At 62.6% G+C, this 86,686-nt stretch carries 76 protein-coding genes, 2 tRNA genes and 1 riboswitch; of the genes, 41 read left to right on the plus strand and 37 right to left on the minus strand.

The genetic code is table 11. The features are described 5' to 3' along the window. Positions 1–448 (plus strand): SRPBCC family protein (locus tag Q0R02_RS06600; RefSeq protein ID WP_293881838.1); only part of this gene is annotated, 448 nt, incomplete at its 5' end. A 797-nt stretch (positions 449–1,245) separates the two neighbouring features. On the opposite strand, the gene Q0R02_RS13795 is transcribed toward Q0R02_RS06600, so the two are convergent. The 4 genes from Q0R02_RS13795 to Q0R02_RS06615 all read right to left on the minus strand — a co-directional run bounded on the left by Q0R02_RS13795 (position 1,246) and on the right by Q0R02_RS06615 (position 5,029). Further along, positions 1,246–1,515 (minus strand): CRISPR-associated endonuclease Cas1, encoded by a 270-nt coding sequence (locus tag Q0R02_RS13795; RefSeq protein ID WP_367271436.1) that lies wholly within the window; start codon positions 1,513–1,515, stop codon positions 1,246–1,248. Between the two features lie 125 nt (positions 1,516–1,640). Beyond that, the gene (locus Q0R02_RS06605; protein WP_293881839.1) at positions 1,641–2,762 is read right to left on the minus strand and encodes an alpha/beta fold hydrolase; all 1,122 of its coding nucleotides are present in this window, start codon (positions 2,760–2,762) and stop codon (positions 1,641–1,643) included. Positions 2,763–2,834: 72 nt separating this feature from the next. Continuing rightward, positions 2,835–3,851 carry a LacI family DNA-binding transcriptional regulator gene (locus Q0R02_RS06610; RefSeq protein WP_293881841.1) on the minus strand — a complete coding sequence of 339 codons (1,017 nt, stop codon included), beginning with the start codon at positions 3,849–3,851 and terminating at the stop codon, positions 2,835–2,837. Beyond that, entirely contained in the window at positions 3,848–5,029 is a 1,182-nt protein-coding gene (locus Q0R02_RS06615; protein ID WP_293881843.1) for an MFS transporter, read from the minus strand. Before Q0R02_RS06615 ends, Q0R02_RS06610 begins: the two co-directional genes overlap by 4 nt. A 195-nt stretch (positions 5,030–5,224) precedes the next feature. On the opposite strand from Q0R02_RS06615, the gene Q0R02_RS06620 reads away from it, so the two are divergent. From Q0R02_RS06620 to Q0R02_RS06630, 3 genes are all read left to right on the plus strand, one after another. Further along, complete coding sequence (locus Q0R02_RS06620; protein ID WP_293881845.1) at positions 5,225–7,684, plus strand: TonB-dependent receptor; 2,460 nt, start codon at positions 5,225–5,227, stop codon at positions 7,682–7,684. A gap of 118 nt (positions 7,685–7,802) precedes the next feature. Continuing rightward, complete coding sequence (locus Q0R02_RS06625) at positions 7,803–10,067, plus strand: glycoside hydrolase family 3 protein (RefSeq protein ID WP_293881847.1); 2,265 nt, start codon at positions 7,803–7,805, stop codon at positions 10,065–10,067. Positions 10,068–10,124: 57 nt separating this feature from the next. After that, positions 10,125–12,629, plus strand: coding sequence for an exo 1,3/1,4-beta-D-glucan glucohydrolase (locus Q0R02_RS06630; protein ID WP_293881915.1), 2,505 nt, complete (start codon positions 10,125–10,127; stop codon positions 12,627–12,629). A 4-nt stretch (positions 12,630–12,633) separates the two neighbouring features. Here the strand turns inward: Q0R02_RS06630 and Q0R02_RS06635 are convergent, their stop codons facing one another. After that, positions 12,634–13,635 (minus strand): adenosine kinase, encoded by a 1,002-nt coding sequence (locus tag Q0R02_RS06635; RefSeq protein WP_293881848.1) that lies wholly within the window; start codon positions 13,633–13,635, stop codon positions 12,634–12,636. Positions 13,636–13,764: 129 nt separating this feature from the next. On the opposite strand from Q0R02_RS06635, the gene Q0R02_RS06640 reads away from it, so the two are divergent. After that, positions 13,765–14,136, plus strand: coding sequence for a hypothetical protein (locus Q0R02_RS06640; RefSeq protein ID WP_293881849.1), 372 nt, complete (start codon positions 13,765–13,767; stop codon positions 14,134–14,136). Here the strand turns inward: Q0R02_RS06640 and queG are convergent. Next, positions 14,093–15,169, minus strand: a complete 1,077-nt coding sequence (gene queG, locus Q0R02_RS06645; protein ID WP_293881850.1) for a tRNA epoxyqueuosine(34) reductase QueG — start codon at positions 15,167–15,169, stop codon at positions 14,093–14,095. The genes Q0R02_RS06640 and queG overlap by 44 nt on opposite strands. 49 nt (positions 15,170–15,218) lie before the next feature. Here queG and Q0R02_RS06650 point away from each other — a divergent pair, with 49 nt between their 5' ends. Genes Q0R02_RS06650 through msrB form a run of 3 tightly spaced genes read left to right on the plus strand, consistent with a single transcriptional unit; the run spans position 15,219 to position 17,941 of the window. Next, positions 15,219–16,163, plus strand: coding sequence for an ABC transporter ATP-binding protein (locus tag Q0R02_RS06650; protein WP_293881851.1), 945 nt, complete (start codon positions 15,219–15,221; stop codon positions 16,161–16,163). Further along, a complete protein-coding gene (locus tag Q0R02_RS06655) occupies positions 16,160–17,389 on the plus strand; it encodes an ABC transporter permease (RefSeq protein ID WP_293881852.1) in 1,230 nt (409 codons plus the stop codon). Before Q0R02_RS06650 ends, Q0R02_RS06655 begins: the two co-directional genes overlap by 4 nt. Positions 17,390–17,446: 57 nt before the next feature. Continuing rightward, positions 17,447–17,941, plus strand: coding sequence for a peptide-methionine (R)-S-oxide reductase MsrB (msrB, locus tag Q0R02_RS06660; protein ID WP_293881854.1), 495 nt, complete (start codon positions 17,447–17,449; stop codon positions 17,939–17,941). Between the two features lie 49 nt (positions 17,942–17,990). Here msrB and Q0R02_RS06665 read toward each other — a convergent pair whose 3' ends face one another. The 4 genes from Q0R02_RS06665 to Q0R02_RS06680 are packed head-to-tail and all read right to left on the minus strand — an operon-like array spanning position 17,991 to position 22,253. Then, positions 17,991–18,779: an SDR family oxidoreductase gene (locus tag Q0R02_RS06665; RefSeq protein ID WP_293881856.1), complete on the minus strand. Its 789-nt coding sequence runs from the start codon at positions 18,777–18,779 to the stop codon at positions 17,991–17,993. Positions 18,780–18,793: 14 nt separating this feature from the next. Further along, a complete protein-coding gene (locus tag Q0R02_RS06670) occupies positions 18,794–19,936 on the minus strand; it encodes an acyl-CoA dehydrogenase family protein (RefSeq protein WP_293881858.1) in 1,143 nt (380 codons plus the stop codon). 18 nt (positions 19,937–19,954) lie between these two features. Continuing rightward, positions 19,955–21,088: an acyl-CoA dehydrogenase family protein gene (locus Q0R02_RS06675; RefSeq protein ID WP_293881860.1), complete on the minus strand. Its 1,134-nt coding sequence runs from the start codon at positions 21,086–21,088 to the stop codon at positions 19,955–19,957. 4 nt (positions 21,089–21,092) lie between these two features. Further along, complete coding sequence (locus tag Q0R02_RS06680; RefSeq protein WP_293881916.1) at positions 21,093–22,253, minus strand: acyl-CoA dehydrogenase family protein; 1,161 nt, start codon at positions 22,251–22,253, stop codon at positions 21,093–21,095. Between the two features lie 175 nt (positions 22,254–22,428). Here Q0R02_RS06680 and Q0R02_RS06685 point away from each other — a divergent pair, with 175 nt between their 5' ends. The 7 genes from Q0R02_RS06685 (at position 22,429) to Q0R02_RS06715 (ending at position 30,680) form a co-directional block, all read left to right on the plus strand. Beyond that, on the plus strand, positions 22,429–23,712 hold the full coding sequence (locus Q0R02_RS06685) for an acyl-CoA dehydrogenase family protein (protein ID WP_293881861.1): 1,284 nt from the start codon (positions 22,429–22,431) through the stop codon (positions 23,710–23,712). After that, positions 23,709–24,797, plus strand: a complete 1,089-nt coding sequence (locus Q0R02_RS06690; protein WP_293881862.1) for a Zn-dependent alcohol dehydrogenase — start codon at positions 23,709–23,711, stop codon at positions 24,795–24,797. Before Q0R02_RS06685 ends, Q0R02_RS06690 begins: the two co-directional genes overlap by 4 nt. After that, positions 24,794–25,864, plus strand: coding sequence for a phosphotransferase family protein (locus Q0R02_RS06695; RefSeq protein WP_293881863.1), 1,071 nt, complete (start codon positions 24,794–24,796; stop codon positions 25,862–25,864). The genes Q0R02_RS06690 and Q0R02_RS06695 overlap by 4 nt, the downstream gene beginning before the upstream one ends. Beyond that, positions 25,861–26,667 (plus strand): SDR family NAD(P)-dependent oxidoreductase, encoded by an 807-nt coding sequence (locus Q0R02_RS06700; RefSeq protein WP_293881864.1) that lies wholly within the window; start codon positions 25,861–25,863, stop codon positions 26,665–26,667. Before Q0R02_RS06695 ends, Q0R02_RS06700 begins: the two co-directional genes overlap by 4 nt. Continuing rightward, a complete protein-coding gene (locus Q0R02_RS06705; RefSeq protein WP_293881865.1) occupies positions 26,664–27,887 on the plus strand; it encodes a serine hydrolase in 1,224 nt (407 codons plus the stop codon). Before Q0R02_RS06700 ends, Q0R02_RS06705 begins: the two co-directional genes overlap by 4 nt. A gap of 16 nt (positions 27,888–27,903) precedes the next feature. Continuing rightward, positions 27,904–29,931, plus strand: a complete 2,028-nt coding sequence (locus tag Q0R02_RS06710; protein WP_293881866.1) for a 3-hydroxyacyl-CoA dehydrogenase NAD-binding domain-containing protein — start codon at positions 27,904–27,906, stop codon at positions 29,929–29,931. A gap of 242 nt (positions 29,932–30,173) precedes the next feature. Next, entirely contained in the window at positions 30,174–30,680 is a 507-nt protein-coding gene (locus Q0R02_RS06715; protein ID WP_293881917.1) for a CHAP domain-containing protein, read from the plus strand. 60 nt (positions 30,681–30,740) lie between these two features. Here the strand turns inward: Q0R02_RS06715 and Q0R02_RS06720 are convergent, their stop codons facing one another. The 4 genes from Q0R02_RS06720 to Q0R02_RS06735 form a co-directional block, all read right to left on the minus strand. Continuing rightward, a complete protein-coding gene (locus tag Q0R02_RS06720) occupies positions 30,741–31,055 on the minus strand; it encodes a DUF3297 family protein (protein WP_293881867.1) in 315 nt (104 codons plus the stop codon). 67 nt (positions 31,056–31,122) lie between these two features. After that, entirely contained in the window at positions 31,123–32,250 is a 1,128-nt protein-coding gene (locus Q0R02_RS06725) for a PHB depolymerase family esterase (protein WP_293881868.1), read from the minus strand. Between the two features lie 96 nt (positions 32,251–32,346). Further along, positions 32,347–33,144: a LytTR family DNA-binding domain-containing protein gene (locus tag Q0R02_RS06730; RefSeq protein ID WP_293881869.1), complete on the minus strand. Its 798-nt coding sequence runs from the start codon at positions 33,142–33,144 to the stop codon at positions 32,347–32,349. Then, positions 33,141–34,235 (minus strand): sensor histidine kinase, encoded by a 1,095-nt coding sequence (locus Q0R02_RS06735; protein ID WP_293881870.1) that lies wholly within the window; start codon positions 34,233–34,235, stop codon positions 33,141–33,143. Before Q0R02_RS06735 ends, Q0R02_RS06730 begins: the two co-directional genes overlap by 4 nt. Before the next feature lie 140 nt (positions 34,236–34,375). On the opposite strand from Q0R02_RS06735, the gene Q0R02_RS06740 reads away from it, so the two are divergent. After that, positions 34,376–34,975, plus strand: coding sequence for an HD domain-containing protein (locus Q0R02_RS06740; protein ID WP_293881918.1), 600 nt, complete (start codon positions 34,376–34,378; stop codon positions 34,973–34,975). A 55-nt stretch (positions 34,976–35,030) separates the two neighbouring features. Here Q0R02_RS06740 and Q0R02_RS06745 read toward each other — a convergent pair whose 3' ends face one another. The 5 genes from Q0R02_RS06745 to Q0R02_RS06765 form a co-directional block, all read right to left on the minus strand. Next, positions 35,031–35,459 carry a hypothetical protein gene (locus Q0R02_RS06745; protein ID WP_293881872.1) on the minus strand — a complete coding sequence of 143 codons (429 nt, stop codon included), beginning with the start codon at positions 35,457–35,459 and terminating at the stop codon, positions 35,031–35,033. A 96-nt stretch (positions 35,460–35,555) separates the two neighbouring features. Further along, the gene (locus Q0R02_RS06750; RefSeq protein ID WP_367271438.1) at positions 35,556–35,981 is read right to left on the minus strand and encodes a TonB-dependent receptor plug domain-containing protein; all 426 of its coding nucleotides are present in this window, start codon (positions 35,979–35,981) and stop codon (positions 35,556–35,558) included. 89 nt (positions 35,982–36,070) lie between these two features. Next, entirely contained in the window at positions 36,071–37,615 is a 1,545-nt protein-coding gene (locus tag Q0R02_RS06755) for a DHA2 family efflux MFS transporter permease subunit (RefSeq protein WP_293881873.1), read from the minus strand. A gap of 2 nt (positions 37,616–37,617) precedes the next feature. After that, complete coding sequence (locus Q0R02_RS06760) at positions 37,618–38,790, minus strand: HlyD family efflux transporter periplasmic adaptor subunit (RefSeq protein ID WP_293881874.1); 1,173 nt, start codon at positions 38,788–38,790, stop codon at positions 37,618–37,620. Continuing rightward, complete coding sequence (locus Q0R02_RS06765; protein WP_293881876.1) at positions 38,790–40,160, minus strand: efflux transporter outer membrane subunit; 1,371 nt, start codon at positions 40,158–40,160, stop codon at positions 38,790–38,792. The genes Q0R02_RS06760 and Q0R02_RS06765 overlap by 1 nt, the downstream gene beginning before the upstream one ends. A gap of 1 nt (position 40,161) precedes the next feature. On the opposite strand from Q0R02_RS06765, the gene Q0R02_RS06770 reads away from it, so the two are divergent. Further along, on the plus strand, positions 40,162–40,950 hold the full coding sequence (locus tag Q0R02_RS06770) for a TetR/AcrR family transcriptional regulator (RefSeq protein WP_293881877.1): 789 nt from the start codon (positions 40,162–40,164) through the stop codon (positions 40,948–40,950). A gap of 1 nt (position 40,951) precedes the next feature. Here Q0R02_RS06770 and lepA read toward each other — a convergent pair whose 3' ends face one another. Next, the gene (gene lepA, locus Q0R02_RS06775) at positions 40,952–42,745 is read right to left on the minus strand and encodes a translation elongation factor 4 (RefSeq protein WP_293881878.1); all 1,794 of its coding nucleotides are present in this window, start codon (positions 42,743–42,745) and stop codon (positions 40,952–40,954) included. 251 nt (positions 42,746–42,996) lie between these two features. Here lepA and Q0R02_RS06780 point away from each other — a divergent pair, with 251 nt between their 5' ends. The 3 genes from Q0R02_RS06780 to Q0R02_RS06790 all read left to right on the plus strand — a co-directional run bounded on the left by Q0R02_RS06780 (position 42,997) and on the right by Q0R02_RS06790 (position 45,408). Then, positions 42,997–43,848, plus strand: a complete 852-nt coding sequence (locus Q0R02_RS06780; protein WP_293881879.1) for a CsgG/HfaB family protein — start codon at positions 42,997–42,999, stop codon at positions 43,846–43,848. A gap of 110 nt (positions 43,849–43,958) precedes the next feature. Then, positions 43,959–45,269 (plus strand): FAD-dependent oxidoreductase, encoded by a 1,311-nt coding sequence (locus tag Q0R02_RS06785; protein WP_293881880.1) that lies wholly within the window; start codon positions 43,959–43,961, stop codon positions 45,267–45,269. A 62-nt stretch (positions 45,270–45,331) separates the two neighbouring features. Continuing rightward, positions 45,332–45,408: transfer RNA gene (locus Q0R02_RS06790), tRNA-Pro, on the plus strand. A 22-nt stretch (positions 45,409–45,430) separates the two neighbouring features. Here Q0R02_RS06790 and Q0R02_RS06795 read toward each other — a convergent pair. Beyond that, positions 45,431–47,404 carry a S9 family peptidase gene (locus tag Q0R02_RS06795; RefSeq protein WP_293881881.1) on the minus strand — a complete coding sequence of 658 codons (1,974 nt, stop codon included), beginning with the start codon at positions 47,402–47,404 and terminating at the stop codon, positions 45,431–45,433. Between the two features lie 188 nt (positions 47,405–47,592). Between Q0R02_RS06795 and acs the strand changes: the two genes are divergently transcribed. Both acs and gyrB read left to right on the plus strand, forming a co-directional pair. Next, on the plus strand, positions 47,593–49,530 hold the full coding sequence (gene acs / locus Q0R02_RS06800) for an acetate--CoA ligase (RefSeq protein WP_293881882.1): 1,938 nt from the start codon (positions 47,593–47,595) through the stop codon (positions 49,528–49,530). Positions 49,531–49,724: 194 nt separating this feature from the next. Beyond that, complete coding sequence (gyrB, locus tag Q0R02_RS06805) at positions 49,725–52,268, plus strand: DNA topoisomerase (ATP-hydrolyzing) subunit B (RefSeq protein ID WP_293881883.1); 2,544 nt, start codon at positions 49,725–49,727, stop codon at positions 52,266–52,268. Positions 52,269–52,290: 22 nt separating this feature from the next. On the opposite strand, the gene Q0R02_RS06810 is transcribed toward gyrB, so the two are convergent. Next, entirely contained in the window at positions 52,291–52,965 is a 675-nt protein-coding gene (locus Q0R02_RS06810; protein WP_293881884.1) for a folate-binding protein, read from the minus strand. A 47-nt stretch (positions 52,966–53,012) separates the two neighbouring features. On the opposite strand from Q0R02_RS06810, the gene pyrC reads away from it, so the two are divergent. Next, positions 53,013–54,050: a dihydroorotase gene (gene pyrC / locus Q0R02_RS06815; RefSeq protein ID WP_293881885.1), complete on the plus strand. Its 1,038-nt coding sequence runs from the start codon at positions 53,013–53,015 to the stop codon at positions 54,048–54,050. Here pyrC and Q0R02_RS06820 read toward each other — a convergent pair. Then, positions 54,047–54,802 carry a DUF1134 domain-containing protein gene (locus tag Q0R02_RS06820; RefSeq protein ID WP_293881886.1) on the minus strand — a complete coding sequence of 252 codons (756 nt, stop codon included), beginning with the start codon at positions 54,800–54,802 and terminating at the stop codon, positions 54,047–54,049. The genes pyrC and Q0R02_RS06820 overlap by 4 nt on opposite strands. 165 nt (positions 54,803–54,967) lie before the next feature. On the opposite strand from Q0R02_RS06820, the gene Q0R02_RS06825 reads away from it, so the two are divergent. The 4 genes from Q0R02_RS06825 to Q0R02_RS06840 all read left to right on the plus strand — a co-directional run bounded on the left by Q0R02_RS06825 (position 54,968) and on the right by Q0R02_RS06840 (position 60,789). Then, positions 54,968–55,059 (plus strand) — tRNA-Ser (locus tag Q0R02_RS06825). 60 nt (positions 55,060–55,119) lie between these two features. Next, a complete protein-coding gene (thrS, locus tag Q0R02_RS06830) occupies positions 55,120–57,111 on the plus strand; it encodes a threonine--tRNA ligase (RefSeq protein WP_293881887.1) in 1,992 nt (663 codons plus the stop codon). Between the two features lie 159 nt (positions 57,112–57,270). Next, a complete protein-coding gene (gene infC, locus Q0R02_RS06835; protein ID WP_293881888.1) occupies positions 57,271–57,780 on the plus strand; it encodes a translation initiation factor IF-3 in 510 nt (169 codons plus the stop codon). A gap of 201 nt (positions 57,781–57,981) precedes the next feature. Further along, on the plus strand, positions 57,982–60,789 hold the full coding sequence (locus Q0R02_RS06840) for a TonB-dependent receptor (protein ID WP_293881922.1): 2,808 nt from the start codon (positions 57,982–57,984) through the stop codon (positions 60,787–60,789). Here Q0R02_RS06840 and Q0R02_RS06845 read toward each other — a convergent pair whose 3' ends face one another. The 4 genes from Q0R02_RS06845 to crtY are packed head-to-tail and all read right to left on the minus strand — an operon-like array spanning position 60,790 to position 64,947. Further along, positions 60,790–61,722 (minus strand): phytoene/squalene synthase family protein, encoded by a 933-nt coding sequence (locus Q0R02_RS06845; RefSeq protein WP_293881889.1) that lies wholly within the window; start codon positions 61,720–61,722, stop codon positions 60,790–60,792. After that, positions 61,719–62,300 carry a TIGR00730 family Rossman fold protein gene (locus tag Q0R02_RS06850; RefSeq protein WP_293881890.1) on the minus strand — a complete coding sequence of 194 codons (582 nt, stop codon included), beginning with the start codon at positions 62,298–62,300 and terminating at the stop codon, positions 61,719–61,721. Before Q0R02_RS06850 ends, Q0R02_RS06845 begins: the two co-directional genes overlap by 4 nt. Further along, positions 62,297–63,778 (minus strand): phytoene desaturase, encoded by a 1,482-nt coding sequence (locus Q0R02_RS06855; protein WP_293881891.1) that lies wholly within the window; start codon positions 63,776–63,778, stop codon positions 62,297–62,299. Before Q0R02_RS06855 ends, Q0R02_RS06850 begins: the two co-directional genes overlap by 4 nt. After that, a complete protein-coding gene (crtY, locus tag Q0R02_RS06860; protein WP_293881892.1) occupies positions 63,775–64,947 on the minus strand; it encodes a lycopene beta-cyclase CrtY in 1,173 nt (390 codons plus the stop codon). Before crtY ends, Q0R02_RS06855 begins: the two co-directional genes overlap by 4 nt. A gap of 307 nt (positions 64,948–65,254) precedes the next feature. Between crtY and Q0R02_RS06865 the strand changes: the two genes are divergently transcribed. The 6 genes from Q0R02_RS06865 to thiC all read left to right on the plus strand — a co-directional run bounded on the left by Q0R02_RS06865 (position 65,255) and on the right by thiC (position 72,099). Next, the gene (locus tag Q0R02_RS06865) at positions 65,255–66,973 is read left to right on the plus strand and encodes a hypothetical protein (protein WP_293881893.1); all 1,719 of its coding nucleotides are present in this window, start codon (positions 65,255–65,257) and stop codon (positions 66,971–66,973) included. A 170-nt stretch (positions 66,974–67,143) separates the two neighbouring features. Further along, positions 67,144–68,022, plus strand: coding sequence for a VacJ family lipoprotein (locus Q0R02_RS06870; RefSeq protein WP_293881894.1), 879 nt, complete (start codon positions 67,144–67,146; stop codon positions 68,020–68,022). 10 nt (positions 68,023–68,032) lie between these two features. Further along, the gene (locus Q0R02_RS06875) at positions 68,033–68,800 is read left to right on the plus strand and encodes a sterol desaturase family protein (RefSeq protein WP_293881895.1); all 768 of its coding nucleotides are present in this window, start codon (positions 68,033–68,035) and stop codon (positions 68,798–68,800) included. Further along, a complete protein-coding gene (locus Q0R02_RS06880; RefSeq protein ID WP_293881924.1) occupies positions 68,745–69,158 on the plus strand; it encodes a DUF2141 domain-containing protein in 414 nt (137 codons plus the stop codon). The genes Q0R02_RS06875 and Q0R02_RS06880 overlap by 56 nt, the downstream gene beginning before the upstream one ends. A 76-nt stretch (positions 69,159–69,234) precedes the next feature. Continuing rightward, positions 69,235–70,068, plus strand: a complete 834-nt coding sequence (locus tag Q0R02_RS06885; protein WP_293881896.1) for a MipA/OmpV family protein — start codon at positions 69,235–69,237, stop codon at positions 70,066–70,068. A gap of 19 nt (positions 70,069–70,087) precedes the next feature. Further along, a riboswitch (TPP riboswitch) is annotated at positions 70,088–70,195 on the plus strand. A 32-nt stretch (positions 70,196–70,227) separates the two neighbouring features. Continuing rightward, positions 70,228–72,099, plus strand: coding sequence for a phosphomethylpyrimidine synthase ThiC (gene thiC, locus Q0R02_RS06890; protein WP_293881897.1), 1,872 nt, complete (start codon positions 70,228–70,230; stop codon positions 72,097–72,099). A 34-nt stretch (positions 72,100–72,133) separates the two neighbouring features. Here the strand turns inward: thiC and Q0R02_RS06895 are convergent, their stop codons facing one another. From Q0R02_RS06895 to Q0R02_RS06915, 5 genes are all read right to left on the minus strand, one after another. Then, positions 72,134–72,400 carry a Txe/YoeB family addiction module toxin gene (locus Q0R02_RS06895; protein ID WP_293881898.1) on the minus strand — a complete coding sequence of 89 codons (267 nt, stop codon included), beginning with the start codon at positions 72,398–72,400 and terminating at the stop codon, positions 72,134–72,136. 10 nt (positions 72,401–72,410) lie between these two features. Continuing rightward, complete coding sequence (locus Q0R02_RS13800) at positions 72,411–72,641, minus strand: type II toxin-antitoxin system Phd/YefM family antitoxin (protein ID WP_367271439.1); 231 nt, start codon at positions 72,639–72,641, stop codon at positions 72,411–72,413. A gap of 3 nt (positions 72,642–72,644) precedes the next feature. Next, positions 72,645–73,091 carry a pyridoxamine 5'-phosphate oxidase family protein gene (locus Q0R02_RS06905; protein ID WP_293881899.1) on the minus strand — a complete coding sequence of 149 codons (447 nt, stop codon included), beginning with the start codon at positions 73,089–73,091 and terminating at the stop codon, positions 72,645–72,647. Positions 73,092–73,223: 132 nt separating this feature from the next. Further along, a complete protein-coding gene (locus Q0R02_RS06910) occupies positions 73,224–73,349 on the minus strand; it encodes a hypothetical protein (protein WP_293881900.1) in 126 nt (41 codons plus the stop codon). 37 nt (positions 73,350–73,386) lie between these two features. Beyond that, complete coding sequence (locus Q0R02_RS06915; RefSeq protein WP_293881901.1) at positions 73,387–73,710, minus strand: PilZ domain-containing protein; 324 nt, start codon at positions 73,708–73,710, stop codon at positions 73,387–73,389. Positions 73,711–73,851: 141 nt separating this feature from the next. Between Q0R02_RS06915 and Q0R02_RS06920 the strand changes: the two genes are divergently transcribed. Next, positions 73,852–74,721, plus strand: a complete 870-nt coding sequence (locus Q0R02_RS06920) for a 3-hydroxyacyl-CoA dehydrogenase NAD-binding domain-containing protein (RefSeq protein WP_293881902.1) — start codon at positions 73,852–73,854, stop codon at positions 74,719–74,721. Here Q0R02_RS06920 and Q0R02_RS06925 read toward each other — a convergent pair. Then, on the minus strand, positions 74,718–75,959 hold the full coding sequence (locus Q0R02_RS06925; RefSeq protein WP_293881903.1) for a NupC/NupG family nucleoside CNT transporter: 1,242 nt from the start codon (positions 75,957–75,959) through the stop codon (positions 74,718–74,720). The two genes, Q0R02_RS06920 and Q0R02_RS06925, sit on opposite strands and share 4 nt — an antisense overlap. A gap of 130 nt (positions 75,960–76,089) precedes the next feature. Here Q0R02_RS06925 and Q0R02_RS06930 point away from each other — a divergent pair, with 130 nt between their 5' ends. The 5 genes from Q0R02_RS06930 to Q0R02_RS06950 are packed head-to-tail and all read left to right on the plus strand — an operon-like array spanning position 76,090 to position 79,487. Beyond that, a complete protein-coding gene (locus tag Q0R02_RS06930; RefSeq protein WP_293881926.1) occupies positions 76,090–76,734 on the plus strand; it encodes a queuosine precursor transporter in 645 nt (214 codons plus the stop codon). Then, positions 76,731–77,633, plus strand: coding sequence for an acetylglutamate kinase (gene argB / locus Q0R02_RS06935; protein WP_293881904.1), 903 nt, complete (start codon positions 76,731–76,733; stop codon positions 77,631–77,633). Before Q0R02_RS06930 ends, argB begins: the two co-directional genes overlap by 4 nt. Positions 77,634–77,692: 59 nt before the next feature. After that, the gene (locus tag Q0R02_RS06940; RefSeq protein ID WP_293881905.1) at positions 77,693–77,986 is read left to right on the plus strand and encodes a YggT family protein; all 294 of its coding nucleotides are present in this window, start codon (positions 77,693–77,695) and stop codon (positions 77,984–77,986) included. A 17-nt stretch (positions 77,987–78,003) separates the two neighbouring features. Continuing rightward, positions 78,004–78,864 (plus strand): bifunctional methylenetetrahydrofolate dehydrogenase/methenyltetrahydrofolate cyclohydrolase FolD, encoded by an 861-nt coding sequence (gene folD, locus Q0R02_RS06945; RefSeq protein ID WP_293881906.1) that lies wholly within the window; start codon positions 78,004–78,006, stop codon positions 78,862–78,864. Then, complete coding sequence (locus Q0R02_RS06950) at positions 78,861–79,487, plus strand: MarC family protein (RefSeq protein ID WP_293881907.1); 627 nt, start codon at positions 78,861–78,863, stop codon at positions 79,485–79,487. The genes folD and Q0R02_RS06950 overlap by 4 nt, the downstream gene beginning before the upstream one ends. Here the strand turns inward: Q0R02_RS06950 and Q0R02_RS06955 are convergent. Continuing rightward, a complete protein-coding gene (locus Q0R02_RS06955) occupies positions 79,484–81,295 on the minus strand; it encodes an AcrB/AcrD/AcrF family protein (RefSeq protein ID WP_293881908.1) in 1,812 nt (603 codons plus the stop codon). The genes Q0R02_RS06950 and Q0R02_RS06955 overlap by 4 nt on opposite strands. 78 nt (positions 81,296–81,373) lie before the next feature. On the opposite strand from Q0R02_RS06955, the gene Q0R02_RS06960 reads away from it, so the two are divergent. Both Q0R02_RS06960 and Q0R02_RS06965 read left to right on the plus strand, forming a co-directional pair. Further along, positions 81,374–81,790 (plus strand): GtrA family protein, encoded by a 417-nt coding sequence (locus Q0R02_RS06960; RefSeq protein WP_293881909.1) that lies wholly within the window; start codon positions 81,374–81,376, stop codon positions 81,788–81,790. Then, positions 81,790–82,518 carry a class I SAM-dependent methyltransferase gene (locus Q0R02_RS06965; RefSeq protein ID WP_293881910.1) on the plus strand — a complete coding sequence of 243 codons (729 nt, stop codon included), beginning with the start codon at positions 81,790–81,792 and terminating at the stop codon, positions 82,516–82,518. The genes Q0R02_RS06960 and Q0R02_RS06965 overlap by 1 nt, the downstream gene beginning before the upstream one ends. On the opposite strand, the gene Q0R02_RS06970 is transcribed toward Q0R02_RS06965, so the two are convergent. Genes Q0R02_RS06970 through Q0R02_RS06980 form a run of 3 tightly spaced genes read right to left on the minus strand, consistent with a single transcriptional unit; the run spans position 82,452 to position 86,538 of the window. After that, positions 82,452–83,468 carry a glycosyltransferase family 2 protein gene (locus tag Q0R02_RS06970; protein WP_293881911.1) on the minus strand — a complete coding sequence of 339 codons (1,017 nt, stop codon included), beginning with the start codon at positions 83,466–83,468 and terminating at the stop codon, positions 82,452–82,454. The two genes, Q0R02_RS06965 and Q0R02_RS06970, sit on opposite strands and share 67 nt — an antisense overlap. Further along, entirely contained in the window at positions 83,465–85,030 is a 1,566-nt protein-coding gene (locus tag Q0R02_RS06975) for a hypothetical protein (RefSeq protein ID WP_293881913.1), read from the minus strand. Before Q0R02_RS06975 ends, Q0R02_RS06970 begins: the two co-directional genes overlap by 4 nt. After that, positions 85,027–86,538 carry a hypothetical protein gene (locus Q0R02_RS06980; RefSeq protein WP_293881914.1) on the minus strand — a complete coding sequence of 504 codons (1,512 nt, stop codon included), beginning with the start codon at positions 86,536–86,538 and terminating at the stop codon, positions 85,027–85,029. Before Q0R02_RS06980 ends, Q0R02_RS06975 begins: the two co-directional genes overlap by 4 nt. Positions 86,539–86,686 lie beyond the last annotated feature (148 nt).

Genomic DNA, 86,686 nt, shown 5'->3' on the forward strand with positions numbered 1-86,686 from the left:
GGTTATGGCTGCAATTGCCGTCGCGTCAAATTCAGGCGGCGAACCCGCCAATGTAAGGATCGTGACCACAAAGATCGTTATCGCTGCGTCACCGGCCAAGGTCTGGGATGCAGTTCGCGATGTTTATGCCGTTGATACGCGGCTCGTACCTGGCATGGTCACAAAGGTTGGACGCATCGGTGATGTCCGCACCGTGACCTTCGCCAACGGCTTTGTAGTCCACGAACGTATCGTCTCCGTTGATGATCGAGCGCGTCGCATCACCTACTCAGCATTTGGCGGCAACGCGACTTATCACCTCGCCACGATGAAAGTCGTCGCCGAACGACACCAGCGGAGTAAGGTGATCTGGCAGACGCGGTTCTTACCAGCTGAGCTCGAACCCTTTATCAAGCACAACATGCAAGCGGGGGCTCAAGTCATGAAGGCTCACCTCGAAATGCGATAATGGTGTCGGCGAAGTTGAACTGCGAGAGGGCTAGATGGCTGCTTTTCGTGTCGTTTGACGAATGTTGAGCGTCCAAATTTGGGGCGGGAGCGGAATTGCCGTTTTTTGGCCGGAATGGCCGCTCGCACAAACTTCTTCGTCAATAGCGGCCTGTCCGCATCTCACCCATTCAAGACATTGGCACTGCTCGATCTGATTTACAAAAGCAGTCGTAGGCTGCCAGAAAATGTGAGGTGAACGAAAGGCAGGTTTTGCAAAACGCGAAACGCTTCGCGAATGTCTGAAAAGTTGGCGGTTGCAGTCGCTCGAATGAACCTGCGTCGGAATGTCAGATTCCGCCCACTTGCGGACATTGGCCGAACCGTTAGTCTACGCTAATGGCGAACATGTTTGGGACGTATTCTGGGCGAGCATTCACGGGTCTTGTCGCCGCGTTTGCAATCGGGGTTGCTGTGGTCGCGACGTGTAACACCGTTTGGGCGGTTGTCGCCGGATTTCCCCTTTCTTCGCTGTGGGACGATGCGACGATCTTCCAAATCCTGATCGCCAGCGCACCCTTCATATTGTTGGCGTTACTCGGGGTTGGCGCACGGCGGCCGTGGATCGTTGCCTTATGTCTCACCGTAGTGTTTTGGGCCTTCTATGCCTACGTGATTACTCGCCCCTACGAGGGCGGGGGAGCTAATATCGGTTTGGGCATCTTGATGATGTTCTCGCCACTTCCGATAGCAGGAGCCAGCCTGCTTGCTCGTGACTCTGGCTAATCGCCCGAGCGCTGACGAGATGGAGAACGGCAGCTAACCACCAAATCCGGTCAGTAAGATGGTTGCGCCAAAACAGTAGAAACGTGCTTCGCAAGTTGGGGGGACAGTCGGCATACGCCATTCGCGGATAACAAAGTCTGCGCCGCTGAAAACGTGTTTGGCGACAAATGCCAGGACTGTGGCGTCCACCTTAGGCCGTTCCCGCTCTACGAGGTCTAGAATGAAGGCAGGTTTCTCGCGCCGACCGTTGTGCATGACCCCGAGCGTCGGATCATACCCGTCCGCAATGGCCTGCACCTGCACCTGCGCGAGCTTTGCCGCAGCCGCTGATCTATAGCCTGTTTACGCCCGGCGGACGCCAGCAGGTCGTATTCGGCGGGAGTTCTGTGCGCGCGCGGTAGCGGGAAAGCCGGGAAAGCCGGGCACGTTCAGCACCCTGCCCTTGCTGGTTTGCTCGCGAAACGGTCGCCCAGCCAGTCGAGCGTCTGCGTGGCCGAGCGTTTGGCGACAGAGACGTGGTCACCGCCCGCTATCGATACAAACTGCACGGTGGCGCGGCGGGCGCACAGTTGGTCGACCAGCGCGCGGGTGACGGCGGGGGCGACGATGACATCGGCGGATCCCTGGACGATCAGCAGCGGCATCGTCAGCCCCGCCGGAGTGACCGAGTTCTGCTGCATCAGCGCCGCCCAGCGCGGCGATTGGGAAAGGTCCACATTGCGGAGTTGATGCGCCAGCCGCAGCATCCCGACCTTGGTACGGAGCGCGAACCCGTCGAGGCTGACGCAATTCCTGGCGATGGCCGTGATCAGCCGCGCCGTCGGCGGCCTGACGACGCTGGTGAGCGGGACGCTGTAAACCTGCGACCAGCTTTGCGCGGCATAGGACGTCAGGAAGGCGCGGACGGCGGCGTTGCTTCCGCCGGTCAGATTGGCTTTCAGGTCGGTCGGCGGGGCCGCGGCGACAACGCCGACCAGGGTGAGTTCGGGCGCGTAGCGGGCGGCGAGTTTGCCCGACCACAACACCGAAAACCCGCCAAGCGATTCGCCCCACAAGGCAAAGCGCGCAGAGGCCTTCGCGCCGGGAAATGCGCGCGCTGCCCGGACCGAATCAAGCACGCTATGGGCGCTGGCGATACCGACCAGGAACGGGTGCGGACCGGGGTTGCCAAGGCCCTGGTAATCGGGCGCGGCGACGACATAACCCGCCGCCAGCAGCCCGCCCAGACCCGGGATCTGGGTAAACAGCGCGGGTTTGTCCGACAGGCCGCAGCCCTCCGCGATACCCGACGCGCCGTGCGCCCAGGCAACGACGGGACGACCACCGGCTGGGGCAGGTCCGGCGGGCACGATGATGGCACCGCTGACGACGATCGGGCGACCGTCCTTGTCGCGCGATCGGTAGCGGATACGATACGCGGCCGCGCCCGCCGGAGCGCCCGCGATTGAGGTGGAGGACACGATCTCACCCGCCGCCCAGGCCGGGACGCTCGTGAACATCAGTGTTAGCGCGGCAATGGCAGCGCGCATCATCCGGGTTGGCAATCGCATCCTGACGTCCTCCACAAGAATTGCAGCGAGCATAGCCGACTGGGGCCGACCCGCAAGGACACGCTGCTGCTTTCAAATCTTCGCGGTGCTGTCCCGGCTGATCAATTCATAGGGCAGCAGGCGGCGATAGCGTTGGTCGGTCGCGGCACCACGGTAACCGGGGTCGACCAGTATATCGATCGCCGCCGCCGCCATCTCCGATTTCGGCTGGCGAATCGTCGTCAGGGGTGGCCAGGCGGCGCGGGCGGTGGGCGCATCGTCAAACCCGGCGATCGACAGCATCTCCGGCACTGCCACATCCAGCTTCATGGCCGTGACAAGCACGCCGAGCGCCATGTCGTCGTTACTGGCGAACACCGCTGTCGGTCGAACATCGGCCGTGAGCAACGCGGTCGCGGGGCCAAGTGCCGAACGAAAGGAGAAGTCACCCTCCAGCACATAGGCCTGGTCGACCGCCAGCCCCCCCTCTGCCATGGTCGCGCAAAAGCCGTCATAGCGCTTGCGAGAGGCGCTGTGGTTCGGGTCGCCCTTGATGAAGGCGATCGTCCGGTGCCCAAGGGCAATCAGATGGCGCGTCATGTCGCTGGCCGCCGCGAAATCGTCCATTTCGACCAGTCCCGAGCGGTGGAAATCTGCACTGGGCGCAATCCGCACATAGGCGATGCCCGCCGCATCGAGCATGTCGAGCAAAGCGGCGTTGTCGCAGATCGGAGGGGTCAGGATGACGCCTTCGAGCCGGAGCGCGCGGATACTTTGCTCGACCTCCGCAATCCAGTGTGGCGAGGCGAGGTTAACCGGCTCGACGACGAGGTGATAACTCTGCGCACGACTGCGCATCAGGGCACCGAATTGCACGTCGTTGGCGTATCCCGAAGCCGGGTCATCGAGGAACAGGCCGAGCAGGTAGGATCGTGAACTCGACAGGCTGCGGGCAAAGGGGTTGGGGCGATAGTCGAGTTCCGCGACGACCCGCAGCACAATGTCCCGGATTTCGGGGCGGACGTGCTGTTCGCCGTTGATGACGCGGGACACGGTCTTCGGGGAAACGCCGGCGCGGATCGCGACGTCCTTGATGGTGATCGTCTTCATCGTGTGGCCCTGACGGCAAAGCGGGCGAACAGCGCAATGCCGAAATAACAGGCGGCGGGGAGCAGGAGCGACAGGCCGAGGCCGATCCGATCGGCAAGCAGTCCGGTGAGGTAGGGAATAATCGCGCCGCCCACTACCGCCATGCACAGGAACATCGAGGCAATGGGAGCGGCCTGGGCCTTTTCCGGAAGCGCAATTGCATAGACGGTCGGGTAGATGACGGCATTGCAAAGGCCAACCGCGAGCAGCGCGGCGGCGGCCAGGGGACCGTCGAACAGTGCGCCGACGCAGGTCAGTGCCGTCGCCCCGACCGACACCGACAGGAGCATGGTTGCGGAGGAGACCCGGCGGAGAAGAAAGGCTCCGGCAAAGCGACCGACCATTGCGCCGCCCCAGTAGAGGGCGACCATTCGCCCCGCGGCCACCGGTTCGGCGCCGATGGATTGCTTCAGCATCAGATAGTTGGTCAAGAGCGCGCCGATCGTAACTTCAGCACCGACATAAGCGAACATCGCCACAATACCGAATTGTAGCTTTCGATCGCCACTAAGGACATTGCGATAGGATGGCGCGGTCGTCCGGGTCCGGGACAGCATATTGCGGTTAAACGCGAACGCACCCGCGAGGATGAGCAACCCGACCGCCGAAAACATGAAGGGCAGGACAACCGATCCAGCCCCGCCAACCGCAAAACTGCCGTCCGAGCGCGGCAGCAGAAATTGCGCACACAACAGGGGACCGGCCACCGTTCCCAGCGAGTTGAACCCCTGTAGCAGCGTCAGTCGCGATGCCGCACTGGAGGCGGGGCCGACCACGGTGACGACCGCATTGGCCGCAATTTGGAGGAACGTGATGCCGACCGACAGCAACAGTAGCGCCAGCAGCACGAGGACGAACGACAGCAGCGCGTGCGCCTGCACGAACCCCAGGCAACCGAGCACCATGACGACCAGCCCGGTAGCAATCGAGCGCATGTATCCGGCCCGCACGATGAACGCCGCGATCGGGATGGCGAACAGCAAATAGCTGGAGTGGAAGGCGAGTTGGACCAGCAGCGACTGGGCATAGTCCAGGTTGAACAGCAGTTTCAGCCGGGGCACCAGCAGGCTGACCAGCGAGGTGAGGAAGCCGCCAAAGAAACATATGCCGATCGACAGCCGGAAGAGGCGCGTGGCCACGTTATCGTCCGATGCGATGCCGGCATTTTTCATCCGCGAGCCCTGTTCATTGACCGAACCATACAGTTGTAATCGGGAAACGAAAACACAATCGCATAAAAACCCGACATCGATGTCAGACTTTCGTTGACATCGATGTCGGTTTCTGGTGATGGGACGAGGTAGCTCAAAACGAGCGCAATACAGGAGGATGAAATGAAGGGGCAGTTTCTAGCCGCGAGCACTGCGCTCGCCACATCGTTTTTCGTAATTTCGGCCGCCGCCGCGCAGACGACGCCAACTCCGACTGCAAACAGCGGACAGGCAGCAACCGATAACGGCGCAATCGAAGACATCGTCGTGACCGCAACGCGGCGCGAAACAAGTCTGCAGAGCACGCCTATCGCGGTTTCCGCGTTCAGCCAGGCGACACTCGATCGCCAGCAGGTCAACAACGTCACCGACCTCGCGCGTTTCGTCCCATCGCTCCAGTTCACCCAGCAGGGCGACCAGTCGGCGGTTCTGCTGACATTGCGCGGTATCGGTAACGACACGGCCTATACCGAAGTCGCCGATCCCGAAGTCGCGATCTATATCGACGGTATCTATTCGCCCCGTTCGCAGGGTGCTTCGGTGCTTTTCTATGACCTGGAACGCGCAGAAGTGCTGCGCGGGCCTCAGGGAACGCTGTTCGGTCGCAATGCGACAGTCGGCGCGCTGAGCCTGATCACCGCCAAGCCCACGCTTGATAAATTCTATGGCAATGTCGAAGCAATCGCGGGCGATTACAACCGCTTTGGATCACGTGGTGCCGTCAATGTTCCTGTCAGCGACAGCCTGGCGCTGCGTTTCGCATTCGTGACCGAACAGCATGACGGTTACGCTGATTATCAGCAGGCCCCGAACGTCCCCAATGTCGATCGCGCGGCGTTCATCACGACCGGCAAGAAATATTACGCCGTCGACCAGAAATCGGCGCGTATCAGCGCGCTGTTCCAGCCTCCTGGAAGCAAGTTCAGCTGGTTGCTGAGCGGCGAAGGCTTCCTCGATCGCGGCGCGCCCGTCATCGCGCTGTTGCAGACACCACGCCCCGGCACGAAGCTATATTCGACGCTGAGCGACACGGCGCCCGACACGCACCGCTATTCATGGGCGATCCGCAGTAACATCGGATATGATCTGACCGACCACATGCAACTGGCCTATATCGCGGGCTATTCGCGCATTGGCGGCAGCACGCAGGCCGATGCGGATGCCGGTGCCTTGCCCCCCACGGGCGGTTTCGACCCGGTGTCGGGGCTGCAACTGTATCTTGGCGGATTCGGCGAGAACCGAACGGTCAATTCCAGATATAACTTCATGAGCCATGAGGTCCAGTTGAAGTCGAGCGGCGAAAACACCATCGACTACATTCTCGGTGGCTATTATTCGCACGAAAAAAACCAGATCCGTTTCGATGTCGATCAGCGTGACGGCTATCGGAATGGCGGAACCCGTGCCTTTGTCGGCAGCTTCATCCAGGCCGATCGCGAGATCGATTCACTGGCAGGCTTTGGCCAGGTCACCTGGAACGTTACCAAGGCGCTTCGCGTCACCGGTGGCCTCCGCTACACGCGCGACAAGAAAAAGGACGTCGGCGGCCGCAACGTAACCGCGTTCGGTTGCCCGGCTCCGGGCGCGCCATCGTGCACGGTAAACATCTTTGGTGCCTATCCGAATGCCAGTGCTGCCGAACTGGTGGCATTGCTGAACGCACAGGGCGGCAATTTCTCCATCTCGAACAACGACGTGAAGGGGAGCTGGGGCAAATTGACCTATCTCGCCCGCGTCGATGCCGATTTGGCACCGGGCGTGCTGGGCTATGCAAGCATCAGCAGCGGTTTCAAGTCCGGTAACATCCAGGATGGTGGCGAAACGACCAATCCCGAAACGATCACCAACTATGAAGCCGGTTTCAAGGCCAAGTTGTTCGACCGTCGCGTAACCTTCAACGCCGCAGCCTATTATTCCGATTTCAAGGGGTATCAGGTCAACCAGGTTCGCACGACCCGCGATGCGAACGGCAATACGATCGCCAGTCAGGTTGTGACAGAGAACGCCAAGGGGGCAACGGCCTATGGCCTGGAAGCCGAACTGGTCGCCAACGTCACCAATCATGACCGTATCCAGTTTTCAGGATCTCTGCAGAAGACCAAGCTGAAAGCGCTGGCAACGATCGATGGCCGTTTCGACAACAGCGGCGATGTGACCGCAATCCGTCAGTTGGCGGGCAACGAGCTGGCTCACGCTCCGCGCTTTTCGGCAACTGCGACTTACGAACATGACTTTGTAATGGCCAACGGTGGCAGCATTACGCCACGGGCGACGATCCACTATGAATCCAAGAGCTACCTGACCTTCTTCAACGGCGATCGCACCAACCGGGTCGTGAACGGCGTCCCGGTCTATTACGGAACCGACTTCGATACGCAGAAGGGCTACACCAAGACCGATCTGGCGATCCGGTACAACGCACCGGATAACCGGTTTGTGTTCGAGGTTTTCGGGCAGAACCTGGAGGACAAGGCGATCCGCACCAGTGCGGCAACGTTCGGGCCGACCCGTTATGCGCCGGTCTTCCTGTCCAACCTGCAGGCGCCACGAACATTCGGCGCGCGGATCAAGGCCAACTTCTGACCTGACAAGACGTGAAACCATCGACCAACCCCTTCCCCGGTCGATGCGTCCACTCTAGCGGTGGCGCGGCCCAACGGCCCGCCACCGTTTTTTTTATTCAAATTCGAACAGGATGATGATGAAAGCTGCAACGCGCCTCGCATTGAATGCCAGTTTGGTAGCCATTGTCGTCCTTCCTGGATTGCCCGTGGTGGTGGTCGCCAAAGAGGCAACGAAAGTTGCCGCCAGCGGCACAGCGAACCCACAAGCGCGCGCCGATGCTCTGGTGAAGGCAATGACGCGCGAGGAAAAACTGCGCCTCGTCCACAGTTATTTCCCGCCTTTGTCGAAGGTGTCCGGGGCGATGGGGATGATCCCCTCAGCGGCGCATATGGAAGGCGTGCCACGGCTCGGCATCCCCACCTTGCGCGAAAGCGATGCGAGCCTGGGGGTCGCCAACCAGATCGAACAGCGCAAGGGTGATGTCGCGACCGCGCTGCCTGCCGGCCTCGCCACCGCGGCGACGTTTAACCCAGAGCTTGCGTTTCGCGGCGGCGCGATGATCGGTTCGGAGGCACGGGCAAAGACCTTCAACGTGCTGTTGGCGGGCGGCCTGAACCTGACCCGCGATCCGTTCAACGGACGCAATTTCGAATATCTGGGTGAAGATCCCCTGCTGGCGGGCGTGATGGCGGGCGAATCCATTCGCGGGGTCGAGAGCAATCATATCGTTTCGACGATCAAGCATTTCGCGATCAACTCACAGGAAACAGGGCGTCATGTTTCCGATGCCCTGATCGGCGAAGCGGCGCTGCGTGAAAGCGATCTGCTGGCGTTTGAACTGGCGATCGAGCGCGGCAAGCCGGGTTCGGTCATGTGCGCCTATAACAAGGTCAACGGCGACTATGCGTGCGAGAACGACTTCCTGTTGAACCGGGTGCTGAAAGGCGACTGGGGCTACAAGGGCTGGGTCATGTCGGACTGGGGCGCGGTTCATTCGACCGTCAAGGCGGCGTTGTCCGGGCTGGATCAGCAGTCGGGGCAGGAATTGGACACGGCACCCTTTTTCCAGGAGCCCCTGGCAAAAGCGCTGGCGGCTGGCACCGTTCCCGAGGCGCGGCTGAACGATATGGCGCGACGTATATTGTATGGCGTGATCGCAAGTGGGCTGATCGATCATCCGGTTCCGGACACCGCCCAGCCGATCGATTATGCCGCACATGCCGAGGTCGCGCAGCGCACTGCCGAAGAGGGAATTGTCCTGTTGAAGAACAGCGGCGCCCTGTTGCCCGTGGCAAGGACCGCGCGCCGGATCGTCCTGATCGGCGCCCACGCCGATGTCGGGGTGTTGTCCGGCGGCGGGTCCTCACAGGTTCGTTCGGTCGGCGGCGCGCCGGTCGAGATACCGCTGACCAAGGGCGAGGCAGCCTCGTTCGCGCGGATAACATGGCACGCTTCCTCGCCACTCAAGGCGATCCGCGCGGCGCTGCCACAGGCCGATGTCACTTATGTCGATGGCGGGGACGTGGCGGCGGCGGCGGCGGCGGCAAAGGGTGCCGACCTGGCCATCGTCTTTGCCTGGCAGTGGCAGACCGAGGCCCAGGATGCGGAAACGCTGATGCTGCCTGACAACCAAGATGCGTTGATCGACGCGGTGGCGGGCGCGAATGCAAAGACGCTGGTCGTTCTGGAAACCGGCGGGCCGGTGACGATGCCATGGATCGACCGCGTGCCAGCGGTGTTGCAGGCATGGTATCCGGGGCAGCGCGGCGGCGAGGCGATCGCGCGGATACTGGTCGGTGACGTCAACCCGTCGGGACGACTGCCGATGACGTTCCCGGTCCGCGCTGAACAGGCCCCCCGCAGTGCGCCGGTCGGACTGGCTGCGCTAAAGGCTTCGGATGCGGGGCGTGAGGCTGGCGATGCGACATCGAAGCTCGCACCGTTCGCGATCGATTACCGGGAGGGCGCCGACGTCGGCTATCGCTGGTATGAGAAGACCGCGCAAAAACCGCTGTTTCCGTTCGGATACGGACAGTCCTACACCAGCTTCCGCTATGCGAACCTGACGGTGGCGGGCGGCGCGACGATCACGGTCAGCTTCGATGTGACGAATACGGGCACGCGGTCGGGCCAGGATGTGCCACAATTTTATGTGCAGCCGGTGGACAAGGGCAATGCGTTCCGCCTGGCGGGCTGGACGAAGCTGAAGCTGGCGCCGGGGCAGACGCAGCGGGTGACGATCGTGGCTGAGCCACGGACGTTCTCGCGTTACGATGTCAAGGCGCGACGCTGGCAGCGGGATGCGGGGAAATATGCGATCGCCGTCGGGCATTCGGCCGAAGACCGCGCGCTGGCAGGGACGATCGTGCTGGGCGCAGGTTCGGGATTTACCAAACCATAACGGTGCCGGGGATCAAAGTTCTGGGAGACTGACATGAAGCGCGTTTCACTGATCGTCATGGCCACGGCATTGCTGGCGGGGAACGCGGACGCAAAAGATGCGGCCGCGAGCATGACCCCGGAGGCGGCAGTGGCGCATCCCCAGTTGTGGCCGTCGCTGAAAAGACTGCCGCGCGATGCGGCGGTCGAAAAGCGAGTGGATGCCCTGATCGCGGCGATGTCGCTGGACGACAAGGTGGGGCAGATGATCCAGGTCGATATCGGCAGCATCAAGCCGGTCGACGTGGAAACCTACAAGATCGGGTCGATCCTGAACGGGGGCAATTCAGGCCCGTACGACGACGAGCTGGCGCCGCCGCCCAAATGGCTGAAACTGGCCGACGAATATTATGACGCGTCGATGAAACGGAGCGACAAGGGGCCGCGCATTCCGATTATCTGGGGCACCGACGCAGTGCACGGGAACAACAATATCGTCGGGGCTACGCTGTTCCCGCACAATATCGGACTGGGTGCAGCGCATGATCCGGCGCTGATCAGGCGGATCGGTGAGATCACATCGATCGAGACCGCGGCGGCCGGACAGGACTGGACCTTCGCGCCGACGCTGGCGGTGGTGCAGGACGACCGCTGGGGCCGGATTTATGAAAGCTATTCGGAAGAGCCGCAGATCCCGGCCGAATATGCCAGTGCCATGATCGAGGGGGTGCAGGGCAAGTTCGGCACCAAAGCCTTTCTGTCGCCGCAGCACCTGATCGCGACGACCAAGCATTTCCTGGGCGATGGCGGCACCGGCGGGCGCGACCAGGGCGACACGCAGGTCTCCGAACAGGTGCTCCGCGATGTCCATCTTGGCGGGTATCCGGCAGCGATCACGGCTGGCACGCAGTCGGTCATGATCAGCTTTTCAAGCTGGAACGGCGTCAAGATGAGTGGCAACAAAAGCTTGCTGACCGATGTCCTGAAGGACCGGATGAAGTTCGACGGCTTTGTAATCGGCGACTGGAACAGCCACGGCCAGGTGCCGGGATGCACCAACGAAAGCTGTGCTGCAGCAATCAACGCGGGCATGGACATGTTCATGTATTCGGGGCCGGGCTGGAAACAGCTTTACACCAACACGCTGGCCCAGGCGAAGTCGGGTGAGATACCGATGGCACGGGTCGACGATGCGGTGCGGCGTATCCTGCGCGTCAAGATCCGCGCCGGGACGTTCGATCGCGGACGGCCATCGTCGCGTGCCTATGCGGGCAAATTCGATGCATTCGGTGCGCCTGCGCATCGCGCCGTTGCGCGGTCCGCGGTCCGTGAATCGCTGGTGCTGCTCAAAAACGAAAATGTCCTGCCGCTGAAGCCCAGCGCCAGAATATTGGTGGCGGGCGCGGGAGCGGATGACGTCAGCCAGCAAGCGGGTGGATGGACAATCACCTGGCAAGGCACGGGCGTCACCAACAAGGATTTCCCGAATGCCCAGACAATCTGGTCGGGCATCGCAGAGACGGTGAAGCAGGGCGGCGGGACCGCAACGCTGTCCGTCGATGGTTCGTTCACCACCAAGCCCGACGCAGCGATCGTCGTGTTCGGAGAACAGCCCTATGCCGAATTTAAGGGCGACCGGCCAACGCTGGAATATAGCGCCGACGACAGGTCCGACCTGGTCCTGCTGAAAAAGCTGAAAGCCGCCGGTATCCCGGTGGTTGCGGTGTTCCTGTCGGGGCGACCGTTGTGGGTCAATGCCGAGCTGAATGCGTCCGACGCGTTCGTCGCTGCATTCCTGCCGGGGAGCGAGGGCGGTGGCGTCGCCGATGTCCTGTTTGCCAAGGTGGACGGCAAACCGCGCTATGACTTTCGTGGCAAGCTGAGTTTTTCGTGGCCGAAGCGTCCCGATCAATATGTGTTGAACCGGCGCGACCTGAACTACGATCCGCTATTCGCCTATGGATACGGGCTGACCTATGCGACGCCGCGCCACCTCGGCATGCTCGACGAAAAGCGACCCGCTGGCATGGCGGCGGGAATGATCGGCCAGTTGTTCAACAAGGGGCGGGTCCCCGAAGGCTGGTCGATGGCAATGGAGAGCGCCGGACAGGCCAGTACGCCGATTGCCGGGGCAGCCACAGCATTGCCGACCGGCAGCATGACTGCGCGCACGGTCGATCGTCGCGCGCAGGAAGACGCGTTGCGGCTGGCCTGGTCCGGCCCGGCCATCGGCACATTGAAGATTGCCGCGCCGCGACCCATCGATATCGACCGCGAAACCAACGGGGAACTGAGCCTGGTCATGGAGTATCGCGTCGATCAGGCGGCGGCAGCCATGGTCACGATCGGCGTGGCCAACGGGACCAAGATCGCAGCGGTGCCCATCGGGAAGACCTTGAGTGCGGCCAAGGCGGGCGAATGGAATGAGATCGCGGTGCCGCTGAAGTGCTTTGCAGCGCGCGGTGCCGACATGAAGACGCTTTCGTCGCCATTCGTCCTGTCGTCGGGCGCGGGCACGACACTGTCGGTGTCGAACGTCCGTCTCGACTATGTTTCGATCCCGATGAACAAGTGCGGTGACTAGCCGGTCAGCCTCGTTGGCCTAGACGGGCCGCCACCAGCGCCATCAGGTCGCCTTCGGGACGCGGGCCATAGTGTGAGATGACTTCGGCGGCACAGACCGCACCCATGACCAGACTGTCCTCGAGCGAGCGGCCCTGCGCCTGTCCGCTGAGGAAGCCCGCCGCAAACAGGTCACCCGCGCCGGTGGTATCGACAAGCTGCGCGATCGGTTCGGCGGCGACACGGGCATGTCCGCCCCCGCTATGCGCTTCGGCTCCCGCCGCGCCATGGGTGACAACGAGGGTCGCGACTTTTGCCGACAGGGCGGTGACTGCGCTGGCGACATCGGCGGTGCCCATCAGGGCGTGAACCTCTCCGTCATTGGCAAACAGGATGTCGATGTCGCCCGCATCGATCAGCGTGCGGAAATCCGCGCCGTGGCGGTCGATCACGAACGCGTCGGACAGGGTGAACGCGACCTTGCGGCCATTGGCCTTTGCCGTGTCGATGGCGGCGCGCATCGCGGCGCGCGGTTCCTCCGGGTCCCACAGATAGCCTTCGAGATACAGGATGGCAGAATTGGCGATCAGGTCGTGGTCGATCGCGGCGGCGGGCAGGAATTGCGACGCGCCCAGAAAGGTATTCATCGTCCGCTGCCCGTCGGCGGTGACGAGGATCAGGCAGCGCGCCGTTGGTGGTTCCACGCCCCGTTTTGCTGTGTCGAAGCGGACGCCGAGCGCGCGGATGTCGTGGGCAAAGACCTCGCCCAGCTGGTCGTCGGCAACCTGTCCGATAAAGGCGCATTGCTGGCCAAGCGCGGCCAGCCCCGCGATGGTGTTGCCCGCCGAACCGCCAGAGACTTCGCGGCCCGGACCCATGCGACCATAGAGTTCGGTAGCGCGCGCGGCGTCGATCAGTTGCATCGAACCGCGCGTCAGGTTTTCGGATGCAATGAATGCTTCGTCGGCACTTGCGATCACATCGACGATCGCATTGCCGATCGCCACAACATCGTATTTCGCCGTCATAAATACCCTATGGTTTGCGGGCGCGCGTTTCGCACGGTTCGCCCTGAGCCTGTTCTGGCCCCGCCTTTACTTGGATGGCGCAAAAGGGGAAGGGCGATGCTTCGACAGGCCAGCAGGACGGACCCCGCAATGCGACATTATGCTGTATTTCTCGTGCTGCCGGTAATGCTGTCAGGCTGCGTCTCGACCCCGACCGCGCGACCAAGCGTCACGCCGACACGCAGCGCACCGATGCGGGCGACGGGGCTGGAACGGGTGCTGGGTGCCAACGGCCGCGCCCTGGTCGCGTTGTTCGGCCCGTCGGACCAGGATGTGCGTGAGGAAACGTCGCAGCGCATCCAGTTTCGCAGCCCGATCTGCGTGCTGGACGCCTATCTGTATCCAGAGGCCAAGGGCCGCGATCCGGTGGTGACTTATATCGACGCGCGCCAGCCCGATGGCCGCGACATCGACCGCGCTAGCTGCGTGGCGGCGATGATCCGGCGCAAAGAGGCACGCTGAGCGCAGCCAGCGCCCAATCGGCGGCTTCGGCGACGGTCGCGGATTCGTCCGACAGCAGGCGGCGGAGCGGTTCGATCAGCGCCATCGACCCGCTGTTGCCTGCCGCGATGGCGGCGTTGCGGACCATGCGTTCGCGCCCGATGCGCTTGATCGGGCTGCCCGAAAAGACCGCGCGAAACCCGGCGTCGTCGAGCGCCAGCAGGTCCGACAATTCCGGCGCGGCGAGTTCGGGGCGACCGACAAACGCGCGGTTGGCTTGGGCGGCGTCGGCAAACTTGTTCCACGGACAGACCGCCAGGCAATCGTCGCAGCCATAGATGCGGTTGCCGATGGCGGCACGAAACTCGTGCGGGATCGGTCCCTTGTGCTCGATCGTCAGGTAGGAGATGCAGCGTCGGGCATCCAGCCGATAGGGTGCCGGAAACGCATCGGTCGGGCAGGCACGCTGGCAGGCGTCGCAACTGCCGCAGCTGTCGGCGTGGCTGTCGTCGGGATCGAGGTCGAGCGTCGTCATGATGCACCCAAGGAACAGCCAGCTGCCGTGTTCGCGGCTGACGAGGTTGGTGTGCTTGCCCTGCCAGCCGATTCCCGCCGACTGGCCCAACGGCTTTTCCATGACGGGTGCGGTATCGACGAAGACCTTCAGTTCGCCCCCCGCGGTCGCGACCAGCCACCGGGCCAAAGCCTTCAGGTTGCGCTTGACGACATCGTGATAGTCGGCCCCTTGTGCATACACCGAAATGCGACCGATCCCACCCTCCCCCGCCAGCCGCAGCGGGTCCTGCGCGGGGGCGTAGCTCATGCCCAGCGCGATCACGCTGAGCGCGTCGGGCCACAGCGATTGCGGGGCGGCGCGCTGGTCCGCGCGGTCCACCATCCATGCCATGCTGCCGTGCTGCCCGGCGTCGATCCATGATTGCAAGGCCGCGCGCCCATCGACCGCATCGGCGCGCGTCACCCCGCACGCGGCAAAACCCAGCCGCGCGGCTTCGGTCTTTAAGGCTTTGGTCAGTCCTGTCTTGCTAGGCGGCATGGCGTGTCGCTAACACGGTCGGCACACCCTTTCGCCAAGGAATTTCGGGTTGAGTATCGATTTGGCGGTTTCCGCCCACGGGCTGGTCAAGAACTTCGGTAATACCCGGGCCGTCGACGGCATCGATCTGGCAGTGCCGCCGGGAGCGATCTATGGCGTGCTCGGCCCCAATGGTGCGGGCAAGACGACAACGCTGCGGATGGTGCTGGGCATTATCGACCCCGACGAAGGCACGCGGTCGCTTCTGGGCTACGACCGCCCGATGCAGGCGGCGCCGCTGGTCGGCTATCTTCCCGAAGAGCGTGGCCTGTACCCCGCCATGCAGGCGCGTGAGGCGATTGCCTTCATGGGCGCGCTGCGCGGACTGCCATTGGCCGAGGGACGGCGGCGGGCCGATGCGCTGCTGGAAGAATATGACCTGGGCCACGCCGGCAAAAAGATGATCCGCACCCTGTCGAAGGGGATGGCGCAGACCGTGCAATTGCTGGGCACGCTGATCCACAAGCCGCGCCTGATCGTATTGGACGAACCGTTTTCGGGACTGGATGCGCTGAACCAGGGGCGTCTGGAGGGGATGATCCGGACGCAGGCCGCAGAGGGCGCGACGGTGTTGTTCTCGACCCATGTCATCGCTCATGCCGAGCGCCTGTGCGAGCGGATCGCGATCATCGCCGCCGGCAAGGTCCGGTTCGAGGGTCGCGTGGACGAGGCGCGCGAACGGCTGCGCCCACAGGTGCGGCTGCGGACGCGCACGACCGAGGGAAATTGGCGGAGCGCCATCCCGGCGGATGCCGTCCGCAACGGCGCCGACTGGAAATTCGAATTGCCCGGCGACGGGATCGAACCGCTGTTGAATGCGCTGATCCAGGGCCAGGCGGGCATTGAAAGCTTGTCGATCGAGCGTCCCGGCCTGCACGATGCGTTCGTGGCGATCGCGGGCGCGCAGGCGGCAGCCGATATGGCGGCCCCCACGACAGCGGAGAAGGTGGCATGAACCGGACGCTATCCTCGATCTGGGTGATCGCCCGCCGCGATTTCACCGCGACGGTATTTTCACGGACGTTCCTGCTGTTCCTGTTGGGGCCGTTGATGGCGCTGGGCTTCGGCGGACTGTTCGGCGTCGTCGGGGGCCGTGCCGACGATGCGGCTTTGCGCTCCTCGGTGGCGGTCATCGGCAGCGCCAGCGATACTGCGCCGATCCGCAAAGCCTATGCGGGCATGAACACGCGATTGGGTGGCGCCCTGCCCGACCTGCGTTTCGTCGAACCGAAGGGCGATGTGGCGATCCAAGCGCGTGGTCTGTTGTCGGCGCAAAAGAACGGCGCGACCATCGTGCTGACCGGCTGGCCAGCCGCGCCGCGCCTGGTCGGCCCGGCGCGGCAGATCGACGATTTGCAAAATAACGTGCGCCTGATCCTCGACGAGATCCGCACCGCAGATGCCCTGAAACAGGCGCGCATCGTCCGGCCGGAGGTCAAGCTGCAACGCACCGTCATCGATCCGGCGGGCGGTGGCACGTCGGCAGCACGGCACATCGTCGCGCGCGGTGCACAGTCGCTGCTGTTCATGCTGACGCTGCTACTGGCGGGCATGCTGCTGTCGAACATGGTTGAGGAAAAATCGAGCAAGGTGATCGAGGTGTTGGCCGCCGCCGTGCCGATCGACGCGATCTTCTATGGCAAGCTGATCGCGATGCTGGGCGTCTCGCTGACCGGGATCATCGTGTGGGGATCGGTCATCGGTATCGCCGTCGTCAGCTTCATTCCGGCGGGGATGCCGCTGCCGCTGCCCGCAATGGGCTGGCCGTTGTTCATTACGCTGGGCGCGGTCTATTACATCATGAACTACATGCTGCTGGGCGGGGCCTTCATCGGCATCGGCGCACAGGCCAACAGCGCGCGTGAGGTCCAGACGCTGTCGATGCCGATCACCATGTCGCAACTTGCGGTGTTCGCGCTGGCTTCGGCAACGGTCAACGATACCGGTGGGCCACTGGCGACCTTTGCCGCGATTTTCCCGCTGTCGTCGCCGCTGGCGATGCTGGGCCGGGCGGCGCAGGACGCGACCCTCTGGCCGCACCTGCTGGCGCTGATATGGCAGGCGGCATGGGTCGCGATCATCGTGCGCTTTGCCGCCAGGCGGTTCCGGACCGGAGTGCTGAAGTCGGGGGCCCCGAGACGCAAATGGTTCGGGCGGACGCGCGCGGCAAAGGCTGGCTGATCGCGCTGCAACCATTTAGGGGGCAAGCGCGTATCTCGATGCGAATGGAGAGTTCCGATGACATTTAGCCGCCGTGCGTTTTTGAGCAGTTCGGGGGTCGCGCTTGCGGGCGTGACACTGGCAACGGGAGCGTGTGCGAAGGCCGCGCCAAAGGCCAGATATGAAATCACCCTGACCGATGCCGAGTGGAAAAAGCGCCTGACTCCTGCGCAATATGCGACGTTGCGGCAGGACGCGACCGACGTGCCGTTCAAGAGCCCGTTCCTGAACGAACATCGCGCAGGCATCTTCTCGTGCGCAGGATGCAACCTGCCGGGATTTTCGTCGCGGACCAAGTTCGACAGCGGCACCGGCTGGCCCAGTTTCTATGATTTCCTGCCCAATGCCGTGCGGACCGAGACCGACACCACGCTGGGGTTTTCACGCGTCGAAGTGCATTGCCGGCGGTGTGGCGGGCATCTTGGCCACGTCTTCGAAGACGGCCCCGCGCCGACCGGCAAGCGTTATTGCCTGAACGGAACCGCGCTGAAGTTTACGGCGGGGAAGACGTAACCCGTCACCCCGGCGCAGGCCGGGGTGACGGGTGGGGGTCTTGTTGAAATCAGGCGTCGATACCCGGCCCCAGTGACGCGTTGACCACTCCGCCGTCGACAGTGATCGTATGGCCCACCACGTAATTCCCCGCCGCGCTGGCCAGATAGATTGCGGCGGCGGCCATGTCCTCAGGAACGCCGATGCGACGCGACGGAATGCGTTTTGCGACGCCCTCGCCATGGTCGCGCGCCGCCTTGTTCATGTCCGACGGAAACGCACCCGGCGCGATCGAGGTGACGTTGATATGGTCGGTGATCAGCCGCGCGGCCATGCGTCTGGTCAGATAAATCAACGCCGATTTCGAAGCGTGATAGCTATAGGTGTCCCAGGGATTGAGCCGCTGGCCGTCGATCGAGGTGATGTTGATGACCTTGGCCGGCTGTTCGGCGCGGGCCGAAGCCTTCAGTAACGCATGCAGCGCCTGGGTCAGGAAGAACGGCGATTTCAGGTTCAGGTCCATGACCTTGTCCCACCCGCTTTCGGGGAAATCCTCGAACGGTGCGGCCCATGCGGCTCCGGCATTGTTGACCAATATGTCGAGGGCGGGTTCGTGGGTCGCAAAGTCGGCGGCGAGTGCCCGGCACCCCGCGACGGTCGAAACGTCATGCGGCAGGGCGATGCAGTTCGGGCCCAGTTCGGCGGCGGTCGCGGCACAGGCATCGGCCTTGCGCGACGAGATATAGACTTTTGCTCCCTGCGCGATGAAGCCCGCTGCGATCCATTTGCCGATATTGCGCGACCCGCCGGTGACGAGCGCGACGCGCCCATCGAGGCGAAATAACTTGCTGGTGTCCATATGTCGGTCCCTGGTTAGCCGCCGCGCTTGATGGTTTCGCGGGCGATGACGAGTTGCTGAATCTGGCTGGTGCCCTCGTAGATGCGGAACAGCCGGACGTCGCGGTAGAAGCGTTCGATGCCGTAATCGGCGATATACCCGGCGCCGCCGAATATCTGGACGGCCTTGTCGGCCACGCGCCCGACCATTTCGGATGCGAAGTATTTGACGGCGGCGGCCTCCATCGTGACGCTGTCACCCGCGTCCTTTTTGTTGGCGGTGTCGATGACGAAGGCGCGCGCGGCGAGGCTTTCGGTCTTCATGTCGGCAATCATCGCCTGGACCAACTGGTGGTCCGAGATCGGCTTGCCGAATTGTTTGCGGGTGGTGGCGTAGGCGACCGAATCGGCAATCAACCGCTCGGACGCGCCCACGCAGACGGCTGCGATGTGGAGCCGCCCGCGATCGAGCACACGCATGGCAACCTTGAACCCCTCGCCCTCTGCGCCGAGCATGTTCCCGGCCGGGACCGGCACCTCGTCGAAATTAACGTCGCAGACGTGCGCGCCGTGCTGGCCCATCTTTTTCTCTGGGACACCGATCGACAGGCCGGGGGAGTTGGCCTCGACCAGAAACGCCGAGACGCCGTGTGCGCCCTCTCCCCCCGTCCGGGCCATGACGGTAAACAGCGATGCCTTGTCGGCGTTGGTGATATAACGCTTGGTGCCCGTCAGCCGCCACTGGTTGCCGTCGCGGACCGCGCGCGTCTTCACGCTGGCGCTGTCGGAGCCGACATCGGGTTCGGTCAGCGCGAAGCTGGTTATGATACTCCCGTCGGCAATCTGTGGCAGCCAGCGCGCCTTTTGCTCGGGCGTCCCGGCCATCACCAGGCCTTGCGAGCCGATGCCGACATTGGTGCCGAATGCCGAACGCATCGCCGGTGAGGTGTGGCCGAGTTCGATGGCGACGCGACATTCCTCGGCCATCGACAGCCCCAGCCCGCCATATTCAGGCGCGATCGACAAGCCGAACAGGCCAAGTTCTTTCATCTCGGCAACCAGCCGATCGGGAATGGCGTCACTGTCGGCGACCTCTGCTTCAGCGGGACGCAGGCGTTCGTTCACAAAACGCCGGACGCCGTCCATCAGCGCTTCGAAAAGTTCGGGGTCAAGGCTCACTTTAACAATCCATTCCGGTCAATAGCCGTTCAGCCGCGCCACGCGGTCGGCATGGTAACGCGCGTCACCGAAGAATTCCTCAAGCGCGCGGTCGCGTTTCATATACAGGCCGATGTCATATTCGTCGGTCATGCCGATGCCGCCGTGCATCTGGACGCCCTCCTGCACCGCCAGCGCACAGGCGCGCCCGGTCTTGGCCTTGGCGACCGCGACGGCGAGTTCGGCGCGCGGGTCGTCAGCGTCGAGCAGTTGCGCCGCCTTCAGGACAGTGGCGCGGGCGACTTCCATTTCGCCATACAAATGCGCGGCGCGGTGCTGGAGCGCCTGAAACTCACCGATCAGGCGACCGAACTGCTTGCGGGTCTTCAGATAGTCGACCGTGGCATCCAGAGCGGCACCCCCCACGCCCAGCATTTCGGCAGCAGCGCCGACGCGCCCGGCATCGAGCAAACTGGCGAGCGGCCCCCAGCCGCCATCGACCTCCCCGATCACGGCGTCGGCATCGACCTCCACCCCGTCGAGCGTGACGTGCGAGGCCAGCGAGGAGTCGACGAGCAGGACCGGGTCGGCGGACAGGTTGGCGGCGTTCTTCGGGACCGCGAACAATGTGATACCGTCGGTTTCACCGACCGCCCCTGCCGTGCGCGCAGCAACGATCAGCATGTCGGCGACATGGCCGTGCAGGACGAACTGCTTGGTGCCCGACAGTTTGAAGCCATTGCCCGACCGTTCCGCCTTCAGCGCGATCCGGTCGGGCCGGTGCTTCGCGCTCTCTTCGATGGCGAGCGCGACGATGGCATCGCCGCGGGCGATCCGCGGCAACCATTCGGCACCGAGCGTCGCCGACGTCTTCAGCGCCGTAACCGCTGCAACCGCTGTCGTCAGAAATGGCGAGGGCGTCAGGTTGCGACCGATCTCCTCCAGAACGATGCCCGCCTCGACATGGCCCAGACCGAGGCCACCTTGCGCTTCGGGCACCAGGATGCCGGTGAAGCCCATTTCAGCAAATTGTTTCCAGACGTCGCGGCTGAACCCGGTCGGGTCGCGGCTGTCCCGCAATTGGCGCAGGTGCCTGACAGGGGCAGTATCGGCAATAAAGGGGCGCGCGGTATCGCGCAGCATGGCCTGGTCGTCGGTGTGGTAAAGCGGCATTGGTTCAGGCTCCGGGCAATTCGAGGATGCGCTTGGCAATGACGCCGAGCATGACTTCGCTGGTGCCACCCTCGATGCTGTTGGCCTTGGTGCGGAGCCAGGTGCGCGCGGTGCCGCCGCCGCCCGAAGCTTCGCTTTCCCATTCGAGCGCGTCCGAACCGCGCGCTGCCATGATCAGTTCGGAACGCCTTTTGTTCAGCTCGGTCCCGACATATTTCATCATGTTGGGTTGGGCGGGGTGGCTTTTCCCCGCCTTGATCTCGTCGACGAACTTTTCGCTCATCGCGCGGAAGGCCATGACCTCGACATCGAAATTCGCCATGTCGGCACGCAACACGGGTTCGTCAGCGGCAATATCCTTGAACTGCGCGCCGATGGACATCATGTCGGTGCCGAGGCCGCCGCCCGAGATCATCTCGCGCTCATGGCCCAGCAGATATTTGGCAACGTCCCAGCCACGGTTCAGCGCACCGACGATCTGGTCCTTGGGCACCGTGACATTGTCGAAGAAAGTCTCGCAGAACGGCGAATTCCCACTGATCAGCAGGATCGGTTTGGTGGTCACGCCGGGGGTCGCCATGTCGAACAGCAGGAAACTGATGCCCTTGTACTTGTCGTTCTTGTCTGTGCGAACGAGGCAGAAAATCCAGTCGGCCTTGTCGGCATAACTCGTCCAGATCTTCTGGCCGTTGACGACCCAGTGATCGCCCTTGTCTTCGCCATAGGTCGCGAGCGAGACCAGATCGGAGCCCGAGCCGGGTTCGGAATAGCCCTGGCACCAGCGTATTTCACCTTTGGCGATCTGGTTGAGATAATGGACCTTCTGGTCTTCAGTGCCAAACTTCAGCAGGGCTGGCCCGAGCATCCAGATGCCAAAGCTGGACAGCGGCAAACGACAGCGGAGCGCCGCCATTTCCTGCCGCAGGATCTTGGTCTGCTCGGGGCTGAGCCCGCCGCCCCCATATTCGGTGGGCCAGTCGGGGACCGTCCAGCCCTTTGCGGCCATCGCCTCCATCCACTGCTTCTGCGCGGGTGACTTGAAAATCGGGTTGCGCCCGCCCCAGCAGGCGTCGGTTTCGTCGCGCACCGGCTCACGCATCTCTGCCGGGCAATTGGCTTCCAGCCACGAGCGGGTCTCGGCACGGAACATCTCAAGGGCTTCCAGGGTCTGGGCCACGGTCTCTCTCCAAAGTCGATTCTGGCGCTGAAGCTATGCGCGCTTGACGTGTCCGGCAAGCGTCGGATGAGGACGGGCGCTTTCCGTAGCGGCAAAGTTTTGCCGGTTGACCGCGCCCGAATCGCTGACCTAGCAAGCGGCAAAATATTCCAGGAGAGCGCTGATGGATTTCGACCTGACCGAACGCCAGAGTTACTGGCGCGACCGCGTTCGCAGCCACATGGCCGCCCATGTCTTTCCGCGGGCGGGCGATTACGACACGCAGCGTGCCACTGGCGAACGCTGGAAAGTCCTGCCCGTCGTCGAGGAGGAAAAGGCGCGTGCTAAGGCTGCGGGCCTGTGGAACCTGTTCATGCCCCCGACTTCAGGCCGGGCGCACGTCGATGACAGTTTCGAATTCGAGGGCCCGGGACTGACCAACCTCGAATATGCGCTGTGTGCCGAGGAGATGGGCCGGATCGGCTGGGGGGCGGAGGTGTTCAACTGTTCGGCACCCGATACCGGCAACATGGAAGTGCTCCACCGCTATGGCACGCGCGCGCAAAAAGACCGCTGGCTAAAGCCCCTGATGAACGGCGAAATCCGTTCGGCATTTCTGATGACCGAACCCGATGTCGCTTCGTCGGATGCCACGAACATCGAAACGTCGATCCGGCGCGACGGCGACGAATACGTGCTGAACGGCGTCAAATGGTGGTCGTCGGGCGCGGGCGATCCGCGCTGCAAGATCGCCATTGTCATGGGCAAGACCGATTTCGAGGCACAACGCCATGCGCAACAGTCGATGGTGCTGATGGAACTGGATGCGCCGGGCGTAAACATCATCCGGCACCTGCCCGTCTTCGGCTATGACGATGCCCCGCACGGCCATATGGAAATCGAGTTGCATGATGTCCGGATCCCGGTCTCCAACATGCTGCTGGGCGAAGGGCGCGGGTTCGAGATTGCGCAGGGTCGCCTGGGGCCGGGCCGCATCCATCACTGCATGCGGACGATCGGCACCGCTGAGGTCGCGCTGGAAAAAATGGTGAAACGCCTGCTTAACCGTGTCGCTTTCGGCAAGCGGATCGCCGATCATAGCGTCTGGGAACAGCGCGTTGCCGCCGCGCGCATCGACATCGAAATGAACCGCCTGTTGTGCCTGAAGGCGGCCGACATGATGGATAAGGTCGGCAACAAGTTCGCGCAGGCGGAGATCGCGATGATCAAGGTGTCGGCCCCGAACATGGCGCTGCGCATATTGGACGATGCCATCCAGGCGTTCGGCGGCGCGGGCGTATCGAACGACGCGGGCCTTGCCGAAGCCTATGCACACCAGCGGACCTTGCGGCTCGCCGACGGCCCCGACGAGGTTCACGCACGCTCGATTGCCCGGATCGAGTTCGGGAAACATGGTGAAAAGGCCACGCGCATCGTGTCGAGTGGGGACATGGGGGCCACTCGGTGAAGGCAGCCGTCCTCTGGAAGGCGCAGACGCCGCTGACGATCGAGGACGTGCGTGTCGACAATCCGCAGGCGCATGAGGTTTTGATCCGGACCGCCGCCTGCGGGGTTTGCCGTTCGGACCTGCATTTCGTCGACGGCACCTATCCGCATCCGATGCCCTGCATCCCCGGCCATGAAGCCGCCGGGATTGTCGAGGCGGTCGGCAGCGAGGTGCGGACGGTGGCAATCGGCGATGCCGTCGTCACTTGCCTGTCGGCCTATTGCGGCCAGTGCGAATTTTGCGTGACCGGGCGGATGTCGCTCTGCCTGGGTGGCGATACGCGACGGAAAAAGGGCATGCGGTCCCGCATCGTGCGCGAAACCGACGATTTGCCTATCAACCAGATGCTCAACCTGTCGGCCTATGCTGAAATGATGCTGGTCCACGAACATGCCTGTGTCCGGATCGACCCTGAAATGCCGCTCGACCGGGCCGCGATCCTGGGCTGCGCGGTCGTGACCGGCGCGGGTGCGGTGTTCCATGCCGCCGACATCACACCGGGCGACGTGGTTGCGATCATCGGCTGTGGCGGCGTCGGGCTGGCCGCGGTCAATGCGGCAAGGATTGCCGGGGCAGGAAGGATCATCGCCTGCGACCCGGTCGCTGAAAAGCGCGAACTGGCACTGAAGCTGGGCGCCACCGATGCCGTGGACGCCGGGGCGGAGGACGCCGCAAACCTGATCGTCGAGATGACCAAAGGCGGGGTCGATCATGCCATCGAGGCGGTCGGGAGACCGGCTTCGGGAAGGCTCGCGGTCGATATCTTGAAGCGCGGCGGCACGGCGACTATCCTCGGCATGATGCCACTGACCGAACGCATTGGCCTTGGAGCGATGGACCTTATGTCCGGCAAAAAATTACAAGGTGCGTTAATGGGAGCGAACCGCTTTCCCGTGGATATTCCGCGACTGGTCGAATTCTACCTGCGCGGTCGGCTCGACCTCGACACGATCATTGCCGAACGAATCCCGCTCGACCGGATCAACCATGCATTCGCCACGTTGCGTCGTGGTGACAGTGCGCGCAGCGTGATCGTGTTCGCATGACCGTGGACGCCTCCATCGAGATGATCGGGACGGTTGGCGTCCCCGAGCGCGACCGGCTGGACGAGGATCGACTGACCGCGTGGATGAGCGCCAATGTCGCGGGGTTTTCGGGACCGCTGACCTTGTCGAAGTTCGCCGGCGGCCAGTCCAATCCGACCTACCGGATCGACAGTTCCTCGGGTCCCTATGTCCTGCGTCGCAAGCCGTTTGGAACTTTGCTGCCGAGCGCCCACGCCGTCGATCGCGAATATGCGGTCATCGCCGGGCTGTTCCCAACCGGCTTTCCGGTGCCGCGTCCTTACGGGCTGTGCACCGACGATGCCGTGATCGGTTCGATGTTCTACGTCATGGGCATGGTCGCCGGGCGGACGATCTGGGACGGGTCGTTGCCCGATGTCGCGCGCGACCAGCGGCGACCGACCTATGAGGCGATGATTGACACGCTCGCCGCGCTCCATTCGGTCGACTATGAGGCGGCGGGCCTGGGAAGCTACGGCAAGCCCGGCAATTATTTCGAGCGGCAGGTCGGGCGCTGGACCAAGCAATATCGGGCGTCCGAGACCGAAGTCATGCCGGACATGGAAAACCTGATCGCGTATCTGCCGCAGACGATCCCGCCGCAGACCCGGACCAGTATCGTCCACGGCGATTTTCGGATCGACAACATGATTTTCGATGCCACCGAGCCGAAGGTCCTGGCATTGCTCGACTGGGAATTGTCGACGCTGGGGGACCCGCTTGCCGACGTTGCCTATCTGCTGATGAACTGGGTGACCAAGCCCGAAGGGCGTTCGGGGTTAGGCGGTTACGACCTGCCCGGGTTGAACATCCCGACGATCGACGAAGCAACCGCGCGTTATTGTGCCGCAACCGGGCGTGACGGTATCCCCGACCTGAACTGGTATTTCGCCTACAATCTGTTCCGGCTGGCAGGTATTGTTCAGGGCATCAAGAAGCGCGTGATTGACGGGACGGCATCGTCGGCACACGCGGCGGAAACGGCGGAACGTGTGGCTCCGCTGGCGGCGGCGGCATGGGGTTTCGCACAGAAGGCAGGTGCACGATGAATGGTCGGCTAAACGGCAAGACAGCGATTGTCACCGGCGCGGGATCGGGCATCGGACGCGCCACCGCCATCCTGTTTGCAAGCGAAGGGGCTCGCGTCTTGATCGGCGACGTGTCCGATGCCATTCATGCAACCGCGCGCGTGATTGCGGCGGCGGGCGGCACGGTCACGGCCGTGCAAATGGATGCAGGGTCGGAGGACGATGTTGCGTCGCTGGTCGCAACCGCGATTGCCGAATATGACGCCGTCGATGTCGCCTATGCCAATGCCGGGATTTCGGGCGGGATGCCGGGCATTTTCGACCTGACCGTCAATGATTGGACTGAGATTCTGCGCGTCAACCTAATCGGCCCATGGCTGATGGTGAAGCATGCGGGACGCGCCATGATGGAGGCAGGGCGCGGCGGCTCGATCATCTGCACCGCCAGCGTTGCCGGGTTGCGCTCGGGCGCGGGCGGCCCCGCCTATTCGGCATCGAAGGCCGGGGTGATCAACCTGGTGCAGACCAGCGCGCAGCAGCTTTCGGGAACCAATGTGCGCGTCAACGCCATTTGTCCGGGCCTGGTCGAAAGCGGGATGACCGAACGGACGTTCACCTATGCGCGGGAAAAAGGCGTGATGGACAGAGTCGGTCGCCTGAACCCGCTACGCCGTGCGGGGCAACCGATAGAAATCGCGCAAACCGCGCTGTTCCTGGCGTCTGACGCATCGAGCTATATCAACGGGCAGGCCATCGTCGTCGATGGCGGGCTGTCGACCTCACACCCTGTCACGCGGCAGGAAACCGGAAAGACCGCAGTATGATGCCAACCGTATCCGACCCGCACGAACTTGGTTTTGACGGCGAACGGCTGGCGCGGATCGACGAATTGCTCGCCACCAAATATATCGGCGGAGGGCGCATTCCCCACGCCGCGCTGCTAATCGGGCGCGGCGACGAGGTTGCGCATCTGTCGGTGATGGGTGACGCGCGTGCCGGTGAAGCGCTGCAGGCAGACGCAATCTTTCGCATCGCATCGATGACCAAGCCGATCACCAGCATCGCCTTCATGCAGTTGGTCGAACGCGGCAAGGTCGCGCTGTCCGATCCGGTTGCGAAGTTCCTGCCGGAATTTGCAGACATTGGCGTGTTCGTCAGTGGCGGCGGCAACACGCCGTTCAAGACACGTCCTCCCGCCTCGCCGATGCGAATGATCGACCTGTTGCGCCACACGTCGGGGCTAACCTATAGTTTCCAGGAGCGCTCGAATATCGACGCCGCGTATCGCAAGGCCGGATTCGAACGGTTCGACGGCGGGACGCTTGACGAGATGGTGGCAGCGCTAGGGCAATTGCCAATCGAATTCGATCCCGGTTCGGCATGGAATTATTCGGTCGCGACCGACGTCCTGGGGGCAGTGGTGCAGCGCGTCTCAGGCCAGTCGCTTGATGCCTATTTTGCCGAACATATCCTGGGGCCGCTGGCCATGGTCGACACCGGTTTCCAGGTGCCCGCCGATAAGCTGGCGCGCGTGCCCGACTGTTACGTCTGGGATCCGGTCACGCGCATGAAACTGTACGACCCGGGCGAAGGCACGGCCTGGGGCAAGGCTCCGAAACTACTTTCGGGCGGCGGCGGCCTGACCTCCACGATCGGCGACTATCACCGGTTTGCGCGGATGCTGTTAAACGGTGGCGAGCTGGACGGGGCCCGCATTGTGGCGCCACACACGCTGAAACTGATGACGGCAAACCACCTGCCCGGCGGTCGCGACCTGACGCAAATGTCGAAATCACTTTTCAGCGAGGCCGAGAACGCGGGTGCCGGTTTCGGGCTTGGTTTTGCCACCGTGATCGACCCTGCCGCAACGATGCTGCCGGGCAATGCGGGTGAGTTTTATTGGGGCGGGATGTTTTCGACCGGGTTTTTCGTCGATCCGGTGGACGACGTTATCATGGTGTTCATGACGCAATTGATGCCGTCGAACGCCTATCCGGTCCGTCGCGAACTGAAGACAATGCTTTACTCGGCCCTGATCGGCTGAAACACGGAGAATGACCATGACATCACCCATTTCGACCGAGCGCCATGAAGATGTCCTCGTCATCGTTTCGAACAATCCTCCGGTCAACGCGCTGGGTGCCGATGTCCGCATCGGCCTGGACGCCGGGATCAGGGAAGCGCTGGCCGACGACAATATCAAGGCAATTGTAATCCGTTGCGACGGACGTACCTTTTTTGCGGGCGCGGACATCACCGAGTTCACCAAGGCACCGGTCGAACCCGGCCTGCCCGAAGTGGTCAACACGATAGAGGCTTCGACCAAACCGGTTATCGCGGCTATTCACGGCACCGCGCTCGGCGGCGGATGCGAGATTACGCTGGGCTGTCATTACCGCATCGCCGTCCCCTCGGCCAAGATGGGCACGCCCGAGGTCAAGCTTGGACTGTTGCCGGGTGCCGGTGGCACCCAGCGCCTGCCACGCGTGGCGGGTATCGAGGCGGCGGTGGAAATGTGCGCGACGGGGACCCCGATCGGCATGAAAAAGGCGCTCGAGATCGGGCTGATCGACCGGATGGCGGGCGAGGACATGCTCGTGGCCGACGCGATCGCCTTTGCACGCGAGATGATTGCACAGGGGCCGAGACCCTCTCGTGCGCTGCCGGTGAAGGGCAACGTCGCGGCCATTGCGGACTTTGCCAAGGCCAATGCGCGCAAGTTCCGCGGGTTCGACGCACCAGCCGCCAACATCGCTTGCGTCGAGGCAGCCACCCGGCTGTCCTTCGACGAGGGACTGGCGTTCGAACGCGCGGAGTTCTTAAAGCTGATCATGGGCGTCCAGTCGGCTGCCCAGCGCCACATCTTTTTCGCCGAACGCCAAGCTCAGAAGATCGACGGCCTCGCGCCCGACGTCCAGCCCCGGACCATCAACCGCGTCGGCGTGATCGGCGCGGGCACGATGGGCGGCGGGATTTCGATGAATTTCCTGAGCGCAGGCGTCGCCGTGACGATCGTCGAGATGAAGCAGGATGCGCTCGACAAGGGCACCGGCATCATGCGCAAAAACTATGAGGCGAGCGCCGCCAAGGGACGCATCACGCCAGCGCAGGTCGAGAGTGCCATGGGGCTATTAAAGGCCACCCTGGCGCTGGAGGATCTCAGCGACTGCGACCTCATTATCGAGGCCGTATATGAAGACATGGGCGTTAAAAAGGAAATTTTTGGCAAGCTCGACAAGATTTGCAAGCCGGGCGCAATCCTTGCGTCAAACACCAGCTACCTCGACATCGACGAGATTGCCGCCAGCACCAGTCGACCGCAGGATGTGCTGGGAATGCACTTCTTTTCTCCGGCCAATGTCATGAAACTGCTTGAGGTCGTTCGCGGGGCAAAGACGGCTCCCGACGCCCTGATGACGGCGATGGGACTGGCCAAGAAGATTGGCAAGGTCGCGGTGGTCGCAGGCGTGTGCGATGGGTTTATCGGCAACCGGATGCTAAAACCGCGCCAGCTTGAAGCGATGAAGTTGCTGATGGAAGGTGCGACGCCCGACCAGGTCGACCGGGTGCATGTCGCGTTTGGAATGCCGATGGGGCCATTCCAGATGGCCGACCTCGCGGGTGTCGATATTGGCTGGCACCGCGACCCAACGCGGATCGAGAACATCCGCGATGCACTCGCGGCCGTTGGTCGCTGGGGGCAAAAGACCGGCAAGGGATTTTACGACTATGACGAAAAGCGCAACCCGACACCGTCATCCGAGACACAGGCCATTATCGACGATTTTTCGGCCAAGGCAGGCCTGACCAAGCGCGAGATCGGTGATCAGGAAATTATCGAACGGACCCTCTACACGATGGTCAATGAAGGTGCGCTGATTCTTGAAGAAGGCATGGCGCAGCGGGCGTCGGACATCGATGTCGTCTGGATCTATGGCTATGGATGGCCCGTCTATCGTGGCGGGCCGATGTTTTGGGCCGACACCGAAGGCAATGACAAGATCGTTGCGGGGCTTGAGAAGAATGGCTTCGAGGTCGCAGCGTCATTGAAAAAACTTGCCGAGACCAAAGGGCGGTTCAACCGGTAATACCCGCGCCGGGATATGGCGCATTTCGACCGGCAAGTCTGGCGGGCCCTACGGGGCTCGCCGACTAAGTCGCCAAGAATGTCCAAACTTTCACGGCATTATTCGCTTCGTCCTGTCGGTCGCGCGACTCATCGCGGGCCAGAGGCCCGGTCTATTTCCTATTAACACTTTGCCCGTCACTAAGGTTCCAGCGACACGCAAGGGGGTTACCAATAGTGCGGTTTTTGGCACCGATTATCGGAATGGGCGTGTTTGTGCTCTCGATCCTGACACCCGCACCCGCTCATGCCCAATTCTATCAATGCGTCGCCTATGCGCGTGAAGTTACCGGCATGGAAATCCGTGGCAATGCCAACACATGGTGGGGTCAGGCCGAGGGTCGTTTCCAGCGTGGCAAAGCCCCGAAGGCCGGTGCGATACTCGCATTCAAGTCGGCGCGGGGGATGCCTGCAGGTCATGTCGCTGTCGTAGCGCAAGTCGTCAGCGACCGGGAAGTCCTGCTCGACCACGCAAACTGGTCGCGCCCCGGCGCGGTCGAACGTGGCGTTCGCGCAGTCGACGTTTCGCCAGAGGGCGACTGGAGCCAAGTCCGCGTCTGGTACGCCGGCATAGGCGACCTCGGCACGCGGACCAATCCGACGTTTGGCTTCATCTATCCCGGCACGCGCCCGACTCCTGTCTATGCAGAAGCGGACCGAGGGCCGCTGGTCAGCCAAGATGTTGTCCAGATGGCGATGCTCGGACGCTGAACTTGGCGTTGGGCAGGGTTTCAACCCTTCCCCGCCACCCCGAAACGCCTTCTGATTACACTATTCGAGCTTGCTCACAGTGACGGCGGTATCATCTCCAGCCGGGCTCTCGGCCTCGGAGGTATCAGCCGCCTTGTCCGCGTCGAGATACCAGACCTCGATCGGGCCGGTCAGCTTGATTGTCAGTGGATTGCCCTTGCGATCGACCTTCTTGCCGAGCGAGACACGGATCCAGCCTTCACTGATGCAATATTCATCGACATCGGTCCGTTCGCTGTCCTTGAACCGAACACCGATACCACGCGCGAGCAGGTCGGCGTCATGGAACGGGCTTGAAGGATTGATGGCAAGGCGATCGGGTGGTGTGTCTGTCATGACCCGCCATGCCCGCGAACCAAGATTATTTCAACACAGCAAAGGGGCCGCCGATCTGTGACCGGTTTTAGCGCAGCAGCCCCGCTGAGCGCAGGGCATCATCGATGACCTTTGCAACGGCACTGACCGCGGGTGGCTTGGGCAGGACACTGGCGCGCACGGGCTTGGCGAGCGGCACCAGCTTTGCCTTGACAGTTTTGCTGACCGGCAATGCTGATTTCACGGTGCGCGCGGGTGCATCCCCCAGTCCCCAGAACGCAGCGATATGGCGGGTCGAAAATATCCCAACGTCCAGCATATAGGGTCCGCTGACCCCTCCGCCCGTTGCACCTTCGGGATCCAGCGGCGTGCCATGGCCCATGCGATCGATACGGAAATCCTCGATAACGACACGGCCTTCTGCGTCGCGCCACGTCCGGCGCGGATGCCCATCGATCGTCTCGACTAAGGTCGGCTCGAGAGGCAGGTCATGCAGTGTGCGCCACTGGTCGATCAACAACCCGGCATTGGCCTGATCCACGGTATGGTCCGCGCTTCCGTGCCAGACCGACAAGGTTGGCCAAGGTCCCTCATGTGTCGACGCGTCGCGCACCAGCGATCCAAGTTGTGTGGCACCAGGAGCGCCGCTGCCGCGCATCCGGTCGAAGGCACCCGCCATCGACGTCGCCGAACCATAGGGAATGCCGGCGATAACGGCACCGCTGGCGAAAACATCGGGATACGTCGCCAGCATAACGGCCGCCATCGCACCGCCCGCCGACAGTCCGGTTACAAAGACGCGCGCGGGATCAAGGTCGTGCGCGGCGATCATGCCCGCAACCATCTGGCGGATCGACAGGGCCTCCCCGCCGTCGCGCTGGATATCTTCTGAAACGAACCAGTTGAAACAGAGATTGCCGTTGTTCGCGCGCTGTTGCTCGGGGTAAAGCACGGCAAAACCCTGCTCGTCCGCAAGCGCAGACCAGCCCGACCCATGGTCATAGGCCGCGCTGCTTTGCGTACAGCCGTGCAGGACAACGACCAGCGGAGCAGACGCCGGCAGGTCATCCGGCACATAGACCCGTGCCCGCAGTGCGCCAGGGTTCGACCCGAAGCCGACCATGTCGGACAACCGGTCGGGATGGTTTCCCATCGGATTGGTGTCCAGCCCCCGAAAAAAGGACAGTCGGGCGATCGTGTCCGACAGATTACGCATCAAAAAGTCTCCGGCGAGCAGCCCTCAAACGGACCAGCTCACTCTTCAACTCCCGACATAGCGCATCTGTTGCTGCGCTGCACAAGATTTTATCGGTTAGTGAACGAATCTGGCGACGACATCGCGATAGGATCGACTGACTTTCACCTGCGCGCCCGAATCAAGGACGAGGAAACATTCGCCATTGGTATGTGGCTTAACCTGCTTGACGAGGTCGAGGTTGACGATGGTGGAGCGGTGAATGCGCTGGAACCGGCGCGGGTCGAGACGGCGTTCGAGATCCTTCATCGTCTCACGCAGGATCAGCGTGTTGTCGCCGGTGTAGATGCACATATAGTCACCCGCCGCATCGATCCGTTCGATGGAATCCACATCGACGCGGAAAATCTGGCCGCGATCCTTGATGTTGATAAGCTTTTCAAAGCGATTGGCCGCGGGCCCCTCGTTATCGGCCATTTCTTCGGCGGCATCGGGCGCATGTTCGGTCAGCGCCTCCATCAGGCGACCAGCCTCCTCGACGCCCTTTTTCTCGGCGAGGCGTTGGCGCACACGGTCGAGCGTGTCGGCAAGGCGCGCCTCTTCCACCGGTTTCATCAGATAGTCGGTCGCTTGCGCTTCGAACGCCCGGATCGCGTGATCGGAATAGGCAGTAACGAATACAAAGAGCGGTGGTTCGACTTCCATCAGCCCCGATACAACCGAAAACCCGTCGAAACCCGGCATCTGGATGTCGAGAAACACCAGGTCTGGCTTATTTGTCTTGATCGACCGGATAGCCTCGCGCCCGTTCATGCAGGTATCGACAATCTCCACGTCGGGATGATTGGCAAGCCTTAGTTCCAGGCCTTGGATGGCCAGTTTTTCGTCATCGACCAGTATTGCGCGAATTGTCATGCGACCTCTTGGCTAACGTCATCGACTAGGAACGGGATCTCTACCGTCACGATAAACCCGCCTTCAGGATTGTTGCGAGCATCGAAACGGTGATCGGGTCCATACGCCTGCGTCAGCCGGTCCCGAATATTGGCAAGGCCGACGCCGGTTGAATAGCTGGGCCTGACGCTGCCGTCATTCAAGCCCGGACCGGTGTCGGACACGGTGATCTGCACCCGTTCGCCGACCAGCCGCGCAGTAACCGCGATTTCGGCTCCCTCCTCCATCGGCGTAACAGCGTATTTGATGCCGTTTTCGACCAAAGGTTGTAGCAGGAGCGACGGGATGCGCGCGCGCGCGGCCAGCGGATCAAGATCGAAGGTCGCTCGCAACCGTTCCTCGAAGCGCATTTTTTCGATGTCGAGATACAGTTTCAGCGTCTCGAACTCCTGGTCGAGCGTCGTCTGAAACTGCGGTTCGTTGACCAATGTGTAACGCAGGAACGATGACAGACGGCTCAGCATCGCGTTCGCGCGGTCGGTTTGTTTCAGCAGCACCAGCGTCGAGATCGAATTGAGCGTGTTGAACAGAAAGTGCGGGTTGAGCTGGTAACGCAACATCGCCAGTTGTGCCGATGACGCCGCCCCCTCCAGCTTGAACAGCTGGACGCGCTGGTCCTCGGCAATCAAGAAGAAATTGATGCCGTAATAGAGCGCGGACCACGCGCCCAATAGCAAACCGTCGATCAGCACCGAAGCCAGCAGCAACGCGCCCTCGAACGCGCCACCACGATTGACCATCGAGAAAACAAATGCGTCGATTACCGAATAGGCGGCCAGCGCGAGCACGACCGCCGCCAGCGATCCCGTCCAGATGACAATGGGGGGCTTGCGGATCAGCAGGCGAAAGGCCGCGGCAATGACAAGGGTCAGCGAATAGCCGGTGGCAGCGGACACCAGCACCGGGATAAAGAACGAAATGCTCATCCCGTTTGCAACGCCCTGCGCCGCGCGCAACAGTAGGTATCCGCTCCACCCCGCCCCCTGGAGCATCCAGAATGCACGGTTCTTGTCGTCGAAAAATGTTTGCGGGCGAGGTTGAACGGTAGCCATCGGGCGGACGCTAGCGTTTTCAGACGCGCGGGGGAACCGTTGACCCCGCGATCAAGAACTAGTGACAAATCGCTGCGTCAGGGGTTATTCTGAAGCAGGATAGGAGAGCCGAGATGGCCGATAGCGACTGTCGAACGAACATGGGGCCGACCCATGCTGGAAAACCCCATGCCGGGTTTCGTAATTTTGAGGAAAGTACGCAGGAGGACTGGTCACTGATCGGACAGCATTTCCGGAGCTTTGCGGGCGGACTTGCCGATCGCGTCTTGCGACATCTGATGCTGCTTGATGGGGATTATGGCGGGTTTCCAATCGATCGGCTCCAGCACAGCCTGCAGACTGCGACCCGCGCGCATCGCGACGGTCGGGGAGAGAGCTATGTCGTCATGGCGCTGTTGCACGACATCGGCGATACGCTGGGCAGCTATAATCATCCCGATATCGGCGCCGCCATCGTCAAGCCATTCGTCACCGAGGAGGAGCATTGGATTTGCGCCCAGCATGGTGTTTTCCAGGGCTATTATTATTTCCATTTCCTGGGCGGAGACCGCGACGCGCGCGAGGCGTTCCGCGACCACCCGCATTTCGCCGCCTGTGAACTTTTTTGCCGGGAGTATGACCAGGCCGCGTTCGACCCCGACTATGACACCGAACCGCTGGACTTTTTCGAGCCGATGCTGCGCCGGGTGCTGGCACGGCCGGTCAATGGAATGATGGCGAGGGTTGTGACGGAAAGCTGAAACAAAGACCGCCGCCCCCGGATTGAGAGCGGCGGTCCCATACACGGGTCGATCTTCAGAAGCTGATGCGAGCACCCACGCGGAGTGCATAAAGCGACGATCCGTTGGCTGTCATCAACTGGTCAGCGATCAAGTTGGCAGGAGTCGGCGACAAATATTGATATTGCGCGCAGGTGTTTACGCCTGCCGCCACACAGGTCACGCGCGCCACCGACTTGTTGAAGTAGAAGGTCGAGCGCAACTGCTGTCCCCATTTGTGGTTGACCAAATTGGTCAGGTTTTCGATGTCGCCGAACACCGTGAACTTGGTGCCCAATGGCAGGGCAAGCTCCTGCTCGACGTGAAGATCGATCTTTGTAAAGGCCCTTGACCGGAAGGCGTTGCGTGGAGCGATCTTGCCAAGATAGTTTGCAAGGCCGCTGCCCGTGATGATGGCCTCTACCGCCGCATGCCTGCCTGGTAACCGGCAATCGGCAATCGGCAATCGAGTCGAAGTAATAGGTGCCGTTACCGGGGTTTACGAACAGGTTATAGGTATCGACACTCTAGAAATCGGCCAGCAACCGCAGGTTATGGTCGATCAGACCATCGACACCGTAAGTGTAGAATGCGGTGCCGTGGAACTGGTTGGTCCCGATTTCCGGATCGCGTTGGCCGTGCCCCCCTGGAAAAAGCCGTCACGGACGTCATACGGGGCAATCTTTGTCTGGAATTGTTCAATCGCGTCAATTGGCACCGGCCCGCGACGCGATGGCAGTCCGTCGGGATTGAGGCCGAAACCATCGGTGATGGGAACGCCGTCGATGGTGAACCGGTTGTAACGGGCGTTCTGCCCGGCAAAGCTGACGTTCCGGCCGCTGGTGCTGCTGGTTTCGAGAGTGGCGAACGGGTCGCGCCGTATCAGGTCGCGAATGTCGCGGTTGATGCTGGCGATCTGCGAAATCTGCTCGGCGCCAAGGACGGTGGCCGGTCCCTTGAAACAGAGCTCGCCTTCGTAAGTTTCGATGCCGTTACGACAATGTGGCTACCGCCGCCGGCAAGCATCGCAGAACGAAACTTATCGAATTCGTGGTGTAAAATGACACGTCTACGGACTCAGTGGCCGGTGGGCACGTTGGTTGTGTTGGTCGCGCGCGGGGCCAGCCAGACCAGGATGGCGGACAGCACGAATGCCCCCCCGGCAATCAGAAAAACCTGGATCATGCCAAGGGTCGATGCCTGAACCTCGACCAATCGGTCGAGCGTCGCACGCGCCTGTTCCAGCGACATTCCGGCTTGCTGAAGTGTCGAAATCGTGGCTCCCGGATTGTTCAGCATCGGCACCAGGTCGGCACGCGACGCGCGCGACGCATTGTCCCAGGCGGTGGTCGCCAGCGCGGTGCCGACGGCACCCGAAAGCGTGCGAGTAAAGCTCATCAGCCCGGCAGCCGAAACGGTTTCATTCGGGCGCACGCTGCTTAAGGCAATCGACGTCAAGCCAATGAAAAAGAACGGCATGCCGATCCCTTGGACCAGCTGGGGTAACGATAGCGTCCAGTAATCGGCGCTCGATGTCCACCCGGCGCGCATCAGCGACACCCCGGCCATCCACAATATCGCCGCACAGACCGTATAACGCAAGTCGACCTTGCCGATCAGTCGGGCGGCGAAGGGAGAAAGTATGACGGCAAAGACACCGACCCACGCAACGGTGTAGCCGGAATCGGTAGCAGTATAGCCGACGATCTGCTGCAGCCACAGCGGCATCAATACAACGCTCGCGAAAAAGGCACCATAAGCGAGCGAGATCGACAGCGTCCCGGCGGTAAAGCCACGATGCCGGAATATCCGAATATCGACGATCGGATCGTCGGTCGTCAGTTCCCAGATGACGAACGCGGCCAGGCCGACGACGGCAACGATCGCAAGCACGACAATATAGGGTGAGCCGAACCAGTCGTTCTCCCGGCCCGTGTCGAGCATAATCTGGAAGGCAGCAACGAACAGCACCAGCAATGCCAGCCCACCGAGATCGATGCGACGCTTTACGACGGTGGTTTCGTAGGGAACGATCAGCCGCGACACCGCAAATATGCAGAGAGCCACGACGGGCAAGTTGATGAAAAATATCCACGGCCACGACCAGTTATCGCTGATCAGGCCACCGAGGATGGGGCCAACGATTGGCGCCGAGGTCGTCGTCATCGCCCAGATGCCGAGGCCAAGTGCCGCCTTATTCTTTGGGAATATCCGCAGCAGCAACGTCTGGGACAGCGGCATCAGCGGTCCACCCGACAGCCCCTGGAGAATACGGAACGTCACCAGCATCCCCAGCGTCCCCGAAACCCCGCACAGGAACGAAAACACCGCAAAGCCGCACAGCGATATGATAAACCACCGCACGCTGCCAAACCGCGACGACAGCCACCCGGTCAGGGGAACGCTGATCGCGTCGGCGACGGCGTAACTGGTGATGACCCAGGTCCCTTGCGTCGGCGAAACCGCGAGGCCACCGGCAATGTGGGGCACCGAGACGTTGGCGATCGTTGTGTCGAGAACCACGACGAAATTGGCAAGCGCCAGCGAAAACGCCGCTAGCAGGAGCTTTGCACCGGTCAGCGGCGCTGGCTCGGACGCTGGTTGGTCAGGCACGCTCGCCATTACTAGTTGCGTCCGTTGTCGCCACGAGTATCGATCGTCGCCGTCATCGAGAGGCCCACCCGCAGCGGATGGACGCGCAGTTCACCGGCGTCCAGCGTAACCCGAACGGGCAGGCGCTGAACAACCTTGATCCAGTTGCCGGTCGCATTTTGTGCCGGGATAAGCGAGAACGCCGCACCGGTGCCACCGGCATAGCCCGTCACGCGACCATGATAAACGACGTCACTGCCGTAGAAATCGGAGGTGAGTTCGACTGGCTGGCCGACCCGGACCCGCCCGAACTGACTTTCCTTGAAATTGGCGTCGACATAGACCGTTGCGAGGGGGACGAGCGTCATGATCGGCGCACCGGCAGCAATCCGCTGGCCAACCTGCACCTGGCGATTGGCAACGATACCATCGATCGGGGCACGAATGACCGTGCGCGACAGGTCCAGCCTAGCCTTGTCGAGACGCGCCCGCGCCGATGCCACATCGGGTGTCGTCGAGATGGTTGTGCCCCGGGTCAGGGCCTCCGTCGCCGCTGCCTCGCTCAATGCCGAGGATCGCACCGCCTGCGCCGTCGCGATGCCCGCCGCAGCCAGATCACGGGCCGCCCTGGCTGCCGAGAAGGAGGCGCGAGCGGACGACAATTCCTCGCCCGAGACAGCGCCACTCCCCACCAGCGCCTCGCGCCGGGCCAGATCGACACGCGCGCGTTCGAACTGGGCGGCCGCGTCGGCGGCCTTGGCGCGTGCCTGCGCAATATCGGCGTCGCGGGCCTGGACCTGGGCGCGCGCAGCGCCGACGTTGGCGGCGGCCTGTCCGTATTTTTGCTGGGCCAGGAACAACGCGGCTTCGGCAGTCGCGACGTCGACCTTGGCATCGGCGTCGTCGATGACGACCAGCACGTCACCCTTGTGGACGACCTGCGTGCCACCGACGCGCACTTCGCGGACCGCTCCGGCCACCAGCGGCGTGACTTGCGCCGTGTCTGCGCCGACATAAGCATTGTCGGTGTGAACCCGGCCAGCCTGGGTCAGGAAATACCAGACGCCCCACAGGATCGCGACTACCACCACGACCGCGGCAAGGATAAGGAACAGCGTCTTGCGCCGCGCGGCCTTGTCCACCGGCGACTTTTCGTCAGCTAGGGCCGTGTCGGACGGAAATTCGGAAGGATGGGCGTCGGCCATTATCTGGCTCCTGATGAAATGCGAGTGTCGTGATAGCCGCCGCCAAGTGCGCGGATCAGGGCAATGTCAAGGACGATACGACGTGCCTCCAGGTCGGCGACGGCGCGCCGACTGATGAGAACCGTGTCGTCGCCATTGAGGACGGGCAGTTGGTTCGACAGGCCACCTCGATACCGGATCGCAGCGATCTTGCGCGCTTCCTCGGCTGCAGCCAGAGCCTGGCGCTGTTCGGCCAGCCGGACATCGGCCGCTTGGCGGCTTGTCAGGGCATCGGCGGTCTGCTGAAGTGCGATGATCAACGTCGCATCGTAGCGCGAGACAGCTTCGTCATAATCAGCCCTGGCACCGCGATACCTTCCTGCCAGACGCCCGCCATCGAAGATTGGCAAACTGAAGGCCGCGCCGCCGTTACCATAACTCGATCCGCTTTCGAATAGCTTACCCAGCCCCAGGGATTGCAGGCCCACGATCGCCGACAGGCTGATGTTGGGATAAAAGTCAGCCTTTGCGACCTTGATCCGCTTTGCCGCGGCCTCGGCACGCAGTCGAGCGGCGACGATATCCGGGCGTCGTCCGACCAGATCGATCCCCGCGTTCGAAGGAATCCCGACACCTGTTTCGCGCAAAGTCGGGCGCACGATCCGCCGGCCACGGTCGGGACCCGCACCCACCAGTGCGGCCAGTCTATGGCGCGTCAGGGCAATCGATTCGTCGAGTGCGGCAATATCGGCGCGCGCTGCCGGGACGCGCGATTCGGCCTGGCGGAGACTGCCGCGGGTGTCGACGCCGACGGCCACGCGCTGGCTGGTGAGGTCAACGGTCGCCTGCCGTATCTTAAGCGCGTCCTCTGCCACATCGCGTTGCATGTAATATTGCGCAAGCTGTGCGTAATTGGTCGCAATATCCGTGCTGAGCATCAGCCGGGCCTGCTCCAGATCAACGCGCACCGCCGCCGCCTCCGAGGTTGCCGCTGCCAGCGCGGCCCGGTCCTTGCCCCATATATCAAGGTTAAAGGAAAAGCTGCCGCTCAGCCTGCCTGTGTCCTGGATTCCTTTGGGCACGAACTGGGCGGGTATCCCCAGGTTGTAGCTTTGCTTGTTGCCACCCGCGATGCCATCGAGCGTTGCGCTGGGCAGCAAGGCCGCCCCCGCCTGCTGCGACATCGCATCGGCCGCGCGGACCCGAGCGGTCGCGGTTGCCACGTCAGGCGATCCGACAAGCGCTTCGTCGATCAACTGTGACAAGGCAGCGTCGCCAAATGTCGTCCACCATCGGTCTACTGGCCACCCAACCGCCGTTCCAGGAAGCGAAAGGGTAGCAGCCAGCGACGCCGCATCGCGCGGAGCGGGTGCCTGTCCCAGTCTGGGCATAGTGGCGCACCCGCCAACACAGGCAGCCAGAACGAGGGGGACAACGAGCAAACGCATTTTTTCTAAACCGTACTATCTGGTACACCGGATGGAAGGTGCCCAATTCACTGAATCGAGCCGGTTGTCAATCGCAATGATACTTGATAGTACATTTCTCATGGCCACTGCACTTTTGCCCAACGCCCCACTTCAGGATTCGCGCCGCTGCGCTTTCGTTGACGCAGCAAGACTCGCTTTTTTCGAGAATGGTTATGCGAGCACGACGATGTCGGCAATTTCCGCAGCGGTCGGCGGATCAAAGACGACGCTGTGGTCGTATTTCCCGTCGAAAGAAGCATTGTTTGCGGCTGTGATCGACGAAATCGTCGAACAATATGGTTGCGCCCTGTCCGTGGAATTCTCCCCGGACCAACCGGTGGACAATGTCCTTGAGCATTTTGCGGCCGCCATGCTTTCGACAATGCTATCCCCGCCGATCATCAGTCTCCACCGTTTGGTCACCGGCGAAGCAAGGCGTTTCCCCGAAATCGGCCAAATGTTTTATGAACGAGGTCCGAAACGAGGCAAGGCCCGCTTGGCGGTCTATATCCAGTTACTGATGGACGACGGGCGCCTGCGTGCCGGGGACGCCGCAATTGCCGCCCGCCAGTTCGCCGCAATGTGCCAGGGCAATGCATTCCAGAAGGCGCTCTATAGCGTCGAGTCTCCGAGCCCCGACGTGGTGGCTCGTGACATTACTGCGGCCATCGACTCTTTTCTGCGGGCCTGGGGACCCGACATTTCCCGTTAAGCTAGACGTCGTCGCCCATTCGCAGCGCCGCGATGAACGCCTCTTGCGGGATGCTGACGCTGCCATATTCGCGCATCCGTTTCTTACCCTCTTTCTGCTTGTCGAGCAGCTTCTTCTTTCGGCTGATGTCGCCGCCATAGCATTTCGCAGTGACATCTTTGCGCATTGCGGCGATGGTCTCACGCGCGATGACCTTGCCACCGATGGCCGCCTGGATCGGGATTTTGAACAGATGGCGGGGGATCAAATCCTTCAGCCGCTCGCACATCCCCCTGCCCCGCGCTTCGGCGGTGCCACGATGAACGATCATGCTGAGGGCATCGACGGGCTCGGCATTGACCATGATGTTCATCTTCACCAGATCGCCCTCACGGTGGCCGATCTGGTGATAGTCGAAACTGGCGTACCCGCGTGAGATCGACTTCAACCGGTCATAGAAATCGAAGACCACCTCGTTCAACGGCAACTCATAGGTCACCTGCGCGCGGCCACCGACATAGGTCAGGTTCTTCTGGATACCGCGACGATCCTGGCAAAGTTTCAGGATCGACCCGAGATATTCGTCCGGCACATAAATCACCGCCTCGATCCACGGCTCTTCTATGAAGTCGATCCGGCTTGCATCGGGCATATCGGCGGGGTTGTGGAGTTCGATGACTCCGCCACCGTGGTTCATGTGAATTTCATAGATCACGCTTGGTGCGGTGGTAATCAGGTCCAGGTCATATTCGCGGGTCAGGCGCTCCTGAATGATCTCCAGGTGGAGCAACCCAAGGAATCCGCACCGAAAGCCGAACCCCAGGGCCGCGCTGCTTTCGGTTTCAAAGCTGAAGCTGGCATCGTTCAGCCGCAGCTTGCTGATGCTCTCGCGCAGTTTTTCGAAGTCGTTGGCATCGACCGGGAACAACCCGCAGAACACCACCGGCTGCACTTCCTTGAAGCCCGGCAATGCCTCCAAGGCAGGCCGCTTGGCATCGGTCACCGTGTCACCGACGCGGGTCTGCGCCACTTCCTTGATTTGTGCGGTGATGAAGCCGATCTCGCCCGCCGCCAGTTCGGGAAGGATTTCCATCTTGGGCCGCATGCAGCCGACGCGGTCGACCAGATGCTTGGTGCCCGCTGCCATGAACTGGATTTCCTGACCTTTACGCAGGACACCGTCGATCACGCGGATCAGGATGACGACGCCAAGGTAGGGATCGTACCAGCTATCCACCAGCATCGCCTTCAACGGGGCGTCGCGGTCACCCTTGGGCGGAGGGATCCGTTCCACGATCGCGTCCAGCACTTCCTCGATACCGATCCCCGACTTGGCCGACGTCATCACCGCGCGCGACGCGTCGAGGCCGATGATGTCCTCGATTTCCTTGCGCACCATTTCCGGCTCGGCGGCGGGCAGGTCGATTTTGTTGATAACGGGCACGATCTCATGGTCATGCTCGATCGACTGGTAAACATTGGCGAGCGTCTGCGCCTCGACACCCTGCGCCGCATCGACCACCAGCAGCGCTCCTTCGCACGCGGCGAGGCTGCGGCTGACTTCATAGGCGAAATCGACATGGCCCGGCGTGTCCATCAGGTTGAGCTCATAGCCCTTCCAGTTCAGGCGTACCGTCTGCGCCTTGATCGTGATGCCGCGCTCTTTTTCGATGTCCATGTTATCCAGGACCTGCGACGACATTTCGCGTGCGGTCAGGCCGCCGGTCGTCTGGATCAACCGGTCTGCCAGTGTGGACTTGCCGTGATCGATATGGGCGATGATCGAGAAATTGCGGATCTTGTCGAGAGGTGTCATCGCCCGCGCCTAGCAGGGGATCGCGCACGAGTCAGCCGGACAAGTCACATCGATGCACAAAGGGTCGCTTTCCGTTATATTTTTCGGCATACGACCTCTTAAGGGCGCAAAAAACTATCCATTTCGAAACGGGGAATATGATGTTTAGAAAAGCTTTGCTTGCCGGAGCCGCGTGTTCGCTCGTGGCGACCGGTCCCGCATTTGCCGGACCTGCCAGACCATCAGGTACGCAACGCACCCAGGAAGCGGCAATGACCGACGTTCCGCGCTGCACGCGCAAACTGGGCACCGTGTCGGTCATGGACGGTGACGACCCATCGGGCTGGACGCAATTCCAGCTGACCGGTCCGCAAAAACTGATCAAGGTGCTGGTGCAGCGATCGGGTTGCTTCAACTTGGTCGATCGCGGCTCGGGTCTCAGCGCGGCGCAGCGCGAACGCGACATCGGTGGCGACCTTGGCCTTCAGCGGCGCTCAAACGTCGGGCAGGGCCAGATCAAGGCAGCCGATTACGTTCTGGTTGCCGAAGTCCAGGCGTCGAACCGCAACTCGGGCGGCAGCGCCATCGGTGCTGGCATCGGCGGGCTCGTTGGTGGCCGCTTCGGCGGGCTCGTCGGCGGGATCGGCAGCAAGAAGATGGAGGCGAATACCGTCCTGTCGCTGACCAACGTCCGCACGACCGAAACCATTGCGGTCCAGGATGGCTATGCTGTCAAGAACAGCCTGAGCTTCGGTGCCGGTGGCGGCGCGGGCTTTTTCGGCGGCGGTGCAGCGGCAGTCGGCGGCGGTTACGACAATACCGACATCGGTCGCATCGTGACGCTGGCCTTCATCCAGGCGTATTCAAAGATGGTCATGGACCTTGGGCTGGTTCGCCCGGGCAGCGTCGGCACCGCCGAAGCCACGCCGACCAAGACCTATACCGCGATGGGATCTGTCGCGATGCGCGCGACTGCCGCGCCGGGAGGACGCGTCGTTCGGACCGCGCCCGGAGGCACGATCCTCTATCCGACCGGCCGCAAGGAGGGTTTGTGGTGGGAAGTTACGGATGAAAACGATAACACCGGCTGGGTCCTCAACACCCGGCTCGCACCCTCGCAATAATCCAGCATGATCCTGTCATCCCCGCCGGTAAGCCACCGGCGGGGACGACTTGCGCCGCTTGGCAAATCGCCTAGCATCGGCCCTGACGATGACGTCGGGAGAGCAAAACATTGCGCCACATTGCCATTATCGGATCGGGTCCCGCCGGATATTATACTGCCGAGGCCTGCCAGAAAGCTTTCGGCGACGACGTCCGCATCGACATCATCGACCGGATGCCCGTCCCCTACGGCCTCATCCGCACGGGCGTTGCACCTGACCACCAGTCGATCAAGGCCGTTGCGCGGCGCTTCGAAAGCGTTTCGCTCAGCGACAACGTCCGCTTCGTCGGCAATGTTGCCGTCGGTCGCGACGTGGGCATCGCCGAACTTCAATCACTTTACGACGCGGTCGTGCTCGCCACTGGAGCACCTGCGGACCTGAAGCTCGACGTTCCCGGTGCCGACTTGCCCGGCGTCACTGGGTCGGCGGCGTTCGTCGGCTGGTATAACGGCCACCCCGATTTCGCCGATCTTGACCCGCCGCTGCAGGGTCCCGGGGCGGTCGTGGTCGGCAACGGCAATGTCGCACTCGACGTCGCGCGCATCCTCAGCAAGACCCGTGGCGAATTCGCGGGCTCGGATATCGCCGGGCATGCCCTCGATGCGCTCGATCATTCGGGGATCACCCGCGTGACCTTGCTCGGGCGGCGCGGGCCGCACCAGATCGCCATGACACCGAAGGAACTGGGTGAACTCGGGCGCCTGGAACGTGCCCAGCCGTTCGTCGCGCACGCCCATCTGCCGCATGACGATGAAGATGCCAGCCTGGAACCCGGGTTGCGCAAGTCGGTCGGCCATCTCCGCAGCTTTGCCGCAACCGAACACGGCGGAAAGGCAATCGCCATCGACTTCGACTTTTACGCACGGCCCGTCGCGATCGAGGGCGATGGCCGGGTGGAGCGCATCGTCGTCGAACGCACTCGCCTGGATGACCGGCAACGCCCGGTCGGCACCGGTGAAACCTATGCCATCCCCGCCAGCCTCGTGATCGCGTGTATCGGATACCGCACGCCCCCGATCGACGGCGTCCCCTATGACGCGCGCCGGGGGCGGTTCGCCAACGACGAGGGTCGGATCCTGCCCGGCCTGTATTGCGTCGGCTGGGCGCGGCGCGGTCCAAGCGGGACAATCGGCACCAACCGGCCCGACGGCTATATGATCGCCGATCATATCGTTGCCGATATCGCAGCAGGCGCGGGGAAGACCGGACGCGCCGGCCTCGATGCGCTGCTTGCCACCCGCGCGGTCGATGTCGTGACCTTTCGCGACTGGCAAAAAATCGAAACCGCCGAGGCCGCCCGCGCCCGCGCCGGAGCACCGCGCGAAAAGTTCGTGGACGTCGCGGACATGCTCGCAGCCGGCCATTCGGAACAGGGTTGATGCCCGCGAGACGCTTCGCTAAATACCGCTGACTGCTGCGCCTCGGCGTGACATTCGACGGTCGGGGAATAGCTCAGCCCGGTAGAGCACTGCCTTCGGGAGGCAGGGGCCGGAGGTTCGAATCCTCTTTCCCCGACCAGTGATCCAGCCTGACGATCTGACTATTTCGCAACGGCGGCGGCAATGAAACTGTTGCTGCTCGCGAGCAATTTCTCACGCGCGGACGAATTTTCCAGCTGATGATCAAGCCCTGGAAAGGTGATCAGGTCGACCTTGGCTCCGGCTGACCGCAATCGCGACGCCATCAGTGTCGATTCGGCATAGTCAACGTTCGCGTCCATTGTGCCATGGATCAGCAGCACGGGCACCTTGATCCTTTGCGCGTTCTGGGCAGGCGACCCCGCAACGATATGCGGCCCCGAACCGATATATTGCTGCGACAGCCGGTCGTCGGTCCAACCCGCACGTTCCCGCTTTAGCATTGCGAGGTCGGTCACCGGCGCGATCGCTACCACCGCCTTGAACAGGTCGGGTGCAACCACAGCCGATTGAAGCGCCGCATATCCGCCATAGGACCAGCCGACGACGGCAAGGCGAGCGGGGTTGGCAATGCCCTGTTTGACCAGCCAGCGACCGGCGTCGGTAACGTCACCGATGGCGATCTGCCAAGACTGGAAGCCGTTCTTTTCGAACCAGGAATCACCATAGCCCGACGAGCCCCGGAACTGCGGCTGCAGCACGGCATAGCCTTGGCTTGCATAATATTGCGGAAGCCAGTCGAAACCCCATTCGTCGCGCGACGCGGGGCCGCCATGGGGTAGCACGATGGCCGGCAAACCCTTGGCACTTGTGATGTTCGGAGGCAGCGTCAGATAGGCCGGGATCAGCGTTCCGTCCGCCGCCGGATAGGTGATCGCTTTCATGTGGCCCAGCGACCGCCCCTCGAGTTGGGGTCGCGCCGGAAAGAGGATGTGAAGGTCACGCTTGTCGCGATCGTAGAGATAATACACGCCCGGATCGTCGTCGCTCCCGGCAAAGATAAGCAGCTTTCGCTCGTCGATGCTCGAGTCCACGATCCGCATCAGGGGCTGCTTGGGCACCGCTTTGCCGAGCGACACCATCAGGTTCTGCAATGCGACGTCGAAAAAAATCATGCTGCGCGCATCGGTCTGATAGGTCGCGCCGACCACCCGGTTGCGGCGTCCGATCTGCACCAGGTCGTCGATATCGACGTCGGGTCGGCTGGCAACCATCCGTTCGGTCGAAGTTCCATCGAGCGCCATCGAGTAGATCGCGTTGCGCCCGTCGGCGTGCTTGAACCCGTACGCGATATTCAACGTTGGGCTTACCGCCAGGGGCATGAAACCAGTCTTTGCCTCGTCGTTATATTGCGACAGTCTTTGCCAAGCGCTCTCGCCCGCCTTGCGAAAGAAATAGGTGTTGACGCCAGTCTGCATCCCGCCGGTGTCGTGGCCTTCTGAGCCATAGATGCGGACTGCGCCTAGCCCGTCGGACAGATAGGTAAAGGCGTCGCGTCGCGGCGCTTCGACGGCGCGCACCGATCCGGTCCGGGTGTCGACCAGGTCAACCGCAAGCCCTTCGCTGCTAGACCCCAATTTGCTGCCGATCCTGTCGTCGGGTAGGTGGGGCCGGGACATAAGGACGACACCATCCTGCCCGGGCAGCCAGTCGATAACGTCGCCTCCACCAAGTAGCAGTCCGCGGCTGTTGGCATTCTGGCGACTGCTGATCTGCTTTAGGTTGGTCCCGTCGATGTCGATTGCAAACAGTCGCGAGAACGAGACCTTGCGGCCATCGACATCGGTCGTGCCATAGATCATGCACACCAGCCGCGCGTTCGACACCCAATGGCACCGCTTCAGACGCTCGCCGACTCGGTTGCTCGCGATGACGGCGCGCGGCACAGCGTTTTCGGTCACGCCGCGGACGACGAGGATCGAGCCAACGTCGGTCGGCGTCAGGTAGGCAACCTGCGTCCCGTCGGGTGACAGGCTGACCTGCTCGACCGCTTCACGCGCGCCGAAGGCAGCCGCATTGTCGGGCGACGTTTGTGCGAAAGCGGTTGCGGAGGATGCCAATCCGATGAACAGCGCCAGCCAGTATTTTGCTTTCACTCAAGTTCCTGTCTGACCGACTGAACGGATGGCCTGATCCCACCCTCGACAAATGTATAGCTCTGGCTGTGTCCGAAGCAAGATGGCTCGCCTTTCCACAAAGGCTGCGTGATGATGGACGCAGGCACGCTCCCGACGCTAAGGATCGATGAACGGCCAGAGCGGGCCGACTCAATCAGGAGAGACGTGTGGCCGATGATTTATTCCCGGTGCCCCCAGCCTGGGCACGCGACGCGAAAATCGATGCCGCACGCTATACCACCGACTACGCCCGCTCGCTGTCCGATCCAACGGGATATTGGCTGGAACAGGCGCAGACTCTCGACTGGATCACGCCGCCTAAGCTGGCCGATGAGAGCAGTTTTGCCGAGAGCGATTTCGGGGTGCGCTGGTTTGCCGATGGTGTCCTGAATGTTTCGGCCAATTGCCTCGACCGCCATCTGTCAACGCGTGCCGAACAGGTCGCCATCCTCTGGGAACCCGACAGTCCCGATGCCGATGTCCGCCGCATTACCTATGCGCGACTTCACGCCGATGTCTGTCGCCTCGCCAACGTCCTGAAAGCGCACGGCGTGGCAAAGGGCGACCGGGTCACCCTATACCTGCCGATGATCCCCGAGGCCGCCGTCGCGATGCTCGCCTGCACCCGCATCGGCGCGATCCATTCGATCGTGTTCGGCGGCTTTTCGCCCGATGCGCTGGCGGGCCGAATCACCGATTGCGACAGCCGCATCGTTATCACCGCCGACGAAGGGCGGCGCGGGGGCAAGGTCGTGCCGCTAAAAACCAATGTCGACGCCGCCGCCGCGCTGGTGACCTGCCTCGACGCCGTTATCGTCGTGTCGGTCACCGGCGGCGACGTGCCCATGACGCCGGGCCGCGACCATCGCTATGCCGATGTCATGGCCGCTGCCGACCCGGTTTGCCCGCCCGAGCCGATGAATGCCGAAGACCCGCTGTTTCTGCTGTACACCAGCGGTTCGACCGGCAAACCGAAGGGCGTCGTCCATACGACCGCAGGCTATTTGTTGTGGGCTAGTCTGACGCACAGCCTCGTCTTCGATTACCGCGACGGAGACATATTCTGGTGCGCGGCCGATGTCGGCTGGGTCACCGGCCATAGCTATATCGTCTATGGCCCACTCGCGAACGGCGCGACGACTTTGATGTACGAGGGCGTGCCCAATTGGCCGACCCCGGCGCGAATCTGGGAAATCGTGGACAAGCATCAGGTCAACCAGATCTATCTGGCGCCCACCGCCCTGCGTTCGCTGATGCGCGAAGGCGATGGCTTTGTAAAATCGACCAGTCGCGCCTCGCTGAAGCTGCTCGGCACCGTCGGCGAGCCGATCAATCCAGAGGCTTGGCGCTGGTATCACGAGGTTGTCGGCGAGGGGCGCTGTCCGATCGTCGATACCTGGTGGCAGACCGAGACCGGCGGTCACATGATCACCCCCTTCCCCGGCGCGACCGCGCTGAAACCGGGGAGTGCAACAATGCCCTTCTTCGGCGTCGAGCCGATGCTGGTGGATGCCGATGGCAAAGTGCTGGAGGGCGCGGCCGAGGGCAACCTCGTCATCGCACGGAGCTGGCCCGGCCAGATGCGCACCGTCTGGGGCGACCACGAACGGTTTTTCCAGACCTATTTCAGTACCTATCCCGGCACATATTTTACCGGCGACGGATGCCGCCGCGATGCCGATGGCTATTACTGGATCACAGGACGGGTCGACGACGTCATCAATGTCTCAGGCCACCGCATGGGCACCGCGGAGGTCGAATCCGCGCTGGTGCTCCACCGCAGCGTGGCCGAGGCCGCCGTCGTCGGCTTTCCGCACGAGATCAAGGGACAGGGTATCTATGCCTATGTCACGCTGAACGTGGGCGAGGAACCGAGCGACGCGCTGCGCCAGAAACTGGTGAAGTGGGTGCGGATGGAAATCGGCCCCATCGCCACTCCCGACGCACTTCAATTCACGCCGGGACTGCCGAAAACGCGCAGCGGCAAGATCATGCGCCGTATCCTTCGCAAGATCGCGGAGGGTGATGTCTCGACCCTTGGCGACACGTCGACGCTGGCCGATCCGGGCGTGGTCGACGATTTGATCGCAAACCGGGTGGGGTGAGGATTGGAGTTGCTCCTCACCCGTCACCCCGGCGCAGGCCGGGGCCTATACGGCTGTCGGATCGGGAGCTCCTCTTTCGGAAACCCGTATAGGCCCCGGCCTTCGCCGGGGTGACGGTGATGTTGCGGCGCCGGGCGAGTGTCTGCACCCTCTTTTTTAGTGCCTTTTCCGCATATTTTCCCTATGACCCTTTAATGACAGACACACCGACAGATGCCCTCCCCGAAAACGTCCCGAACGCCAACGAATATGGCGCCGATTCGATCAAGGTTCTCAAAGGCTTGGACGCTGTTCGCAAGCGCCCCGGAATGTATATCGGTGACACCGATGACGGGTCGGGTCTGCACCACATGGTGTTCGAAGTTTCAGACAATGCCATCGACGAAGCGCTGGCCGGGCATTGCGACCGGATAGAGATCACGCTGAATCCCGATGGCTCGGTTACGGTCGAGGATAATGGTCGTGGCATTCCCACCGGTATCCATTCGGAGGAAGGCGTTTCAGCGGCCGAGGTTATCATGACCCAGCTTCATGCGGGCGGTAAGTTTGAGAACACGTCGAACGACAATGCCTATAAGGTTTCGGGCGGGCTTCACGGCGTCGGCGTTTCGGTGGTCAATGCGCTCAGCGAATTTCTGGACCTGACGATCTGGCGCGATGGCATTGAGCATTACATGCGCTTCGCCTTCGGTGATGCCGTCGCGCCGCTGAAAGTCGTTGGTCCCGCCCCAATCGGTAAAAAGGGGACGAAGGTCACGTTCCTGCCCTCGCCCGCGACATTCAAGATCATCGAATTCGACTTCGACAAACTCGAGCATCGATTTCGCGAATTGGCCTTCCTGAATTCGGGCGTGCGGCTGTTCCTGATCGATGCGCGTCATGAGGAGCGCAAGGAAGTCGGGCTGTATTACGAGGGCGGGATTGCCGCGTTCGTGAAATATCTCGATCGCGCAAAGTCACCGCTGTTTCCCGAGCCAATCTCGGTCACAGGCCAGCGTGACGACGTCAGCATCGAGGTCGCACTCGAATGGAACGATTCCTACTACGAAAACGTGTTGCCGTTCACGAACAACATTCCTCAGCGCGACGGTGGCACCCATCTGGCTGCATTCCGCGCCGCGCTGACCCGCACGTTGAACAACTATGCCGAGAAGTCGGGAATGTTGAAAAAGGAAAAGGTCACGCTAACCGGCGACGATATGCGCGAGGGACTGACTGCGATCGTCTCGGTAAAGCTGCCCGATCCGAAATTCAGCAGCCAGACCAAGGACAAGCTGGTGTCTTCCGAAGTCCGCCAACCGCTGGAAAGCCTGATGGCGGACAAGATGGCCGAATGGCTGGAGGAAAACCCGGCCCACGCGAAAAGCATCATCCAAAAGACCATCGACGCCGCCGCCGCGCGCGAAGCCGCCAAGAAGGCGCGCGAACTGACCCGGCGCAAGGGCGTGATGGACATCGCCAGCCTGCCGGGGAAACTCGCCGATTGCCAGGAGCGCGACCCTGCGAAATCGGAACTGTTTCTGGTCGAGGGAGAGTCGGCAGGCGGTTCGGCAAAACAGGGCCGCGACCGCCATTACCAGGCAATCCTGCCCCTGCGCGGCAAAATCCTGAACGTCGAGCGCGCGCGCTTCGACCGAATGCTGTCGTCGAAGGAAATCGGAACGCTGATCCAGGCGATGGGAACGGGAATCGGGCGCGACGATTTCAACCTCGCCAAGCTGCGCTATCACAAGATCGTCATCATGACCGACGCCGATGTCGATGGCTCGCATATCCGCGCGCTGCTGCTGACCTTCTTTTATCGCCAGATGCCCGACATCATCAACGCCGGGCACCTCTACATCGCCCAGCCGCCGCTTTACAAAGCGGCGCGCGGACGCAGCGAAGTCTATCTGAAGGACGACGCCGCGCTCGACGATTATCTGGTAGAGGCGGGCGTCGCCGGGACGCGGCTCGAAAGTGCGGGCGGCGCGCGTGCAGGTGAAGACCTCCGTGGGCTGGTCAATCACGCTCGCCGGATGCGTGCGCTGATGAAATATGTCCCGCGCCGGTATGACCCAACCATTATCGAAGCGTTCGCGCTGATGGGCGCGCTAGATCCGAGCCTCGCCATCGACGGGCGTCAGGAAGCCGCGAACCGGTCCGCACAATGGCTGAATCGCGCCGATCCCGAAGCCAAGTGGAGCGCGCGCATTGCCGCCGAGGGTGGCTATCACCTCGAACGCCTGTGGCGCGGCGTGACCGATCATCACATCATCGAATCGGCATTCCTGATATCGCAGGAGGCGCGTCGGCTTCACGCGCTGATGGCCGAACAGTCGGAAAGCTATGCCGCCATATCGCGACTGGTGACGGTCGCAAAGGCCCCCGCCCCTGTTGCAGAAATCGCTCCGAAAACGGTTGCCGATGGCGACGATGTGGAGGTCGAAGCAGAAGACACCGCGCCGATCAATACTAGGGGCATTCACATCACCCGCCCCTCCGACCTGCTCGACGCGATCCTTGCTGCCGGGCGCAAGGGCCTGTCGATCCAGCGCTACAAGGGTCTGGGTGAGATGAACGCCGAACAATTGTGGGACACCACCCTCGACCCGCAAAACCGCGCGATGCTCCGCGTCGAGATTTCTCACGCCGACATGGCTGATGAAATCTTCACCCGGTTGATGGGCGACGTGGTGGAGCCACGACGTGAGTTCATTCAAGAGAACGCGCTGAACGTGGCCAATCTGGATGTTTGATCCGGCCTGATCGTCGTGATTGTCAGGGTTCGGCAATACGGCGATGGACCACCGCCATCCCCAGATCGGGATACCAGGCCCGTGCGCCTTCAGGTTCCGCATCGGCGGCGATTACGGCCAACTGGCGGTTAACTTTCGACCGGTGGTGCATCCGCGCGGTGTTTTCCTGGCCGATGTAGCAGCCCTTGGTGAAGCTGACCCCGTTCAACTCGCGGGCGTTCGCCTCCAGCCACAACGTCTTGTCCTGTCCCAGTTCGTCCGCCCCCTCCGCCACGCCAGCCGACAGGCGATGCGCGTGCCAGCCCGTCGCTCCACCATCGGGCGCGGCAATCCAGCGGTTGCCGAGCGCGGCGCTACGGGGGTCGGGTGTCGTCCCTTGGGTCAGCGACCAGTGCACCGCTAGCGCCGGATCGCGGGCGATGGTGATCGGACGGCGCAGGCGAAAGATGGACAGGCGACGGACCAGCGCCTCGGCCTGGGCCGCTTCGCAATCGATCAGGAGATCGTCACCGTCCGACCACACGATAAAATCGAACAACGCCTTGCCCTGCGGTGTTAGCAATCCGGCCCATACCGGCAGCGCCCCGGCGACGTCGTTGGTCACCAGCCCCTGCAGGAACCCGCGCACATCCTCTCCTGACAGCCGGATGACGGCGCGGTCGGGCAGAGTCGTGGCGGCTGATGTTGTTTCACTCATGCGGCTAATCTAGGGACTGGCCAGCGGAAACCCAAGCCGGAGCCCCAATGACCAACCGCCTCACGATCCGCCGACCCGACGACTGGCACGTCCACCTGCGCGATGGCGCGATGCTCGGCGGCGTCGTTGGCTATACCGCGCGGCAGTTTGCGCGCGCGATCGTGATGCCCAATCTGGCGACGCCGGTGACGACCGTGGCGGCCGCGACGGCTTATCGGGCACGGATCCTGGCCGCGCTTTCGCCGAGCACCGATTTCACGCCGCTGATGACCTGCTACTTGACCGATGCCGCCGATCCACAGGAAATTGCGAGAGGGTGGGAGCAGGGCGTGTTTGCCGCCGCCAAGCTCTACCCCGCCCACGCCACCACCAATTCGGCATACGGGGTCACCGACATCGCCAATCTGACGGCGACGCTGGAACGGATGCAGCAGATCGGGATGCCCCTGCTCGTGCACGGCGAAGTGACCGACCGCACCACCGACATCTTCGACCGCGAGGCCGTTTTCATCGACCGAACGCTCACCCCGCTCATCCGCGATTTTCCTGCGTTGAAAATCGTCCTCGAACATATCACCACCGCTGACGCCGTCGCGTTTGTGGACGACAGCGGACCATTGGTGGCAGCGACGATTACCCCTCACCACCTGATGCTCAACCGCAACGCCATGTTCGACGGCGGCATGCGGCCCCATGCCTATTGCCTGCCGGTTATCAAGCGCGAGCGCCACCGCCTGGCCCTGCGCAAGGCCGCCACGTCGGGTTCCTCGAAATACTTTCTCGGCACCGACAGCGCGCCGCATGCCACTTCGGTCAAGGAAGCCGCGTGCGGGTGCGCTGGGATTTTCAACGCGCCCCATGCCCTTGAAAGCTATGCCACCGTCTTTGACGAGGAGGGTGCGATCGACCGGTTTCAGGGGTTTGCTTCAGAAAACGGGCCCCGCTTTTATGGCCTGCCACAAAACGTCGGCACCGTGACGCTAGAGCGCTCACCCGTCGCCGTGCCTACCCACCTGACATGCGGCGAGACCGACGTCGCACCGTTTCAGGCCGGTGAGACGATCGGTTGGCGGTTCCTCGGCTAAAACGGCAGCCAGCGGCTTTTTTCGCTGAACTTCATCCAACCGATATTGGCGCCCAGCCGTAGCCCCACGCCCAGCCGGATGGGGATCAAGACGATGTCGCCACGCCGCAGGTAGGTCGCCGAAAAACCACCCACGAAATAGGCGCGCCCTTCGACCTGCGGGTAGCGTCGGTACAGTTCCTGGCTGTCGTAAAGGTTATAGACCAGCGTGAAGACCTTGGTCGCGTCGCCACCGACATCGAAACCGACCGACGGCCCGGTCCAATAGACTGGCCTTTGCCCCTCGACCTTGTGGCTGAGCGTGCCCGAGCCGTAGCGCAGCCCCACGACGAACGCGCCCGATGCCTCTCGTCCCGCGATATAGGCGCTGGGCTCACCCTGGTCCTTCAGGATCTTTTCAACCAATCCGGCAAGTCCCGCAGCACCCTTGCCGAACACCCCCTCGGCCGCGCCGATCAAATCGTCCTTGTGATAAGTCGGCGTGACCTGCGTAGCGAGCGAACTTGCCGGGGCCGCCGATGTCGACCCACTCGTCTCAAACGGGACCGTTGTCGAATCGGCGGGAGGGGGCGACCGGTACTGCGCGCCGGGGGCGTCCGAGCGCGTCTCGTATCCGCGCTCACCCGCCGCCGGCGGTGACACATCGGCCTGCGCGGCGGAATTGGGATCGACCGACCGGACCTGCGCCAGAACCGGCGTCGCCACCAGCGCGAAGGCGGCGGCTATCAATGAGAATACTGGCTTGCGTAACATGATCGACCCCCGGGACGCGCTCTGGCTGACAGGGTTAAGCGGGTTAACCCTGTCCGCGCAATGAACGACGCGCCAACGCGAGTCGAATTTGCGCCAGTCTGCCGCCGTTATGCGAGGTTGAACGCACCGCATGCGCCCGCTATAGGGCCAAGTTCGCTACCAGCCGGAGACGTGGGTGAGTGGCTGAAACCAACGGTTTGCTAAACCGTCGTGGCGAGTAATCGCCACCGCGAGTTCGAATCTCGCCGTCTCCGCCAGCGATTTGCCACCATCCGGGTGGCTTGCCCCCGCGCGCTGCGCCCGGCATAGGCGCACCTATGTCCGAACTTCTCAAGATCCGCCTACCCGATGGTTCCGTGCGAGAAGTGCCGCGCGGTTCGACCCCTGCCGATATCGCCGCCGCCATTGGCCCGGGCCTTGCAAAAGCCGCAATTGCCGGACGCGTGAACGGCGAAGTGCGCGATATCATGCGGCCGTTCGAGGGCGACGCGACACTGGCGCTGATCACGTCGCGCGATGAAGCCGATGCGCTGGAACTTGCTCGTCACGATTTTGCGCACATCCTCGCAGAAGCGGTGCAGAACGTGTTTCCGGGCACCCAGATTACATTCGGACCGTCGACCGATGACGGCTTTTATTATGATTTTGCACCTGCGGGCGACCAGTTTACCGAGGAAGACCTGCCCGCAATCGAAGCCGAAATGCGCGCCATCATCGGCCGCGATGAAAAGCTTGTGCGCGAGGTGTGGGATCGTGACGCCCTGATCGCGAAATGGCAGGCCGAGGGTGAAAGCTTCAAGGCGGAATGGGCCGCCACCCTGCCGACCGGCGAAGAACTGACGGTTTATCGGTCGGGCAAGTGGATGGACATGTGTCGCGGACCGCATCTGGCGTCGACCGGCAAGCTCGACCCGCAGGCGTTCAAGCTGACGCGCGTTTCGGGTGCCTATTGGCGCGGCGACCAGAACAACGCGATGCTCAGCCGCATCTATGGCACCGGCTGGCTGAACAAAAAGCAACTCGACGCGCACCTTGTCAGGCTTGAAGAGGCAGCGAAGCGCGACCACCGCCGCATCGCGCAGGAAATGGACCTGTTCCATCTCCAGTCCGAAGCACAGGGGTCGGTGTTCTGGCATCCGAAGGGTTATATCCTCTGGCGTCAGCTGGAGGCGTATATGCGCCGTCGTCTCGATGCGGCCGGATACAACGAAGTCAAAACGCCGCAGTTGATGGACGCCCGCCAGTGGGAGGCGTCGGGCCATTGGGGCAAGTATCGCGAAAACATGTTCGTGGTGCCCGACGAGATTCCCAATATCGAGGATGAAGGCCCGGTCCTGACCGGAACAAGCGACCTCATGGCGCTGAAGCCGATGAATTGCCCGGCGCACGTTCTGATATTCCGTCAGGGGATCAAGTCCTATCGCGATTTGCCGATGCGGCTGGCCGAATTCGGCTGCTGTCATCGCAATGAACCGCATGGCGCGCTGCACGGCATCATGCGCGTCCGCCAGTTCACGCAGGACGACGCCCACATTTTCTGCCGCGAAGACCAGATCGTCGAGGAAGTGCGCCTGTTTTGCGACCTGCTCGACGTCGTGTACAAAGACCTTGGGTTCGCACACTATGCGATCAAGCTGGCGCTGCGCCCCGACAAGCGGTTCGGTTCGGACGAAATGTGGGACCGTGCGGAGAACAACCTGCGCGATGCCGTCCGTCAGGCCGGCCGGATGGGCGTGGAATATGGCTGGGAGGAATTGCCCGGCGAAGGCGCATTCTATTCGCCCAAGCTGGAATTTCATCTGACCGACGCCATCGGCCGGACCTGGCAGTGCGGAACGATCCAGTTGGATTACGTCCTGCCCGAACGCCTGGACGCGTCTTATGTGGGCGAGGATGGTGCCAAGCACCGCCCCGTCATGCTCCATCGCGCGATCCTTGGTACATTCGAACGCTTCATTGGCATCCTGATCGAACATCACGCGGGCCGCTTCCCGCTGTGGCTGGCTCCGGTGCAGGCCGTCGTCGCGACCATTGTTTCCGAAACCGACAGTTACGCTCGCGATGTTGTGGCAGCGCTGACGGCGGCGGGGCTTCGTACCGATATCGACCTGCGGAACGAGAAGATAAACTATAAGGTTCGCGAACATTCGCTGGCCAAGGTGCCGCACCTGCTGGTGGTCGGAAAACGCGAAGCCGACCAGCGCACGGTGGCAATCCGGACGCTCGGTTCGGACGGCCAGCGGATCATGTCGCTCGAAGAAGCCGTGGCCATGCTTGCATCGGCAGCCCGCGCCCCCGATATGCTGTGATGCAACCGCGCCACGGTAACGTGGATTCGCGCGCGCGGGCTTTGCCAAAATGCCCGTAATCGCGTAAGGATCATGCAATTCTAACCGAAGCCAACTGAAACAATCGGAGTCCGCGCTATACCACCCCCAATGACTCGCCGCCCCATGGGGCAGGCGCCTATGCCGAATAACGGCCCCCGTTTCAACGAGTTCATCCAGTCGCAGAAGGTGCGGGTGATCGATGAGAATGGTGAAAATCTGGGTGTGATGCTGACCCGCGAGGCGATGGAAGCCGCGCGTGAAATCGGGCTCGATCTGGTCGAGGTGTCGCCGAACGCCGACCCACCGGTCGCCAAATATCTCGACGTGGGCAAGTTCAAGTACGAGGCGCAGAAAAAGGCGAACCTCGCGCGCAAGACGCAGCACACGCAAGAGATCAAAGAGATCAAGATGCGGCCGAACATCGACGATCACGATTATGATACCAAGATGAAAAAGATTTTCGAATTCATCGGTGACGGCGACAAGGTAAAGGTCACGCTGCGGTTCCGGGGACGTGAACTTTCGCACGGCCAGCTTGGCATGGCACTGCTGCAGCGCGTGCAGGGCGACATCGTCGAGATTGCGAAGATCGAACAGCATCCGCGCTTTGAAGGGCGCCAGATGTTGATGGTCGTTGCACCGAAATAAAACTGTCAAATAAATTGCGCGGCCTCAATTCTATCGGATTGGGGCCTCACGTTTCCGTAGCGTCATCCGTTGTAACACTGTTGCAAAAAAGCCGCGATATCTTTGAAAATGCGGATAAACCTGCTGCCTTGCTAGCTTGTCGGCCATAATGCGCTAATTCTTGTCTCAACGGAACAAAGTGTCCGGAACGAGGAGAGAATGATGCGCAAATTCCCATTCATGGTGTCAGTAGCTCTGTGTGCTATCGCCACCCCTGCCTTCGCACAGGATGCGTCCGCGCCGGCGCCAGCCGCCCCGCAGGCCAGCGATGCTACCGACGCTGGCAACAGCACTGGTGATATCATTGTCACGGCGACCCGCCGATCGGAGTCACTGGCGAACGTGCCCTTGGCGGTATCAGCGGTTACCGCAGAGTCGCTGCAGAATTCGGGTGCAAACGACATTCGCCAGCTCAACCAACTTGCGCCGTCGCTGCTCGTTTCCTCCACTGGTTCAGAAGCAAACGGTTCGGCCCGTATTCGCGGCGTGGGTACAGTCGGCGACAATCCTGGCCTTGAAAGCTCGGTCGCGACCTTCATCGATGGTGTTTACCGCAGCCGTACCGGCGCTGGCCTGAACGACCTTGGCGAACTGGAGCGTATCGAAGTGCTGCGCGGCCCACAGGGCACGTTGTTCGGCCGCAACGCATCTGCCGGCCTGCTGAACATCATCACCAAGAAGCCCGAGTTCACCTTCGGCGGCACGGGCGAGGCGACCTATGGCAATTACGACTATTATCGTTTGTCAGCAGGCGTCACCGGCCCGATCACCGACACGATCGCCGCCCGGATCGACGGCGTGTATTCAAAGCGTGACGGCTATTTCCGCAATGTCGATGCCACTGGCAGGACGCTGAACCGCATCAACAATCGCGATCGCTATTTTGTACGTGGCCAGTTGCTGTTCCAGCCGACGACGGACATTTCGTTCCGGTTGATCGGCGATTACACGCATCGCCGGGAAGCGTGCTGCGCAGGCACGTACATCTCCACCGTCGAGACGTTCGATCCGACCCCCGGCGCGCCCGGCACCAATCCCGAACGCGATTATGCGACGCGTCCCAACCGGATCGTCGATATCCTCCAGAGCCTCGGCGGTATTTTCCCGGCGGCGGGCGACCCGTATAACCGACGCGTGGCGACGACCCCAGGGCGCAGCTATAATGGCAAGACGACCGACGGTGGTATCTCGGGAGAACTCAACTGGAATTTCGGAGGCGCCTCGCTGACGTCGATCACGGCGTATCGTGAGTATAAGGCGGAAACGCCGGGCGATTTCGACTATTCCAACGTCGATCTGCTGTTCCGCGCGAACGACGGCAATTCCTTCCGCAAGTTCAAAACCTTTTCGCAGGAGCTGCGGCTCCAGGGTTCGGCCTTTAATGACAAGCTCGACTGGCTGGTCGGCGGCTACTTCTCGAATGAGAAACTGCAGGTCAGGGACAATCTGCAATTCGGTTCGCAATATGGGGCGTTTGCCGCGTGCCGCATCGTTGCCACGATCAATCCGGCAGCGGTGCTTCGCAACCCGAATGCACCGGGTTGCCTCAGCCCAACCGGCATCGCCGCACTCAGCGCTCCGGCTCCGGTGGGCTTTGGTGCTGCGGCGCCGCTGTTTATCGGTGGCCTCAATCGCCTGAGTACGGTCAATAATGTCGGCGACAATCCGTCCGATTATTTCCAGCGCAGCCGCAACTACGCTATTTTCACCCACAACATAGTCCATGTGACCGACACGATCAGCGTAACGCTGGGGCTGCGGTACACCGATGAGAACAAGACGTTCCGCGCAAATTTCAATAACACGAACGCGGCGTGCCCTGCGCAACAGGCGATGTTCTCATCGTTCCTCACTGGTGGTGCAAATGCCGCCTTGTTGCCTGGCGTTGCACAGGCTCTGGCCCAGGGCATCGTCAACCTGACCTGCCAGGGGAACTCGACCACGGGCTTAAATGCACTGAACCTAAACGACAAGCGCAAGGAACATCAGTTTACAGGGACGGGCGTCATTTCGTGGAAGCCAACCACCGAACTGCTGACCTATGCCAGTTATTCGAAGGGCTATAAGGCTGGCGGCTTCAATCTCGATCGTTCGGCGCTCGGCAATCCGGTGTTCGCGCCGACTGACCCGCGTCAGTCGGGCGTCCGGGGCGCAGGCTTTGGTTCGTCCAACCTGCAATTCGATGCCGAAAAGGTCGACGCCTATGAAATCGGCTTCAAGTACAATGGCCGTCGCTTCAACCTAAATGTCGCCGCCTTCCGCCAGGATTTCAAAAATTTCCAGCTGAATACGTTTAACGGCTCGGTCTTCATCGTGCAGAACGTCGACAGTTGCGGAAACGATCTGGCGGGTGCCGATCGCGACAACTCCGGCGCGACCGGATCATGCGGGTCGGGCAAGATCAAGCCGGGTGTCCGGGCGCAGGGCGTCGAAGTGGAAGCATCGATCTACCCCTCGCGCAACGTCGCCATCACGGCTGGCTACACATATGCCCACACTCATTTCCGTAAAAACCTGGTTGGTCGCGACACCGGAACGCCACTGGATCCCGCACTTTTCCTGCTGCCAGGCAGTCAGCTTTCGAACGCTCCTGAAAACGTGATCACCTCTAGCATTGCGTGGACGCCCGAAATTGGCAGCACCGGGCTCAGCGGCCTGGTCTATGTCGACCAGCGGACGAGCAGCGATTATAATACGGGGTCGGACCTGTTTCCGGAAAAGCGCCAGGACGGCTTTACGACGGTGAATGCGCGCCTTGGGGTTCGCGGTCCCGAACAGCGTTGGGCAATCGAGGTGTGGGCCCAGAACGTCTTTAACAAGAATTATCAGCAGGTCGCCTTTGCAAGCCCGTTCCAGGGTGCGGGCTCGGTCGCCCAGGTCCAGGCATTCGGCGGGACGGCTAACCAGACCTTTTCGTCCTATCTTGCCGAGCCACGCACTTATGGTCTGACAGTGCGCGGCAAGTTCTAATCAGCTTTGGGAGAGGCGCGGACGGGTCCAGAGCCCGTCGCGACCGAAGCTTGGGGCAGGCTGAACGGCCTGCCCCATTGCTTTCAGGACCCAACCAAGTTTCCGGCCCTTCGATATGACGACGCGGCTGTCCCACGCCGCCTGGTCCAGCGCATCGACCCGGCGCGCGATATCACCATAGATGCCCGCCGCCGCCAGCACCGCCCAGCGCGACCGGAACGGCAGTTTTGCCGCACCGACCCGCGCCGATGCTTCGTAGTCGCCGACCATGTTCGCCAGCCACCATGCCATGTCGGCCAGCCGCCCGCGATAGTGCGGCCGCATATGCTCGCCGGGCGGGATATCGGCCTCGACCAGCCAATCCATCGGCAGGTAGCAGCGCCCGACCGCATCATCCTCCGAAATATCGCGCGCGATGTTGGCAAGCTGGAACGCGAGGCCCAGGTCGCAGGCGCGATCCAGCGTTGCTTCATCATCGGGCGCAACGCCCATCACCACCGCCATCATGCACCCCACGACGCCGGCGACATGATAGCAATACGTCAGCAAATCGTTTTCGGTGCGCGGCGACCAGTCGGCGGAGTCCATGGCGAAGCCGGTGATCAGGTCGTCGATGAAGGCGTGCGGCATCGCAGTCTCGCGCGCGACCTGCCCGATGGCGTCGAACGCCGGGTCGCCGGTGGGTTGTCCCGCGAGCGCCAACGCGGTGAGGTCACGGATTTTGGCGATGCCGGTGGCGGGGTCGGTGACTTCCGATCGCGCGCCGCCATGGTCCTGGCCATCGGCGATGTCATCGCACTTGCGGCACCAGGAGTAGAGCAGCCATGCTTTCTCGCGGGTCGGCTGGTCGAACAGCCTGCTGGCCATCGCGAAGGACTGCGATCCGCGGGCGATCGAGAGGCGCGCTGTTTCGACGAGCGCGGCGCGGGTCACAGGTTGGCCGCCGTCATTCGAAAGATCGTTTCATGAGGTTGGTAGGCCTGCATCCTGGTTAGTAGACCATCTAGTTCGGACCCGATTACCAGGATTCCGCTATGCTGGGGGCGGATGAAGCCGGTGGCGATCATGTGCGAATTGAACGCTATCAGACCATCGTAAAATCCGGCGACGTTCAACAATCCAACGGGTTTTTCGTGATAGCCGAGCTGTGCCCAACTGACCGCCTCCCACAGTTCGTCCATCGTCCCGACGCCGCCCGGCAAGGTGATGAAACCGTCGCAAAGCTTTGTAAACAGAGCTTTTCTTTCGTGCATGTCGGCGACCACGCGCAATTCGGTGCAGCCGCGGTGCGCGACTTCGGCTTCGACCAGCGCGCGCGGGATGACGCCGATGACTTCGCCGCCCGCCGCAAGTGCCGCGTCGGCAACGGCCCCCATCAGGCCCAGTCGCCCGCCGCCATACACCACGCCGATGCCGCGTTCGGCCAAGGCGGTGCCCACGGCGCGGGCGGTTTCGACATAGACGGGATCGGCGGGAGTGGCCGACCCGCAATAGACCGCGACGCGTTTCACCGCAGGTCCGCCAGCATCAGTGCAGCGGTCGCCTTGGCGCTGCCCACGACGCCGGGGATGCCCGCGCCCGGATGCGTGCCTGCGCCAACGAAATACATATTTGAGATCACGTCGTCGCGGTTGTGGACACGGAACCAGGCGCTTTGGGTCAGCAGCGGCTCCAGTGAAAAGGCGCTGCCCAGATGGGCGTTCAGGTCACGCCCGAAATCGGCGGGCGAATAAAAGAACTCGGTCATGATCCTAGACCGGATGTCGGGAATCAGCCGCTTCTCGATCTCGTCGAGGATGCGTTCCTTCAGGATTTCTCCGACCTCGCCGTCCCAGTCGGCGGGAAACTTGCCGGTGTGGGGGACGGGACACAGCGCGTAAAAGGTCGAGCATCCTTCGGGCGCCATCGACGGGTCGGTGACGGTCGGGTGATGCAGATACAACGAAAAATCCTGCGACAGGACGCCGCTTTTGTAGATGTCGTCCAGCAGCCCCTTATACCGTGGGCCGAACAGGATCATGTGGTGCGGGATGCCAGGCCACGTTCCCTTGATGCCAAAATGCACAACGAACAGCGACGGCGAAAACTTTTTGTGCGCCAGCGACCGCCCTGCCCGCCGCCCGCGCGCTGACCGCTTCAGCAGGTCGCGATAAGTGTGGACGATGTCGCCGTTGCTGGCGACCGCATCGAAATCGCCATGCCAGCCGCTGGCCGTGGTCACGCCGGTCACGCGGTCGCCCATCGTCTCGACCTCGGTCACCGCATCGCCCAGCCGCACGACCCCGCCAAGCCGTTCGAACTGCGTCACCATCGCCGCGACCAGGCGGTTGGTGCCGCCCTTGGCAAACCAGACGCCACCGTCTTTTTCAAGCTTGTGGATCAGCGCATAGATCGCGCTGGTGGTCATCGGATTGCCGCCCACCAGCAAGGTGTGGAACGACAGGGCCTCGCGCAGTTTTTCGCTTTGCACAAAACTCGACACCATCGAATAGACGCTGCGCCACGCCTGGTATTTCGCCAGCGCGGGCGCGGCCTTTATCATCGAGGCGAAGTCGAGGAACGCGACTGTCCCCAATTTCTCATACCCCTCGTGAAACACGCCCGCCGAATATTCGAGGAAGCGCGCATAGCCCGCGACGTCGTCGGGGTTCAGCTTGGCGATCTCTGCCCGCAGCCCGGCCTCGTCGTTCGAATAGTCGAAATTCGTGCCGTCGGGCCAGTTCAGGCGGTAGAATGGCATGACCGGCATCAGTTCGATGTCGTCGGCCATGTTGCGTCCCGACAGCGCCCATAATTGTCCCAGACAATCGGGATCGGTGATGACGGTCGGCCCGGCGTCGAAGGTGAAGCCATCCTTTTCCCAGTAATAACCGCGCCCGCCGGGTTTATCGCGCGCTTCGATGATCGTCGTGTCGATACCCGCCGATTGCAGGCGAATGGCGAGCGCCAAGCCGCCGAACCCCGCGCCGATGACTGCGGCCCGCTTCATGAGTGTCTTCTGTCCATGATTGCTTTCATTGCGCGACCGATAGAGACGGGCGGTCGTCCCGCCAAGATGCGTAGCTTGTCCAAAATCGTGGAGTGTCCTGCATAAAAGCGCCCGATCAATGCCGGACGCAGGCCATAGAAACGCTGGAGGACGCGGTATCGTTGCGAGGGTTCGGCGGCGCGGAACAACATTGTCGTCAGCATCCGGTAATAGCCGCCCGATCGCCAGTGCCTGGCGGCATAGTCGTGCGCGGCAGAAGCGATGGCACCGCCGTCGAACGCGCTGCCCCGCGCCAGATGCGCTGCAAAGGCGACGGCGGCAGGCAGCGAGTAACTGGTCAGCGGGTGGAACAGCCCGGCCCGTGCGCCCGCCCGTGCGACCCCGGCCCCGGTTCCGGCCCCAGTCGACCTCCAGTAACGTTCGAAATCGCCGCGCATGACGACCGGCAGGACGCCGGTTTCCTGGCGTTCGGTTGCGGTCACCTGCCAGCCCTTGGTCGCGGCATAGGCCTGGATTCGGTTGCCCAGCGCCACCACGTCGAGCGTTGGCGTATCGCTGTAATAGGTATCCTCGACGAAAATACGGTTGGCATCGAAGGGCAGCAGATAGACGAACCGATAGCCCTCCGTCTGGTCGACCGTCGCGTCCATGACCACGGGCCGCGTGACATTGTGGCCGCCCGCGACGGTCAGCAATCGGCCCATGAATTTCTGCCAGCCGCAGTCGAGTGTCGACAGGTCGCCGACCCCGCGCGCGTCGATGACCGCAGTCGCCACGACCGTGCGCCCGTCGGCCAGCGTGGCACCGTCGGCACGCACTTGCGCCACGGTGCCGGTGATGACGCTGTCGCCCAGCACGTCGCGCACCACCGTGTCCAGCCGTTCGGATCGAATCGCATTATACCCCGCTGCAAAGCCGCGCGAAAATGCCGGGAAAGCGACGTCATAGCCGGGCCAGCGATGTGCGATCAGCGGTTCGACCAGCCAGCGGTCTTCGTCGGCGATGTCGCTGTCGAAGAACGACCAGACATGGTTGCCGCCCAGCACCTCAGCGGCCTCGACGATACCGACCCGAAGCGCTGGCTGGTGCCTTGCCAGTGCCAGCGCGATGAGCCCGCCCGCGAGACCCCCGCCGAGAATCAATATGTCGAAACGGTCGTCGCGCGCCATGCGGCCAGCCCTAGCGCGAGTTGGTGGCGGGGGGAACTAATCCCCTTCCGGAACGGGGAGGATTTGGAAAGGCTGACCGTTACCACGTCCTGTCACCCCGGCGCAGGCCGGGGCCTATACGACTGTCGGATCGGGCGCATACCTTTCTGACATCCGTATAGGCCCCGGCCTTCGCCGGGGTGACGGACTTTGCTAAACTCCTCCCCGTTCCGGGGAGGATTAGGGGGGTGGGTGACGAAATCGGGTCGGGTCTGCTAAACGGCTAGCCACTGGAATAGGGGGACCGGCGGCTTTGCATCAGGATCATATGTCGTTTGGCGACAAGCACTGGCCCCGCCGGGCCATCGTCGCGCTGGTCCTGCTGCTGTCGCTCGCAGTGTTCTTTCGCGATGCGGCGTTGTCGCACTTCACGCACTTTTATGGCGACAGCTATGACGGCATGATCGAGATTTCGATCCTGCAACACTGGTACGACGTGTTCGTCCACGGCAGCGCATGGTCGGTAACGGGCTATTTCCACCCCTATCCCGACACGATCAGCTATAACGACACCTATTTCCTGCCTGCCCTTGTCTTCACGCTGGCGCGCCTGGGTGGCAGCGACCCCTTTCTGGCAGCATTCGTTTCGCACGTTCTGATGAAGGCGGCCGGGTTTCTGGGGATGTATGTCCTGCTGCGGCGCGGCGCGGCGGTGCGGACGTGGCTGGCGCTGGCAGGGGCGGCGATTTTTGCGACGGCCAATGTCTCGCTGCTGCACATGTATCATGCGCAATTGCTGTCGGTCGGGTTGGTGCCATGGCTGGGCTTCACGGCGCTGCGCACGGTTCAGGGAGTCTTTCTGGAGCGGCCCGAACAGATCCGGCGGTTTGGCGTGGGGTTCGCCGTGCTGTTCGGGCTGACCGCGTTCAATTCATTTTACATGGCGTGGTTTTTTGCGTTTTTCACGCTGATGTTCGCCGTTGTCGCGCTGGTGCTGGCGGGCAAGCCTGGCCGGGCATCACTGTCGGTAGCCGTCCAGCGGCAATATCCCGCCGTCCGCGTGGTGCTGGTGGCGGCGTTGGTCGCGCTGGTGCCGTTGCTGCTGGTCTATCTGCCGCGCGTCATGGAGGGGGCGCATCACGACTGGGATTCGGGCATTTCGGAAACGGTGCTGGGGGGGGCGGCTTTCCTGAACGTGGGGGTCGGCAATCTGGTGTGGGGGCAGGCGCTGGATGCGGGGACGCGCGCCCTGACGGGTCATGGTCCGCTGGGTGGCGAGGCGCGGGTCGGCATCCCCTATGGCCTGTTGATCGCCACGGTTTTGGCGTTGATCCAGGCGGTTATCCAGGCGGGACGCCAGCGCGGCGACAACCGTCTGGTGCTGATGCTGGGGTGCACGCTGGTTGTCGTCATCGTGCTGATGATGGGCTGGCCGGGGGGTTTTTCGATCTGGCGCTATGTTTACCAGCTGGTGCCGGGCGCGAACGCGATCCGGGTGATTACCCGGTTCCTGATCTTTGCGCTGGTGCCGGTCGTATTCATTGTCGTCGTCACGCTCGACCGGACCAGGTGGCGAAACCGGGCGCTGATCCCGATGATCGCGTTCCTGCTGGTCGAACAGGTGCAGATGGCGGCACCGCTGGCGATGGACCGGGCGCGGCAAATGGCGATGCTGGCCGATGTCGGGCCACCGCCCACCGCCTGCACGGCGTTCTTCGTGGTGGCGGCACGGCGCGACGCAGCGGCTGATGTCGCGGAGTCGGTAAGCATCGCCCATGGCTGGTCCCGCAACCGTGAGGTCAAGCCCGACCTGCTGTTGAAGCTGTACCGGCACAATGTCGACGCGATGATGATCGCGACCTATTATAACGTGCCGACCATCAACGGCGTTTCGACCTTCGCGCCGCCGGACTGGCAATTCGACGATCCCGATGCGCCCGATTATGTGGGTCGGGTGCGGGATTATGCCTCAAAGCACCGGCTGACCGGCCTGTGCGGGCTGGACGTGCGCCGCGCGTTGCACTGGTATGGGATGCGAAAGTCCTGACAGGCGGGACGGTTGCAGTCGGCACGTGGCACGGTTACAGCACTGTGACAGCATTGGGCTTGGGGGAGTCCGTATCGATACAACAAGGCCGTCAGGGATTTCCCATGATGCGCGGGAGCAGCATTGATGGAAACCAGGCTTGTCGAGGGTAACGGACCGGAGCGCCGCGCGTGACGGCGGCGGTTGCGGTTATCGCCATGCTGCTGGCGGGTGCGACGGTCGAGCCTGCCCCCCAGGACGCGGCGGCACCCGTCGCGACGCCCCCGCCGCCGGTAGTGCCGACGCTGCCGACCACCGACACCAAAGCCGAACGCGGAACGGAACCCGGGGAGATCGTCGTTAGGGCGCGCGTCCGGACGCCCAGCGACCCGTTACAGGCGGTCAATGCGAAGTCGTTCGCGATCACGCAGGCGGTGGATGAGGCGATCGTCCGCCCCGTCGCGCTGACCTACCAGAAAATCCTGCCCGACCCGGTGCGCAGCGGTATCCGCAACATCATCAACAACCTGCGCGAGCCGGTCGTCTTCCTGAACTTCCTGCTGCAGTTGAAGCCCGGCAAGGCGGCGGAGACGGCGGCGCGTTTTGCGATCAACTCCACGGTCGGGATCGCGGGGACGTTCGATTTCGCCAAACGCAAGCCGATCAATCTTCCGAGGCGCCCGAACGGGCTGGGCAATACGCTGGGCTATTACGGGGTAAAGCCCGGGCCGTTCCTGTTCCTGCCGCTCCTCGGGCCGACCAGCCTGCGCGACCTGTTCGCCGACACTGCCGACCGGCTGGTGCTGCCGACCGTGGTCGGAAAACCCTTTAACAAACTGTATGTGGCGATCCCGATCGGCCTGTTCAGTTCGCTCGACCAGCGCGCCGAATATGACGAAAAGCTGATGGCGCAGCGCGAGACCGCCGATCCCTATGTCGCACGACGCGAGGAATATCTGGCCCGGCGCCAGGCCGCGATCGACGCGCTCCACAGCCAGAAATGGCGCGACGCCCACCCGCGCGGGGTCACGGGCACGGTCCCTCTCGCTCCGGCTTCCGTCCCGCGCTAGACGAGGGCACATGCTGGCCATTATCCTTTCGGCACTCGCGATGACCCTGATCGTGGGGGTGCGCTACTTGCTGGCCAGCGGGGCGTTCGCGCTGGTCACGCGCCGCGTGCGACCGGGGCTGTATGGCGGGCTTGGCCCCCAGATGCGGCGCGAGATCATGTGGAGCCTGGCATCGGCCGCGATCTATGGCGTGCCCGCAGGCGTGGTCGCGTGGGGGTGGCAGAACCACGGCTGGACGTTGATCTATACCGACGTTGCCGCCTATCCGCTGTGGGTCATACCGGCCTCGGTGTTCGCCTATCTGTTTGCGCACGACACCTGGTTCTACTGGACGCACCGCTGGCTGCATCGGCCCGGGCCATTCCGGGTCGCGCACGCGGTCCACCACGCCAGCCGCCCCCCGACGGCATGGGCCGCGATGAGCTTTCATCCATGGGAGGCGTTGACCGGGGCTGTGGTTATTCCGTCACTGGTGTTCGCAATACCGATTCACGTGGGCGCTTTGGCGGTTGTGCTGACGGTCATGACGGTTATGGGCGTAACGAACCATATGGGGTGGGATGCATTTCCACAGCGTCTTGTTCACGGGACGTCAGGGTCTTGGCTGATAACAGCGAGCCATCATCAGCGTCATCATGCCGAGTACAGGTGCAACTATGGGCTCTATTTTCGTTTCTGGGACAGGCTTTGCGGCACCGACAAGGGGCTTGGCAGCTTTGACGATGCTGGGCGGCGCGTGGATGGCGCTGGTCGGCGCGGCGCCGCCGGGGTCGATTGACGCCGATATATCGGGGCTGCGGTCGAACCGGGGGCAGGTCCTGGTCTGCCTGACGATGCGCGCCGATCATTTCCCCGACTGCCACGACGACCCGCAGGCGCGGCGGATGGCGGTCCCCGCAGCACAGGCGGGCGCGCTGCGCTTCAGCGGGTTGCCTTCGGGCGGCTATGCCATCGCCCTGATCCATGACGAGAATGGCAACAACAAACTGGACACGGTGCTGGGCATCCCACGCGAGGGCTTCGGGTTTTCGTGCAACCCGGTAATCCGCTTCGGCGCACCAAAGTTCGCCGCCGCGCGTTTCGCTGTGACCAGCGGCACCGTCGATGAAACCGTGCGCGTCAAATACATGCTGTAGGGCGCTGAGGGACACAAACTGCGGGGTCAACCGTTTCGACGCCGAAATACACCATAATAACCAAGGAAATCATGCGATGCGTTACGCTTTTCTGCTGTTGGCAGCCGCTGCCGTTGCCACCCCCGCGCTGGCCCAAGATGCACGCAAGAACCCATCGGCGGTCTACGAGGATTCGATCATTATCGGCGTCGGCGCGGCCAGCGTGCCCCGGTACGAGGGATCGAACGACAACACATTCATCCCGGCGGCCGCCGCACGCGGCACGATCGGTGGCTATGGCTTCACGTTTGCAGGCACGACGTTGTCGACCGACATCATTCCGTATCGGGCGTCGACCGGCGGCAAGCTGGTACTCGGTCCTGTCGCACATCTGACGCTCAACCGGACCAGCGACAAGCGCACCCGCGATCCCCAGATCAGGGCGCTCGGCAAGATCGACAAGGCAATCGAAGTCGGTGGCCAGTTCGGCTATACCCAGACCGGCGTTTTCACCTCCGACTATGACACGCTGAATGCGACGGTGTCGGCGGTTTATGACGTGACCGGCACGCATGAGAGTGTCATCATCACGCCATCGATATCCTATGGCACACCGATCAGCCGCAAGGCGTTTGTCGGTATCAACGCATCGGCAGATTATGTCGGCGGTAAATATGCCCGCACCTATTTCGGCGTGACCCCCGGCCAGTCGCTGGCCAGCGGATTGCCGACCTATACGCCGGGCGACGGCTTCCGCGACTTTTCGGTCAACGGCCTTGCCAATTATTCGCTGACCGGCGATCTGCGCGGCGGATTGTCGCTGTTCGGCGTCGTCAGCTATGAACGGCTGATCGGCGACTTCGCCCGATCGCCGGTCGTGCGCGATCGCAACCAGATGATCTATGCCGCCGGTCTTGCCTATACTTTCTGATCCAGCGGCTTTAGACATCGGCCATTCCCCGGGGAGCCGCAAAGGCTGAGAGGTGCGGTGCAAATCCGTGCGACCCGCCGAACCTGATCCAGTTGACACTGGCGTAGGGAGGGAGCGGCAGACCACCCGCGCCCTTCCCCGCCCGAGGAGGAAGCGCACATGGCCGATTACGAGACAGCGACACCGGATACCGCACCTGCTGTGGCGGAACCAAAAGTCACCACCGGACCGATCCGTGGCAGCAAGAAGATCAGCGTCGGGCCATTGGGCGTGAAGATGCGCGAGATCCACCTGGAACCGGGGTGTGGCGAGCCACCGTTGCGCGTCTATGACACCAGCGGGCCCTATACCGACCCCGACGAGCGCATCGACATCAACCGGGGGTTGCAGCAGCACCGCCGCGACTGGATCATGGCGCGCGGCGATGTCGAGGAGTACGACGCCCGCGAACTGCAGCCCGAGGACAACGGCCAGACCGGCCCCGACCGCAGCGGCGGCGTCGCGCAGTTCCCCAACGTCGTCCGCCGCCCCTTACGCGCAAAGGCGGGGCAGAACGTCAGCCAGATGCACTATGCACGGGCTGGCATCATCACCCCCGAAATGGAATATGTCGCGGTCCGCGAAAACCTGGGCCGCGCGCAACTGGCCGAAGCGGCGGCGCGCGATGGCGAGGATTTCGGTGCCGAGATCCCCGATTACGTCACGCCCGAATTCGTCCGCAGCGAAGTCGCCCGTGGCCGCGCAATCATTCCCAATAACATCAACCACCCCGAATCCGAACCGATTGCGATCGGGCGCAATTTCCTGGTCAAGATCAACGCCAACATCGGCAACAGCGCGGTCGCATCCGACGTCGCCACCGAAGTCGACAAGCTGGTCTGGTCGATCCGCTGGGGCGCGGACACCGTCATGGATTTGTCGACGGGCCGCAACATCCACGACACGCGCGAATGGATCATCCGCAATTCGCCGGTCCCGATCGGCACCGTGCCCATCTATCAGGCGCTGGAGAAAGTCGGCGGCGTCGCCGAAGACCTGACCTGGGAAATATTCCGCGACACGTTGATCGAGCAGGCCGAACAGGGCGTCGATTACTTCACGATCCACGCGGGTGTCCGCCTCGCCTATGTCCCGATGGCGGCAAAACGCGTCACCGGCATCGTCTCACGCGGCGGCTCGATCATGGCGAAATGGTGCCTGTTCCACCACAAGGAGAGCTTTCTCTACGACCATTTCGAGGACATTTGCGAGATCATGAAGGCGTATGACATCGCCTTTTCCCTGGGCGACGGCCTGCGCCCCGGCAGCATTGCCGACGCCAATGACGAAGCGCAATTCTCCGAACTCTACACGCTGGGCCAACTGACCAAGATCGCGTGGCAGCACGATATCCAGGTGATGATCGAGGGGCCGGGCCATGTCCCGATGCACAAGATCAAGATCAATATGGAAAAGCAGATCGAAAGTTGCGGCGAAGCGCCGTTCTATACTTTGGGACCGCTGACCACCGACATCGCACCGGGGTATGACCATATCACGAGCGGAATCGGCGCGGCGATGATCGGCTGGTTCGGCTGCGCGATGCTTTGCTATGTGACGCCAAAGGAGCATCTGGGACTGCCCGATCGCGACGATGTGAAGGTCGGCGTGGTGACCTACAAACTGGCGGCCCATGCGGCTGATCTGGCCAAGGGGCACCCGGCCGCCCGGATGCGCGACGACGCCCTGTCACGCGCCCGCTTCGAGTTCCGCTGGCGTGACCAGTTCAACCTGTCGCTCGATCCCGACACGGCGGAAAGCTATCACGACCAGACATTACCGGCAGAGGGCGCGAAGACGGCGCATTTCTGTTCGATGTGCGGGCCGAAATTCTGCTCAATGAAGATTTCGCAAGAAGTGCGCGAATTTGCGGCGAAGCAGAATGCGGGGGCGGAGACGTTCATTGCAGTTGAGGAGGCTGAGGCCGGGATGGCGCGCATGAGCGAGACGTTTAAGGAGAAGGGCGGGGAGTTGTATCTGGCGGTGGAGTGAGGGGCGCTAGAACGAGCAAGGGACGTGACATTCGTCAGTAATGATACCGGCACCCGGCCACCTCGACCGCGTGTCCGACCCCGCTCCCCGTCACCCGGTAAACCAGTCGGTGCTCGCGGGTGATGCGTCTGGACCACCAGCCTGACAGATTGCCGCCGAGCGGTTCGGGTTTGCCGGTGCCGCGAAAGGGATCGTGGGTGATTTCTTTGATCAGTACGTTGATGCAGGCGAGGGTTTTGCCATCCTCGGTTTGCCAGTGGAGGTAATCGTCCCAAGCATGGGACGCGAAAGTCAGCTTCAATGGCTGCCGCTCAAGGCTCGATCAGTTCGTGTTCCGCGCCGGAGCCAGCTTCCAGTTCAGTCATGCTCGTTAGCAACCGTCTTGCGTTGACGGGGGAGGAAAGCAGGTAGAGCGTTTCCTCGATCGATGCCCATTCGCTGGCAGACAGGACGACGACGCCCTCGCCGCGCTGGCGTGTGATAGCGACTGGCGCGCGGTCGGCACGGCCCGGTCCATCACGGCCTTCAGAATTGCCTCGCAGTAATTAAACGCTCACAGTCCCCTCATCTTCGCCATCCCAATAGTGTATCCGGCCGGCGCGCACCCGGATCAGCACCAGCCCGGGTGTATCCACGCCCTGTTCGAACCATTTGTCGAGATCCTTGGTCCAGTGCGCCTCGAACTGTGCCTTGTCACGGATTAGGTCGGCGGTGCCGTCGACGGCGATAAACAAGGGCCGGTTGCCCATGAACCCCGCCTTGCCCTGATAACTGAGGCCAACGGCGGGGTCAGCTTCGATTTCAGGAACCATGGCTGCGGATTGGTGTGCGAAGAACCAGCTGTCGCCGTCATAATCGACTTCCCGATTGTTGCTCATCGGACGTGCGGCGATGCCGCCGGTGTCGGTGTGCGTGCTGAGCATGCAGAAATCGATGTCGCGCATCGTTTCCGAAATATCCGAAAGAGTTTTAGTCTGGGTCATCTCGGTCATCACCGGCTCCATGAGTTGCCAGCGTTGAACGCAGGAGGGCCGCCAGATGATCCACATCCGGCCAGAAGCCCGGCCTGGTTTTTCAAAGTCGGCACCCCTTGACCCATTTGCGGGTTGCGGCGGGGCCGAGCCTCAGCTCTTGATCGTGACGAGGCCGGTCGCTCCGCCCTTGGTGCTGGGGTTCGACGCGTTTTTCTTGACCTTTTCGGCCTTGGGTTTGCGGGTTTCCTTGTTCGACTTTTTCTGGGCCTTGGCCATGGTCTCGTCCTCTTAGGCTTGATCGCTCGTTACCGGTCTATCGCATCGCCGCGCTGGGAGCAAAGCGCGACACGATCACCTTAACCACCGCCTCGTGAAGCGACTGGTGGAACGCGCAGCCATAGGTGAACACATCGCGCCACGCGATGACCGCTTCGAAGGGGGCAAAGGTCGGGATGGTCACAAACACGCGCTCGCCGACGGTCAGGCCGTAGAATGTCTCGCAACGAAAACCGGTGGCCGACAGGTCGAGCAGCGCGACGTCGAAACGCGCTGCGCCGGGAACACGAAGCTGTGCCGGGATCGCGACGGGCGACCGAATTGCGTGGCGCAGGTCATGATAGTCGCGGGCAACGTTCATGGCCGTCCTATCTGGCCGAGTGGATGGTCCCCGATTCCGGACTACGCCCGTCGTGGTTGCCGAAAGGTTAACGCGGACGGCTTGCGATGCGCTGGACCAGGGGGCATGGCGAATGGGACCTCTTTTCAAGGACAGGCAGGCATGGCGACTATCGGTGTTATCGGCGCAGGACAGATGGGCGGGGGCATCGCGCAGGTTTCGGCGGCGGCGGGATATCATGTGCTGCTGTCCGACCAGAGCATCGAGCTGGCCGAAAAGGGAAAGGCCGGGATCGCCAAGGGGCTGGCCCGGCTTGTCGAAAAGGAAAAGATCACGGCAGCGGCACGCGACGCGACGGTTGCGCTGATCGAGCCGGTTGCGGGGACCGCCGCCTTTGCCGCCTGTTCGATCGTGATCGAGGCCGCGACCGAGCGCGAGGAGATCAAGCGCGCGATCTTTGCCGACGTCGGCAAGGTACTGGGCCCCGATGCGATCCTCGCTTCGAACACATCGTCGATCCCGATCACGCGATTGGGCCAGGCCGCGCCCGATGCGGGGCGCTTCATCGGCGTGCATTTCTTTAACCCGGTGCCGGTGATGGGCCTGATCGAAGTGATCCGCGGGCTGGCGACATCGGACGATACGGTGGCCAGGGTCGAAGCCTATGGCCGGTCGCTGGGCAAGGAGATCGTTCACGCCAACGATGCGCCGGGTTTCATCGTCAACCGCGTGCTGATGCCGATGCTGAACGAGGCGTGCTTCGCGCTGGGCGAGGGCGTGGCCACGATCGCGGACATCGATACCGCGTGCAAGCTGGGGCTGAACCACCCGATGGGGCCATTCACGCTGGCCGATTTCATCGGGCTGGACACCTGCCTGGAGATTTGCCGGGTGCTGTTTACCTCGACCGGCGATCCGAAGTTCCGGCCCGCGCCGGTCCTTGTAAAATATGTCGAGGCAGGCTGGTATGGGCGCAAGACTGGGCGCGGCTTTTATGACTATTCCGGACCCGAGCCAGTGCCAACGCGCTAAACCGGGATCAGGAGCCCGGCGAGCGCGGCCGACATCAAATTGGCGAGGCTGCCCGCCGCCAGCGCCCGCAGTCCCAGCCGTGCGATGGCCGGGCGCTGGTTGGGGGCAAGGCCGCCGGTTACCGCCATCTGGATCGCGATCGAGCTGAAATTGGCAAAACCGCACAGCGCAAAAGTCACGACGGCGACGGTGTGGGCGGACAGGGTTTTCTGCGCCGCGCCAAGGTCGATGAAGGCAACGAATTCGTTGAGGACAATCTTTGTCCCGAACAGGCCGCCCGCGCGCGCCGCCTCGTCCCAGGGCACGTTCAGCAGGAACATGACGGGGGCAAAGAGGCTGCCGATGATCGCCTGGAAGCTGAGGGCGGGATAACCGAACCACGCCCCGACACCGCCCAGCAAACCGTTTGCCAGCGCGACCAGCGCGACGAACGCCAGCACCATCGCGCCGACCGCGACAGCCAGTTTCACGCCGGTCTGCGCACCTTCGGCGGCGGCCATGATGATGTTGGCGGGGCGTTCCTCGCCAAAGGGAATATCGCCTGCAACATCGGGTTCCTTGCCAAGGTCGGCGGGATCGTCGGGCATGATGAGCTTTGCCATCAGGACGCCTCCGGGGGCTGACATGAAACTGGCGGCGAGAAGAAAGGGTAGCAGGTGGGCCCCAAGCATCGAGGCATAGGCGGCAAGGATCGTGCCCGCGACCCCCGCCATGCCTACGGTCATGATGCAAAACAACTGCGAGGGCGTGAGTTGGGCGAGATAGGGCCGGATTACCAGCGGTGCCTCGCTCTGCCCGACGAAGATGTTGGCGGCGGCCCCGAGCGATTCGACTTTCGAGATACTGGTCACATACTGGATCGCCCCACCAATCCAGCGGACGACGAATTGCATCACGCGCAGGTAATAGAGGATCGAGATCACGGCTGCGAAAAAGATGATCACCGGCAGCGCGGCGAGCGCGAAGCTGTGCCCGCCCAGTTCGGGCTTGGCGAGATTGCCGAAGATGAAGTCGATGCCCGCCTGCGCGTAGCCGAGCAGGTTGGTGACGCCGCGCGCCATCCCTTCGATCACCGATTTTCCGAACGGCACATACAGCACCAGCGTCGCGATGCCGGCCTGCAGGGCAAAGGCCGCGCCGACGATCCGCAACCGGATGGCGCGGCGGTTCGACGACAGCAGGACGGCGAGCCCCAGGATAAGTGCAATGCCGGCAATGCCGATCAGGACCTTGTTCATGCAGCTTTTCGTTCCGGCCCCTGGCGATGGTACTCGCTATGGTACTGGCGACGTTACACGCTGGCCCGCCAGCGGCAAGCCGGTTTTGCCGGTCTTTCGCTTCGTCTCCAAACCCGATAGCAGGCCGCAGATGGATACACCGGCTCCCCCCCTCTCGCGCTCGCTGTTCGCGTTCTCGGTCTTTTACGGCGGCATGGTCTGTATTGCGGGTGTGCTGGGTGTGAAACAGGTCGCGCTGGGGCCGCTGGCGGTCGAAGCGGGGATTTTCGCCTTTCTGTTGCTGGTCGTCATGTCGAGTGCGATTGCCGAGTTGCATGGCCAGAAGATCGCCACTGCGCTGGTGCGGATCGGGTTCGTGCCGCTGGTCATGTCGGCGCTGCTGATTCAGGTTGTGCTGGCGCTGCCCCATGATCCGGGGATGTATCCGCCCGCGATCGATGCCTTTCCGATCGTCGTCGGTCAAAGTGCGCGGATGATGATTGCCGGGCTGATTTCCTATGGCACGTCGCAAACGCTGAACGTCTACATCTTCGACCGGTTGCGCAGCAACACCGGCAGGCTGGTGTGGTTGCGCGGGATGATCGCCAGCATCGTGTCGCAGATTGTCGATACGGTGTTGTTTATCACGATTTCATTTTACGGCGAACGCCCGATCCTGGCCCTGATGGAGGGGCAGATGCTGACCAAGGTCGTGCTGTCGATCGTGCTGGTGCCGTTTCTTATCACCGGGTTCGTGGCGATTGGCCGCCGGCTCGACCGTGGAGTTTCCCAATGAGCCGTCACGATCCCGACCAGAGCCTGCTCGCCAAGGCCGAAACGCTGACCGAGGCGCTGCCCTATATGCAGCGCTACGCCGGGCAGATTTTTGTCGTCAAATACGGGGGGCATGCGATGGGTGACCCCGACGCGGCCAAGGGGTTTGCCGCCGACATCGTGCTGCTGAAGGCGGTCGGCATCAACCCGGTCGTCATCCACGGCGGCGGGCCGCAGATCGGTGCGATGCTGAAGAAACTCGGTGTCGAAAGCTCTTTTGTAAACGGGCTGCGGGTCACCGACGCCGAAACGGCGAGCATTGCCGAAATGGTCCTGTCGGGCGCGATCAACAAGGAAATCGTCGGCTGGATCACCCGCGCCGGGGGCCGCGCGGTGGGTCTGTCGGGCAAGGATGCCGGGCTGGTCAGGGCTGAAAAAGTCGGGGCACGGTCGGCGGACACGACGCGCGGAATCGAACGCCACGTCGACCTTGGCTTCGTCGGCGATCCCGTGGCGGTCGATCGTGCGATCCTGGACACGCTGTCGGCAGCGGGGGTAATTCCCGTCATCGCCCCGATTGCCGCGGGCGAGGATGGCACGACCTATAACATCAACGCGGACACGATGGCGGGCGCGATCGCGGCTGCGCTGGGCGCGACGCGACTGTTCCTGCTGACCGACGTGGCGGGGGTGCTGGACAAGGACGGCGAATTGCTGACCGACCTGACGCCCACCCAGATCGAAGGACTGCGCGCCGACGGCACGGTCACTGGCGGGATGATCCCGAAGCTGGAAACCTGCGTCAATGCCGTCAATGGCGGGGTTGAGGCGGCGGTCATCCTCGACGGGCGCGTCCCCCATGCGATGCTGGTCGAAATCTTTACGGCCAAGGGTGCGGGGACACTGGTGCGCGCAGGCTGATCGTTGCCGCTGCGGTCCGAGGTCGCTAAGGCGGGCCTTAAGCTAATTTAGGAACCGTCATGCTGTTGTCGATCGTCCAGATACTTTACATTTTGCTAAGCATCGTCTGGTGGATCATCGTCATCCAGGCCGTGATGTCATGGCTCATCGCGTTCAACGTTATCAACACGCACAATGATTTCGTGCGGTCGGTGTGGCAGGCACTCGATAAAATCACCGAGCCGCTTTATCGTCCGATCCGCAAGATCCTGCCCGACTTCGGCGCGCTGGACCTGTCGCCGCTGGTCGTGTTGCTGGTGCTTTATATCCTGCAGACGGTGGTCCTGCCGAACCTGCTTGCATCGGCTGCCTGACGTGACATCGATCTGACATGATCATCGACGGCAAGGCCTTCGCTGCAGAATTGCGCGCCGAAGTCGCCAGGGACGTAGCATTGTTGTCGCGCGTGCCGGGACTTGCCGTTGTCCTGGTCGGCAGCGATCCGGCGAGCGCGGTCTATGTCCGGGCGAAGGGTAAGGCCACGCGCGAGGCGGGCATGGCCAGTTTCCAGCATGACCTGCCCGCCGACACATCGCAGGCAGACTTGCTGGCTTTGGTCGAAACCCTGAACGCCGACCCTGCGGTCGACGGTATCCTCGTCCAGTTGCCCGTGCCCGACCATATCGACGCCGATGCGATCATCGCCGCGATCGATCCCGACAAGGATGTCGACGGGTTCACGCCCGACAGCGCCGGGCGGCTGGCAACGGGGCTGGAGGGGTTCGTGCCCTGCACACCACTCGGTTCGATGATGATGCTGAAGGCGACTCTGGGCGACCTGACGGGGCTTGAAGCGGTGGTGATCGGTCGGTCGAATATTGTCGGCAAGCCGATGGCGGCGCTGTTGCTCGGCGAAAGCTGCACGGTGACGATTGCCCATTCGCGCACGAAGAACCTGCCCGAAGTGGTGCGGCGCGCAGACATCGTTATCGCGGCCGTCGGGCGCCCGGAAATGGTGCGCGGCGACTGGATCAAGCCCGGCGCGACGGTCATCGACGTCGGGATCAACCGCGTGGATGCGGGCGCGGGCAAGACCCGGCTGGTTGGCGACGTCGCCTTTGCCGAAGCCGAGGCGGTGGCGGGCGCGATCACGCCGGTTCCGGGTGGGGTCGGTCCGATGACGATTGCCTGCCTGTTAAAGAATACGCTGACTTCGGCGCAGCGCAGATCGATCCGGCGCCACGAACGGTGATCGCGCTTTTCATCTCCGCGTTCGTCACGTTTTTCGTCGTCATCGACCCGCCCGGCTGCGCGCCGATCTTTGCCAGCCTGACCGCGGGCGCCCCCGCGCAACACCGCCGCAACATGGCGATCCGGTCGGTCATGGTCGCCAGTTGCATCCTGTTTGCCTTTGCGCTGGGCGGCAAGCCGTTCCTGAGATCGATGGGCGTCAGCCTGGAGGCGTTCAAGGTTGCAGGCGGGATCATGCTGTTCCTGATCGCGCTCGAAATGGTCTTCGAAAAACGCACCGAACGTCGCGAGAGCCGCGTTCAGGACGTCAAATCCTCGCCGGTCGAACATGACGACATCTCGATCTTTCCAATGGGCATCCCCATGATCGCAGGACCGGGGTCGATCGCCAGCGCCATGCTGCTCTGTTCGCGGGTTGAAAACTGGTATGACCGTGGCGTCGTGCTGGCCGCGATGACCGCTATCCTAATCATCACGCTGATCTCGCTCTTGCTGGCAGGGCCGCTGATGAAACTGCTCGGGACCCGGCTGGAGGCGATGATCACACGCGTGCTGGGCGTCATTCTGGCGGCGCTGGCGACGCAATTCGTGATTGACGGGATCAAGGCGAGTTTCCGGATTTAGCGGATTCGCCACAGCATCAGCGGTGAGCCATTTGGCAAGGGCATGGGTTCAAGCCATACGAACCGTTCGCCCTGTGCCAGCCGCGAATAAAACCCGTTTGGCGACCGCGCGCGATAGATCGTCGATTCGCTCATGTTGGGGCAGGTCAACAGCAGGGTCGCGCCGTGCTTCCGCATGATCGCCTGTGCGGCCTCGGGCGCGCCATCGAACGCATGGTGCACGTCGAGGATCGCCTCACCATTACGGTGATATGGCCCCGCCACCGCCCTTTGGGGGGTGACATTGATCAGGCGCGGACCGAGGTCGACGAAGGTGAAGATCGTCGTCACGGGCATTTTCGTGAACGGTGCCATCGCGGGCAGCGTCGTACAGCGCGCATTGGCACGACCGATCGCCTTGCTGCGCGGTGAAACGGGTTTCGACGGCAATTCCGCAAGCAGATTCGGCATGGCAAGGCTTGCACCCAGCCCAAGGACGGCGATGATGCCAATCGTCCGCACCAGCAGCGATGCCCGGTTCCGCAGCCGTGGCACGAAATGCCAGGCGAGGGCGGTCGCGCCGGGCACCGCCATCAGCTGTGCCGCCGGTCCCTGCCGGGTTTGCCACAGGACCAGCAGCAACGAGACCATCGCCACCAGCGCCACGGGTGCCCATGCGCCGAAGCGACCGTGCGCGCGGGCTTGCCACGCCGCCCAGATGCTGCCGAGGACGCCGACGACGGGCAGCGCGACGACGGCTGCGAAGACCGTCCAAGGCTGGGTGTAAAGCGGCTTGGCCTCGCGGATGTTGTCGAACCATTTGGTCGCCAGTTCGGGCGAAATCTGTTCCGGACGACCGAGGCATTGCGGCCAGGTGAGCGCGAACAACGCCGCCAGCGCGATGCCGCCGATCGCAACGCTCGCCAGCCGGATCCGCGCGTCCGTGACCGTCAGATATGACAGCGTAAAGGCAAGCACGCCCGCCGCAACCATCGTGGACAACCAGACCGGCGACAGGACATCGCACCGCGCGACGCTGGAGGCATAGGACGTGAACCCGGCATAGCCGAGCGCGCAACCGCCGCCCAGCGCCAATGCATAGCCGCGCAGCCGGGTGGCCTCCGCGCGGTCCCAGACCCACCGCAGCACGATGGCGCCGCCTGCGATGACCAGAAACGGCATCAGTTCCAGACCGATAGTGAGCGACGCCGCGCTCGACAGGCCCATCGTCAGCCCGCCCCGCAACGTATCGCGGTCGGCAAGGCCCGCGATCGTCAGCACCAGCAAAGCCAGCTGCCAGCCGTGGTGATCGACCCGCAACGGCGAAAACATCAGCATCGCGGTCTGGCAACACAGGATCAAGAGCGCCCCGATGGCGAACGATCCCGGCGCGACCAGCCGCCGGACGGCAAGCCCCATCGCCACCATCGCCACCCAGAGCGGCAGCATCGGCGCGATTGCCGCCGCCGTTCTTTCCGCCAGCCCCTGGCCCGCAAACGGACGGACAACCAGCTCGATGGCCGCAAGCGGGAGGTCGACGAGGCGGCTCCAGTGAATGTCGAAGCCGGCGGGCGGGTTCAGCTTGTACTGACGCAAATCGTACCAGCCCTGTCCGTTCAGCAGCGCATGGACCTGTGCCATCCGCATGTTGTCGTCAGTATCAGGCAGGCTGTACCAGGTGATTGCGGCCCACCGGTTCACCACCAGGAACACCGCGGCGGCAACCCATATCAGCGTCTGCCAGCGCACCCAATGGTCGAACCCCCAACGGTCAAAAGGGCGCGGCCGACCGGGATCATCGGGCAGGCCGGCATCGATGGTGTCGCGCATCACTTCACTTTTATCACGGCTGGCCCTTGTCACGGCTGCGTCCTAAAGGACCGCTTTCAATGTGCCAAGCGAACACCGATGATCAAAGCCCTGCCCCTCGACGATAAACAACGCGCGCTCTTGGCGCAGATCTTGCGCTATGCGGTAACCGGCGGGATCGTCACCCTGCTGGGCGTGGCGACCTATGCGCTGTTCGTCCGCGTGGTTGCCGTGCCGCCGCTCGTCGCCAATGTCGCGGCCTATCTGGTGTCGATGGCGCTTGGCTATTTCCTGCACGGGCGTTTCAGCTTTCGCGACCAGGCAACGGCGGGGGGATCGGTGCGCGTTGGCGGCAAGTTTTTCGTCACGTCGGGCATCAGCTTTGCTCTCAACAGTTTCTTCGTGTGGTTGTTCACCAGCGTGCTGCACTGGGACCGGCTGACGCCGATCGCGGCGATGGTGTTCATCACCCCGGCCATCTGTTTCGTCATCTATCGCAAATGGGTTTTCGCCTGATGGACCGTTCGATCTATGACGCAATGGCGGCGCAAGACAGCGTCCACTGGTGGTATGTCGCGCGGCGTGATGTCCTGCACGACCTGATCGCCCGCCATATCCCCCTGCCCGCTGATGCTCGAATATTGGAGATTGGCTGCGGCACCGGGCATAATCTGGCGATGCTGGCAAAGTTCGGGACGGTCGAGGGCAGCGAGATCGACCCCGCATCGCGTGCCATGGCGATCGAACGCTTTGGCCCGGTTATCGGCGACGCGCGCCTGCCCGAATTGGCGGGGATCGCCGACGGACGCTACGACATGATCGCCTTGCTCGACGTGCTGGAACATGTCGAGGACGACGTCGCCGCGTTGCAGGGGATCGCCCGGCGGCTGCGTCCGGGCGGGAAAATCCTGCTGACGGTGCCGCAATATCGGTGGATGTGGTCGGGGCACGACACCGCCAACCATCATTTCAGGCGTTACACCAAAAAGACGCTGGCGGCGGTGATTGCGGCGAGCGGGTTGCGGCATGAGATAATGACGAGCTTCAACAGCCTGTTGTTCCCGCTGGCGGCGGCCAGTCGCGTCGCGGCGCGGGTCCGTGGACGCGAGGGGAGTGACGATTCGATGCCGCCCGCCCCCGTCAACGCGCTATTTCGCCAGGTGTTCGGGATGGAACGTCACTTGATCGGGCGAGTGCCACTGCCGCCGGGGGTCTCACTCGCCGCCATTCTGTCGCCGCGATAACCCAGGCTGGAATTGTCGCGCGCGGTGCCGATGACGTCGGCGACAATATACAGCGGGCGCTTTTTCGATTCGATGTACAGCCGGCCCAGATATTCGCCGATCATGCCAAGCACGAACATCTGGACCGCGCCGATTCCGACGACGACCAGCATCAGCGAGGTCCAGCCCGCGACCGCCGTGCCCGTCAGCCAGCCAACCGCGATATAGGCGAGGATCAGGCACGACAGGCCGGTCAGCGCCAGCCCCGCATGGCTGGCGAAGCGCAACGGCGCAGTCGAAAACCCGGTCACCGCATCAAAGGCGAGGCTGAGCATTTTTGCAAACGGGTAATGCGTCGTGCCCGCATGACGTTCGGCGCGATCATAAGCGAACGGCACCTGCCGGAACCCGATCCACGCGACCATTCCCCGGATAAAACGCGCCTGTTCGGGCATGGCAAGCAGCGCATCCAGCGCGCGCCTGCTCATCAACCGGAAATCGCCCGCATCCAGGGGAATGGTGGTGTCGGTCAGTTTATCGAGCAACCGGTAGAAGATTGCCGCGGACGCGCGCTTGGCCAGGCTCTCACCCGCACGCTGTCGACGCACGGCATAAACGACGTCGGCATGCTGGCTGTCCATCGCCGCAAGCATGTCGTGCAGCAGCTCTGGCGGGTCCTGCAGATCGGCGTCGAGGATCAGGATGCGGTCGCCGCGCGCCAGATCGAGGCCTGCGGTCAGCGCCAGTTGATGGCCATGATTGCGCGACAGGTTGATCGCCAAGATCTGCGGATCGGCCGCGGCAAGGCGAGTCATCGTCGCCCATGTGCCGTCGCGCGAGCCGTCGTCGATCAGCACGATCTCATGATCGTCACCCGCCGCCGCCCGCGCCACCGCCGAGACCCGGCGATAAAGTTCGTCGAGGCAAAGCTCTTCGTTGAAACAAGGAATCACGATTGAAAGAAATGTCATCGGGTCGCCTGTAGCATTGCATGGTCATCGATTCGGTAAAGACGGTCGGTGCCCGCCTGCCAGATCTGGGTCATGCCCCCGGTCAGCGCGGGATCGAAGGCGGGCGGGTCGATCAACCAGACATAGTCGAAGGCATCGCGCGGCAGATGTGTCAGCGACCAGTTCAACGGCCGCCAGCGGTCGCGGCATTTGCCCGCCACCACCACCTGCGATGGATCGGCCCTGAAGAAGCCCGCATCAGGCTTGTTCGTGGTCAGCAGTTGCGCGCCCGCCATGTCCCACTGATCGTTCGAATAGGCACGCTTGCGCACGATCGCGATAGCTCCGAGATGCTCCATCCGATTCGTCGACCAGGAATTGCCGCACTTATATCCCGTGAAACTGACGAGCCGTGCGTGTTCGGGAACATAGCTGAGCGCTCCCAGCGCCCGGTCATAGCCGGTCGAGGCGATGGCGAAGCTGACGGTATTCGCCGCGATCCGCACCCCGAAAAACAACAGCCCGGCGATCGCCAGTCCCCGGGCCAGGCAAACCGAGGCACCGGGGCGCAGGCGGATGCCGATGATCGGGATGGCGATGAGATAGGGGGTCAGCCGCATGTCGGCATAGGCGGACCCGAAGACGATCCGGGGCAGGACGATGAACACGACCAGCAGGAACAGCGCGGTCGCGCCGAGGTTGCGTGAAATTTCCAGTCGCCGACTGCCGATGGCGGTGACGAACAGCGCGCACAGCACCGCGACCGACCCCTTGTCGAACCATTCCCAGCGATCGCGCAGCGTGCGTTCAAACCACTCCCATTTCCGCGACCAGTGAAACCAGTCGCCGGTCTGGCCCGTGACATGGCCGCTGCGCCACAGGATCATCAACAGGATCGGCGGGGCGAGCGTCAGGCACTGGACACCGGCATGGAACCACGCCCGGAACCATCCGATCCCGCGGTCGTGCTGGCGGATCAGTTCGGCCGAAAAGGCAAGGATGCCCAGCATTCCCCAGCCGAAGGTATGCGTGATCCAGATCAGCGGCGAGATCAGCAGGAAGACCAGCGCACGCAGCCGTTGCCGCCCGAGGCGCGCCAGTCGCAACCAGAGTCCGAAGGCCAGCAGCGCTAACGCCATCGAAAGCGAAAAATTGACGAAGCCGAACAGGAATGGATGCCCATAAGCGAGCGGCAGCGCGAACAGGGCGGTCGGCTGGACGCGGCCGTGGACCTCGCGTGCGATCCACAAGAGACCCGCCACCGTCATCGCGGGGATCGCCATGACGATCAGCTTCACGCCGAGTTCGAGGCCGAGCAGCTTTGCCAGCGGCACGATCAGCAGGTCGACGCCCAGGTTGCCGATCAGCGCCCAGTGGAAATTATAAAAATGCCGGATGGCCGACCCGTCGCCGTCAAGCTGAACCCGGTAGCGCCCCATATGCCCGGGCAGGTCGACCAGCGGCGGGATCGTCGGCCAAAACAATGGGATCGTGGCAATCAGCGCTAGCATGATGACCGTCGCGCGCCGCTCCCACCAATTCAAGTCGCTTTGCCGCACAGGCGCATGGCTCGGCGCGGTCACTTCCGATCGATCCTGAACAGCACATCGTTCCCGGCCCGCCAGACCGGGGTCATGCCAGCCGTCAGCCGCACGTCATAGGCCGGAGGATCGATCAGCCACACATAGTCGAAAGCCTGGCGGGGAAAGCGGGCCAGCGCCATGTCGATCGGGATCAGCGAATTGCCTTCGTCGATCTTGGTGGCAGTCACGGTCTGCGAGGGATCGGACACGAATTGCGGGGCATCGGCCTTGACGACCGACATCAGATTTAGCCCCGTCGCATTCCACTGGTCGTTGGAAAATGCGCGACGTCGCACGATCGCCATACCCGCCAGATGCTCGAGGCGATTGCCCCAGGAGTGACGCGTGAACGAAATCATCCGCGACCCGACCGGCAGGTGATCGAGGGCCGCCAGCGCCTGTTCCTGACGCTGCGCCGCGATCGCGAGGCTGACCGTATTTCCAGCAATCCTGGTTGCGAAAAAAGCCAGGCCAACCACTGCAATTATGTTGAGGAAGCGCGGTGTCGCGGCCGGCGTCGGCGCGATGGCGAGGATGGCCGCCGCCAGCATGAAGGGAACCAGCCGCAATTCGGTGAACGATCCACCCATGGTCACGCGGGGCAGCGCGGTACAGGCCACCAGCAGCACGACCGCGCCGACCGCCAGCAGCCGTTCAAAGCCAAGCCGCGCGTTGCAAACCGCGAACAGCAACACGCCTGCCAGGAATAGGCGCGAGAGCAGATCATAAACAGGCCAGCGATCGCGCAGGACGACGGTGACGGCTTCGAGTTTGGCCGACCAGTTGAACCAGTCGCCAGTGCCACCCGCACCCGCCGAGTTGCCCGACACGAGCATCAGGGCAAAGGGTCCGGCCAAGCCAAGACAGCCAACGGTCGCCTTGACCATGACGTCGACCCAGCCTTCGCCCCGGTCACGATGACGAACCAGTTCGGCCGAAAAGGCCAGCACACCCAGCAGCCCCAGGCCGTAGGTATGCGTAATCCAGATCGCGAACGAGATCGGCACGAAGATGACGGCCCGCAGCATGAGATGACCAATCCGCGCGAGCCGCAGCCAAAGCGCAAAGGCCAGCAGGGCAAGGGCGGTCGATAGCGCGAAATTGACGAACCCGAACAGGAACGGAACGCTGTAGGCCAGGGGCAGTGCAAACAGCGCAGTCGGCGGGATGCGGCCGTGAACCTCGCGCGCGATCGACAACATGCCGACCACGGTCAGCACAGGGATCGCCATGACAATCAGCTTCACACCCAGTTCCAGCCCGAACAGCCACGCCATCGGCACGATCAGCAGATCGACGCCGAGGTTGCCGACCAGTGCCCAGTGAAAATCATAGAACTGGCGCAATACCGAGCCGTCGCCATCGAGCTGGACGCGGTATCGCCCCATGTGTCCCGGCAAGTCCATCAGCGGCGGGATGGTCGGCCACAGCAGCGGGATGACCGCCGCCAGTGCCAGCACCACGACGGTCGAACGCCGTTCCCACCACTGCAAATCGCCCTGCCCCATCACCAAGCCTTAGAGGGTGATGACAAGAGATTGAACCATGTTTTAATTGATCGGCTGAATAGGGTGGAAATGGGGATGCACGGCCCCTCATCAGTCCATCCCGGCACAAGTTTGCAGAGCATCCGTCACCCCGGCGCAGGCCGGGGCC

This window comes from Sphingomonas sp., from assembly GCF_025353885.1.
Lineage (GTDB): Bacteria > Pseudomonadota > Alphaproteobacteria > Sphingomonadales > Sphingomonadaceae > Sphingomonas_O.

Excerpts from the sequence above, each read along its gene's own strand:
- gyrB (WP_293881883.1), top strand. The coding sequence starts at position 49,725 with ATGACAGACACACCGACAGATGCCCTCCCCGAAAACGTCCCGAACGCC.
- Q0R02_RS06910 (WP_293881900.1), bottom strand. The coding sequence starts at position 73,349 with ATGGCCAAGGCCCAGAAAAAGTCGAACAAGGAAACCCGCAAACCCAAG.
- folD (WP_293881906.1), top strand. The coding sequence starts at position 78,004 with ATGATCATCGACGGCAAGGCCTTCGCTGCAGAATTGCGCGCCGAAGTC.
- Q0R02_RS06965 (WP_293881910.1), top strand. The coding sequence starts at position 81,790 with ATGGACCGTTCGATCTATGACGCAATGGCGGCGCAAGACAGCGTCCAC.
- Q0R02_RS06820 (WP_293881886.1), bottom strand. The coding sequence starts at position 54,802 with ATGTTACGCAAGCCAGTATTCTCATTGATAGCCGCCGCCTTCGCGCTG.
- Q0R02_RS06930 (WP_293881926.1), top strand. The coding sequence starts at position 76,090 with ATGGATACACCGGCTCCCCCCCTCTCGCGCTCGCTGTTCGCGTTCTCG.
- Q0R02_RS06875 (WP_293881895.1), top strand. The coding sequence starts at position 68,033 with ATGCTGGCCATTATCCTTTCGGCACTCGCGATGACCCTGATCGTGGGG.
- Q0R02_RS06840 (WP_293881922.1), top strand. The coding sequence starts at position 57,982 with ATGCGCAAATTCCCATTCATGGTGTCAGTAGCTCTGTGTGCTATCGCC.
- Q0R02_RS06620 (WP_293881845.1), top strand. The coding sequence starts at position 5,225 with ATGAAGGGGCAGTTTCTAGCCGCGAGCACTGCGCTCGCCACATCGTTT.
- Q0R02_RS06715 (WP_293881917.1), top strand. The coding sequence starts at position 30,174 with ATGGGCGTGTTTGTGCTCTCGATCCTGACACCCGCACCCGCTCATGCC.
- Q0R02_RS06675 (WP_293881860.1), bottom strand. The coding sequence starts at position 21,088 with ATGCCGCTTTACCACACCGACGACCAGGCCATGCTGCGCGATACCGCG.
- msrB (WP_293881854.1), top strand. The coding sequence starts at position 17,447 with ATGACATTTAGCCGCCGTGCGTTTTTGAGCAGTTCGGGGGTCGCGCTT.
- infC (WP_293881888.1), top strand. The coding sequence starts at position 57,271 with ATGCCGAATAACGGCCCCCGTTTCAACGAGTTCATCCAGTCGCAGAAG.
- Q0R02_RS06755 (WP_293881873.1), bottom strand. The coding sequence starts at position 37,615 with ATGGCGAGCGTGCCTGACCAACCAGCGTCCGAGCCAGCGCCGCTGACC.
- Q0R02_RS06735 (WP_293881870.1), bottom strand. The coding sequence starts at position 34,235 with ATGGCTACCGTTCAACCTCGCCCGCAAACATTTTTCGACGACAAGAAC.
- Q0R02_RS06780 (WP_293881879.1), top strand. The coding sequence starts at position 42,997 with ATGACCGACGTTCCGCGCTGCACGCGCAAACTGGGCACCGTGTCGGTC.
- Q0R02_RS06665 (WP_293881856.1), bottom strand. The coding sequence starts at position 18,779 with ATGGACACCAGCAAGTTATTTCGCCTCGATGGGCGCGTCGCGCTCGTC.
- Q0R02_RS06960 (WP_293881909.1), top strand. The coding sequence starts at position 81,374 with ATGATCAAAGCCCTGCCCCTCGACGATAAACAACGCGCGCTCTTGGCG.
- Q0R02_RS06865 (WP_293881893.1), top strand. The coding sequence starts at position 65,255 with ATGTCGTTTGGCGACAAGCACTGGCCCCGCCGGGCCATCGTCGCGCTG.
- thrS (WP_293881887.1), top strand. The coding sequence starts at position 55,120 with ATGTCCGAACTTCTCAAGATCCGCCTACCCGATGGTTCCGTGCGAGAA.
- Q0R02_RS06720 (WP_293881867.1), bottom strand. The coding sequence starts at position 31,055 with ATGACAGACACACCACCCGATCGCCTTGCCATCAATCCTTCAAGCCCG.
- Q0R02_RS06940 (WP_293881905.1), top strand. The coding sequence starts at position 77,693 with ATGCTGTTGTCGATCGTCCAGATACTTTACATTTTGCTAAGCATCGTC.
- Q0R02_RS06955 (WP_293881908.1), bottom strand. The coding sequence starts at position 81,295 with ATGCGCGACACCATCGATGCCGGCCTGCCCGATGATCCCGGTCGGCCG.
- Q0R02_RS06610 (WP_293881841.1), bottom strand. The coding sequence starts at position 3,851 with ATGAAGACGATCACCATCAAGGACGTCGCGATCCGCGCCGGCGTTTCC.
- Q0R02_RS06705 (WP_293881865.1), top strand. The coding sequence starts at position 26,664 with ATGATGCCAACCGTATCCGACCCGCACGAACTTGGTTTTGACGGCGAA.
- Q0R02_RS06855 (WP_293881891.1), bottom strand. The coding sequence starts at position 63,778 with ATGAAGCGGGCCGCAGTCATCGGCGCGGGGTTCGGCGGCTTGGCGCTC.
- lepA (WP_293881878.1), bottom strand. The coding sequence starts at position 42,745 with ATGACACCTCTCGACAAGATCCGCAATTTCTCGATCATCGCCCATATC.
- Q0R02_RS06710 (WP_293881866.1), top strand. The coding sequence starts at position 27,904 with ATGACATCACCCATTTCGACCGAGCGCCATGAAGATGTCCTCGTCATC.
- Q0R02_RS06725 (WP_293881868.1), bottom strand. The coding sequence starts at position 32,250 with ATGCGTAATCTGTCGGACACGATCGCCCGACTGTCCTTTTTTCGGGGG.
- Q0R02_RS06625 (WP_293881847.1), top strand. The coding sequence starts at position 7,803 with ATGAAAGCTGCAACGCGCCTCGCATTGAATGCCAGTTTGGTAGCCATT.
- Q0R02_RS06765 (WP_293881876.1), bottom strand. The coding sequence starts at position 40,160 with ATGCCCAGACTGGGACAGGCACCCGCTCCGCGCGATGCGGCGTCGCTG.
- Q0R02_RS06970 (WP_293881911.1), bottom strand. The coding sequence starts at position 83,468 with ATGACATTTCTTTCAATCGTGATTCCTTGTTTCAACGAAGAGCTTTGC.
- pyrC (WP_293881885.1), top strand. The coding sequence starts at position 53,013 with ATGACCAACCGCCTCACGATCCGCCGACCCGACGACTGGCACGTCCAC.
- Q0R02_RS06655 (WP_293881852.1), top strand. The coding sequence starts at position 16,160 with ATGAACCGGACGCTATCCTCGATCTGGGTGATCGCCCGCCGCGATTTC.
- Q0R02_RS06740 (WP_293881918.1), top strand. The coding sequence starts at position 34,376 with ATGGGGCCGACCCATGCTGGAAAACCCCATGCCGGGTTTCGTAATTTT.
- argB (WP_293881904.1), top strand. The coding sequence starts at position 76,731 with ATGAGCCGTCACGATCCCGACCAGAGCCTGCTCGCCAAGGCCGAAACG.
- Q0R02_RS06605 (WP_293881839.1), bottom strand. The coding sequence starts at position 2,762 with ATGCGATTGCCAACCCGGATGATGCGCGCTGCCATTGCCGCGCTAACA.
- Q0R02_RS06695 (WP_293881863.1), top strand. The coding sequence starts at position 24,794 with ATGACCGTGGACGCCTCCATCGAGATGATCGGGACGGTTGGCGTCCCC.
- Q0R02_RS06880 (WP_293881924.1), top strand. The coding sequence starts at position 68,745 with ATGCTGGGCGGCGCGTGGATGGCGCTGGTCGGCGCGGCGCCGCCGGGG.
- Q0R02_RS06685 (WP_293881861.1), top strand. The coding sequence starts at position 22,429 with ATGGATTTCGACCTGACCGAACGCCAGAGTTACTGGCGCGACCGCGTT.
- Q0R02_RS06700 (WP_293881864.1), top strand. The coding sequence starts at position 25,861 with ATGAATGGTCGGCTAAACGGCAAGACAGCGATTGTCACCGGCGCGGGA.
- Q0R02_RS06630 (WP_293881915.1), top strand. The coding sequence starts at position 10,125 with ATGGCCACGGCATTGCTGGCGGGGAACGCGGACGCAAAAGATGCGGCC.
- Q0R02_RS06905 (WP_293881899.1), bottom strand. The coding sequence starts at position 73,091 with ATGACCGAGATGACCCAGACTAAAACTCTTTCGGATATTTCGGAAACG.
- Q0R02_RS06640 (WP_293881849.1), top strand. The coding sequence starts at position 13,765 with ATGCGACATTATGCTGTATTTCTCGTGCTGCCGGTAATGCTGTCAGGC.
- Q0R02_RS06920 (WP_293881902.1), top strand. The coding sequence starts at position 73,852 with ATGGCGACTATCGGTGTTATCGGCGCAGGACAGATGGGCGGGGGCATC.
- Q0R02_RS06810 (WP_293881884.1), bottom strand. The coding sequence starts at position 52,965 with ATGAGTGAAACAACATCAGCCGCCACGACTCTGCCCGACCGCGCCGTC.
- Q0R02_RS06925 (WP_293881903.1), bottom strand. The coding sequence starts at position 75,959 with ATGAACAAGGTCCTGATCGGCATTGCCGGCATTGCACTTATCCTGGGG.
- Q0R02_RS06885 (WP_293881896.1), top strand. The coding sequence starts at position 69,235 with ATGCGTTACGCTTTTCTGCTGTTGGCAGCCGCTGCCGTTGCCACCCCC.
- Q0R02_RS06635 (WP_293881848.1), bottom strand. The coding sequence starts at position 13,635 with ATGACGGCGAAATACGATGTTGTGGCGATCGGCAATGCGATCGTCGAT.
- Q0R02_RS06730 (WP_293881869.1), bottom strand. The coding sequence starts at position 33,144 with ATGACAATTCGCGCAATACTGGTCGATGACGAAAAACTGGCCATCCAA.
- queG (WP_293881850.1), bottom strand. The coding sequence starts at position 15,169 with ATGCCGCCTAGCAAGACAGGACTGACCAAAGCCTTAAAGACCGAAGCC.
- Q0R02_RS06760 (WP_293881874.1), bottom strand. The coding sequence starts at position 38,790 with ATGGCCGACGCCCATCCTTCCGAATTTCCGTCCGACACGGCCCTAGCT.
- Q0R02_RS06915 (WP_293881901.1), bottom strand. The coding sequence starts at position 73,710 with ATGAACGTTGCCCGCGACTATCATGACCTGCGCCACGCAATTCGGTCG.
- crtY (WP_293881892.1), bottom strand. The coding sequence starts at position 64,947 with ATGGCGCGCGACGACCGTTTCGACATATTGATTCTCGGCGGGGGTCTC.
- Q0R02_RS06980 (WP_293881914.1), bottom strand. The coding sequence starts at position 86,538 with ATGGGGCAGGGCGATTTGCAGTGGTGGGAACGGCGTTCGACCGTCGTG.
- thiC (WP_293881897.1), top strand. The coding sequence starts at position 70,228 with ATGGCCGATTACGAGACAGCGACACCGGATACCGCACCTGCTGTGGCG.